The organism is Pseudomonas floridensis (assembly GCF_002087235.1).
Taxonomy (GTDB): Bacteria; Pseudomonadota; Gammaproteobacteria; order Pseudomonadales; family Pseudomonadaceae; genus Aquipseudomonas; species Aquipseudomonas floridensis.
Window position 1 is genome coordinate 1 of sequence record NZ_MUIO01000015.1, and the last position, 104,893, is coordinate 104,893.

Sequence of the window (104,893 nt, forward strand, 5' to 3'; positions counted from 1 at the left end):
GACATGTCCGGGCGCTTCGTCAGGCGGCTTCTTCAGGCGTTGTCAGGCCGAAAGGTAATCGTCTACGGATGTGACCTTGGCGTAGCCAAATTCGAACGCTGCCATCATCGCCGCGTGCACCTGTGCCGCAGGCACGTTCACGCCGTTGTAGCTCAGCTCAAGCGTTGCACAGGCGTCATGCAGCACGGTCACCGGATAACCCATGTCCGCCGCAGCTCGCACGACCGCGTCGATGCACATGTGGCTCATCGCACCGATCACCACGACTTCCTGAACACCGAACCTGTCCAGCTGTTGTTTGAGGTCGGTGTCCCGAAACGCATTGATGTGCCTTTTGACCACGACAGGCTCATCGCCTGCCGGTGCCACGGCGGGTTGAATTTCAGCGCCGCTGGAACCCCTCGCAAAGATGCCGGCCGCCTCATCATCGGACTCGTGGCGTATGTGGAATACCGCAATACCGGCGCTGCGAGCGTCAGCGATTACCCGGACGGCATTGGCGACCGCCGTCTCGATGCCGGTCAGTGGCAGTTTGCCTGTGGGCAGGTATTCGTTTTGCAGGTCGACGACGACAAGGCCTCGTTTCATGAGCATTCTCCAATCAGGTGATCGACGATGGGTTGATTCATCCGCTGAGTCAGTGTTGATGAATGCCGTACGGTCCAACAGTGGCCTGAATGACATAATTCGATAGAATCGGGCCAACGCAAGTTGAACCGGAGACTGAGCCATGGCTCGCATACGTGTTGCCGTCCTGGCCTTCGAGGGCGTAAGCCTGTTTCACCTGTCGGTGCCCGGCATCGTGCTTGGTGCGGTTGAAGCAGCACCGGGTGAGCCTCAGTACGAAATCGACTACTGCGCGGAGGCGCCGGGCATGGTGAGCAGCGACCAGGGTATCGGTATCGAGGTCAGGCATGGGCTGGAGTTGATGGCCGCGTGCGACGTCATCATCATTCCGGCCTGGGGCGACGATGTTGTTACCGCTTCTGCACTGCTCGTGCAGGCCCTGCAACGGGCCCATGCACAAGACAAACTGCTTGTCGGGTTGTGCCTGGGGGCGTTCGTGCTCGGTGATGCCGGTCTGCTGGACGACAAGGAAGCAACCACGCATTGGGTCGCCCGCGAGCTGTTCGCACAGCGTTTTCCCAAAGCGCGTTTTCGGCCCGATGTGCTGTACGTCAGCGCGGGCACCATCATGACGTCCGCCGGAACCATGGCGGCCATCGACTGCTGCCTGCACCTGGTGCGTGAACGTCATGGCGCGGACGCGGCCAATCGCACTGCCAGACTGCTGGTGACACCGCCGCACCGGCAAGGCGGGCAGGCGCAGTATGTCGAACAGCCGATCCCGCATCTGGTCAGCGAAACGCATTTGTCGGACGTGCTTATCTGGGCGCGAGGCAACCTGTCAGGCCAACTGTCAGTGGATGTTCTTGCGCAGAGGGCAAAGATGAGCAGGCGAACCTTTACCCGCCGTTTCAAGGAAGCGACCGGAAGCACCGTGTCCAGTTGGTTGAACGCCGAGCGGGTTTCCAGAGCGCAACAGCTGTTGGAAACCACCGATCTGTCCATCGAATGTATCGCCGGTGAAGCCGGGTTTGGAACGGCCTTGTCCTTGCGGCAACAGTTCAGCGCGCAACTGGCGACATCGCCTTCGGACTACCGGCGAATGTTCAGCAGGGCACAACGTGCACGCGCAACGGGCAGAAACGCTGGCAGCCCACAGGTGCCGCAAGGGTAAAAAAGCGAGTTGCGAAGTGACCCGCATTTCACGCAATCCCACTATCCGTTTTCGGCACAATCAAGTGCATGACCGTGTCGCCGGAATGGAAATTGCCTGAACCTCACCGTCTCACCTTGAAATGCATTAAAGGCAAGGCCGATGAATAACAATAATGTCGGAACACAAGCAGCCCCTCACCTGCAGCGTTTTCACACCTGCGACATCGATGAGCATGGTCGTAATCTGGGCGGCTGGCAGGTGCGTTACGACCAATTGACGCCCGGTGGCTTCGAAGGCGAGTTGACGGAATTTCGCTCGGACTGGCTGCAACTGGTTCGCGACCGCTCTAATCAGGCGCTGACCAAGAGTGGCGCAGCCTGGAAGGGGGCCATCGTTGTCGCGCTGCCGTTGAGTGCCAACGGTCCGGCTTTCTGCGCCGGACATACGCTAGAGGCGCCCAGCATTATTGTCGCGCACGGCGAGCATCTTCCTGAACTGAGTACGCCGATGCAGTTGGATGCGGTGGGAATCGCGATCGAGGAGGGTGCGTTGGCTCATGCGCTGGAGTGCCAGGGCAGTCGTTTCAAGATTACCGATCTTCCCAAGTGTTACCGTCTGGCTGACCTGACGGTCAAGACGCGCTTCGCGGCGCTGTTCGACACGTTGCTCAATGGTGAGCAGGCATGTGTGGAGAAGCTTGAACACGATTCGATCCGACGTGGTATCCGGGATGCGGTGATGTTGCAGGTGCTGGAGCTGGTGTCGCCGGATCAGGCACCGCCGCTTAATCCTACTGCCCGTAAAAGAGTGGTGGACCGGGCGCGTGAGTATGCCTTGGCGCATCTGGATGAGCCGTTGTCGATTCTGGACCTGTGCAACCAGATCGGCACCAGCCGCCGCAAACTTCAATACTGTTTTCAGGAAACGCTGGGCATCAATCCTGTGGCGTACCTGAGGACCCTGCGCCTCAATGCTGTCAGGCGCGAGCTGCGCGAAAGCGACCGGATTGAGCAGGTTCAGGCAGTTGCAGCGCGTTGGGGATTCTGGCACCTGAGCCGGTTTTCCAGTGACTACCGCACACTGTTCGGCGAGACGCCATCGCAGACCTTGCAACGCTCGCATGTTTGCTGAAATCGGATAACGGCCTACGGACGCGACTCACTAGCATGGGCCCACCACCTTCGTGGTCAGGGACATGCGATGAGCCACAACAATAATTTCAATATCAGACGCTTCACCTTCTTGACGCTGGGCCTGATGGGACTGGGCTTCTCGGTTCACGCGACGGAAAACGGAGCGCCAACCACGTCCTTCGGGGTCTACGACTTCGGTGCGGGCATACTGCCTCCTTCGACCCCGGTGGGCACAGTGGGCATGCGGACGGCGTTCTACTCGGCCAACGTGCAGAAAGACCGCCAGGGGCGGTCGCTGGGCAACAACTTTTCCCTGGATGTTCTGTCCATCGGCGTTGCGTACTTTCGCATGACCGATTACCGGATGCTGGGTGCGCGTTTCGGCTACAGCGTGGCGGTCCCTTTCTTTCAGATGGACGCATCGTTTCGGGTCCAGACCCCGGGCGGTCCTCTGGACCTCAAGGCGGATCCATTTCGCATGGCCGATATTTCGGTATCGCCGCTGATTTTGCAGTGGGATCTTTCTCCGAATCTGTTCGTCAATGCGCGCTTGCAGGTTCAGGCGCCGACCGGAGACTACGACAAGAATCGTTTGATTTCGCCGGGGGTGAACCATTGGACGTTCTCACCCACGGTTAACGCAACCTACATCACCGACACCGGTTTCGAGGTGTCCAGCAGTTTCCAGACGGACTTCAATACCCGCAATCGCGCCACCGATTACACAAGCGGCGTCGAATATCGTCACGAGTTTGCCCTCGGTCAGCATGCAGGTCCTTTTACCCTGGGACTGGGCGGGTATTACTACCGGCAATTATCCGATGATGACGCGCCTGGGCTGGAAGCTGGCAATCGCGCCCGGGTGATCGCCGTGGGGCCCGCAATCAGCTACTTCTCGCCCGGTACGCCTGCAGCGTGGTTTCACCTTTATAAAGAATTCGGCGCGCGCAACCGATCCGAGGGTTATACCGTGGCACTGCGGGTCGGCCACAGTTTTTAAAGCGATTGCCGTGACTGGCGATCTCCCTTTCCAGCTGAATCCAAATCATCAGGGACTTTCACATGAGAGATATTCAGACATTGTTGAACGACGAGGACGCGACCGGCCTGGCCGAGTGGGTCAGGCGTGGAGAGGTTCAGCCGATCGACCTGCTGGAGGCAGTGATCTTGCGCATTGAGCAGGTCGAACCGCAGCTCAATGCCGTCGCCGAGCGTCTGTATGACGCGGCCCGCAGTACGGCGCTGAATCTGAAAAAGGGTGAGGGTGTTTTCGCGGGTGTACCGACACTCGTCAAGGACCTGTTTTCACCCCTCAACGGTGCGGTGATGAGCAACGGCTCGCTGTCGATGGGCGAGTTTCGCGCCAACTTCGATGCCGAAGGTGTCAGCCGCCTCAGGCGTGCGGGATGCGTGTTGGTCGGGACCAGCACGGCGCCGGAATTCGGCACCTCGTACTCCACCGAATCCACTCGCTTCGGCGCAACCCGCAACCCCTGGAATCTCGACCATAGCGCAGGTGGTTCAAGCGGCGGGGCTGCGGCTATGGTGGCGGCGCGGGTGGTGCCTTTTGCCCATGGCAACGACGGCGGTGGTTCGTTGCGAGTGCCTGCGTCCTGCTGCGGCGTGTTCGGCTTCAAGCCCAGTCGCGGCCTGATGCCATCAGGACCGATGGTGGGCGAAGGCTGGGCCGGGCTGAGCACCTCGCATGCCCTCACGCTGTCGGTGCGTGACAGCGCGGGGTTGCTGGATGCCACGGCGGGCATGGACCTTGGCGCGCCTTATGCGTCACCCGTTCAGGCTATCCCTTACGGCAATGCGGTGCGTCATGATCCCAAGTCGCTGCGCGTCGCATTGATCGAACAATCGGGCACCTGGCCAACCTCAGTCGAGAGTCTTGCAGCGGTCCGCGATGCGGCGCAGTTGTGCGAGTCCTTGGGTCACCGGGTTGAACCGGTGAGCCTGCCCGTGATGCTGCCCGAGTTCCTGGACCATGTCTTCACCATCATCGGTGCCAATACGCGCAACCATGTCGATCTGCTGGGGCGCATGCGCGGTTTTGATGTGCAGGAGGCCGAACTGGAAGCGCGCACGCGCATCATTCTGCGTGAAAAAGGTGACGTCAGCGGCGCGCAATACGCCGCCGCCGTCGAGTGGATTCACGCGCTGGGAAGACGACTGGCGGTGTTCATGCAGGATTACGACGTGATTCTCTCGCCGGTGCTGACACGCGAACCGGCACGCATTGGTGAGCTTGTCGTACCGGATACCCGTTTGAGTTTCGAGGAAATGATCGAGCGTTCTCATCGCTACTCGCCCTTTGCGGCGCTGTTCAATGCCAGCGGTCAACCGGCGATGTCGGTGCCGCTGTTCTGGAGCGCAGCGGGCTTGCCCATGGGGGCGCATTTTGCCGGACGATTTGGCGAGGAAAGCACGCTGCTGGCGCTGGCCGGACAACTGGAGCGCGCCCGACCGTGGCGCGCGCGAGTGCCGTTGATCAATGCGTGCGGTCGATAGCGGGCTGACTTAGCAGGGGCAGCTTCGCCAGCATGTCTTTGAGCGCCAGAGTGTCCCACGGTAAATGTTCGGCGATGCCGAGTCCGACCACATCGACCTCGCGGGACACATCGGCCAGCAGGCGCACGACCTGTTCTATGGTCATCTTGCCCTGCGCGACACCGTCGAAAGTGTCGGCTGCGATGCCCGGTTTGGCGAATAACAGCGAGCGGAACAGTGTCGGGTCCAGTACGTCCAGATCGAAGTGAACTGCCAAGTGCCTTGCGCCGGTCTCCCTTAGCCAGTGCAACACCGGCTCGCTGCCATGCGCCAGTTCATCGGCACTAGCGCTGCGCAGCCCGAGCCGTTTGATGAACGCGGTCTCCACATCCTGAGTTTCCTGAAGGCCGGCGTACATCACGTTGGCCGGTTTGATCGGACGTTTCACCGCGCTGACGAAGTCGGCATCGCCTTCTCCCAGCAGATTACCCATCACCATCGCGTGGGCGTGCTGAAAGTCGTCGGGGGTCAGCACATCGGGATGGGCATCGATCCACAGCACCGCCAGGTCCCCGTCGTAATGCTCGTTCAGGTAGGCAAAGGGTGCCAGGTCAACCAGGCAGTCGCCGCCCAGTATCACCAAACGATCCGGCTGGTGACGGTCGATCAATTGTCTGGCCTGCTCAAGCTGTGTGAGCAAGGCGTTGCGGGCAATGATCCCGTTTTCAAGTGGCAGGGCGCGCGCGTCGGGCCCTGCCACAGGCACGTGTTCGACCGGCCCGTCCGTTTGCGGTGCCAGCCAGGCCAGCAATTGGGCACCGAAGTGATACGGCGCGTTATTGCCGCCTTGCCATTGAGGGAAAATCAGGCGAAGGGTTTTGGCTTGTGGGGCAGTCATGCTGTGTCCTTCTGCGGGTTGAGTGAGGCGCAGGCGCTTTCATCCCGTAGATACTGGGCTTTACTTCAGCATCAGGCTTTGCCTGGACGGTCAGTCGTTGTGCCGATCGCGTCAATGATCACTGTTTCAACAATTGCTGGGGCGTTACGCCGTAGGCGTTTTTGAACGCGCGGCTGAAGTGCGAGAGGTTGCTGAAGCCGACGCTCAGCGCGGCATCGCTGACGTGCCGGAACCGCCCCCGCAACAGGGCGTCATGACAGGCCGACAGACGTTGTTGCCATAGCCAGCGAATGGCTGTCGTACCTTCTCGGGCAAACAGTCGGTTCACGGTGCGCGGCGAAACATGGATGGCCTGAGCGATGCTGTCAAGGTCGAGCCCGGTGTCCGGCAGGTTAGCCTGTATGAATTGCTTGATACGCCGAAGCTGGCGCTCCTGATGAGAGAGCGGTGCCTTGCCTATACTGGAAAACGCTGACTCGAACGCCGTGCAAAGGACGTCCAGAAACGATGCATTGAGTTGAGCCGCCAGGTTGCCCGGCAATGCCTGACTGCTGCACATCTCCGTCAGCAGCGTTGCCGCCAGCCTGCCGAGCGGCGACTGGCTGGTCAGGGTGCGCGACAGCACGCGCTCAGCCTCGGGCATGTGCCGCAGTAATAAGGTCCGTGGCACGGTGAGCACGATCTGGTCATCCCCTTTCGGGTAACTGCAGGCATAGGGGCGGGCACTGTCATAGAGAACGACATCGCCCTGCGCCTGGCGTGATTCTCGACCGCTCTGAGTGACGATGGCCTGTGGACAGAACGACAGAGAGATCAGAAAATGATCGCTTTGGGTGTCCCGTGGCGAACGCTTGTACGCAAGCGGTGTTGACGCGATGTGGGTAAAGGCTACCTCACCGAGGATCCTGGCGTTCAACCGGCCGGTGAAAGGCGCGTCATTCAGCGGTCGACTGGCGACCAGGCCGTAGGTGGCGCTGACAACTTCCTGCCAATAGTCGAAACGTTCCTCGGGCCGCAAATGCTCGGCCGGGTAGTGCGTGACCATGGGTGCCTCGCCAGTGAAGGTCATGTCGATCGGGTGATCATGGCCTCAAGCGTACCAGACATCCGCTTAACGACTGTCGGAAGCGGTTTCAACACTCTGATTTGGAGTGAAACTCTTGCGAGGCATTCTGGCGCCAGTTGGCGGGGTCTCGCAGATAATGCGACAGCATCCAGTGAATGGCCACCGCCTGTTCGTCCTCAGAGTTTTCCGGAATATCGTACCCCAGCAGCCTCAGGCCTTGCGCAATGGACATGCAACTGAAGTTCGCTCTGCCCAAGATATAGCGCAAGTCGTCATCGAGCGGCAGATGAGTGGGGCTGATGATCAAGTCGCGAAGCTCCTGGACGGCCGCCGACTGATCCGGGCAGGGCAGCTTATCGATCTTTGCCAGTCGCTCCAGCAGAGCAAACGGCACGATTTCACATCTGTTGTTCATGGTAACTCCGGGTCGCACTGTTCGATCTTCTCCTTGATCGGCATCATTGTTCTTGTTTGCCAGCGGGCAGGAATCCTTGCTTACAGGCACAACGGTAATGCGGTGATCGTAGGCGGTTCATTAATATAAAAGTATTAGGTGGCCTTATGATATTGCGGGTGCACCTTTTTATATGGCTGCCGTAAAAACTACAAGTTCGTTTAATCGGAAGTTGAAGGGTACGAGCGGTGTTCTGACGAGATGCAGTATTACCGTCGGTGGTCGGGGACTGTCGAGAACGGGGATGGCCGGGGTATGGAGCCGTCAGCCTCCTGTCGTAACGGCACAACTTCTGTGGACGTGCCGGGTCAGCTTGAAGAGGCCCGGCACGGGCCTGGAATGTCTGTCTGACAGGAGGGATATTGAAAATGGTAGACGAAGACGAAATCCGTAAAAAAGCCTACGAACTGTGGGAGGCCGATGGGCGTGAGGGCGGCGGAAGTCTGTTGCCTGCCGAGTACTGGCATCAGGCCCGTGAGCAACTGGAAGCGCAGCATAAGTCGCCCAGCGTCGACATGCTCGACGCAACCGAGGGCATCGAGCCGGACGCTGCGATGCCTGAGCACTAGCGAACGCGTCTTTGCTTCTGGACGATGACGGCCTGAGCGGGACCGTTCAATAGTGTCGCGGGCTTCTTGAAGAGCCTCTCGGTGAGGATGGTCACGCTCTTTTTCACGCCGTTCTGGACGTAATGAAACTCGAAACGGGCAGGGATGTTCATGGCTGTTTCTCTTGTTGTGTCGATCTGGGCACTCATGGGATGCCCAGGCTTGTCGCTCAGTTCAATCGACATGGACGAGTGACCCGTCCTTTGGCGGAGCAGCGGTTTTCACGAGGCAGTATTTTCCACGGTGCTCCCGTGTTGATCCGTAAGCGGCGGGACTGATGAGCGTGCTTAACCACGCGTGTTCGCGGGGCAGTGGTTTTTGCCCAGGATGCATTTAACCGTCTGGGAAAACTCGGCGAGGCTGAAGGGTTTGGACAGCACTTTACCCAGCAACTGCCCTTCGGTGATGCCTTCTGCCTCGGCGTATCCGGTGATGAACAGCACTTTCAGATCCGGACGCGTCGACGTCAGTTGCTGTGCCAGGGCAATGCCGTTCATGGGGCCGGGCAGACCGATATCCGTGATCAGCAGATCGAAGGTGTCGAGCTTTTTGACCTGCTCAAGCGCCGACAGGCAATCCGCCGCTTCATGAACTTCATAGCCTTGCTCGATGAGCAGTTCAGCGGCAATTTCACGCACGCCGGTCTCGTCATCGACAATCAGGATCACTTCTCCCTGGCCGGCCTTTTCAGGTATGGCCGCCTCGTGCAAGTCAGCGCGTTTCTCGATGCGTCGCTGGTATTGCGAAAAGTACATATTGACCGTGGTGCCTTGGCCTATGGCGCTCTGAATACGCACCTGCCCGCCAGACTGTCGGGTGAAGCCATAAATCATCGACAGCCCCAGGCCTGTGCCCTGGCCAAGCTTTTTGGTGGTGAAAAACGGATCGAACGCCCGGCGCAGCACTTCCTCGTTCATTCGCTCCGGGGTTTGCGTAGCCTTGCCTGAACATCGAACGGTTGCAGTGTTGCGACCGACTGCTGCCAGTGCTGGATGATCATGGGCATGTCGTCAGGGTGTGCGGCCTGGCGCCAACCCTGGCCAGGTGTCTGTTCACGCAGCAGACCGGAAAAGTCCGACCAGCGATGGTCCAGTGAGGTGATGGTGCCGTCGACATCCGCAGTCCATGGAATCTGCGGATTCAATTGCACGGCAATGCGATATTGCCGTTCGCTTTCACGCAGTCGCGCTTCGGTGGCCTTGAGCGCGTCGGTGATTCTGAACCGCTCGAAGCAGCCGGCAATCAGGTTGGCATAGCTGCGCAGAAAATCGACATCGCTGTCACTGAAGGCCCGTGATACGCGGCTGTCGACCTGAAAGATACCGATCGGACGCTGGTCGTACGGCGCGTAGACAATGACATTGACGAACGCCTTGACCTGGTTGTCGGTCTGGAAAGGGTGCAGGCGGAATCGATTGTCTTGCAGTGCATCGGTCGAGATGACCGGCTGGTTGGTGCTCAGCGAATACCACTCGGGGCCGCCTTTTTCTAGCGGCACTTTCAGCTCTCCGACAATACCCGGCGTCCAGCCGACGCCGTTGCGAACCCAGAACTCGCGTTGCTCGGGTGTGATCTGGACGAACTTGGCCAGATGGGTACCCGGCGCTTCGCCGACCTTGGCACATGCAGAATCGATAATCACGTCCAGGTCCGGGCTGATCAATGCCAATTCACCGAACTCAGCCAGCACCCGGCGCTGACGTAGCAGCCCCCTGTTCCCGTTCGAACCTGTTCATGGTCGGGCGTGTCAGTGAGCGAGCATATTGTGGTGAATGCTGAACATGATCCACAGCGTCAGGCCGACCAGCAGCACGATGATGACTGCCGAGAAGATCAGGGCTCTCAGGTTCCAGCGCTGCTCGATGGCGGTATCCAGATGCAGAAAGAATTTCAGGTGCACGACGACCTGAATCATGCCTGTCAGGACCACCAGCCACACCGTCGTCATACGTGGCAGCGCAGGGTACATGGCCAGCGAAAATGGAATCAGCGTCAGCACCACCGAGAGAATGAAACCGACCAGGTAGGAGCGGTTGCTGCCAAGGCTGGTGCCGGCAGTGCTGCGAACGGGGCTTTGGGTGTACATGTCAGAGCACTCCAAGGATATAGACGACGGTGAACACGCAGATCCAGACCACGTCCAGGAAATGCCAGAACAGACTCAGGCAACTGAGGCGTGTGGCGTTAGTGGTCGTCAGCCCGCGAAAGTAGACCTGGCCGATCAGCACCGCCATCCACACCAGCCCTGTCAGCACGTGAGCGCCGTGGGTGCCGACCAGGGTGAAAAAGGCCGTGAGAAATGCGCTACGGTCAGGGCCGTGACCTTGGTGGATCAGGTGATGGAATTCGTTGATCTCCATCGCGATGAACCCCAGTCCCAACAGGAACGTCAGCCCCAGCCAGCGCAGAACACCGGAGGTGTCATCCCGGTTCATCGCGAGCATGGCGTAGCCGTATGTGATGCTGCTGAACAACAGCAGCATGGTCTCGGTGAGCACATACGGCAGTTCAAAAATATCGACCGTGGACGGCCCGCCTGCGACGCTGTCACGCAGGACTGCATAGCCTGCGAACAGCGTCGCGAACAGGATGCAGTCGGTCATCAGGTAGATCCAGAACCCGAAAACGGTCAGCGATCCCGAATCTTCGTGTCCCTGCTCGTGGCTGTGGGCAATGTCTTTTTCGATCACGATGTTCGACATGATCAGGCTTCCTCCAGCTCTTTCAGGCGTGCCTGTTCGATCTCGGCCACCTCGTGTGCGGGAATGAAGTAATCAATGTCATCGTCGTTACTGCGTACGATCAGCGTGACCACCGATGCCAATAGCCCGAACGCCGCCAGCCACCAGATATGCCAGATCAGCGCGAAGCTGCAGATCAGTGCGAAGACGCTGATGATCAGACCGGCGGAGGTGTTGCGCGGCATATGGATGGCCCGGTAATCGGTATGGCTAAGCGTGCTGACACCGCGCTCTTTCATGCCCCAGTAGGCATCCAGGTCATCGACCCTGGGCTGCTCGGCGAAGTTATAGACCGGAGGCGGGGAGGCGGTTGCCCATTCCAGGGTCCGGGCGTCCCATGGATCGCCGGTGGTGTCGCGGGTCTTGTGGCGATTGCGGATGCTGACGAACAACTGCAGCAACTGCCCGGCCACGCCGCACAGAATGATCGCCACGCCGATCAGTTCGAGCATCAGCCAGGGTGCCCATTCCGGATTGTTGAAATGGTTGAGGCGTCGTGTCATGCCCATGAAGCCCAAGACGTAGGACGGCATGAAGGCGAAATAGAAACCGACGATCCAGCACCAGAAAGAGATGCGTCCAAGCCGATCGTTGAGCTTGAACCCGAACGCTTTGGGGAACCAGTAGGTGAGCCCGGCCATGTAACCGAATACCGCGCCACCGATGATCACATTATGGAAGTGGGCGACCAGAAACAGGCTGTTGTGCAACAGAAAGTCGGCACCAGGCACCGACAGCAGCACGCCGGTCATGCCACCGATGCTGAAGGTCACGATGAAGCCGAGGGTCCAGAGCATTGGCGTTTCGAAGCGCACGCGGCCGTGATACATCGTAAACAGCCAGGTGAATATCTTCACCCCCGTCGGCACGGCAATGATCATGGTCATGATGCCAAAGAAGGCGTTGACGTTAGCGCCTGCGCCCATGGTGAAAAAATGATGCAGCCAGACGATGAACGACAGCACGGTGATCACGATGGTGGCCCAGACCAGCGACTTGTAACCGAACAGGCGTTTGCTGCTGAAGGTGGCGGCGATTTCCGAAAAGATGCCGAACGCGGGCAGGATCAGGATGTACACCTCCGGATGCCCCCACGCCCAGATCAGGTTCACATACATCATCGGGTTGCCGCCGGCTTCACTGGTGAAAAAGTGCATGCCCAGGTAGCGGTCCAGGGTGAGCATGAACAGCGTTGCGGTGAGGATCGGAAAGGCGGCGAGAATCAGGATCGAGGTGCACAGCGAGGTCCAGGTGAACACTGGCATCTTGAACAGTGTCATGCCCTGGGTGCGCATCTTGAGAATGGTCACGAAGAAATTCACCCCGGTCAGCAACGTCCCGATGCCGGACACTTGCAGTGACCAGATGTAATAGTCGACCCCGACGCCCGGGCTGTAGCCCAGTTCGGAGAGCGGCGGGTACGCCACCCAGCCAGTGCGCGCGAACTCGCCGACGCCCAGCGATATGTTCACCAGAGCCGCGCCCACTACGAACAGCCAGAAGCTCAGCGCGTTGAGAAACGGGTAGGCCACATCACGTGCGCCGATCTGTAACGGCACCACGATGTTCATCAGGCCGACCATGAACGGCATCGCCATAAAGAAAATCATGATCACGCCGTGGGCGGTGAATATCTGGTCGTAGTGCTCCGGCGGCAGATAGCCGGGACCGCCGTCGGCTGCCATGGCCTGCTGGGTGCGCATCATGATGGCGTCGGAGAAGCCGCGCAGCAGCATTACCAGTGCGACGATGATGTACATGCAGCCGATCTTCTTGTGATCCACCGATGTGAACCACTCGCGCCACAGATAACCCCATTGGCCTTTCCAGGTGATCGAGCCGACCATGCCGATGGCGATCAGAGCGACGACCCCCAGCGTGTACATGATGATGGGTTCATGCAGCGGGATGGCATCCCAGGACAGTTTTCCGAACATCTCAGCGCTCCTTCGTCAGCGTATTCCGGTCATCGGCGTCTTCGGCAGCCACGGGCTCCGGTGAGGTCCGTCCGGCCCTGTTCATGCCCTCGTACTTGTCGACGATGGTCTTGAACAACTGCCGGTCCACCGTGGAGTAGTAGGTGATGTCGTAGCCGTGGGTCGGTATGGCCAATGTCTTGTAGGACGATTGATCGAGGGTTCGGGAAATGCTCCTGACCTTGTCCACCCAGGCTTCGAAGTCGGCGGGTGTCGTGGCGAGGGTGCTGAAATGCATATCGGAAAAGCCCGGGCCGCTGTAGTTGGCGGAAAAGCCCCGGTACTGACCCGGTTCGTTGGCGATCAGATGCAGTTTGGTCTGCATGCCGGCCATGGCATAGATCTGCCCGCCCAGTGCGGGAATGAAGAACGAATTCATGGCCGCGTCCGAGGTGACCGTGAAGCTGACCGGCGTGTGCACTGGCATGGCCAGCTCATTCACCGTGGCGATGCCCAGATCCGGGTAGATGAACAGCCACTTCCAGTCCATGGCGACGACCTGGACATTGAGCGGCGGGTTATCGGATTCGATCGGGCGATAGGGGTCGAGCGTGTGCGTCGTAACCCAGGTCACCCAGCCAAGAATGATAATGATGATCAGCGGAACGCCCCAGACCACGGCCTCGATTTTGTGCGAGCTGGCCCATCGCGGCGAGTATCTGGCTTTCTTGTTGGTCGCCCGGTACCGATAGGCAAACAGAAAGGTCATGACAATCACGGGAATGACCACGATGAGCATCAAGGCCGTCGACAGAATAATGAGGTTGCGCTGCTCGAGGGCTATCTGGCCTCTGGGGTTGAACACTACCCAGTTGCAACCGGACAGCGTCAGGGCGACGAACAGCGCCAGCAGACAAGACTTGATCGTTCGCATTGACGCTCTACCTCACGCTAGGGTTGAACGGGGAGTGCAACACGTTTTGGTTGTCTGAATGTTGTAAAGCCTGACAGTGAGGCAGGCACGCTTTTTAAGTGTTACTCGCAGAGGCTGTTTCGTTATTGTAACGGTTAAAAGCAAAAGTCATGGGCTGTCAGGAATGCCCGTTTTCGGGTTCTATTGAATCGCCACCATATTCCCAATAGTCACCCCCGGGTGACTGTTTTTGTCCTTCAGGGCGTTTTTCTTTATACGTATCATTGCCCGCGTCGTCCGAAGTTCGCTCATATACATGGCCTGTCTTGTCGGCAGGGGTGTAGTGGGCGTGGGACTTTTTCCTGGTTGGGTCAACCGTCGACATTTTGCACCTCTTCTCGGCAGGTTAGATGCACCGTTTATCACTTTCTCGTTGGGCCGACGCCTGAACTGGCTTGAACGTTTGAAGTGCCGGATGTGAAGGAGTTTTATACAAGTTATGAAAACAGGATAAACGGTACAGCAAGCGAAGCGGTGCGTGACCTTTTATCGACTTTTGAATTAAAGGTGGGCGGCACACCCTATGCTTGATGGGCGTTTCAGTGTCTTCACGCGGTGGGTCATTGTGGTGTTTTTCTGGAGGGTTATATGTTTAACAAGAATAAGAACTCACCTGTAAATTCTGAAAATCTGGTGACCGAGAAGTCTTATGACCGACATCTTGAAAACGGTTGCAAGGCCAATGTCTGCGCCCGCCAGCTGCCGGACGGGGATATCGAACTGGTCGTCTGCGTCATGGGCGAGGATGGGCATACGGTGGCGAAGCGCACGACGAAACTGCCGGGCGCCGAGTGGACGGTGCCCGACGCCATGAAGCGTGGCATCGATCAGGCGGAACGCATCGCCGGGGGCGAATCCGGACGCCTGCGCGTGGCGGACCGCGCCGACCGCGAAGAGGACGACGATGACGACGCGCCTGATGGCAGGCCAGGCGTGGCCCGGTCATGGCCTGATCAGGAGTAGATCAGGAGTAGATGCTGTGGATGACGAACTCGCCTTGTAACCGGACGGGCTCGATGGTGTGAATGATGCCGGTGGCCAGCGCCTGGGCAGGGTCGAGGATACGTGGAGCGGCGGTCAGATACTTCTCGGTCTCCAGCGTTTCGCTGGCCTCTTGCGTACGTTCCGCCACGATGCGCGCGTAGAGTTGCAGGTCATAGTCCAGACTCATCGCGTATTCAGACATGCGTGAATGGTCCACCGAGCCGTGCAGATGCCAGTGGAACGGGTGAAACAGGAACTTGCTGTGCAGGCACGCCGTGCGGTGCCGACCCGCCAGGAAGACAATGTTGCCCATTGACTCCACTGTGCCCAGATTATGCGTGTGTACGGGGATGGGCAGGGCCAGAAGAAAGTTGTAGAGCGTGAAACCATAACTGCATTCACCGCCCATGGTGGCGATGTTGAGGGTCAGTTCCGAGGCCTCGCGCTGAACGGCCAGCGACGCTTTTTCAATGAGCTGTCCGCAGGTCGAGGCGTTGATCGGGCCGGTGAGATTGATGATGTGCAAAGTCATGTGCGCATCCCTGGACGCGATATAAGCGCAAACTCAGCACCTTATGCTGGCACCCAAGGCACCGTCGCTCGACGGGTTGGCGCTATTGCTACCGATTTCAAAGAACTAAAAGAGCGGGGGAGAGTACGTCTCCCCCGCAAGTCGTTTGATGACTCTGGGTCGTCCATGTCGGGTTCCATGCATTCATCCGGTATGCGTCATTCTATTCTGAGGATTGGCGGCCGCCACCATGGCTCTTTTGTCCCCCTTTGCGACCGGCTTCCGATGCTTTTTCCCGGTCATTGGCAAAGTTGCCACCTGAGGACTGACCTCCCTTCTTGCCCGCTTCCGACGCTTTGCCCCGATCGTTTGCAAAGTTGCCCGGGTTTTTGTTGCCTGTGGTCATGATGGCTCTCCAGTATCAAATAAGATTTTTGAGGTTGGGTGTCCATTTTTTGATTAAGGACACTTCTTAAGATTGGTGTAAGGCCTGAAATGTTTTTGCTATTTTTTACGGGCTGATCAATGGCGGTAGTTGTAAAAGTTTTGTACAGAAAGGCCGTTATTTTTTCTTGGATTGTACAGTCTTGGTCACATCTGGAGCAGGGCTGGAAGTGTATTGATTAGGGGGTTTGTCAGTTGCGTTTATCCGGGCCGAACGCGGTCGGACACGTCTGTTTTATCGGTGAGTGATCGAGCCCCTTGACCCATGTCATGGGTCTGCTGCGGGCACTGATGAAAAATAGTGTGGGGTCCTATGATCCGGTTGACTTCGTCACGCGTATGCAGAGCTTCGCTTTTTTCCACGTGCTGTTTTTTGTCAGGTCCGGGGGACTCATGGATCCGCGTCTCGCAGGCCTTTCCTTCCTGCTTACCCTTGCATGGACCGGGACGGTAGTTCTGGTCATGTGGTTTTTTTCCTGAGGCAATGCGCGACGCCTGCTTCAGATTACAGGTAGTGGCGAACTAATGGCTCTTGGCGCAATCTGTATCAGCGATCAGGCATCGTCAGGCAACGTCTCGTCCTCGGCAGAGCCCCGAAGCGCTATCGAATGGATTGAGAAATACGATTACCCGTTGAGCGCTTCAGGCGGCAATGTTTCACGCGGCGAAGTCCGTTTGCCTGTTCTGCCGATACCAATACGCAGCACCCTTTTGATAACTGTTTGACTCTCAGAGCATTTTTCCATGTCGACCACAACTGTAAGTACCCCTAAGGACATAACCGGGGTGCAGTTGGACCTCCACTCGCTGATGACGGCCATTGATCGGTCGCAAGCGATGATCGAATTCGATCTCGAAGGCAATATATTGCGGGCCAACACCAACTTTCTCGATTGCGTCGGGTATCGACTCGACGAAATCCAGGGTCGGCATCACCGCATTTTCTGTACGCCCGACTACGCGTCCAGTGTCGAATATGCGACGTTCTGGGAAAAGTTGGGTACGGGCACTTTCGATGAAGGTCAGTACAAACGGCTGGGCAAGGGCGGCAAGGAAATCTGGCTGCAGGCGACCTACAATCCGGTACTGGACGAGCACGGCAACCCGTTCAAGATCGTGAAGTTCGCGACTGACGTCACTCACCAGCGCAAGACCCACGCCGAATACGAGGGCAAGGTTGCCGCCATCGAGCGTTCGCAGGGTGTCATCGAGTTCGACCTGAACGGGCGGGTGCTCAACGCCAATGAAAACTTCCTGTCGATTCTGGGTTATCGCCTCGACGAAGTGCAGGGCCAGCACCATCGTATGTTCTGCGATGACGAACACCTCAACAGCCCGGCTTATCGCGCGTTCTGGGCCAAGCTGGAGCGGGGCGAATACGACGCCGGTGAATACAAGCGGGTGGGCAAGAATGGTCGCGAGCTTTGGATCAGCGCGACCTACAACCCGATCTTCGACCCCGAAGGCCGTCCTTACAAGATCGTCAAGTTCGCCAACGATGTGACGGAAAGCCGCGCGCGTCAGGCCGAACAGGCGGGCAAGGTGACCGCCATCGAGCGTTCCCAGGCAGTGATCGAATTCGACCTGACCGGTAAGGTGCTGACGGCCAACCGCAACTTCCTGAATGTATTTGGTTACGATCTGAACGAAGTGGTGGGCGAGCATCACCGCATGTTCTGCTCCGAAGAATTCACCAGCAGCCTGGCTTACCGTGAGTTGTGGGAGAAACTTGGCCGTGGCGAATATGACGCCAACGAATACAAACGTCGGCGCAAGGACGGCAAGGAAATCTGGATTCAGGCCACCTACAACCCGATTTTCGATGCCCAGGGCATAGCCTACAAGATCGTCAAGTTCGCCCTCGATGTGACCGATGCCAAAGAAAGCAGTGTCGAGGACAAGGGCAAGGTGACCGCCATCGATCGCGCCCAGGCGGTCATCGAATTCGACATGGCTGGCAATATTCTCACCGCCAACCCCAACTTTCTCAAAGCAATGGGTTACGGCATGCAGGAGATCAAGGGCCAGCACCACCGGATCTTCTGTGAAGAGGAATACGTGCGCAGCACGCCATACCGCGAGTTCTGGCATGGGCTGGGGCAGGGCGAGTTCTTCTCGGGCCGCTTCATGCGCCTGAGCAAATATGGTCAGCACGTCTGGATTCAGGCGACGTACAACCCGATCTTCGACCATGAAGGCAAGCCGTTCAAAGTGGTCAAGTTCGCCACCGACATTACCCGCCAGGTCGAAATCGAACAGGCCATCGAGGCCAAGACCGTGGCGATGGGTGAATCGGTCAAGGCGCTGATGAATGCGATTGCCTATGTGGCCCAGAGCACCGATACGGCCACCGGGCTGGCACGTCTGACCCGCGACCAGGCCAGCCTTGGGTCACAGACGCTGGGCAAGGCGTCCGAAGCGATGGACATGATCGCCAAATCGGCGGAAGGCATTCAGGACATCGTTCAGGTGATCAGCGAAATCGCCAGTCAGACCAACATGCTGGCATTCAACGCGGCCATCGAAGCGGCACGCGCCGGTGAACATGGCCTGGGCTTTTCCGTGGTGGCGGACGAGGTGCGCAAGCTGGCCGAAAAGTCTTCCCGCGCCACCAAGGAAATCAACAAACTGATTCTGGAAACGGTCAGCCGCATCGAGTCGGGCAACGAGATTTCCCGCAGCGCTGGCGAGGCGTTCGAGCACATCGTCGAAGGCGTTATGCAAACCACTCAGGCCATCGACGGTATCAACACTGCCACCGAGAAGCAGCGTGTGTCTGCCCAGGAAGTCGAATCGCTGATTCTCGAACTGCACAAGACCAATTCGAACGGCAGCACCGAAGGGCTGGACAAGGTGTCCGTCGGACAATCTGCATGAGCGGCATGAATGCCTACGGCGTGGTGCAGATCAACGGCACTTACCTGGCGGTCATCGCCGACGCCCTGATGGAGGCCGTGCACTGGCCGACCGACCTGCAGGCGCATCCGCTGACGCGCGGCGCGCTGTTGGGGGTCTTCACGTTGCGTGGCAAGCCGGTGCCGTTGGTGGACCTGCGCAGTCAGTTGGCCGAAGGTGCCGACAGCTCGGCACCGACACCGCTGGTGGCGATTCTGAAGTTCAGCGGCGGTTATCTGGGACTGGCAATCGATGCCGTGTGCGACATTCTCAAGGCCCGCGAATCGCAGTTCTGCGCCATCGGCCCGGGCGGAGCCAGCAGTGGACTGCTGCCCGAGCTGCTGTTGAGCACCGAAGAATCGCGCATGATCTACAAGCTGGACCTGGCGGTGCTGGCCGGTTTGCCGGGAGTGATGTTTGCCGCCGATCAGCGTGCGCAGTTGCTCAAGGAAGAAGCCCAGGCCGCCAAGCATCGCCTGCTTCATTACCTGGTGTTCGAATGCGACGGTCGCCATTTCTGTATCGACGCCAGTGTGGTCACCGAACTGGTGGACGAGCCGGACATCAGTGCGTCGGATTTCGGCAGTGACTGCTGCTTCGGCGTGACATCGGTGCGCGGTACCAAAGTTCCAGCGTTGAATCTTTCCGAGGTGCTGGGGCTGGATCATCCGCGTCAGACTTCAAAGCCGCAGTTTTTACTGCTGACGGCGCCGGACGGACGGGTCTGCGGGTTTGGCTATGACCGGATGGTGGCGATCCATCGTCAGGACCCGGACAGTCTATTGGCGGTGCCTGGCTACGGCCTGCTGCACCCGGAGCTGTTCGCAGGCGTGATGAATCTGCAGGAGGGCGAGCAGGCCTTGTTGCTTAATCACCCGCAGTTGCTGCAGCGCCCTGAGGTCACGAGCTACACCAGGGTCTACCAGAATGACGTGCAACCCGCGCAGGCCTCGCACGATGTCACCAAGGCCATGTTGCGTCACGCCTGCCTGCTGTTCGATGCGCCGACCCGTTTTGTAGCGCCGTTGAGCCAGATCGTCGAGATTCTGGCCATGCCGCGGCAGTTGATTGGGTTGTCCCAGCCTTCCACGCATCTGTTGGGCCAGTTCAATCTGCGTGGCGAACAAGTGCCGTTGATCTGCCTGAGCAGCCTGCTCGAGGAGGACTCGCCCGAGCGCACCGAGGCGTCGCGGGTACTGATCGTGCGTGGTGAGCGGCTGTGCTTCGGCTTTGCTGTCAGCCGGGTGGATTCGATCGACGCTTTCAATCAATTCGATCCAGCGATGCTCGAGCAGGGTTGGCAGACCAATCTGGGCAAGGAGATTTCGGTCAATGATCGGGCTCGCTCGCTGGTCAGCGTCGGCAGCCCCGAGCGTAGCTGGCGTTTGACCCTGCTGGATCTTCAGGGCCTCGCCAGACAACTTGAGCACAGCGTTGCATCACGTGCCGTGGCGTGATGCGGCTTGCCGGGAAGCAGGATGATCAATCAATCTGAACCGAACGGCGCGCTGGAGGCCTTACAAGAACAGCCACCCGCGGAGCCGTTGACCATGACTGACCAGAAAGACGAAAAGAAACCGGAGCCTCGCGACGATGTGCCAGCGCACTCGACGCCCGAGGAGAGGGAACGCCTCAAGGATTTCAACAAGGGCGGCATCCCGCCTGGTGCCTGCTGAAATCCTGTGTTGCCTGAAGCGCCCGGCCAGCAAAAGGTCGGGCGTTTTCATGAAGGAAGTGGGCAGCGTTCACTCGCCAGCAGCGAAATCGCGCAGCACACTGCCTTCCATCCGATAGCGCACCCACTCCTCCTGAGGTGCTGCGCCGATGGCCTGGTAGAACTTGATTGCCGGCTCATTCCAGTCCAGCACGCTCCACTCCAGACGACCGCAGTCGTTGGCCACCGCCTCGCGGGCGATCTCGCGCAACAGCTTGCGCCCAGCGCCGATACTGCGTTGTTCCGGCGTGATGTACAGGTCTTCCAGGTAAACGCCGTTGCGCCCCAGCCAGGTGGAATAGCTGTAGAAATACACGGCGTAACCGATGGGCTTGCCGTCGTACAGACATATCAGGGCTTTGGCGGGCGCGTTGTCGGCGAACAGAGAGCGCTGAATGTCCTGCGCGCTGGCCTTGACCTCATGTCCGGCGCGCTCGTAGATCGCCAGCTCGGTGATGAAGGCCAGGATCTGCGTGGCGTCGGCGGCAGTGGCAGGGCGAATGTCGAGGGACACGGAGACTCTCCTTGGATAAATGGACGCGGCATCATAGCGGCTGCGTCCGGTCATCCGGTAGTCAGGTGTCGCGCAGCAGGTCGTTGGCGTTGAGCAATTGCCAGGCAATATGCGGATGGGCTTCCAGTGCCCGCCGGATCGCCGCGGGGATCGACTGACGCGTCTTGCGGCACAGCCCGGTCTTGCCATGCACCACGATGCTGATCCCGCGCATGGTGCGCACTTCATTCAAACCCGGCGCCACGTCGACCCGTACACCCAGTTGTTCGACGATCTTGTTCAACACATGCTCCAGATCACCCAGGCTGGTCACGCGCTCCAGGCGCTCGAGCAGGCGTCGTTCTTCGTCGCGGGTCAGCAGCAGAATCCGCCTGTCGGCGTCCGGCGCGTCCAGTCGTTCCCGCTCGCAATCACAGGCGCCGGGCGGACATGGGTGTCGAGTGGGAGGCGATGCATTCATGGGCGCAGCATAGCCATTTCGCAAGACGTCTGACCATAGCTGTTTCAGGCCATTTATCGTCACGCGCCGGCCAGTCTGCGCGCCGGTCAGGTGCTCGGGATATGCTGTTTGCGCGGCGTGGCCAGTCGTTTCCGGAAAGGGCTCGAGCGGATGGGAAAGAAAAAATCTGGCAGGCTGCGGGTGACTGCGACCTGCCAGAGGTAACGTGCCTGGTGATCAGTCACATCAATGTGGCCACTTCATCTCGCCTTTGATGACCTTGGCACTCAGCTCCAGCGAACCGGGCTCGGCCAACTGAGGCCAGGCTTTCTGCATGGCGTCGATCAGGGCGGCCGAGTCCTTGCTCGTTTTGGCGTTTTCTTCGAAAGATTTCAGGTAATCGGCAGTGAAAGTCACTGCTTTTGTGCCTTCAGGCACATCGCCCAGAAAGTGGCCGGGAATCACGGTGGCGGGCTTCAACGCTTCGATGTCCTTGAGGGCGGCAAGCCAGTTCTGGCGGGACTGGGGCGTCTGGGTGTCGGCGACCCAGACATGAATGCCGCTGGATACCACCACGCCACCGACCACCGCCCGGAGTGATGGAATCCATACGTAACTGCGCTCCGGTGCCGGGCCTTGCAGCCCTTTGATCTGCAACGGCTGGCCTTCCAGCGTCAAGTGATCGCCCTTCAGAACCTGCGGCAAAACCAGTTTCGCCGGGGCATTGTCCTTGAGAATCGGGCCCCAGTAAGCGAGCTTGCCCTGCATCGATGCCTTGATGGCTTCCACGGTCGGTTCGCTGGCCACGATTTTCGCGTCCGGGAACGCCGCCTGAATCACGTCCAGACCGAAGTAATAGTCCGGATCGCTGTGGCTGATGTAGACGGTGGTGAGTTTCTTGCCGCTGGCCTTGATCTTCTGCACCAGCGCCTCGGCGTCATTGCGCTGGAACTGGGCATCGATCAGCACCGCATCGTGCTTGCCGGTGATGAGTTCCGAAGAAACCGGAAAGACAGCTTTGTCAGCCGGGTTGTACACATCAATGTTCAGCGGGTCAGTGGCTTGGGCGGCCAGGGGAAAGACAGCGAAGGAGAGGGCCAGCAAGGAACTGCGCAACATGGGATCGACCTTTTCGAGTGGCAGAACAAAAGTGGCTTTATCTTAAGTTGCTTGAAGTGAAACAAAAGCCCCAGTATTAGCAATTATCGGTTGCTTGAATCGGATGAATCATGGATCGCATTGTTGCTGCCCGCGTTTTCGTTGCCATCAACGAGCGCGGCAGTCTGATTGCTGCTGCCGAGGCGCTGGACATGTCCCGCGCAATGGTCACGCGTTATCTGGCGCAGATGGAACGCTGGGCCGGAGCACGGCTGCTGCACCGCACCACTCGCAAACTTGGTCTGACGGCTCCTGGCCAGGTGACGCTGGCGCGGTGTCAGCAGTTGCTTGAACTGGCGGACGCAGTGCCCCTGGCTGCCGATACGCAGGTCGACGAGCCGCGTGGAATGCTGCGCATCGCCTGCTCGCAGTCTCTGGCTCAAACCGTGCTGGCGCCAGCCGTGACTGCGTATCTGCAACGCTACCCGGGTACATCGGTGGACCTGCACATCGGCAATCAGGCGGTGGATCTGGTCAGCGAACGGATTGATCTGGCGATCCGCATCACCAACCAACTGGATCCCAACCTGATCGCACGGCCACTGGGGCGTTGTGAGTCGGTGGTGTGTGCCGCGCCGGGCTATCTGGACGCACGGGGCACGCCGTTTCGGCCGCAGGACCTGGCGGGTCACAACTGCCTGACCTATTCCTACTTCGGCAAAAGCCTCTGGGAATTCACCCGTTCCGGGCACCCGGTGAGCGTGCCGGTGGGCGGCAATCTGAGCGCCAATGATTCTGTGGTTCTGTTGGAGGCTGCGGTGGCAGGGGCGGGAATCACATTGCAGCCGGTGTATTCGGCTGCGCCGTTGCTGGCCAACGGAAAGCTGGTCGCCCTGATGCCCGATCACCAGCCCCAGGCGCTGGGTATGCACGGGATCTACACCTCGCGCCATCACCAGTCGGCGACCTTGCGCACCATGCTGGATTTTCTGGCCGGGTGGTTTGGCGAGGAAGTGCTGCTTATGCAGTGAGCCCCAGATCTTCAATCCACCCATCTATCACCGCATCATCCGTGAGAGTGCTCATGAATCCAATGCCAGATCCTGCGTTTGATACACCGTCTTCGCGGACGAGTCCGCTCCCACTGGCATGCGCTGGTCTCCACTTGTCACCGCGCCATCCGTGGGAGTGAGCCTGCCCACGAAAGCGGCGGCTCGGGCGCTGCCGTCATCAGGTCTTGAATTTGCGTACCAGCGCGTCCAGCTCGTTGGACAGCGAAGCCAGGCTGCTGGAGTCGGCGCGGGCCGAATCGGACAGGGTGGCGATCAACTGAGCATCGCCGTGAATCTGGCTAATGTGCCGATTGATGTCCTCGGCCACCTGATGCTGCTCCTCGGCGGCAGTCGCAATCTGCGTGTTCATGTCGCGGATCACGTCCACCGACTCACGAATCTGTCCGAAACTGCTGCGGGCCTGGCCGATCTTGGCGACTGACTGTTGCGACACGTCCAGGCTCGCATTCATCTGCTGCGCGACCGATTTGGTGCGTTTGGCCAGATTGCCCAGCAGTGTATCGATCTCGGCAGTCGAGTCGGCGGTGCGTTTGGCCAGGGCGCGCACCTCATCGGCTACCACGGCGAACCCACGACCCTGCTCACCAGCGCGTGCGGCTTCGATGGCTGCGTTGAGTGCCAGCAGGTTGGTCTGCTCGGCGATCGAGCGAATGGTGTCCAGAATCGACTGAATGTCGTTGCTGTCCTTTTCCAGTTGCGACACGTCTTTGGCCGAGCGGGCAATCTCCTCGCTCAGTTGATCCACACTGCGCACCGCATCGTCGATCTGCAGCTGGCCTTCGCGGGCTTGCTGCTGGCCGCTGTCTGCCGAGTCGGCAGCCTGGCTGCAGGAACGGGCAACTTCGTTGGAAGTGGCGACCATCTCATGAAACGCGGTGGACACCATGTCCACCGCTTCACGCTGGCGACCTGCCGCCTCGGCCATGTCGTTGGAGACGCGGGTGGAGCTGTGCGACGCCTCGAGAATTTTGTGCGCGGCCTGGCCGATGTGCTGGATCAGATTACGAATGGCGGTCAGAAACTTGTTGAACCAGCCAGCCAGTTGCGCGGTTTCATCGGTGCCGCGCACCGTCAGGTTATGGGTCAGATCGCCTTCACCCTCGGCAATGCCCTCCAGGCCGGTCGACACGCTGTGGATCGGGCGCACGATGACACTGGCGAAACTGGCCCCGACAATAGCGAAAACCACTGCCAGCACAGCGGCGATGATGCCGATCAGCCAGGTCAGGCGCGTGGCCGAGGCCATCACTTCTTCCTGTTTGATCAGGCCGATGAAGTTCCAGCCCAACTGATCGGACGGATAGACGTTGGCCATGTAGCGTTCGCCATTGAGCGTCAGTTCGACCAGTCCGCTGCCGGTTTTGGCCAGTTCGGCAAAGCCGTCGCCCAGCTCACCCAGTTTCTTGAAGTTGTGTTCCGGCTGCTTGGGATCGACCAGCACGGTGCCGTTCTTTTCCATCAGCATCAGGTAGCCGCTCTCGCCCAGCTTGATCTGCTTGACGATGCTGGTCAGTTGCTTGAGTGAGACATCGACGTTGACCACGCCGCCAGGGTTGCCCAGCTGTTGGGAATGGCGCGAATGGTGCTGACCAGTACCGCATCATCGGCCGCCCAGTAATAGGCGTCGCTGCGCACGGTCTTGCCGACATTGGCCATGGCCGTTTTGTACCAGGGGCGCACGCGCGGGTCGTAGTTGCTCATCCGCGGATCTTCCGGCGTCATGATGTAACTGCCGTTGATCAAGCCGTAGGACACGTACGAGTAGGCCGGGTGCGCCTTGGCGATGTTGGTGAACAGTTCGGTGGCCAGCCTGTCGTTTTCCGACTGGGCGGTGGCGGCGGCACCCATGTAATTTCTGAAGTCGTCACCGGCACCCGCAATCAGCGGATGGGCCGCGATGTAGTTGACGTTCTGGGTAATGCCGTCGAAGAACAGTTGCATGGCGTTGTCGACCTGACGAATCTCGCGTCCGCTGCCGTCGACAAAATCCTTGGTCGCCTCGTCACGCAGATTCACCACCACGATGGTCGCAACCACGATGATGGGCAGGCACGCAATGACTGCGAATGCCCAGGTCAATTTCTGTTTGATATTCATGTGAGCTCCGGAGTGTCCATTACTACCGCGCGTGTCGGGCGCTGCCTGCATGCAGTCTGTCGAGCCAGCTCATACCTGGAGCGTGTCTTATGGTCTACCAATAGCAGGTCGGCGCCCGGTTGCCATTCTTTAGGGCGCATGGCGCTAACAGGTATGTGCGTCGTTTCTGTCTCGGGCGCGGTAATACGGATCGCTGCCACCGAAGTGCAAAGCCTCTCAGCGGAACGCTGGCACCACGTGCTTGATGAACAGTTCGAGCGACTTTTTCTTCTCGGCGTGCGGCAGGCTGTTGTCGCACCAGAAACTGAATTCATCGACCCCCAGTTCCTGATAGCGGCGGATGCGCGGTATGATTTCTTCCGGCGTGCCGATCATGGTGTTTTTGCGAATGTTGCCCAGCTCGAACTCCGGGCGTTCCTTGAACTTCTCTTCCGGGCTGGGTGCGAGGAAGCCGTTGACCGGCGTCTGCTTGTTACCGAACCAGGCGTCGAAGGTGCGGTAGAACTTCGAGATGGCCGTGGCACCGACTTTCCAGCCGTCCGGATCGTCCGCCGCATGCACGTGAGTGTGGCGTAGCACCATCAACTGCGGACGTGGCGCGTCAGGGTTGTTGGCCAGCGCGGCCTCGAACTTGTTCTTCAGGTCGACGACTTCCTCATCACCTTTCATCAATGGCGTGACCATCACGTTGCAGCCGTTGGCCACCGCGAAGTTATGAGAGTCGGGGTCACGTGCGGCGATCCACATCGGCGGAGTGCTGACGGGCTTGGGAACGCAGGTCGAGGTGGGGAATTTCCAGATCTCGCCATTGTGGGCGTAGTCGCCTTGCCACAGCGCCTGCACCACCGGCACCATTTCACGCAGTGCCTTGCCCCCTTCGGACGCGGGCATGCCACCTGCCATGCGATCGAACTCGACCTGATACGCGCCTCGCGCCAGACCGACTTCCATGCGACCGTTGCTGATCACGTCCAGCAAGGCGCATTCACCAGCGACCCGCAGCGGATGCCAGAACGGCGCGATGATCGTTCCCGCGCCCAGGTGAATGGTCTCGGTTCTGGCGGCCAGATAGGCGAGCAACGGCATCGGGCTTGGGGAAATGGTGTATTCCATCGCGTGGTGCTCGCCGATCCAGACTGTGCTGAAACCGCCTTGCTCGGCCATCAGCGTCAGCTCGGTCAAGTCTTCGAAGAGCTGACGGTGGCTCACGGTTTCGTCCCAGCGTTCCATGTGCACGAACAGCGAAAATTTCATGACACTTTCCTCGATCAGATCGGGGTGCCTGCCTGAGCGGCACCGGTGTTATCAATGAATGACAAATCGCAGGTATCAGGCCAGGACTGGCAGGGCGCTCATTCCGCCGCGGGAATACACCGTCGGGTCGACGGGCTGCTGTGGCTGAATCAGGTTCTTGATCGGGCCAACCATGGAACTGTAGTTGGGGCAGAACAGCACCAGCGGCGGGTCCACCGATAATGAGCTGAAGGCGCTGGCGGTCAGACCGACCACCTCACCGTCCTCATTGAGCGTGGTGATCACGATGACACCCGATGGAAAGGAGCCCATAACGTTCTCGTATTCGGTTGCGTCGATCATTGGCTACCTCTGCGCGGTATACCGACAGGAACTATTTTTGTCTGTCTGATGGTATACCGTAATACTTTGACTGCAAGTCTTTTTTGATTGCCGCGCGCACAGGCGGTCGTGCAGGCCTGTCCGACAGGTCTGTGTGCAAAGAACGCAAAGGATGCAGTGAAGGAGGGAAGGAGGGAAGGAGGGAAGGAGGGAAGGAGGGAAGGGCGGCGAAGCGGTTTTACATCAGGCGTTCAGTGAGCGGAACGCCTGAGAGGAATGACCGTCAGCTGCAGGCTTCGGTCTGTATGTACTCGGCGGTAGAGTCCCGAATCACCGGTCCCATGCCGCTGACGGCGTGAGCGCTTTCCATGATTTGCAGCGTCGAGCCGGTGCCCACCAGATTGACCGTGTGGTTGTCGCAGTTGTAGACGCGCTTGGAATAGATGACGCCCAACAGACTTTCACGTCTGGTCACCACGACGCGGTTGTTGAGCGAACCGGTTTTCTCAACCAGCGCGTGCTGCGCTGCGGGATCATGCGGAACGGCAATAGCCTTTTCTTCGGCGCTGACCGAGAAGGCGGGAATCATGAGTACCAACAACCAGGCATGAAATTTCATCGGTGCTCCTGCGGATGAATAGGGCGTCATTGGATCCAAGGCTACGCTGCCCTCCGTGTACTGGGTAGCCACTGGCCATGCCTTCTGTCGGAACTGGATCCCATTCCTGACAAGCGGTATTTCCGGCCTGCCGTCTGTCGTCGGGACATCATTTAGGGTGATTGAAATCCGTGTGCGGCCGATGCTTAGGTGAGGCTTTGCCGCCAAGCAAGGCGGTGTCAGTTGGGCAGGACGAATACCTGGGTGACCACCGCGGCCACCACCAGATAACGCGCGCCCTTGGCCAGCGTGACGATCAGCACGAAACGCCAGAGTGGCTCGCGCAACACACCCGCCACCACGGTCAGCGGATCACCGATGATCGGCACCCAACTGAGCAGCAATGACCAGTAACCGTACTGCCGGTAAAAACGGCGGGCTTTCTCCAGTTGCGTTTCGCTGACCGGAAACCAGCGTTTGTGCCGCAGATGCTCGATGGAGCGGCCCAGCAACCAGTTCAAAACCGAGCCCAGCACGTTACCCGCCGTCGCCACCGATAGCAGCACTACAGCCGGATAAGCCTTACTGATCAACATCGCAGCCAGCACGGTTTCCGATTGCATGGGAAGCAGCGTTGCCGCGCCCAGCGCCGCCATGAACAGGCCGAAATAGCTTGAAAGTTCGAACATCGAAGGATGCCTTGTGCGTGCAGAACCTTTGAAGGAAGCAGGGCGGATCAGCGACTGTAAGCCGACAGACTGTTGCCTGCGCAACACCGGGTCAACACCTTGCCACGCAGCCGACAGCTAAAGCGGCCTGTCAGACGGTGTAACTCATTGATCGAATTGACAATATAGCACTGGCACGGTTGCTGCTTTGTTGCTTTTCACCAAGCCCGCTCGATTCTTGTGCCCGGGACCCTGAAGCCAGAGGAGTAACGATATGAGTCAAACCCCTGTCAAATTTGCGTATTGGGTGCCGAACGTCAGCGGCGGTCTGGTGGTGAGCAAGATCGAGCAGCGCACCAGCTGGACCATCGACTACAACAGAAAACTGGCGCAGATCGCGGAAAAATCCGGCTTTGAGTACGCTCTGACGCAGATTCGTTTTACCGCGGGTTATGGCGCCGAATACCAGCACGAGTCGGTTGCGTTCAGTCACGCGCTGCTGGCTGCCACCGAAAAGCTCAAGGTCATCGCGGCGATCCTGCCCGGGCCGTGGACGCCGTCCGTGGCGGCCAAGCAGTTGGCAACCATCGACCAGCTCACGGCCGGGCGGGTGGCGGTCAACATTGTCAGTGGCTGGTTCAAGGGGGAGTTCACCGCCATCGGCGAACCCTGGCTGGAGCACGATGAGCGTTACCGACGTTCGGAGGAGTTCATCCGTGCACTCAAGGGCATCTGGACCACTGACAACTTCACGTTCAAGGGCGACTTCTACCGCTTTCACGATTACACTTTAAAGCCCAAACCCATTCAGCGTCCGCACCCGGAAATTTTCCAGGGTGGCAGTTCCAGAGCTGCCCGGGACATGGCGGCTCGAGTGTCTGACTGGTATTTCACCAATGGCAACACCGTCGAGGGCATCAAGGCTCAGATCGATGACATCCGGGCCAAGGCTGCGGCCAACGGGCATTCGGTGAAGATTGGCGTCAACGCGTTCATCATCGCCCGGGACACCGAGGAAGAAGCGCGGGCCGTACTGGCCGAGATCGTCGACAAGGCGGACCCGGAAGCGGTCAATGCCTTCGGTGATGCCGCCAGGCAGGCCGGCAAGGCCAGTCCGGAAGGCGAGGGCAACTGGGCCAAGTCCACCTTTCAGGACCTGGTTCAGTACAACGACGGCTTCAAGACCAACCTGATCGGCACGCCCCGCCAGATTGCTGAGCGCATTGTGCAACTGAAAGCGGTTGGCGTGGACTTGATCCTGTCGGCTTTCTTGCATTTCCAGGAAGAAGTCGCCTACTTCGGCGAACATGTCCTGCCTTTGGTACGCGAACTGGAAGCTGCTTCGGTGCGTACACCGGCCCAGACCGCTGCCATCGCCTGATTCGCAACGTCCCCTGCCTTACTGCCGTGAGCCCTCGCGCTCACGGCCCCTCAAAAAAAATCCTGCAGTTGTGATCCAATCCGCGTGCTTGCGCGTATGTTGACCCCTGTTTGCTCCGCGATCCCGCCTCATCCACCCCATCGCCAACGGCGACACTGGGCGCTGAAGCTCACGACCATTGATACCGGTGAAGGAATATCGATGTATCTGAACACTCACGCTCAGGTTTCGTGCGAGTCAGTTGCGCGACCGCTCACCGGCTACGGAGGCAGGTTTTGAAACGCGATCTCAGACTTGCCTCATGGCTGATCTGCACGGTCTGTACGTGTGTCGTGCTGTTGATGACCTGGCAGACCTGGACCGCACGCCAGAAAACCCTGGAAAACATCCAGACCAGCAGCGCGAACCTGGCCCGTGCATTGAGCACTTACACCGACGGCATCTTCAAGCAGAGCGAGTTGATGCTCATCGGCCTGACCGAGCGTGTGGAGAAAGAAGGCAGCGGTCCGGAGCAGATCGAGCGTCTGCGTTCGGTGATTGCGCGTGAAATGGGGGCGTTGCCGCAAATCAGCAGTGTGTCGCTGTACAACGCCGAAGGCGTCTGCACGTTCTCGACCAATGACAATGCCGTGGGCATCAACAGCACGCAGCGGGAATTCTTCAAGCATCACGCCGAACACGCCGGGCGGGCACCCTTCATCGGACCGACCATTCGCAGCCGTGCCAATGGCCAATGGGTGATCTCGGTCAGTCGCCGCATCAATCACCCCGACTCCAGTTTTGCAGGCCTGATGGTGGTCACCATTGGCATCGACCATCTGTTGAAGTTCTACTCCGGCATTCAAATCGGGAATTCCGGCGTGATCAGCCTGACTTCAGCGGCTGGACGGTTGCATGTGAGGTTTCCGTATCGGCAGGAAGACATTGGCCACGACCTGTCCTCGACGCCGATATTCAGTGCCTATCGCAGCAAGGAAGCGGGGATCACCGAGTTCGTCTCGCGACTCGATGGCGTGGCGCGCTTCTATGCATTCAAGCGCAGTGATGTCTATCCGCTGGTGACGGTGGTCGCGCTGGGTCAGCAGGAAGTCATGAGCGCCTGGCTGGGACAGGCCAAGCAGTCGCTGCTGCTGGTGCTGGTGCTGTTGGCGCTGGTGGTCGGGCTCGGGGTTCGTCTGATCGGGCACATTCACAGCCGCATTCGGGTCGAGGAACAACTGCGCGTGTCCCAGGCGGCCCTGATCGAAGTCAACCAGCACCTGGAACTGATCGCTTCCGAAGACAAACTGACCGGGCTGGCCAATCGCAGGCGCTTCGATCAGTTCATCGAGATCGAGTTCAAGCGCGCCCGGCGCGAGCGCAGCACCCTGTCGCTGATCCTGATCGATGCCGACCATTTCAAGCGCTACAACGATCATTTCGGCCATCTGGCCGGGGACGAATGCCTGGTTGCGATCAGTCGCATCGTCGAGCAGTGCATCCGTCGCCCCGGTGATGTCGCTGCCCGCTATGGCGGCGAGGAAATCGCTGTGGTGCTGCCTAATACCGATGAAGACAGCGCTCGTCGAGTGGCCGGATTGATTCTGCAAACGCTGCAGGCGAAACGCATCGAGCATCCAGCCAGCCCGTTTGAAATCGTTACTGTCAGCCTCGGCGTGGCGACGTTTATCGGCACCGATCGGCAACTGGACCCGCGTGGGCTGATCAAGCTGGCCGACCGGGCTTTGTATGCCGCCAAGTCACAAGGCCGCAACCGGGTGAGCGTCGCGTCCGAAGCCGTCACCGACACAGTGCCGGCCTGGACGCAGAATCATCAGCCGTCGGCCGATGCCGCCCGGCAGGCTCAGGCACCCGATACACGGTCCTGAGTCTGTGCCTCTTCATCGACCTGCTGGTGGGGCTTGCGGCGCAGCACTGACAATACCCAGACGAAGAAGATCGGCACCAGGACCACGCCCAATAGTGTCGCGCTGAGCATGCCGCCGATCACGCCGGTGCCGATGGCGCGCTGACTGGCGGCGCCCGCGCCGGTGGCCAGGGTCAGTGGCACGACGCCGAGGATGAACGCCAGCGAGGTCATCACGATCGGCCGGAAACGCAGGCGTGCGGCTTGCATTGCCGCGTCACGCAACGAGTGGCCCTGTTCCCACAATTCCTTGGCGAACTCGACGATCAGAATGGCGTTCTTGGCCGCCAGACCGATGATGGTGATCAGACCGACTTTGAAGTACACATCGTTCGGCAGGCCGACGGCGGTGACCGCCAACACCGCGCCCAGCGCACCCACCGGCACGATCAGCATCACCACCAGCGGAATCGCCCAACTTTCGTAAAGCGCGACCAGCAACAGGAACACCACCAGCAGCGCGAGGCCAAACAGTCCGGTGGCCTGGCCACTGGCGACCTTCTCCTGATAGGACAGGCCGGTCCACTCGTAGCCGATACCCGGCGGCAGTTGCGAGACGATGCGTTCGATTTCGGCCATCGCCTCGCCGGTGCTCACGCCCGGCGGTGCGTCCCCTGAAATCTTGAACGCCGGATAACCGTTGTAGCGGGCGATCTGCACCGGGCCTTCTTCCCAGTGTGTCGACACGAAAGCGCCGAGCGGCACCAGCGTACCGCTGCTGTTGGGCACATACAGTTTGAGCACGCTTTCCGGCGTCATCCGCGCACTCTGCTCGGCCTGCACCACCACGCGCTGTTGACGGCCGGCGTTGGCGAAGTCGCTGATCACCGAGGAACCGAACGCGGTTGACAGGGCGTTATTGATCGATTCGAAACTGACGCCCATTGTCCTGGCTTTTTCGCGATCGATGTTCAGACGCAGCTGTGGTGCTTCGGCCAGGCCTTCCATCATGGCGTAGAGAATTTTCGGGTTGCCATTGGCGTTGCCCAGCAGTTCGTTACGTGCGGCGAGCAGCGCTTCACGGCCCAGTCCCGCACGATCCTGCAAACGCAGTGCGAAGCCGCCCGAGGTGCCCAGCCCCTCGATGGGCGGTGGTGTCACCGCCATCACCGTACCGTCACTGATGTTCGCGAAATGCTGGTTGAATGCTGCCGCTTCGTCCGCTGCCGATTGCCCGTCGCCCCGTTCCGACCAATCTTTCAAAGTAGGGAAGGCCAGACCGGCGTTCTCGCCCATGCCCGAGAAACTGAAACCCAGCAGCATGGTCACTGCGTCGGTGGTTTCCCGTGACAGCATGTAGTTTTCCAGTAGCTGCGCGGTGGCATCGGTGCGCGCGCGGGTTGCACCGGGCGGCAGTTGCACGTCGATGATCAGATAGCCCTGATCCTCCACCGGCACGAAAGACTCGGGCAGGCGCAGGTAGAAAAAGCCCAACAGGCCGACGATGCCAAGGTACAACAGCATGTAGCGGCCGGCGCGCTTGATCAGGCTCGAATTGACCCGCTCGTAACGATCGGTTAGCTTGCCGAACACACGATTGAAACCGCCAAAGAAGCCGCGCTTCTCGGTGTGTCCCTTGGGGATGGGTTTTAGCAGCGTCGCGCACAGTGCCGGGGTAAAGGTCAGGGCCAGAAAACCCGAGAACAGGATCGATACCGCCAGCGACAGCGAGAACTGCTGGTAGATCACCCCGACCGAGCCGCCCATGAAAGCCAGTGGCAGAAACACCGCCGCCAGCACCAGCGTGATGCCCAGGATCGCGCCCGACACCTGTCCCATCGCCTTGACGGTTGCGGCGGCGGGCGAGAGGCCTTCTTCGGCCATGATCCGCTCGACGTTCTCCACGACTACGATGGCGTCGTCCACCAGAATGCCGATCGCCAGTACCATGCCGAACATGGTCATCATGTTTACCGAAAAGCCCAGCAGGTACATGATTGCCAGCGTACCGGCCAGACACACCGGCACCACGATGGTCGGGATCAAGGTGTAGCGGATGTTCTGCAGAAACAGGAACATCACCAGGAACACCAGCACCATCGCTTCGATCAGGGTGTAGATCACCTTGTCGATGGCCACATCGACGAAGCGCGAAGTGTCGTACGGGACGGAGTACTCGACGCCTTCCGGGAAATTGACCGACAGTTCGTCAAGGCGCTGTTTGACGGCCTTCACCGTTTCGATGGCGTTGGCGCCCGGCGAAAGCTGGATGGCACCGGCCACGGCGCGTTTGCCGTCCAGCCGGGATTCGAAATTGTAATCCTGGCTGCCCACGGCCAGCCGTGCGACATCTTCCAGATGCACCGTCGAGCCGTCCTGGTTGGCTCGCAGCACAATGCGCCCGAACTCCTCCGGGTTGTCCAGCGTGCCCTTGACCGCCAGGGTCGCCGTCAATTCCTGCAGCGAAGAGCCCGGACTGCTGCCGAAACTGCCGGCAGGCACCTGCACATTCTGGGCGCGGATCGCGGCGTTGACGTCGTCGATGGACAGCCCGAAACCCACCAGCTTTTGCGGATCGATCCACACACGCATGGCGGCTTCAGCGGCAAAGAACTGCAGCCTGCCGACGCCATTGACCCGGCTGATCTCGTTGTTCACGTTGCGCGCCGCGTAATCGGCCAGCGCGACGGTGTCCTTGTTGGCGGCGTCACCTGTGTAACTTAGCGCGAAGATCATCAGAAATCCGGAGCTGGCCTGCTCGACCTGCAGACCTTGACTGAGTACCGGCTGTGGCAGGCGGGCTTCGGCTTTCTTGATGCGGTTCTGCACCTCGACCTGCGCCATGTCCGGGTTGGTGCCCGGATTGAAGGTCACGTTGATCTCGGCCGAACCGGTGGAGTTGCTGGTCGACTCGTAATACAGCATGCCCTTGGCGCCGTTGAGCTCGTCCTCGATCACACTGGTGACCGAGTCCACCAATACCTGCGCCGACGCGCCGGGGTAGGTGGCCGTGATGGTGATCTGCGGCGGCGCCACCACCGGGTATTGAGCGACGGGCAGGGCGGGCAGGGCCATCAGGCCGGCCAGTAGAATGAACAGAGCGAGCACCCAGGCAAAATTGGGGCGCCGGATAAAGAACAGGGACATAAAAGTAATCCTCGATCGCGCTGAAGGCGTCTTTACTGAGCCTTGGCCTGCTGTTGGGCGGATTGCGATTTAGGGACAACCTTGTCGCCTGGGTTGATGCCGGTCATGTTGCCGACAATGATCTGCTCATCGGCCTTCAACCCCTGCGTGATCTGCCAGCGCGAGTCCTGCATGGTGCCGGTCTTCACTGAACGTGCCTCGACCGCGCCGTCCGAGCCGATCACCAGCACGCGAGCCGTGCCATCGGCGGAACGCTGCACCGCACGTTGCGGAACCAGAATTGCTTTATCGTCGATGCTTTGCGGCGTGCGCACACGCACGTACATGCCCGGCAGCAATACGCCTCGGGGGTTGGCGAAACGGGCTCGCAACAACACCTGGCCGGTGGTGCGGTCCACGGCGATATCGGTGAACAGCAGGGTGCCGGTGCTCGTGTAGTCGGTCCCGTCGATGCTCAGCGACAGGGCGCCTTCGCCACCTTTGGGCAGGCGACCTTCCTGGATCGCCGCGCGCATGCGCAAGGCATCGGCGACCGGCTGGGTGAAGTCGGCATAGACCGGGTCCAGTTGCTGGATGGTCGCCATCAGCGTGGTCTCCGCCTGACCGACCAACGCGCCTTCGGTGACCATGGCCCGGCCGATCCGGCCGGAAATGGGGGCCCTGACCGTTGCGTAACCCAGATTCAACTGTGCCGTTTCAACGTCGGCCTGAGCCGAGCGTTTGGCGGCAATGGCGTTTTGCAAGGCGGAGCGGGCGGTGTCGAAGGTCTGGCGGCTCACGGCTTCGATGTCCACCAGCGATTCGTAGCGCTTGACCGTCGCCTGCGTCTCGAACAAGGTGGCTTCGGTTCTGGCCAGATCCCCCTGGGCTTTGGACAGCGCGGCCTTGAACGGTGCAGGGTCGATCTGAAACAGGACCGCACCGGCCTTCACATCCGCGCCTTCCTCGAAATTGCGTGTCAGCACGATACCGGCGACGCGTGCACGAACTTCGGCGACTCGCACCGGTTCAATACGACCGGGCAGTTCATTGATGACCGTAAGCGATTCGGTTTTTACCGTCACCGATTCGACTTCTTTGGGTGCAACAGGCGCACCTGCGTTCTGCTCTGGTTTCTGCTCGCAGCCGACCAGCATCGCGCCAGCCAGCAATGTAACCATCGACAGGACACGCCAGTCGCGCAAAGTACTCATAGTTCACCCGGGCACTGCCCACAAGACGCCAAAGCCGCGAATGATCTACGCTAAGAGTCATATGAGTCAATATTGACTCATATGACTCTTTGGTGACTAGATGTTAACGGCTTTGAGAAAACCGGCCGGGTTCTGCACAATGCGCCCCATTCCCACGACGAGGTAAAAAAGCACTCAATGGACTTCACTGCTGCTGATGAGAAATTTTTGAAAGCCTTGGCCGTTGCGGTGGTTGACCACTCCTCGGGCACACTCAAGGACATCGCCCAGGCTGCCGGTGTGAGCAAAGCCACGCTCAACCGGTTCTGCGGCACCCGCGCCAATCTGATCGAAATGTTGCTCAACCACGCCTCTGACTTGATGAACCAGATGATCGCCGAGTCCGATCTGCACCACGCACCGCCGGTCGAAGCGCTGCAGCGGCTGGTCGACAATCACCTGGTACATCGTGAAATGCTGGTGTTTCTGGTCTTTCAATGGCGGCCGGACACCATGGACGAGAGCTGCGGCGGGCGCCGCTGGTTGCCGTACTCCGACGCGCTGGATGCATTCTTCCTGCGCGGCCAGCGCGAAGGGCTGTTCAGGATCGACATGAGCGCTGCAGTGCTGACGGAAACCTTTGCATCCTTACTCTTCGGGCTGGTCGACGCCGAGCGGCGCGGCCGGGTGGCTCGTGCCGGTATGAGCGCAATGCTGACTCAACTGTTCATGCAGGGCGCGCAGACAGCGGAGTGACCTGCGCATGCTGATTTGATCGGTGCCGATGAACAGTGCCTGGGCAGGCATTAAAAATCATAGGCCAGCTTGCTGTACCAGAAACCTCCGCCCGGATAGAAGGGCGGATCGCCGTACAGGCTCAGGCCGTTGGCGGAGGCGATCGCGTTCTTGTCGGGTCGCACATCGAAGATGTTGGTGCCGCCTACGCTGAGCGTGATGTTATCGAGCAGGGTGTAGGACACATCCAGATCCGTGATCCATTTGGCGCCGAAACCGCGGTCGCCACTCTCCTGTTGCTGTAACGTCTTGACCTTGCCATAGCGTGTGGTTTGCAGATTCACGTTTAGATCGTTCAATGTCCACTTACCCCCCAACACCCATTTGGTTTTCGGCTGCGCATCGGTCAGATCGCCCTGTCGTGCGCGTCCAACCCAGGTCAGGCTGCCTCCCGGGTTGTTTCCAAGGCCTTGCAGAGCTGCTGGAGCATCTTTGACGTCAGTGATGACGGTCTTGTTGTAGTTGAAGCCCGCGCTCCAGCGTACGTTCCCGAATCTGCCGTAACGGCTGGAGTGGTCGAGCACGATATCCAGGCCTCGGGTGCGGGTATCGAATGCGTTGGCGTAATACGACGTCCAGGTCGAGGTGTCCACGCCCTGCGCGGACAGCAGCGGAGCCAGTGCCGGGCCGTACAGGCTTTCGGTACGGGCAATGCGATCATCGATTTCGATCCAGTAAGCGTCGGTGGTCAGACTGGTGTGCGGCGCCGGTTGCCACGTGACGCCGAACCCCAGATTGCGCGATTTTTCAGGGTCCAGCGTGGTGGCGCCAAGTGCCTGAGCCAGCGCCGAATTGACCGGCGCAATGCGGGTCACTGCGGGCACGACCGTGCCGTCGGGCGCTGTACCAACCCGGTTGTCCGAGATGCTATAGCCAATCTGCGTCAGTGACGGCGCACGGAAGCCGCTGCCGACCGTGCCACGCAGGGCAAGCGTGTCAGTGAACTCATAGCGTGAGTTGAATTTGGCACTGACGGTGTTACCTGAGTCGTCATCGAAATGCTCGGCACGCACTGCCAGGTCGATGAACAGTGGCTCGATGGGCGTGACGCCGAAGTCGACATAGGCGGCGTAGTTATTGCGCTGCAGCCGGGTGGCGTCCTGAGGGGCAATGACCGCAGCGGCCTGTGCGGCAATCGAGGCGAGCTGTCCGGCCCGGGGATCGGGCTGGCCGTTCGGCAGTGTGCTGGCAAAGCGGTATCCGCCAACCCGATACGCCTGCGCATCGCCGGAAAATGTCTGGAAGCGCTCCCAGCGATGCTCAAGCCCTGCCGACACCTGCAGTGGCATGCCGAACAGCCCGTCGAACGCGCGCGTGATGTCCAGATTGTTGACCCATTGCTCGAAGCGGTAAGTGGCCAGGTCATCGAAAGACGTCGGCGATTGCGGACCCAGCGATGGGTTGATGGTCAGGTCACTGTATTGATGGTTATTGTTGCGGCCATAGGTGGTGCTCAAATCCCAATTCCAGCCCAGCGCTTCACCCTTGCCGCCGACCAGATACTGGTAGTCGGTGTCGTCCAGGTTGTTACGCGGGTAGTAACCGTCAGGAAACAGCTCCGGGATGTTGGCATTGCCGTTGGGGTAGCGAAAATAGTTATTGATGACCGCGTCACGTTGCCCATAGGTGCCGTAGGAATACAGGGTTGTCTGCTCATCCAGGGGCAGCTCGGCGTTGTAGGCAAGATTGAATGCCTTGATCTGTGGATCGCCATTTTTGACGCCGACCCGGTCCCAGGTCGCTTCTCTGGCATCGCCTGGAAAGTAAGCCTGGTTGGTGGCCTTTTCATTCCAGCTCGCATCGCCACGTTTGCGGGCGTCTGCCGAGAGATGCACAAATCCACCGTTCCCCAGTTCGAAGCCTGTGTCGCCTTCGAACTTTGAAACCTCGCCTTCGCCGCTGTACAGCGTGCCGTAGGTGATGCCCAAGTGGCCGCCTTCGGCAGCAGACTTGAGAATCACGTTGATCACGCCGGCTATCGCGTCAGAACCGTATTGTGCGGCGGCGCTGTCCTTGAGCACTTCGATGCGCTCCACGGCACTGATCGGGATCATGTCAATGTCCACCGAGTTCGCGCCGCTGCTGTCAGTCGAACCGTTGGCGGGCAGGGCGCTGTTGTGGCGGCGTTTGCCGTTGACCAGCACCAGCGTGTAGGCCGGAGCCAGACTGCGGTTGGATAAAGGTCGGATCGTCGAGTTGTACCCTGCGACATTGGTGCCGTAATTGAAGGAAGGCAGCAGTTTGGCAATGGCTTCCGTCAGATCGGCACGACCGGTTTTCAGCAATTGATCGCTGGTCACGATATCCACGGGGGCCGGGCTGTCAGTAACCGTGCGTTGCGTGCCGCGGACACCGGTTGAAATGACCGTGACCTTTTCCAGTCGTGTCTCTTTGTCCGAGGACTGCTCGGCAGCTTGTGTCGGGCTTATGAGCCCCAGGCTGGCGAAGGCTATTCCGTGAATCAGAGACGTAGTGTGTAGCGGTCGATACTGCGCGTGAACAGAGGCGATCATCGAGGTGCAATCCTTATGAAATGCTGAAACGTATTGAATGCCTCCGTGGGTAAGGGTCGGACTGCTGCCGAATTTAAAGTTATTGAATTGTTATGTGAAAGGTCATTTTGTTATATGTTAATTATTAATTAAATGCATTTTATGCTTGATTAAGATCACATAAATTAATTTTTTGTGGGGTGCGTTGTGCATCGTCGATGCCTGCCAATTTCAATCGTGCTGCCTGCGCCGTTTTGTCGCACCTGTCTTGCAGCCCGCAAGGGCGCGGTTTGCCCGGCTGCACGTTTTTTGTAACAGCATTCGCGGTGTTCGCGGCCAACCCGGAGTGGTAAATTCGCCGCCATGAAATTCGTCCGAACCCACCGCTCGCTCATCGCCTGGCTGCTGTACGGCTTCGTCCTGTTCAATGGCGTGGCGTGCGGTTTTGGTCACGGGCAAATGCTGTCGCCCCTTTCTTCCGTGACTGCGGGTGATATTTGCGGTGAGTCGGGCACTTCCTCGCCTGTTGCAGATAAAGACCTTCATGCCTCGGTCATGCAGCTTGCGCAGTTCGATTGTGCCTTTGCCGGCAAACTGACCCTGGCGCTATTGTTCTTCATCGGCCTTGGCTGGCTGGCGCGCACGCTGAACATCAGGCCGCGCATCCCTCATGTGCTGTACCGCCAGATCCCGCGCCACGCCTCGCCAGGTTGCATACCTCAGGCACCCTGAGCCCTGGCACCTATGCTCCACGTTTGTGGCAAGGCATCGACATCACAGTGTTGATCTTGCCGGTTTACGGGAGTGGTCATCGGGTCGACACCCGGGGCCGCACCTTATCCTTCAAGGGACGTAATACATGACGCAGAATTTCAGTCGCCGCGAGGTGGTCACGGGCCTCTCGCTGCTCAGCCTTGGCCTGCTGGCCGGTTGCGGCAATTCCAATGCCCTGCCGTTCAAGCACGGTAAGGACATGAGCAACGAAATCGTCGGGCGTAATTTCAGGCTCAAAGACCCGCAGGGCAACGTCAAGACGCTGTCGAGCTTCCGTGGCCTGATGCCGATGGTTTTCTTCGGCTTCACCCAATGCCCGGCCATCTGCCCCACGGCACTGGCACGCGCGGCGCAGATCCGCAAGCTGATGGGCGAGGACGGCAAGACCTTTCAGGTGGTGTTCATCACGCTGGACCCGGAACGCGACACACCACAGGTCATCGATGCCTACGTGAAAGCCTTCGATCCAACCTTCGTCGCGCTGTCCGGCACGCTTGAAGAAACCGCTGCCACGGCAAAGGAATTCGGCGTGTTCTTCGAAAAGGTGCCGCTCGGCGACACCTATACGATCTCCCACACCGCCACCAGTTATGTCTACGACACCCGAGGCGTGCTGCGTCTGGGCCTGTCACACAAACTGTCTGCCCAGCAATGCGCCGAAGATCTGCTCACTTTGATGGAAGTATGTTGATGACTCATTCTGTTCGTAACGTCGTAAAACCGATGCTGTTGGCTGTTTCATTGCTGGGCCTGAGTGCTCAGGTGTTCGCCCAGACGGAGATCGACGATCCTTGGGTGCGCGCTACGGTGCCGGGCCAGTCCGCTACCGGTGCATTCATGCGCATCACCGCCAGCGAGGACAGCAAACTGGTCGATGTGGCGTCGCCAGTGGCCAAGACCGTTCAGATTCACCAGATGAGCATGAAAAACGATGTGATGAACATGCATCAGGTGACATCGGTCGACCTGCCAGCCGGCAAGCCGGTGGTGCTCGATGCCAACGGTTACCACGTGATGTTCATGGGGCTGGCCAGTCAGGTCAAAGAGGGCGATGAAGTGCCGCTGACCCTGACGGTGGAGAATGCCAAGGGCGTCAAAGAATCGGTCAGGGTCACCGCAGTGGCCAGATCGCTGACCACCGATGAGCACAGTGGACATGGCGAACACAGCGGCCATTAAGCTGCATCGGCCGAGTGGCCAGCACAGGCTGACCACTCAGGAGTAAGGTAGGCGGGGCACCACGACTATTTCTCTTGCAACTGGAGGTGAATATGAGTGCCCCGATGCTTTCCAAAACCCAGATCAACGGCTACCAGTTGATCTGCGTCAACCGCGGACCCTGGACGGTCTGCACCCCTAAAGACCGACTTGCATCGTTCAACACCCGTCAGGAGGCCATGGCCTACGCCGCGTCTCTTCCGGTTCGCGACTGGAGCAGGTCGCGTCCGGCTTGAGCCTTCGATACAGGGTTCCCTGGACAAACACTGCCTCGTGGACGCGAGCCTGATCGAGCAAGTCTTTTAGCCGGCGCAGCCCTTCAACGTGATGGGTTCGCCTCTCTGGTCGGTCTGCGGCCGACGACAGGCTTGCGCCCACGGTTTTTGCTGGTTGCCGCCCCGTCCGTTTGTATATTCCCTAAAAGAATAAAAGGCTAACCAAATATTCTTTTAAGGAACAAGTATCTTTGAGCCATGATGGCCTCGCCACACCCACTTTGGAAAGGTGACTGATACCAACAGAACCTGGATTTTTATCAAGAAAATGCAGGAGTGTATCAATGGGCAATGTCCAGACCGCAGCCAGCGCACATGATGTGCCATGGCGCCAGACGCCGCAGGGCGACCTGGTCGATCTGGGGCGTCCTTTCCGTGGACCCTTGTCGTCATCCCGATTGCACAGCACCCCGAAACCGATTCTCGGACGTCGGGAGGCTGTACTGCTCGGTGTTTTTGCTCTGGTGCTGCACGGTGCGGTGATCTATTGGCTGAGTCAGAAACCGACGCCGGTGCTGCCGGTCGTACCGCCGGAAGTCCCGCCGATGACCATCGAATTCTCAAGGCCTGCGCCACCGGTGCAAGCGCCGCCACCACCGCCCGAGCCGATCGTGCAACCGGTGGTCGAGCCGCCACCGCCGGTCGAGGAAGAGCTGGCAGTGAAGCCGCCACCGCCAAAGCCTGTTCCAAAACCTAAACCGCAGCCGCCCAAACCGGAGGTGAAACCGGTCGCCAAGCCGGTTGCCAAACCCGTTGAACAGCCGCCTGCGCCAGCCGTTTCCACGCCACCTGTGGCTGCACCGGCACCCGCCGCGCCGGCTGCGCCCAAGCCGGTGACGCCAGCCTCGGCCAGCGCTGGTTATTTACGCAATCCGCCGCCGGAATACCCGTCGCTGGCCATGCGTCGCGGCTGGGAAGGCACGGTCATGTTACGCGTGCACGTACTGGCCAGTGGCAAGCCCGGCGAGATTCAGATTCAAAAAAGCAGCGGTCGCGAATCGCTTGACGAGGCTGCACTGGCCGCTGTGAAACGCTGGAGCTTCGTGCCCGCCAAACAGGGCGACGTGGCTCAGGATGGCTGGGTCAGCGTGCCCATCGATTTCAAGATCAACTGACCCCCAACACGTGATTGACCTTGCGGGCTACCTGAACCAAAGGCGCATCGCGACACACCCCATGCCTTGTTCAGAGAGAGCTGCGCCATGAACCTACTTGCTTCGCCATTTGAATCCATCGAACACGCCGTCATCTGGCTGCTGGTGATTTTTTCTGTCGCCACCTGGGGCCTGGCCTTGCTCAAAGGCGTGCAGTTCTCGCGTCTCAAGGCGCAGGATCGCAAATTCCACAAGCAATTCTGGGCCGCTTCGAGCCTGGATTCCGCTGCGCAACTGGCCCATGAACACCCTGGCGCTGCGGCGCGTGTCGCGCTGGCCGGTTACGCGGCCATCCAGGTCAGTGAAGGTGCTCAGCCCCACGACCTCAGCCAGTCCATCAACCATCAGGACCGTCTCGAACGTGCCTTGCGTCAGCAGATCGTGCGTGAACGTCGCTCGCTGGAAAGCGGCCTGGCCATCCTCGCCAGTATCGGCAGCACCTCGCCCTTCATCGGACTGTTCGGAACGGTCTGGGGCATCATGTCGGCACTCAAAGGCATCAGCGCAGCGGGCTCCGCGAGCCTTGAAACCGTGGCTGGCCCGATCGGTGCAGCGCTGGTGGCGACAGGCGTGGGCATCGCGGTCGCCGTGCCTGCGGTGCTGGTTTACAACTATTTCCTGCGCCGTCTGAAGCTGACGGTCGCCGATCTGGACGACTTCGCCCACGACTTCTACAGCCTGGCGCAGAAGAGCGCGTTCCGGGTGCTGCTGCACCCGGTGCTCAAGTCCGGCGCGACAGGTGCTGCCGCCAAAGTTAAGGAGGCGTCCTGATATGGCCTTTTCCACGCAAGACAGCGATGAAGTGCTGAGCGAGATCAACGTTACGCCGCTCGTGGATGTGATGCTGGTGCTGCTGGTGGTATTCATCGTCACTGCGCCACTGTTGACCAATTCGATCCCCATCAACCTGCCCAAGACCGAGTCGGTCGCGCCGGTGGAACAGAAGGATCCGCTGGTCGTGAGCATCGACGGCCAAGGCAAACTGTTCATCAACAAGGATGAAATCCAGCCGGATCTGCTGGAAACCAACCTCAAAGCCGCCAAGGACAAAGCCCCGGATGTGCGGGTGCAGTTGCAGGCCGACGATGGCGTGAATTACGGCGAAGTGGCTCGCGCCATGGCGTCGATCGAGCGTGCGGGGATTACCAGGCTGTCGGTGATCACTGCGAAATAACGTCTCGTTTTCTAGATCATGCAGTTTTTCAGGGTCGCATTCTCAGGCAGATGCGGCCTTTTTTTTGGCTGTTATTTCAGGATTCTGACGCTCGATCAAAACGCAGCAGCTTATGCTTTATTGGTATTTAAAAGCTGATTGTTAACAGCGTTAAGCTATAACGCATCGGTCTACCGGAACTTAAAAACAATCGTAATGATCGCCACCGTCCACCGCACGGATCGCTCGTTGTCACCAGAACACGATGTTCTGGATCAGGGAATTCAAGGGGTAGCGGTATGGGGAGTTTCAAGACAAACGTACTGGCCACGGCGATTTTCTCGGCCAATATGCTGGGCGCCGCAGGGATCAGTACGTACGCAATGGCCGAAGAGACGGTTGAGAACAGCGGTCCGTCGGCAACGTCCACGCTGGGCACTGTGATCGTGACCGGCACCCGCGCTCAGGAGCGCACTGCCAGCGGATCGCTGTCGCCCATTGACGTGATTTCCGGCGACAGCCTGCGCAGTTCCGGTTCAAGTGAACTGGGCACCGTGCTGGCACGGTTGATTCCGTCCATCAACTTTCCACGGCCCAGCCTGGTGGACGGCGCCGAACTGGCCCGTCCGGCGCAGTTGCGCGGCCTGTCGCCCGATCAGGTGCTGGTGCTGGTCAACGGCAAGCGCCGCCATACCTCGGCTTTCGTCAATCTGGGCGGCGCGGTAGGGCGAGGCTCGGCACCTGCCGATCTGAACGCGATTCCGCTGTCGGCCATCGATCACATCGAAGTGCTGCGCGATGGGGCGTCGGCCCGTTACGGCTCCGATGCCATCGCAGGCGTCATCAACATCATCCTCAAGAACGCCGACCATGGCGGCTCGGTGTCGACCCGTTACGGCCAGTACAAAAAGGGCGACGGGATTCAACGCCAAGTGGCGGGCAATACCGGTTTTGCGTTGGGCAGCAACGGCTTTTTCAACCTGTCCGGCGAGGGTGCCAACAATGATTACACCAACCGTGCCGGCGACGATTTGCGCGCGTCCAGCATCGGCTCCACGACCTATGGTCAGCGCGTATTTCGTCAGGGTGAGCCGGAAACCGAGGAGGGCAAGGTCCAGTTCAACACCGAGTACAGTTTCAATGATGCCCTCGAGTTTTACAGCTTCGGCGGTTACAGCAAGCGGCGTGGTGAAACAGCGGCGTTCTATCGGCCCGGCAATGCGTCGAACAATAACCCGGCGATCTTCCCCAATGGGTACCTGCCGCTGATTCATGGCACGCTCGAAGACACCTCGCTGGTGGCAGGCTTGCGTGGCGAACTGGCGGATGACTGGCACTACGACCTGTCGGCGAACTACGGCAAGAACAGCTATGAGATCCGTACCCGAACCATCAATACGTCGCTGGGCCTGGCTACACCGCGCTCGTTCGACAACGGCACCCTGACCAATGATCAGAAGCAACTGAGCCTGGACCTGTCGCGGGAATTCAATGCCGCGTGGCTGCCTTATCCGGTGTCAGTGGCGTTTGGCGCGGAGTATTTGCGTCAGGGTTATCAGATCGAAGCAGGGCAGGCCGAGTCGTATTTTCAGAGCGGCAGTTCAGGGCTTGGCGGGTTCCGGGCAGCCGACGCCGGCAGCTCTTCACGGCATAACTTCGCCCAGTATCTGGACGTGGAGACCAACCTGACCGAGAAGCTCGGCGTGTCGGCGGCGGTGCGTCATGAAGATTACAGCGATTTCGGTTCCAACATCAGCGGCTCGCTGTCGGCGCGCTACGATTTCACGCCGCAAGTGGCCTTGCGCGGCAGCGTGTCGACCGGCTTCCGTGCACCTTCGCTGGCGCAACAGAACTTCACGTTCACCTCGTCTCAACTGATCGGCAATACCATTCAGGAAGCCGGTACGTTTCCGGCGGGCAGCAACGTGGCGCAACTGCTCGGTGCTGAGGACCTGAAAGCCGAGAAGTCCCGCAACTACAGCCTGGGTCTGGTGCTGGAGCCGCTGGACAACCTGACCGTCACCGCCGATGTGTACCGCATCGACATCCGCGACCGAATCTCGCTGTCGTCCAACCTGGTGCTCAACAACACCGCGATCAACTACCTGCGCAGCAACGGCGTCGGAGACATCAACTACACCAGCGCGCGCTATTTCACCAATGCCACCGACACCAGCACCGACGGTGTGGACCTGGTGGCCAACTATCGCTATCAGTTCGATAACGGCGTGCGCTGGAACAGTACGGTCGGCTACAACTACAACCACACCAAGGTGACGGACGTAAAAGCCAACCCGGCGATTCTCGATCAACTGGGCGTGAACCTGGTGCGTGTCGATCGTCGCGAGCGCATCGGTCTGCTGGGCGACACCACCCCGCAACACAAGCTTAGCCTGGGTAACGACTTTAGCTTCGGTCCGTGGGCGCTGCATTCCAACCTGGTTCGCTATGGCGAGTTCACCAGCTATCAGGCCGACAAGGTCAACGATCAGACTTTCAGTGCGGCCTGGTTGCTGGACCTGGCCGTGGACTATACGCACAAGAACTGGGTGTTCACCCTGGGCGGCGACAACGTGACAGACAAGTATCCGGAAAAACTCAACGACTTCGCGTCCAGCGGAGGCAATCTGGCGTATAGCACTTACTCGCCCTATGGCTACAGCGGAGCGTTCTATTACGGGAAGGTGACGTACAACTGGTAACCGCTGTCGAGGATGGGCAGGCAGCCCAAGTTGCCGCGTCTGCCCATCCTTGCCGATCAATCAACCGAGCAACTCGGTCCCCAACTGGAAGGCGACCCACAGTGCCAGCCCGGTGGCGAAGGTCAGTGCGATGTTCTCGAACAGGTTGTTGCGGTATTCCTTGGCCAGCAGCGACTTCTGATTGGACATGATCAGCAGGCCCAGCGAGATGATCGGCAGGCCGACGATGTTCAGCGCGTTGACGCCCAGCGTCAGGGTCACGAAGTCCGGCATGCCTGGCAACGACCAGATCAGCGGCGTGACCAGAATGAACAGCATGAACCACTTGTGCATCGGATCGCGATGAAATTCCTTACCGTAGCGCGCACGTCGTTGTGGACGGATGTGCTGGAACGCATCGGTGATGAGCATCGGGAACGCGGTGGTCTTGCCTGAAATGCTGGCGAACAGCGTGGCGAATACGCCGATGAAAAAGATGTACCAGCCCAATGGACCGAAGAACAGCTCCAGCGCCTTGCCCAGATCGCCCAGCGTGTTCACCTGAATGCCGTTGGGGCGCAGGATTTCCACACCCACCACCCAGATCGCCAGATTGATGACGATACCGACAATGACCGCGAACAACAGATCGTTACGCTGAATACGTTTGTGTTCAGGTCCGGTCCAGCCTTTCTCGCGCATCACATAAGGGTGAACGAAGTTGGCGATGGAGCCGGCCACCGCACCGATCACCGAGACCGCGACCAGCAGAGCGCCGTGCACCCCTTCGTTGGGCGGAATGCTGAAGCCGATGGTGCCTTTGATGATGCCGGTGACATCCGGACCGGACATGATCGCCAGCGTCAGGAAAGCCAGCGTCATGATCGCCAGCAGCACTTTCATCACGCCTTCGATCATCGCGTAGATATTGCGCCCGACCAGCAGCCACACGGCAAGCACGACCGCAACCGAGCAGAGCAGCGGCTGATTGATGTGCAACAGCATCGCCAGCGCCTCACCCGCACCTTTGATCATGTAGGCGTTGATCAGGTGTCCCATCAACAGCGCATAGCCGAGCATGAACCAGGCGAAGAAAGGGTGCAGTTGCGCGTAGCCCTGCAGGATCGTCATGCCCTGGTTATTGCATAACTGGAAGCGGGCGATGATGTTGACGATCAGGAAGCGCAGGAGCAGGGAAACCGCCAGTACCCACATCATCGCGTAACCGTAACTTGCACCGGCCACCGAAGAAGTGATCAGATCGCCCGCGCCCAGCCAGGACAAAACGGCAATGATGCCGGGTCCCAATAGCTTGGCGAGCTTTTTCAGCCGGGGTTCTGCGACGGGCGTTACCTTTTCTTCGATTGAAGGGGTGCCGGGCATGTGTCGAATCTCCATTGTTATTGTAGTGAGATGAAAGACAGTCACAGATAAGATAAGACGTCGTACAACATCGGTGTCGATTGAAATGTAACTTGGTGTGAATAATCTCGACCCGCACGAGTGTCCGATTTCGAAAGCGTGCGACACGCCCGCCGCCTGGAGTGCACGGTTTGAAAGTGACTGGCTGTTTGCTCGCTGTGGTTGCCCGGCAAGCGTGGCCACTTTCGGTAACGCAACATTTGAATCCCATGGCTTGCGAACGATGAAGAGAGAAACCCGATGACGTTCCCCGTACTCGCCGTTGCCCAGTTTCAATCCCTGCGGGGCGAACTCGAGCATAATCTGGCCGGACACATGGCCTTCATGCGTCAGGCCGCCGAACAGGGTGCCGAGTACCTGCTGTTTCCCGAGCTGTCGCTGATCGGCTACGAGCCGGACATCGCCCGTGAATGTGCGATGACCGCAAGTGATGCACGTCTGGCGCCGATCCGTTCACTGGCCATGCAACTGAAGCTGGTGACGACGGTTGGCGTTGCGCTCAAAGGCGTGGGCGACAAGGTGCACGTCGGTGCGCTGACGTTCAGCGCAGAAGGCGAGGTGATTGCCTATGCCAAGCAATACCTGCATCCCGGCGAAGACGCAGTATTCAGTGCTGGATCGACAGACTGCTTTGTGCCTCTGGGCGAACGAACGATCGGCCTGTGTGTCTGCGCCGACTTCGGTCATCCCGAGCATGTAAAACGTTTGGCTGCAGGACACGCTTGGGTCTACGCCGCGAGCGTGCTGATTTCACCCGATGGTTATGAGCACGACGCGACACTGCTGCAAGCCCACGCGCGGCGACACGGGTTGCCGGTGTTGATGGCCAACCACGGCGGGCCCACCGGTGGCTGGGCGTCGGCAGGTCGCAGCGGTCTGTGGAACGAGGCAGGAGAGTGGGTCGGCGGTCTTGAGGGTGCTGGCAATGGGCTGGTGATCGCAACCTGCCAACCGCAAGGCTGGCAGGTGCAGGTGATCAGGCTGTAGCCGCGCGGGTGAGCGGGTCGGAGCCGGATCCGTTCGGACCTTTGCCGTCTGTGTCGTGTTCGGCCTGGGCGAGGGTTTCCGGCACCGCGAACCACAACAGGCAAAGCGCCGCCGCGGCCACTGCGGCCAGGGTGAGGAATGCAGCGCTGTAACCTGCGGCGTGCACGACAAAGCCCGCCAGGCTATTGCTCAGCGCGGCCCCGAGTCCGAACAGTGTCGACAGGGCGCCCAGGCTGACATTGAAGCGGCCAGTGCCCTGAGTCAGGTCCTTGACCATCAGCGGGAACAGCGCGCCAAACAGACCCGCGCCGATGCCATCGAGCATCTGCACGGCGACCAGCCAGTAAGGGTCATCAGACAATGTATAGAGCACGCCACGAATCGGCAGGATCAGAAAGCCTGCCAGCAACAGCGGCTTGCGCCCCCAGACATCGGCTTTCATGCCCACCAGCAAGGCCGCAGGAACCATGACCAGTTGCGCGGCGACGATGCACGCCGAAGTCAGCGGGGTTGCCATCTGCATGTTGATCTGTGACAGCTTCTGACTCACGAGCGGCAACATGGCGGCGTTGGCGAGGTGGAAAAGGGCGCAGCAGATTCCGAACAGCAGCAGCGGTCTATTGCTCAACAGCGCCGACAGACCTGACGGCGCGCCATCGTGAACCTTATGGCTGGCGTCGAAGCCTCTGGCCACGTCATGGTCAATGGCATCGGCCGAGACAAAGCTGACGGCGATGATGCTTGCCAGCGCCATTGCGGCCATCAGATAGAACACGGCCACCGGACCGAACAGGTACGCGAAACCGCCTGCAAGCAGGGCGGCACAAGCGTTGCCCGCGTGATTGAACGTTTCGTTGCGTCCGGTACGTCGGGTGAAGGCGCGTGGTCCGGTGATACCCAATGAAATGGCCGCGATGGCCGGGGCGAATACCGAGGCCGCAACGCTGCTCAAGGCTTGAGTCAGCGCCACCAGCGTGAACGACGAGGTGAAGGGCAGAACCAGGCAGCTCAAGGTCACCAGAAGGGCGGCTGCGGCGATGATTGCGCGTTTGTAGCGAGTGCGGTCAATCAGTGCACCGGCCGGTGTCTGGGTGATCAGCCCCGCAATGCCAGCGATGGTCATGACTACGCCGATGCTCGCCGGGTCCCATTTATGCACGGCGAGCAGATAGATCGCCAGGTAGGGACCGAGTCCGTCGCGAACATCGGCAAGAAAGAAATTCAGACTGTCCAGAGAAAGGGTGTTACGGCGATCCGCATGACTGGTCAAGGCGAGTGCTCTCGTAATTCGTCAGACTCCAACCCACCGAGCCACGGGAAATACGACCTGAGCGGTGTTAAAGAGTTTCAGCATGTTTCATGAATAAAGGGTGTCAGACGCTCTTTTTCTGCAGGCTCTTCATACGTTGGGTCGCTCGCTGCACAGCGGCCATTTTTTCCGGCCTTTTCATGCGTTTCCATTTGCGAATGTCGTCTTTGGTCCGGCCGCAACTGACGCATAGATCACCGCTCAGCTGGCAGACGGAAATGCACGGGTTTTCAATGTCCTTGGCCATGATTCACCCTCGTTTTCGGTACTTGCGTGACAGTCGCTGCGACCAGTCTGCGCCGTTTTCACGCAGGCACTGTTCTTCGCTGTCGAAGTGCACGTGGGCGGCCAGCGGTGTCAGCCTGATTTCAAGCTCATCCAGCGCGTCGGCGGTCAGCTCGATCATGCGTTTATCCAGTCCTTCAGCCAGCGCCTTCTCACGGTTGGCTGTGGTGTCGAACACCCAGATCACTTGAAGGCTGGCCGGGAACGCCGTGTAATCGACTTCGTGTGTCAGCCAGCTGAAACCGGTTATGTCGGCTTTCGCTGTTTCGCACGCCTGGGTCAGCACGGCGGCCAAGTGCCGCTCGGTCTGTGCCTGCTCGCGTTTGCTCAGGGGCATGCCTGGATCCTTGAACTGAATAAGGGGAATGGCGCAGCAAGATACCTGATTGTGAGTGCCAGCCCCAGCGTCGGGCGGTGCGATCAATCGTTTCATTGGTGCGCATATAAACGGCTTCGCTGCTGTCGTATTGCCCGGGCACCGCTGGCATAGAGCGGTGAGACACCCTCCAATAACAAATAAGGGACACATCATGGATCGTTCTCAAGCAGGTATCGCTGTCGGCCAAAGCCGTCGGGGTTTTCTGAAAAAGTCGCTGGCGGTGTCGGCGACAGTCGCGGCTGTCAGCGCATTGCCACGACTCTCGCTCGCCGAGCCATTGACCCAGCGCTACCCGGACCCTTTGGTCAGTGTGCTGGACGACAGTTTCATGGACTTGCGCATCTTCAACGCCAGCGTGGAAAAACTGGCGACCGGCATGCGCTGGGCGGAAGGTCCGGTGTGGATCGGCGACGGTCGTTATGTACTGGTCAGCGACATCCCCAACAACCGCATCATGCGTTGGGACGAAGTGACCGGCAGCCTGTCGGTGTACCGCGAGCACTCGAACTTCTCCAATGGCATGTGCCGTGATCGTCAGGGACGGCTGCTGGTCTGCGAGGGCTCATCGACCACCCAGGAAGGGCGGCGCGTCACCCGGACCGAATACAACGGGCGCATCACCGTGCTCGCCGACAGTTACGAGGGCAAGCCTTTCAATTCACCGAATGACCTCGTCTGCAAGCGCGACGGGTCGATCTGGTTCACCGACCCGATGTTTCAGGCCAACAGTGATTACGAAGGCCACAAGGTTGCTCAATCGCAGCCGTTCGGGGTCTACCGCATCGATCCGGCCAGCGGCAAGGTCAGCCGCGTGATCGACGATCTGGCCGGGCCGAACGGTCTGTGCTTTTCGCCGGACGAGAAAGCCCTGTACGTGGTGGAAGGCCGTGCCAGGCCCAATGGCATCATCTGGGCGTTCGTGGTCAACGATGACGGCACGCTTGGCGCTCGCCGCAAACACATCGAAGGCGCGGACTATGCCGCCATCGATGGCCTCAAATGTGACGAAGCCGGCAATCTGTGGTGTGGCTGGGGCGGCAACGGTAATCCTCAGGCCGATCTGGAGAAGCTCGACGGCGTGCGCGTTTTCAACCCGCAGGGCAAGGCAATCGGTCATATCAGCCTGCCGGAACGCTGCGCCAACCTGTGTTTCGGCGGACGGGAAGGTAACCGGCTGTTCATGGCCAGCAGCCATTCATTGTATTCGGTGTTCGTGAACGCCCGAGGCGCCACGTTCGCCTGATGCCGTTCCAGAGGGGCAGAGCGCATCATTTCGCTCTGTCCCTCAATCGGTTCGAACCCCTGGAGCGGACACGGGTCAGTTCGTGTATCACTCTTTTCAGGGAAGGTCCTTATGTCTGCGCAACGCAGCCTTGTCATGCTTGCACGAGGCGGTTACGCCGCCCGTGGTGTTGTCTATCTGATCATCGGTCTGTTCGCGGTACTGGCAGCGCAGGGTTCTTCGAAGCCTGCCGACAGCCACAGCAGCCTTGAAGCCTTGTTGAGTCAGCCGTTCGGCAGTGTGCTGGTCGGTATCGTCGTGGTCGGCCTGCTCGCGTTCGCCGCGTGGCGCGTGCTGCAGGCGACCCGGGATGTCGATCATCATGGTCGCGAATTCAAAGGGCTGGTCATCCGTGGCGGCCTGCTGGTGGGCGGTTTCACCTATGGCGCGCTGGCGTTTTTCGCGCTCGGTCTGCTGGTCAGCGGGCTGAAAAGCTCGGGCGGCTCTGGTGGCGGTCAGGCACAGGACCTGTTGCAGTCGATTCTGTCCTGGGACCATTCGAACCTGCTGGTCTACGTCGTTGCGCTGGTGCCGTTGGGGCTGGGTATCGTGCACATCATCAAAGGCTACAAGGCGTCGTTCGAGAAGTATTTCGAGGCCGATGAGGATGTCATGCGTTATGTGCGTCCGGTGTCGCGTTTCGGCCTGATCGCCCGTGGCGTGGCATTCATCGAGATTGCGGTGCTGCTGGCCGTCAGCGGTTCCAGCTACCAGGCGATGCACCCGCCCGGAATGAAGGATGCGCTCAATGGCTTGCAGGACCTCCCCGCCGGCGGGTTGGTGCTGCTGATCGTGGCGCTGGGCTTGATCGCCTTTTCGGTGTACAGCTTCGCTCAGGCTGCCTGGCGCCGCATCAACATGGATGTTCCGAACGCGCCCGATGCGGTGACCCGGCATTTTCGCTGAGTCCATGCGCCGAAAAACAGGGCGCACCTGAGACCTGTCAGGTGCGCTCCGATCCCGGCAATTTAATGTGGATCACTCCTCAAGTCGCCTGTTTACTGGCCGACATCCTCGTTTGAGCTCCGATCAATTTGTGCACTGACGTTTCGTACGTCGTTGCGCACGGCATCCGGCGCGCCATAAAAACAATAGAGGACAGCCATGACCATTCTTCAGCGAGTGATTGGTGGGTTTGCCGTGCTGGTCGTGCTGCTGCTCGCCATGGTGAGTATCAGCTATCAGAGCACCCATTCGATAAGCGAGCGCTTGAGCATCATCACCGGTCAGTCGGCACCACTGAGCCGCGCGGCGAGCGAACTGTATGTGCATGTCCTGCGGGCCAATCAGGCGCTGCTCGGAGTGCTGGTCAGCAATGACCCGAAACAGATCGACGACGGCAAGCAGCCCTTCAACGACAGCATGGCGCGTTTCAACCAATTGCTGGACAGCACGCCTGCCTACATCGGTGATCGTGCCGAACTGCGCGATAACCTGGCTCAGGAGCGACAGCTCAGCGCAGCCTATGCTGAACAGGCGCAGGCGCTCATCGCCAGCCACCGTCAGCACGTCATGCAGACGCTTCAAGCCCGCGTACTGCAAGGCTACAGCAGCAGCCAGGGCGTACAGTTGACCGGTTATCTGCGCGACTACATTGCCCGCGAACGTAATGCGGGCTCTGCCGATAATGTCGCGGCCGCAGAAAAGCTGCTGCTGGAAGTGGGCAAATCCTACGAAGGGCTGGCAGCGCATGCTGCGACGCCCGATATGCAAGCATTGCAACGCCTGCTCAATTTACAGGATGAGGTGATCAGCACCCGCGCCCGTGAGTTGACCACAGTCGATCCGCGCGCCGGACGCATTGCCGGAGTCATGGTCAACCGTCTGCTCAACGACCTGACCGGCGCTGACGGCGTTTATCAGGCGTATCGCCAGGAAGCGGCCCTGGCCGAACAGGTCGGCAAGCAACGCCAGGCCACCGAGGCCCGTCTTCAGGCCACGCTGGACAAGATCGGCGAGTTCGGCAATCAGGCCCTTGCGGTCGCCAACGAAGCCAAAGGTGACGCCGATTCCACCATTGCCACCAGCCTCAGCCTGCTGCTGGTCGCCTGTATCCTCGCGGTGCTGGCAGCAGTGGTGATTGGCACTTGGGTGGCGTTCAGTCTGCGTCGTCCACTGGCCGCATTCCGGGAAGTGCTCAAGACCCTGACTGGCGGTGACATGCGGGTGCGTTTCGATGTCAGCCGCAAGGATGAGTTCGGGGAGCTGGGTGGTTACCTCAATGAGTTCACTCAGTCCTTGCAGCAGACTTTCCGCGAACTGATCGGCTCTGCCGACACCCTGGCGCTGACCGCCAGCAACAACGCGCAGATCAGCGAACAGACCACGCGCGTGGTCGATGAGCAGAAAGACCGGTTGCACTCGGCAGCGTCGGCCATGAACCAGATGGAAAGCACGGTCGAGGAAGTCGCCCGGCGCGCCCAGGACACGCGCAGCGCGGTGGACAACACCAGCGAACTGACCGACAAGGTGCAGAAGCGCGTCGCGCAAACCATCGTCAACATTCGCCAGCAGGCCGACCAGGTCAACAAGGCGTCGGCGGTAACGGACGAGTTGCAGAAGTACGGCCAGAACATCGACGGCATCGTCGATGCGATCCGCACCATCGCTGAACAGACCAACCTGTTGGCGCTCAACGCGGCCATCGAGGCGGCGCGCGCCGGTGAACAGGGCCGCGGCTTTGCGGTAGTGGCGGACGAGGTGCGCTCGCTGGCCAGTCGCACCCAGACCTCGACCAGCGAGATTCAGGAAATGATCGGCCAGATGCAGAACAAAATCCATTCTGCGGTGCAGGTCATGAACGAGAGTCAGATCCAGTCCAATCACTGTGTGACGCTGGCGTCCGGCGCGGATGAGCTGCTGATCGAGATGAGCGACGCGGTAGGCACCATCCGCGACATGAACATCCAGATCGCCGCCGCCACCGAGCAGCAAAGTGCCACGGTGCAGGAGACCAGCCGCATGGTTACCCAGATCAACGATGCGGCGCAGCAGGCCGCAGAGGGTGCCGAGCAGTCGGCCAGCAGCAGCCAGGATTTGTCGAAAATGGCCCGGGATCAGCGCGAGCTGCTCCATCATTTCAGCGTTTGATGCCCAAGGAGTCAGAACATGAAGCAATGGTTATCGATTTCCCTGGGTGCCGCGCTGTTGGCCGCCAGCCTGGCCCAGGCCAGCACGCCGTTGATTGGCGTCGGCATGGCCAAGTATAACGACAACTTCCAGACCATCCTGCGTCACGGCGTGGAGAAGCAGATTGCGCTGCTGGACGCCGATATCTTCATGGAAAACGGGCAGGACAACGTGGACTTGCAGATGCGCCAGTTCCGCAATCTGGTGAGCTCCAGAGTGGACGCCATAGTCGTTGCAATGGTCAACGGCAAGAGCGCTCCCGAGATGATTCGCCTGGCCAACGAGGCGAAGATTCCGCTGGTGTTCGTCAACCGCAACCCGGAACCTGCCAAGTGGCCGCCGCAGACCGCTTTTGTCGGTTCGGACGAGCTGGAGTCCGGCACCTTGCAGGCCGAGGAGTTGGCGCGCCGTGCCCATTACAAAGGTAACGTGGTAATTCTGGTGGGCGACCCCAGCAACAAGTCGTCGGTCATGCGCACCGAGGACGTTGAAAAGGTGGTCGCCAAGTATCCGGATATGAAGGTCGTGCAGAAGAAGATCGGCAACTGGGAGCGCAGCCAGGCGGCGACGATTGTGATCGACTGGATCAAGCAGGGCGTGGATTTCTCGATCATCGCCGCCAACAACGACGAGATGGCCATTGGCGCGATCATGGGGCTGGAAAAAGCCGGCAAGAACGCGCGGGACTATCTGGTGGGCGGCATCGACGGCACGCCTGACGGCCTGAAACTGATGGCCGAGGGCAAAATGGCCGTGAGTGTGTTTCAGGACGCAGTCGGGCAGGCCAATGGTGCGGTTGATGCTGCGTTGAGCATGGCGCGTGGAGAAACGCTGGCGTCGCCGGTGATCTGGGTGCCGTTCAAGCTGATCACTCCGGAAAACCGCCAGCAGTTCGAATGACGCACGGGCAGGGTGCCCGGTCTGGGTTACAGCCGGATATCCTGCGGTCCGCGGATCTGCGCTTCGATGCGTGTACCGGTCAGGCGCTCTTCATTGGAGAAACCGTCGTAGTCGGCCAGCTTGCCAAAGTCGATACCGGTGAGCTGTTCGATCTGCAGCACGCTGCGCTGCCAGGTCTTGAGCTGGCCGAACACGATGCTCAGGTTCCCCAGCTCGCGACTCTGGTCGATCATGTAGGCGCTGGCCGAAGGTTTGCCATCGTCCCCGAGAAACGCGACGACTTTCCAGAAGGCCGACGGAATTCTGATGTTGCGATACACCCGGTCGTCATCGCGCAGCACCGGTCCGCTGAACACGGTCACTCTGGATTTCCAGCGGCGCGTGTTGTCGAGAATGTAGTCTTCCAGCTCCAGCCAGGTTTTCTGATTGAACGCACTCATCTGCGGTGAGCAGTTGGTGAAGTGGAAAGTGTCGCCGTTGGCGGTTTGCGCGTCCTTGCCCCAGTTGGGGTCCTGACGCCTGACCAGATGGCCGCGATCCAGCAGGTTGCTGGCATACAGGCTTTCGCCAATCTGCGCTTCGGCGGGCAGCCGCCCATCGAATGACCACGAATCGTTGCTGCGTTTGACCTCCACGCTGCTCTCGCCATCGATATTCACGCCAACGTAAAGCGCCAGACGGCGACTACGCGACATGGTGATGGAAAAGTGCATGTAGTCCAGTCGATCTCCGGCATTTTTCAGCGGGTAGACGTCCGCAGCCAGTTCGGTGTCCGGCGACGGCCAGGGCACGACAAAGTCACCGAGAAAATCTTCGGCGTAGCCTTTGCGCTTCTTGAGCTCGCTGGCAGGTGTCGTGCGTGGGGCTGCCAGCGGTTCAGTTTGCGGCGCGAGAAGTTCGGTTGTTGGGATCAGAGGCTTGAGGTCGGCCAGGCGAGGGTGGTAGCCGAGGTCTGCTTTGAAAGTCTTGTCAGGCACTGCGCTTGCTCCTGCGGTGGGCTGGGTTCCGTCCAGTTGACCATAGACGCATGACAGCCCTGCGTCAGGTTTCGCCTGCCGACCGAGCTGAACATTCTGTCTGCGTAAGCGGTGCTGTTCGATAATCGCCCGGTTTTTCCAGCGTACCTGCGAATATATGAGATTTATGAAAAATATTTAATGGCCGTAAATAAACGAATTTTGCCGCATTTGCAGAGGTTTTCCTGTGCTTTTTCAGCGTATTCGTGGACGGTAATCAATCTCGCGGCACTTCCGATATATTGACGTTATTAACTGCCCGGTACATTTTTATTGCACAACCGCCTGTGCCGTTCCAGGCAGGAACACAATAAAAACAATCGAGGCACACCCATGCTCCAGACTCCAATCGCTTGCGGCTCACCCCCGATCCTTGCGCTGCGCTGTCCACCGACAGGCAAGCTTGCGGATCACTCGCAGTAACGTCCTGATTCGTCCATCCGGTTCACCGCCGTTGCGTCATGTCGTGTCCTCGCAGAGCGTGCGAGCGCCTTCTCGATGCCTTGCGCGTGCGCCGGTGCCTGTGCCAGTGCCAGTGCTATTGCGAGGTTTCCAATGACGAGAATCGTCGAGCTGTACTTCAAGCTGCTCAAGTTGCTGATCGTGCTGTGCATGGTTGCCATGGTCGTGCTGGTGTTCGGCAACGTGGTGCTGCGCTACGCCTTCAATTCGGGGATCAGCGTCTCCGAAGAACTGTCACGCTGGTTTTTCGTATGGATGATCTTCCTCGGCGCACTGGTGGCGATGAAAGAGCGGGGACATCTCGGGCTGGATAGCCTGATCAGGCGCCTGCCGCCGCTGGGCAAACGCATCTGTCTGATCGTCGGCCAGTTATTGATGTTGTACATCTGCTGGCTGATCTCGAGCGGCAGTTGGCAACAGGCGGTGATCAATCTGCGAGTGGTAGCACCCGCGTCCGGCTTTTCGATGGCTGTGTTTTATGCCGCCGGGCTGGTGTTCGGCGTCAGCGCCGCAGCGATTCTGCTGTATCAGTTGATGCAGGCGGTGCGCGGCAAGCTGGATGACGATCAGCTGGTGATGGTCAGTGAGAGCGAGGCGGATGCATTGCTCAAGCCTGATGCGCCCGGTCCTTCCAGCCCACGGAGTGATCGGTCATGACTCTGCTGATATTTCTCGGATCCTTGCTGGGCAGCATGGCGCTGGGTATTCCCATTGCGTTTGCCCTGCTGCTGGTCAGCGTTGCGCTGATGCTGCACCTGGACTTGTTCGATGCACAGATCATCGCGCAGAACCTGCTCAATGGAGCCGACAGCTTTCCATTGATGGCGGTGCCGTTCTTCATGCTGGCCGGTGAAATCATGAACGCAGGCGGTCTGTCCAGGCGCATCGTCAATATCGCGATGGCGCTGGTAGGACACAAGCGTGGCGGTCTGGGGTATGTGGCGATCATTGCCTCCTGCCTGCTGGCGTCGCTGTCCGGTTCGGCAGTGGCTGATGCCGCCGCACTGGCCGCGCTGTTGGTGCCGATGATGGTGCATGCCGGACACAATCGTTCTCACTCGGCGGGCTTGATCGCGGCGGGCGGCATCATTGCGCCGATTATCCCGCCGAGCATCGGTTTCATCGTGTTCGGCGTCGCGTCGGGCGTATCGATTTCCAAACTGTTTCTGGCCGGCATCGTCCCGGGCCTGATGCTGGGCGCGGCGCTGGCGGTTGCCTGGTGGTTCATCTCCAGACGCGAAACGGTCGCTACGCCACCCAAGCGCAGCGGTGCGGAAGTTCTGCGTGCGCTGATCGAAGGTTCCTGGGCGCTGGGGCTGCCGCTGATCATTGTCTTCGGCCTCAAGTTCGGCATTTTCACCCCGACCGAAGCCGCGGTGGTGGCGGCCGTCTACGCCCTGTTCGTGTCGCTGGTGATCTATCGCGAGTTGAAAGTCAGCCAGTTGTACGAGCTGATTCTGTCATCGGCCAAAACCACCTCGGTGGTGATGCTGCTGGTGGCCGCCGCCATGGTGTCGTCCTGGCTGGTGAACATTGCCGAACTTCCCGACCAGTTGGCTGCGCTACTCGAACCCTTCATGGACAACCCCACCGTGCTGCTGATGGTGATCATGCTGTTGGTGATTCTGGTCGGCACGGTCATGGACATGACCCCGACCATTCTGATCCTGACGCCGGTGCTGATGCCGGCGGTGACCATGGCAGGTATCGACCCGGTGTATTTCGGCGTGCTGTTTCTGATCAATACCGCGATCGGCCTGATCACGCCGCCGGTAGGCACGGTGCTCAATGTGGTGTGCGGCGTTTCGAAAATCAGCATGGACGAGATCATTCGGGGCGTCTGGCCGTTCATGCTCGCGCAGTTCGCCGTGCTGTTTCTGCTGGTGCTGTTCCCGCAACTGGTGCTGGCCCCGCTGAGTTTTCTCACCCGCTGAAAGGCGGGCTTACCCGCAGCACGTTCAATTGCTCCATTACCCATAACAAGATCGGAGAATGCCATGCACAAACTGATGAAAACCCTGCTCGCCGGGGCCTGCGCCACCAGCCTGCTGTTGGCTGGGGTGGCCGCCCAGGCTGCGGAAATCCGTGAGCGTACGTTGCGTTTCGCGTTCCAGAATGTCAAAGAGCATCCGCAAGGTCAGGGCGCCCAGAAGTTCGCCGACCTGCTGGGCGAAAGCAGCGGCGGCAAGATCAAGGTGCGCCTGTTTCCCGGAGGTACGCTGGGCGGTGATGTGCAGACTGTGTCCGCCTTGCAGGGCGGCACGCTGGACATCACGGTGCTCAACTCCGGCATTCTGGCCGCCCAGGCTCCGGACTTCGCCATGCTCGACTTCCCGTTCCTGTTCAATGACGTGAAGGAAGCACACGCGGTCATCGATGGCCCCATCGGCCAGAAGCTGGCCGCGCAGCTCGACAGTAAAGGGCTGGTCGCGCTGGGTTATTGGGACCTGGGGTTTCGCAACGTCACCAACAGCAAACACCCGATCACGCGTCTGGAAGACATGCAAGGCCTGAAAATCCGTGTGATCCAGTCACCAATCTACCTGAAGACGTTCTCCGCGCTGGGTGCCAACCCTGTGCCGATGGCATTTCCCGAAGTCTATACCGGGCTTGAGCAGCACACGATCGATGGCCAGGAAAATCCATTCACGGTAATCGAAGGCAGCAAGTTCTTCGAAGTGCAGAAGTACCTGTCGGTGACCGGTCATATCTTCAACCCGCAGTCGCTGATCATGAGTCAGAAAACCTGGAACCGCCTGAACGACGATGAAAAGACTCTGATTCGTGACGCGGCCGCCAAGGCGCAGGTTTATCAGCGCGAGGTGACTGCCGCCAGCATGGACCAGGCGCGGGCCAATCTGGAAAAACAGATTGCCGTCAATGACATCACCCCGGCTGAAAAGGATCGTTTTCGTGAACGGGTCAAGCCGGTGATCGACGAATTCGCCGCGCAACTGGATGCCGGTCTGGTGAAAATGATGTACGACGAAATCGCCAGGGTTCGCACCCCTCAGTGAGGTCTGTGCGGCGCTGGGCGTGGCCTGTCAGGTCCTGCTGCCGCACGTTTCAGCCTTTTGATCGCCGATGAAAAAACAGTTTCCTCAAAATAGTCTTAAATATCCGGGAACAGGCGTCGATACGCTCGGTATAAGAGCAATCCGCAGCTCGCGTTACTTCATTGACCGCAGGGGAGCTTCAGGATGTCGATCAAACTCCGTTTGTTCTTGTTGATAGCCACCGGTGTGCTGGCTGTTGTGATCATCAGTCTGGTCAATTATCTGGGCAACAGCCGGATGGAAGGCGCGATGATCGACAACGAGGTCAGCATGACTGCGCTGAGCAATCACCTTGAAGCCGACATGATGCACGACGCACTGCGTGCGGATGTGCTTTCGGCCATGCTGGTGGGGGTGGGCAAGAGCGACACCCCGCGTGCTGAAATCGAGTCCTCCTTGAAAGAACACGCGGCGCATTTTCGCGAAGTGCTCGGCAACAACCTTCAATTGCCCCTCAATGACAGTCTCAAAGCCGAACTGGACAAGATCAGGCCGAGTCTGGACGCCTACGTCACAGCGGGCGAGCGCATCGTCGCTCTGGCGCTGGACAGTCCAGATCGTGCCCAGCAGGAACTGGGTACGTTCTCGGCGGCCTTCACTCAGTTGGAAGATCAGATGTCGACCCTGAGCACCCTGATCGAGGACAACGCCAAGGCCAGCGGCGCGGCCACGCGAGAAGCTATCCGCAGCACCAATGTCACCCTGGGTGTCGTGCTGGTGGTCAGCCTGTTGCTGCTGGGCGCGCAAGGGCTCTGGGTAACGCGCAGCATCATGCTGCCGTTGCAGACTGCCAGCCGCATCGCCGACAGCATCGCGCACGGCAATCTCAGCGAACCGATTGTCGAGCCGCGCAGCCGCGATGAGGCCAGCATGCTGATTCGCAGCCTGGCGGTGATGCAACGTGACTTGCGCGGCATGATCGAGGTCGTAAGGCGCAACGCCCATGGTGTCAGCGGCATGAGCGGGCAGTTGAGCAGTGGTTGTCACGAGGTGGCGGGTAGCAGCCAGCAGCAAAGCTCGGCGGCCGCGACCATGTCGGCGGCCGCCAGTGAAATGACCGCCAGCATCGAAGAAATTACCCGCCATGCCGAACAGGCACGGGAAATGGCCAATCAGGCCGAGGCGCTGGCCAAGAACGGCGGACGCGTGATTCATCAGGTGGTCAGCGACATGGACGGCATCGCCCGTTCGGCGCAACAGTCGGCGCAGGTGATTCGCACGCTGGACAAGGAATCGGAGGCCATTTTCAACATCATTCAAGTGATCAAGAGCATCGCGGATCAGACCAACCTGCTGGCACTCAACGCAGCCATTGAGGCGGCGCGTGCCGGAGAGCAGGGTCGTGGCTTCGCCGTGGTGGCCGATGAAGTGCGCAGTCTGGCCGGACGCACCAGTGCGTCAACCCAGGAGATCGCCAGCATGGTGGCGCGGATCCAGCAAAGTACCCGAGAAGCGGTGACCAGCATGGAGGCCGGCGTGGCGCAGGTCGATAAGGGCATGGCGGTGACGGCTGAAGTGGAGCGCGCCATTCGCGACATCCTTGACGCGACGTTGAGCACTACGCAGTTGGTCAACGACATCACCCGCACGATTGGCGAGCAGAGCCTGGCGAGCAACGAAATCGCCCATCAGGTGGAGATGATCGCCAGCATGTCGGAAGGCAACAGCCGGGTCATCGGTGAAACGGCAACCACCACCGACGAGTTGTCGGCTCTGGCTGGCCAGCTTTCGCAGTCAGTGGACCGGTTCCGGCTTTGATATCTATAAGCCATTATCTCGCGTAACCTCGCGATCCCGCCGCGCGTCGCCTGTTCGCAGGCCCGAGCGGTTTGATGCTGCCTGTCCATTCAGGATTGTTAAAGCTTTTGCACTAACAGACGTTAACCACACCGTCTGCAATGAAATCGAATACCTTTCACACCCAGGAGCAGCGGAATGCAAACGTTAAGGGTTTTGTACGAGTCGGTCGAAAAGCAGTTTTTCAACACGCTGACCAAAAAGCTCTCAAGCCTTTTCCTGCTGGTCGCTGTCAGTGCACTGCTGTACTGGGTAGCGCTCTGCGTACGCGCAGACATCCTGACGCTGTTGCGTGGCGCTTCACTGGAAACCGGAGTGCTGGCCCGTATCGAAGGCAAGCTGGACGTTCTAAGCAATGCCATTCTGGTCAGTGCGCTGTTCACACTGGGCATGGTCGGCTTCATGGTCTGGTACCTGCGTCACCTCATTGTGCGTCCGGTCATGTTCATGACCGGGGCACTGGAAGAGATCGCCAATGGTGAGGGAGACCTGTCCAAGGATCTTCCGTTGCTGACCCACGATGAAATTCGCGTTCTGGCCAGCACTTGCAACCGTTTCCTGGCCAAGCAGCGCGAAGTCATCAGTAGCATTCAGGCATTGACGGTGCAGATCGCGGTCGAGTCGGCGCGCTCGCTGAAGAACATCAGCGACTCCAGCGACAGCGCCACCGATCAGGCTCGCTTTGCCAAAGAGGTCATGGATCAGAGCAACATGGCGGTGGGCAGCATTGAAGACGTGTCGCAACAGACCCAAGGTATTTCCAGCACCACCGCGCAGAACCTGAGCATGGCTCGCGGCTCGTACTCCGAGCTGCTGGAGGTGACCGGCAACATCAGCCAGATCTCCAGCAGCCTCAATGAGTTTGGTGTATTGGTGTCGGCCTTGAATGAACGCTCATCGAGCATCAAATCGATCGTCGGCCTGATCCAGCAGATTTCCTCGCAGACCAACCTGCTGGCCCTCAACGCGGCCATCGAAGCGGCTCGGGCCGGCGAAAGCGGTCGCGGCTTCGCTGTGGTTGCCGACGAAGTGCGCACGTTGGCGCAGAACGTCAGCCGTGCGACAGACGACATCTCTCAGAATATCGACGCGATGCTGCTGGAGGTCAGTTCCACCTATGAACAGACCCTTCAGATCAGTCAGAGCGCGCGCGAAACCCAGCAGGTCGTGGAACGTGCTTCCGGACATTTCGAGAGCATGATCGGCGACTTCGAGTCGACCAATGGCAAGCTCGCCGACATTGCCGGACATATCCAGCAATTTGCCAGCACCAACACCGGTATCAACGACCGTGTCACACGTATCTACGCCGACAGCCAGGCCATCGATCAGCGCATGCAGCACTCCGCGACGGCCACCCGTGATCTTTCTGGTGTTGCCGAGCGGGTGCAGGCGCTGTTGGGGCGTTTCGTCTTGGGCCACGGCGAGCTGGATGCCGCCATTACGCGCGCCAGTCAGTGCCGGGATGTGCTGCAGGCGCGTCTGGCCGAGCTGCACAAGCAGGGCGTCAACCTGTTCGATCAAAGCTACAAACTGATTCCGGGCACCGATCCCAAACAGTACATGACCAGCTACACCGAGCGCTTCGCCCTGATCTGTCAGGAGGAATGCGACAAGCTGACCAAAGGCACGCGTGGCGGAAAGGTGTCGTTCATCGTCGACAGCAAGGGTTATTGCCCGGTCAACAACAGCTGGGTGTCGCAGAAACCGACTGGCGATCGCGCCATCGACTTGCCGGTGTGCCGTAACAAACGGATGTTCTCAGACCCGGTCGGCCTGCGTGCGGCGGGCAACAAGCAGCGTTTCCTGCTGCAGACCTACTTGCGCGATACCGGGGAAATCATGACCGAGATCGACGTGCCGTTCTTCTTTGACGGGCGCCACTGGGGAAATTTGCGAATGGGTTTCGATGCCGCGCAACTGCTTGGCAAGTGATGGTGCCCGCCACTCTGGCCGGCACGCACGTCAGGCTGGCCAGAGGCGTGCGGACCACGATGTAATGGTATGCCGACGCCTGTCGGCATCATCGTGGTTTTCCGAGGCGTTCGCGATGGAACGTTAGCGCTCCGTCAGGCTCAATTTCTGTGACGCTCTGATTTCCGGAACGCCCACGGAGGTGTGATTTTGAACATTCAAGACCTGTCCAGCGACATCAAGGCTGGCAAGATTCGCGAACTCAATCTGGTGTCGATGGAGGGCGGCTCGTACGTGCTGCACGCGCTCGTTGCGGACAAGTCGGTACCGGTCGAGGATTCCCATGGTAAACCCTTGCACATTGCGTCGGTAGAGGAGGCGCGCAAGGTGCTTTCGTCAGTGCCGGATGTGCGTCTTTTTCTGAGCCAGGGCGTCGTCCATGATGAAATGGTGGGCCTGGACGACACGCAGGCCGAGTCATCGCGCCACGAGATCCCGTTGCGTTCCAGCCTCTGATTCATTGCCAGCCATGGTTTGAAAGTGAATGGATTACCGCTCTCTGGCATAGGGCGGTAGAGCAGTGTGGCGCTTGATGACAAGCGCTGTTATGACAGGAGCAGTCATGCCTTTTCAGAAGCTATCCCGAATCCTGATCACCAACGACGATGGCATCGATGCGCCGGGGGTGCTGGCGCTGGAGGAAGTCGCACGCGAACTGGCCGATGAGGTCTGGGTCGTCGCGCCGGACCACGACCAGAGCGGTATCTCCCATGCGCTAAGCATTCACCACCCGTTGCGCGTGACCGAGCGTGGCAAGCATCGGTTTTCAGTCTCCGGCACGCCCGCCGACTGCGTGGCTATGGCCCTGCAACAACTGATGGGCCAGCCGCCGCAGTTGATTCTGTCCGGCATCAACAAAGGCGCGAACCTGGGCGTGGAGACCATGTTTTCCGGCACGGTCGGCGCGGCGATGGCCGGCCTGTTGTTGGGTGTGCCCTCAATCGCCCTGAGTCAGGCCCTGACACGTCGCGATTCGGTCCGCTGGGACACGGCGCGGCAACTGGCTCCCGAGGTGATTCGCAAGGTCTGGGGGCTGGGTTGGGAGCAGGGCAGTTGTCTGAACATCAACTTTCCGGATGTTCCGGCATCAGAGGCGGGCCCTGTACAGTTCACTGCACAAGGGGCTGGTCGTATCGACACGCTGGAAGTGGCTTCACGCACGGACATGCGCGAGCGCGACTACTTCTGGTTGAGTATCCATCGTCACGACCGCGTGGATGCCCCTGGCAGCGAAACCCAAGTGGTCATGAATGGCGGTGTTTCCGTCACGCCGCTGCGTTTCGAACGCACTGACATGGCAATGCTGGAGCAACTGAAAGCCCGTTCTTCAGTAGCGTCCGTCTGATCAAGGCTGGCGTATCACGGCAATGCACTTGATTTCCAGCAACAGACCGGGATGCGCCAGTTCGGCGACGCCGATGCAGGTCCAGGCGCATTGTCCGCGTGGGAACAGGCGGTTTTTCACGTCGCGAAACACTGGCATGTGCTCGCTCATCGACACGTGATAAGTGGTCATGTCGACGATGTCATCAAAGGTGCAGCCAGCCTCGGCCAGTACCGTACGCAGGTTCTCCCAGCAGGCGATGAACTGCGCTTCGGGGTTCAGAATCACCTCCATGTCCCGCGTACGGCCGACCTGCCCGGAGCAATAGAGCGTATTACCTACCCTGACCGCTGGCGCGTAGCCGGCACGGTCCATGATGAGTTCCATGGTGGGAGGGACGATGATTTCGCGGTCTGACATGTGGGTACACCTGGTTGTGCAATTACTGATTTGATTCTCTTGCGCTGATCGCCGCCTGTACACGACGGCTCAGGCTTTGACCGCCCTGGCACGCCGCGGTTTTTTCGCTGCCGTGCCGCTGGCCTTGTCGCTGCTGCCGGTTGCCTTGCGGGGGCTGGCCTTGCGTTTTTTCTTCCACGGCGGCTTCACACCGGCAGGGCTTGCCGGACCGCTGATCGACATGCGCATGCCGACGCAGCGGCTGACATGCTTGCTCATCCAGGCGGCCTGACGGGTGACGAATTCCTCAAGGCTCATCTCGCCACTCTGGACCATGTCCAGAGCCTGTTCCCAGATGGCAGTGGTGCCGGGGTCGGCGATGGCGCGCGGCACCGCGTCGATCAGGCTGAAGGCCGCGGGCGTGGCGCACAGCGCCTTGCCCTGTTTGGTCAGGTAACCGCGATCCAGCAGGCCCTGAATGATGCCTGCACGCGTCGCCTCGGTGCCAATGCCGGTGGTGTCCTTGAGCTTCTGCTTGAGCAGCGGATCCTCCACCAGTTTGGCGACGTTTTTCATCGCCTTGATCAGATCGCCCTCGGTAAAGGGCTTGGGCGGCTGGGTCCATAAATCCTTGAGCATGACGTTGGAAACAGCGCAGTCGCAGCCTTGACACAGCGCGGGTAACGGCTGCGGGGCTGGGGCTTCGCGGCCTTTTGCTGGCGCCAGAGCCTCGGGCATTGCGCGCTTCCAGCCCGGCTCGACGATCTGCTTGCCCACCGCGCGCAAGGCGTGACCCGCGCAATCGAAATCAGCCTGGGTGCGGTCGTATTCGTGATTGGGTAGAAACTGCGCCAGATAACGGGCCCTGATCAGCGTGTAGACGGCTCTTGGTTTGCCGGTCAGGCGTTCGATACCCCGCGCCGCGGCGGTGGGGATGATGCCGTGGTGCGCGCTGACCTTGGCGTCGTTCCAGGCCCGTGAGCGGCGCTTCGCATCAAGGTGTGGCAGCAACTCTCCCAACGCAGGATCGGCTTTGCCCAGCGCCGCAATGATGCTTGCAGCCTCGCCGTGCTGGCTGTTGGGCAGGTAGCCGCAATCGCTGCGCGGATAGGTGATGACTTTGTAGGTTTCGTACAGGGACTGGGCGATATCGAGGGTTTCCTGCGCGCCGAGGCCCAGTTTTTTCGAACAGATTTCCTGCAAGGTGCCCAGGTCGAAGGGCAGGGGCGCAGTTTCGCGAATCCGCTCGGTGCGCAGCTTGACCAGTCGGGCGCTGGCCGCCTCACGGATGGCCTCTGCCGCCTGTTGCGCCAGCGGCTGATTCAGGCAGCGATCCTGATCGTCGCAGACGTCCGACGGCGCACGCCACTGGGCCACGAACGCCTGGTTGTCGTGCAGCAGGGTGACATCGATGGCCCAGAACGGCACAGGGATGAAATGGGCAATGCTGCGGTCGCGGTCCACCACCAGCCGCAGGGTCGGGGTCTGCACGCGCCCGACCGGCAGCACGCCCTGATAACCTGATTGTCGACCCAGCAGCGTAAACAGGCGGCTCATGTTCATGCCGATCAGCCAGTCGGCGCGGGAACGGCCCAATGCCGAGTGATAGAGGCTGAAGGTATCTGCGCCGGGCTTGAGGGTAGCCAGCGCCTTGCGAATCGACGCATCGTCCAGCGCCGACAGCCACAGGCGCTGGATCGGCCCGCGATAACGGCAATGATCGACCAGCTCACGGGCAATCATCTCGCCCTCGCGGTCCGCGTCTGTGGCAATCACCAGCTCCTTCGCCTCGCCCAGTAGGCGCTTGACTGCTTTGAACTGGCTGGCGGTGCGTGGCTTGACCAGCATCTTCCACTGTTGCGGAACGATGGGCAGATCCTCCAGCACCCAACGTTTGTACCGGGCATCGTAGGCATCCGGCGGGGCTGTTTCGAGCAAATGGCCGATGCACCAGGTGACAGTGGCATTGGCACCCACCCAGCAACCGTCACCACGCCGCGTTGCGCCGAGCACAGCCGCGATGTCTTTGGCCTGGGAGGGTTTTTCGCAAAGGAACAGCCGCATGACTACCGTCTTCGATTACCGGTGGTGAAGGCTGCAAGGATGAACTTTGAAGGCGTAATGGGCAAGTTTTATCTGTATGGATATACAGATAAATTGTTCTTGTTGCCGCGCTCGAATCGCTGTTTCGTGAGCGGGGCCGGACTTCAGGACCGATTGACGGACGATTTTATGAGGCCCCTGACGCTGCCTTCGTGGAGAAGTCCACTCCCACGAGCGCGATCTGCAGGGATGGTGAGGTCCACTCCCAAGAGCGGAGCAAGATCTGTAGGAGTGGACTTGTCCACGAACATTTGTCTAGACGGCGATCTCGACCTGATCGCCATTCAATCGCACCGGCCAGACCTCCAGACGCTGCTCGGGGTATTCCAGGCAACTGCCGTCGTGCAGGCGGAAGTGCTGTTTGTACAGCGGCGAGGCGATGACCAGATCTCCGGCAATCTGGCCGATCAGCCCTCGACCGATCACGTTGGCCCCGGACTTGGGGTCGCGGTTGTCGATGGCGTAGAGCTTTTCGCCTTCCGCCGTCTGCGGCACGTAGAACAGCGCGATTTGCGTGCCTTCGTGCCAGGCCACTACACCTGAGTTGGCAACCAGGTCCTGGCGCTCGCACAGGGCATGCCAGTGCAGGTGAAGTGCGGACTGGGTGTTTTCTGCACAGGCCGTGTCGAACGGGTTCATCAGACCACCTCCTTGAACAATGGGATGAGCGCGAGCTCTTCAGGCTTTGCCGGGCGACGCTGAGCGCGCTCCTTGACGAACTGCACGTCGGGATCTCCCCGGCCGTCGTTGACGAAGGTGCGGAAGCGCTTGAGCTTTTCCGGATCCTTGAGCGCGTTGGCCCATTCGCACTCGTAACGGTCGACCACCAGTTGCATTTGCGCTTCCAGTTCCGCTGCCAGCCCCAGGCTGTCGTCAAGGATCACGGCCTTGAGGTAATCCAGGCCGCCTTCCAGCGACTCGCGCCACACCGAAGTGCGCTGCAGCTTGTCGGCGGTGCGGATGTACAGCATCAGGAACCGGTCGATGTAGCGGATCAGGGTTTCATCATCCAGATCGGTGGCGAACAGTTCGGCATGGCGCGGACGCATACCGCCGTTGCCGCACAGGTACAGGTTCCAGCCGTTCTCGGTGGCAATCACGCCCACGTCCTTGCTCTGTGCTTCCGCGCATTCACGGGTGCAGCCGGACACGGCGAACTTGAGTTTGTGCGGTGAGCGCAGGCCCTTGTAGCGGTCCTCGATACGCAGCGCCATCGCCACACTGTCCTGCACCCCGTAGCGGCACCAGGTACTGCCGACGCAGGACTTCACCGTCCGTGTCGATTTACCGTAGGCGTGACCGGTTTCGAAACCGGCAGCTATCAACTCGCTCCAGATGTCCGGCAGCTCATGCAGTTGCGCGCCGAACAGGTCGATGCGCTGGCCGCCGGTAATTTTGGTGTACAGGTCATACTTCTTGGCCACCGCGCCGATGGCAATCAGTCCGTCCGGGGTGATTTCGCCGCCCGGAATACGCGGCACGACCGAGTAGGTGCCGTTCTTCTGCATGTTGGCCATGAACGTGTCATTGGTGTCCTGCAGTGGCACCAGTGAAGGCTCGGTGATCGGCCGGTTCCAGCAGGAAGCGAGAATCGAGCCGACCGCTGGCTTGCAGATGTCGCAGCCGTGAGCGCCTTTGCCATGACGGCTCAGCAGTTCTTCGAAGGATTCGATGCCTTCGACGCGCACCATCGAATACAGCTCCTGACGGGTGTAGGCGAAGTGTTCGCACAGGCTTTTATCGACAGCGACGCCACGGGCAATCAGTTCGTGTTCGAACACCTGCTTGAGCAGCGCCGTACAGCCACCGCAGCCGGTCGCCGCCTTGGTGCAGGCCTTGATGCCGGCAAGGTCGGTGCAGCCATTGTCGATGGCCGAGCAGATCGAACCCTTGCTGACGTTGTGGCATGAGCAAATGGTGGCGGTGGCGGGCAGGGCATCGGCACCCAGTGTGGGCGCGCCTTCACTGTGCGGCAGAATCAGGCTGGATGGATCGGCTGGCAGGGTGATGCCGTTCTGCGCGTATTGCAGCAGGGTGTCGTAATAACTGTTGTCGCCGACCAGCACCGCACCCAACACGTGCTTGCCATCAGCCGACACTACCAAACGGCGATAACTGGCGGTGGCTTCGTCGATGTAGCGATAGCTGACCGCGCCCGCCAGCGCGCCGTGGGCGTCTCCAATTGAGCCGACGTCCACGCCCAGCAATTTGAGCTTGGTGGACATGTCGGCGCCGAAGAACGGTTCGGTGTCCTTGTCGCATAACTGTGCCGCGACGCCACGTGCCATTTGATAGCCGGGTGCGACCAGGCCGAACACGCTGCCGTTCCAGGCCGCGCATTCGCCGATGGCGTAGATGTCTGCATCGCTGGTGCGGCAGTGCTCGTCAATCGCGATGCCGCCGCGCGGGCCCAGCTCCAGTGCGCATTGGCGGGCAAGAGCGTCCTGCGGGCGGATACCGGCCGAGAACACGATCAGGTCGGTTTCGAGGAACTCATCATTGGCGAAGTTCATGCGGTAGCGATATTGCTTGCCATCGCTGATCGACTGAGTGGCGCGAGACAGGTGTACGCCGACGCCAAGGGCTTCGATTCGTGCCTTCAAGGCAGCGCCGCCCAGATCATCCAGCTGGACCGGCATCAGGCGTGGCGCGAACTCCACTACATGGGCTTCGAGGCCCAGGGATTTGAGCGCATTGGCCGCTTCCAGCCCCAGCAGCCCGCCGCCGACCACCACGCCGCGGCGCGCTTTGGAGGCCGCGTAACGGATGGCGTCCAGGTCCTCCAGCGTGCGATAGACCAGGCGCGAATTGCCCTGCGCGCCTTCGATAGGCGGCACGAACGGATAGGATCCGGTGGCCAGCACCAGCTTGTCGTAGCTGAAGCAGCCTTGGGAGGTAATGATCTCGTGGCGGTCGCGGTCGATCTCCAGCACCGGTACGCCAAGGTGCAAGGTCAGACCTGGCTGCTCGTAAAGCGCCATCTCGCTCATGGCCAGCGAATCGGCATCGCGTCCGGTGAAATATTCCGACAGGTGCACGCGGTCGTAGGCGCGCTGGGCCTCCTCGCCGAACACGTGAATGCGATAGTGTTGCAGTGCGCCGCCTGCGATCAACTGCTCGACGCAATGATGACCGACCATGCCATTGCCGACGACGATCAGGGTTTTTACATCGTTGTGGGGGAAGACTGTGGTGTTCATAGCGAGTCCCGGCCGAGGCCAATCAGGTTTTTTGAAGCAAAAAAAAGCGCCCGGAACCTATCGGTTCCAGGCGCCTTTGCCTGTTCTCTTATGGGTGTTCAAGGGTGCGGATCGAGCCTCGTTGCCGGATGCACCTGATAGCCCTGTGGTCTCTGTGAGACTGGCGATCTTCATCGATCAACCGGGGCGGCCCGACCTTGGTCAAGGTGGGGATTGATGAAGGTAATGCAGGGGTTGTGCCAGCTTGGCACTGATCGTTGACAAGGGGCTTCAGAGCAAGTGTTTCCGGGCGCTTGACGTGGCGCGCGGGCTTCAGAGCGAGGTTTATGAAGGTTGCGTGCTCTGCATTGCAATGGTGCGTAGCAGGCGCCTCGCGCTGTAAAGGTGTGCATGAACGAGGCTGTTGAACGCTGCAAACGCGTACGTTCGGCGTCCTGAGAGTCATGTTCTCGCGCAGCATGGGTGATATCAGCGGCTGCGCGTTATTCCCGTTCGCCCAAAATGGCGCAGCATTTGTATTACCCTGCGTCCACATTCAGCTGATCTGAACCATTGCCATGACCCTGACTATCAATGAAGTCGCCCACGCCGACATTCCCGAGGTCATCGACTTCGTCATGCGTGCGCGGGCCGAGATATTCCCCATGATGGACACCTCGGTAGTCCCGGCCGATCTGGCCGCGTTCGATCAGGTCTATCTCAAAGGCGAGCGGGGCAAATTCCTGATTGCCCGAAAGGAGGGCGAAATCGTCGCGGCTGTAGGTTACCTGCCGTTCGACCATCGCTTCGCGCAACTGGATTACACCGGTCGCGACACCGTCGAAATCGTGCGTCTCTATGTCATGCCGGACTTCAGGGGCGACGGTCTGGCCAGTCGCTTGTGTGAAGCGCTTTGGGTTCATGCCGACGCCAGTGGGATAGAGGTGTTGTACCTGCACACGCATCCGTTTCTGCCCGGCGCGATTCGCTTCTGGGAAAAGCAGGGGTTTACGGTCACCGATGTGGAAACCGACCCGGTGTGGAAAACCACGCATATGGAGTGCGTACGTCGGAAATAGCTATTCAGTTGCATATTAGGGGCAAGGAAAGTGCATAGTCGTTCAAGCGGGTGATGGCGAAATGGAGTCTCATGCGAGATTTGAAACATTTGCCGGACGCAGGCGATACGGTTACGCACATGCGTAACGGCCATGACCGAGGCTTGAAGGATTATGCTCAGAAACGCTCCGCTACGACTCAAACTACTCATGATCCTGCTGTTCCCATTGCTGGGTTTTCTATGGCTCGCGTCGCTTTACGTCTATGACAGTTACCAGACACTGACCCAGATGAATCGCGCAGTCACCGCCAGTACTGATGCGCAGACGCTCAGCCGACTCATTACCAACCTGCAGCGCGAGCGAGGGGCCAGCGGCGTGTTCATCGGCAGCCAGGGCAAGTCGATGCGCGACCGGCTGGCGGTGATGCGTGAGGACAGCAACCGGTCGGTGGAGGCCGTTCGCGCCATCCCGAATGTGGGCAATCCGCAGATCGAGAAAGTGCTCAGCGCGCTTGAGCGTCTGAAGGCGAGTCGCGAGCAGATCGACCAGCTGACCATCAACAGCACCGAGTCGGGCGCGCGTTACACCGACATGATTCAGGCGTTGGTTGGCTACACCCAGTCCCTTGAAGCCAGCGTCAACGACGCGTCACTGGTGCATGCGCTGGCGGCACTCAACCAGTTCATCGAGATGAAAGAGCGGGCCGGTCGCGAGCGCTTCATTCTGGGTATCGCGTTCACGCAGGACCGCTTCGATTCGGCGTTGCTGTCCCGTTTCAGCCGCAATCTGGGCGAGTTCTCAGCCTACTCTGACGGGTTTCGTCGCAAGGCTGCGGAGCGTTTCATTCAATTGTTGGACGGGACATTGCAGGATGCCTCGGCCCAGGAAGTGGTTCGCTTGCAACGCCTGGCCGTCGAACGTCCACTGGGCGAGTCGTTGGGCGTCAAGCCCGAGGCCTGGTTCGAAGTCGCCACCCGGCGCATCGACCTGATGGGCGAGGTCGAAGGCCAGCTCAGCGACAATGTGGGTGTCCTCGCGGCGCAGGCGCGGGACACTGCCAGCAACAATCTTTGGCTGATTCTGGGTTCGGCCGTCGCGGCGTTGCTTGCGGTCTTCGCGCTGGTATGGCTGATCATCCGTAACATCAATTTTGCCGTTGGCGAGGTCAACCGGACCTTGCTGTCTCTGTCGCGCCGCGACCTGACGGCACGGGCTGACTACGAGGGCCGTGACGAATTCGGACAGATCGTTCTGAACCTCAATGCCATGAGCCATGAAATACGCGACATTGTGCAGGAAATCGGCAATGCCACCGCGCAAGTCGCCACCGCCGCCGAGCAGTGTTCGGCGGTGACTCTGCAAACCAGCAAAAGCGTCGAGCAGCAACGTCAGGGCACCGAGCAGGTAGCGACCGCCATCAATGAGATGAGCGCAACAGTCAAGGACGTCGCCCGCAGCACCACCGATGCCTCGCTGGCTTCGCAGCAGGTCAACCAGAGCACCAGCGAAGGGCGCACGGAAATCGACAACACCATCGGGCTGATTCAGCAGCTTTCCGTGCAGGCGGAGCAGACCTCCGGGATCATCGCCGAGCTCAAGCACGAAAGCGACGCGATTTCCTCGGTCCTGGAAGTGATTCGCGGCATCGCCGAGCAGACCAATCTGCTGGCCCTGAACGCGGCCATCGAAGCGGCCCGGGCTGGTGATCATGGCCGCGGGTTTGCGGTGGTGGCGTCCGAGGTGCGAACGTTGGCACAGAAGACTCAGGAGTCGACGGGTAACATTCAGCAGATGATCAGTAATCTGCAATCCGGATCGGATCGCGCCAGCGTTTCCATGCAGCAGACCCTCGATAAGGCTCAGGCCGGAGCCCGCAACATCGTGCGCGCCGGTACTTTGCTGGCCGAGATCGCTGAAGGGGTGGCCAACATCAATGATCGCAACATCCAGATCGCGACTGCCGCGGAAGAGCAGACCTCGGTGGCCGAGGACATCAATCGCAATGTGACTAACATCAATGATCTGGTGATTCAGGTCAGTGCCGGTGCCGAGCAGACAGCGATGACCAGTCTGGAACTGGCAAGACTGGCCGAACATCAGCAGCAACTGGTCAGCCGTTTCAAAGTGGCCTGAGTCGGCCGGAAGGGTCAGGAAGCCGCACGCTGCGGGCTCCTGACCCGATCAGCGTCAGCGTGGGGAACGCTGGCGCGCGGTCTTCATCAGGTCTTCAGGGGTGATGTGCCCGACAACTGCCTTGGCGGCGGCGCTGCCTGGCAGCGGCAGGTCCAGAATGTGGCCTTTCATCTTGCCCACCACATGCATCTCACACGGCTTGCAATCGAATTTCAGAGTCAGCACTTCGTCGCCCTGAATCAGTTGCATGGGCGCTACCTTGGTGCGCACGCCGGTCACGCCCTTGGCCTGTTTCGGGCATAGGTTGAAGGAGAAGCGCAGGCAGTGTTTGGTGATCATCACCGGCACTTCGCCGGTTTCTTCGTGCGCTTCATACGCCGCATCGATCAGTTGCACGCCGTGACGGTGGTAAAAGTCGCGGGCCTTCTGGTTGTACACGTTAGCGAGAAACGAGAGGTGCGACTCCGGGTAGACCGGCGGCGGTGTGGTTTCAGCCTTGCGACCGCCTTGCGGATGAGCCTTGAGGCGCGCTTCGGTCAGCGCCTCGATGGTGTCGCGGCGCAGGGTTTTGAGCTGGGAATTGGGTACGAAGAAGGCCTGTGGCGCATCCAGCCTGATGTCCTGCGCGTGATAAATCGTAGTGCCCAACTGGGACAGCAGGTCACGCAACTGGTCCAGCGCCTGTTCCGGCTTGTTGGCCGCGCCGAACGGGCCGTCCAGGTGCGTGGTGACGCTGACGCCTTCCTCGCTGGTGGCGGTCAGGTTCAAGCGTTCTTCACGCAGTTCGACCTGCCATTGAATACCGATCCGGCGTTCGGCGGACGTTTTGAGCAGGGCCTGCTGCCAGTTGTGGTCCAGGTTGCGGCTCAGCGGATGGTTGGGGCGTACGCGGGATAGGGCGGCCGGCATCTCATTGGGCTCCACGCGATAGCGCCAGCGCTTCTCGCCGTCTTCCTCGAACTCGCCCTTGAGCTCGGCGACGTTGGCGCGCAAGCCCACGACCTCACGTTTGATCAGCACATTCAGGCCATCGCCGTTGGACAGCGGCTCGTGGGTCACGGCGATCAGGTCGCGCTTGCCGACTTTTTCCACGCTGCCCACTGACAGCCCGGTAAAGGTCGGCGTGTCGAACGCGCCGATGTCGATCTTGCGGTCACTGACGAAATAATCGGTGCTGCCGCGGTTGAAGGTCTTTTCCGGGTCCGGCACGAAGAAGTGCGCGGTACGCCCGCTGGAGGCGCGTGCCAGGTCCGGACGGTCTTCGAGAATGTCATCCAGGCGCTGGCGGTAATAGGCCGTGATGTTCTTGACGTAGCCCGCGTCCTTGTAGCGCCCTTCGATCTTGAACGAGCGCACGCCGGCTTCGACCAGCGCCCGCAGATTGGCGCTCTGGTTGTTGTCCTTCATCGACAGCAAGTGTTTTTCGAAGGCAACCACGCGGCCCTGATCATCCTTGAGCGTATAAGGCAGGCGGCAGGCCTGCGAGCAGTCGCCCCGGTTGGCGCTGCGGCCATTCTGCGCGTGGGAAATGTTGCACTGCCCGGAGAATGCCACGCACAGCGCGCCATGAATGAAAAACTCGATGGCCGCGTCGGTTTCGCTGGCGATCTCGCGGATTTCCTGCAGGTTCAGTTCCCGCGCCAGAACCAGTTGCGAGAAGCCCGCCTGATCGAGAAACTTTGCCCGGCCCGGCCCAGCGTGCGGATGTCGGTTTGCGTGCTGGCGTGCAGCTCGATGGGCGGGATATCCAGTTCCATGACGCCCAGGTCCTGCACGATCAGTGCGTCCACGCCTGCGTCGTAGAGTTCGTGGATCAGCTTGCGGGCCGGCTCCAGCTCATCGTCATGCAGGATGGTGTTGATCGTGGTGAAGATCCGCGCATGGTAGCGATGGGCGAATTTCACCAGGTCGGCGATATCGCTGACCTCGTTGCAGGCGTTGTGTCGAGCGCCGAAGCTTGGCCCGCCAATGTAGACCGCGTCGGCACCATGCAGAATGGCTTCACGGGCGATGCTCACGTCCCGTGCAGGGCTGAGCAATTCCAGATGGTGTTTGGGTAGCGACATGGCAACGGCATCCGACGGCGGGCAAACGCGCATTGTAGTGCCATGGGACGCGCCATGCACCTGTGGTGTTTGTCGCGTGGCCATTTACTGACTGTCGGTGCGTCCGGGCAGCGCTGTCAGCGTGAACGCAGGCGCAGGATCCGCGTGCCGTCGAAGGGGTCGGTCAGCCAGCGGGCGATCACGCCGAAGGTATCGAGCAGCCGTTCGGGCGTCAGCACATCGGCGGGCGCACCGAGGGCCACCATCCGGCCTTTTTCCATCACCGCGACCCGGTCGCAGTCCAGCGCCTGGTTCAGGTCATGCAGGGCAATGACAGTGGTCACCGGCAGGGCTTTCACCAGGCCCAGAATGGTCAGTTGATGCTGAATGTCCAGATGGTTGGTCGGTTCGTCCAGCAGCAGAATGCCGGGTCGCTGCGCCAGCGCACGGGCAATGTGCACGCGTTGCCGTTCGCCGCCGGACAGCGTGTGCCAGGCACGTTTGGCGAACGCGAGCATGTCCACGTCCTGCAGGGCCTGACGCACGATCCGGTCGTCCTGGTCGCTCCAGGGTTCCAGCGCCGACAGCCAGGGCGTGCGGCCCAGTTCGACGGCGTCCAGTACAGTGATCGCGTCGCTGGTCTCGGCCTGCTGCTCGACCACCGCCAGTGCACGGGCGACGTCGCGTCGATTCATCGTGGCCAGCGGCCGGTCACCGAGCATCACCTGACCGCTGCCGGGCTTGTAAATGCCGGACAGCAGTTTGAGCAGCGTGGATTTGCCGGAACCGTTCGGGCCGACGATGCCCAGCGTCTCTCCGGGTGCAATGCTCAGGTTTATGTCCTGCAACAGCGTTGCGCCCCGGACCGAGTACCCCAGTCCGCTGCAACTGAGCACTGAAGTTTCGACACTGGCGTGAAAGGCGTTCATCGGGTTCTGTTCCCCTGAATGAGGATCAACGCAAAGACCGGCGCGCCGATCAGGGCGGTGATCACCCCGATGGGCAGCGCCTGACCCTTGATCAGCGTGCGCGAAAGAACGTCGGCAGCGATCAGGAACAGTGCGCCGCTCAGCGCGCTCAGTGGCACCAGCCGTGCGTGGCGTACCCCGCACAGCATGCGCACGGCGTGAGGAATCACCAGACCGACAAAACCGATGGAGCCGACAATCGAGACCATTACTGCAGTGACCAGCGCCGCAGTGGCGATCAGCACCATCTGCACGCGTCGCACAGGAATGCCCAGTGAGGCTGCCGAGTCGCTGCCGAAGGTGAAGGCGTCCAGCGCTCGTCGGTACCAGAGGCAGACCAGCAGCCCGATCAGCGCCGCCGGTACGGCCAGCCATACCGAGTGCCAGCGTACGCCGCTCAGGTTGCCGAGCAACCAGAACATAATGCCGCGTGCCTGTTCGGAGCTGGCCGACTTGGTGATCAGAAACGAGGTGAGGGCGTTGAACAACTGCGAGCCGGCGATTCCGGCCAGAATGATTTGCCCGGCGGCCGTCGTGCCACGTGACGAATGGGCGAGCAGGGCGACCAGTGAAAAGGCTACGACTGCGCCGACGAATGCGCCCGCCGACATGGAAATCGCTCCGGCACCGAAGCCGAGAATCGCCACCATCACCGCGCCGGTCGAGGCACCAGCGGAAATACCCAGCAAATACGGATCGGCCAACGCATTACGCAGCAACGATTGCAGCACCACGCCGCAGATGGCCAGCCCCGAGCCGCAGGCGGCGGCAACGATGGCGCGCGTCAGCCGGTAATTCCAGACGATGCCCTCGTCGATGGGGTCGAGTACGTAACCCGCTGCCCACAGTTTGTTGGCGAGCACCTGGAACACTACCTGCACGCTGATCGAGGTTTCGCCAATGGCCGCGCCGACGATGATCGCCAGAACCAGCACGGCCGAAACCCAGAGTACATGGCCCAGCGCGACAGGCAGTTTCATGGTGCGGCGTTGAATCGGTTGGCAGCCTCGGAAAGCTCCTCGATGCCGGTGAACAGACGCAGGCTGGCCTGCATGCCTTCGGCATCGATGATCACGATCCGGTCGTGTTTCACTGCGTCCATGTTGCGGGTCACCGGATCAGCCTTGAGAAACTCGATCTTCTTGCGGTAATCGTCGGCCGGAAAGCGTCGACGGTCCATGCGCGCGATGACCACGATGCTTGGGTTGGCCTTGGCGATGGTCTCCCAGCCGACGGTGGGCCACTCTTCATCGGACTGCACGATGTTGCGCATTCCCAGACTGTTGAGCATGAAATCCGGAATGCCTTTGCGCCCCGCGACGTAGGGATCGGCGGCGAGGTCTGAACTGGAGAACCAGAACACTGCCGAAACGTCCTTGTCGTGGTTCTGTTTGACGTTGGCTACTGCTGCGTTCAGGCGCGCCTTGAGGTCGGCGACCAGCTTGTCGCCACGATCCTGCACATCGAAGATCTGCGCCAGTTGTTCGATGCTCTTGTAGATGGTTTCGATGCGGAACGGCTCGAGGCGCGTCCCGTCGGCGCCGACCAGATTGTCTTTGCCTTCGCAGTCTGACGGCATCAGATAGGTCGGGATTTTCAATTCATGAAACTGTTCACGGGTGCCTACCGCGCCTTGCTTGCCGACCATCCATTCCAGTTGCACGGCCACCAGCTCCGGACGCTTGCCGATCACCGCTTCGAAGCTGGGTTCGTTATCGGCGAGGCGCTCGACCCTGGCGTTCTGCTCTTTGAAGCGTGGCAACACGTCATTGAACCACAGCGACGTACCGACCAGTTTGTCGCCAAGACCCAACTCGTAGAGCATTTCCGTACCCGACTGGCCGATGGTCACCGCCTTGTGTGGCGCGTGGTCGAACGTCAGCGAGTAGCCACAGTTTTCCACGGTCAGCGGGTAGTGAGTGGGTGCGGCAAGGGTCAGCGCGGGCAGACCGAGGCAGGCAGCGAATGCGATAAGGCGGGGCAGTGACATGAAATGCGGTCTCCGTTCGAACGTGTGCCGGGGCGCAATGCACAGCGGGAAAACACATTCCGGCCTGCCGGAAACGGCAGAGCGGCGCAATGGAATCATGCGCACGAATGTTCTTCCCGGACACCCCGCCGGTTAGTGATTGTTCTGGTCGGCAGGTCTCCTGACTGGCACGTCATCGCCAGGCTCCGGCCTTCCCGGGCATCACCCAGTGGCAGTCATGGAGCAGGCTCGATGCCTACAGTTGCGGGGGCAGTTTCGTTTTTGCGTCGTGAGACCGACGCGTGCGAATTCCCTGTTAGTTCCTCTCGGAAACCGACGGGCGGCATGGTAAACGATAAGGGATGGGCTCGCTATGGCTTTGCGCGCAGGCGCTGCAGGCTGTTTATCAGGTGCAGGCGCATCGCGGCCCGCGCAGCGTCGCGATCCTGATGGGCAATGGCATCAAAGATCTGCTCCTGTTCACGTCGCTGGATATCCGGGTCGTCTTCACTCTGCAGCGAGGCAATGTTGCCGAAACCGCTGCGGGTGCGTGGCAGGATGCTGCTGCCCAACTGATTCATGACATCGGTAAAGAAACTGTTGGCCGTACACAGCGAAATCCGGCGATGAAACTCATAATCCGCCTGCAATGTGTCGTGGCCGGTCCGCACGCAGCGCTGCAGTTCGTCGAGCGCCTGGCGAATGGCAGTCAGTTGCTCAGGTGTGCGGCGTTGCGCGGCAAGGGCTGCGGCTTCCGGTTCCAGGCTCAGACGCAATTCGATGATCGCCACGGCGTCGCCGGGCGTGCCGATCGGCATGTCGTTCAAGGCTGCCGCCCTGGGCTGTGAAGCGTCGACCACAAAGGTGCCGATGCCGTGCCGGGTCTCGACCAGACCCTCGGCCTGCAGACGCGACATCGCCTCGCGGACCACGGTACGGCTGACCCCTGTTTCGCGGATGATCACCTGCTCGGTAGGCAGTTTTTCGCCGCTCTGGATCTCGCCCTCGCGAATCTTGCGCGAGAACTCGGCAACCAGTTGCTGGGTCAGGCTGGAACGGCGGCCTTTCGGGGATGCGGTGGGTTCCATGGCGGGTTGATCAGGTCCGTGTCGGGGCGCTGAGTATAACCGTACTCAGGGCGTGTTTTGTGCGGGGATCGCAGCCTATACTCGCGTATTCGATAAAAATGAGGCTGCAATGTCGGACAACGCGCTTTCCTCGCAAAAGAACCATCGACGCCTGGCTGAAACCCTGGTTGACCGTTTCGCGCAACGGATGCGCGACGGTGTGCTGCAGCGTGGCGAAAAACTGCCTTCGGAGATCCATATCATGGAAGCCGAAGGCGTCAGTCGCACGGTGGTGCGCGATGCCTTGTCGCGTATGCAGGCGGCAGGGTTGGTGGAAACGCGTCATGGCGTGGGCACGTTCGTGCTCGACATGCCGCCGCCGGAAGGCTTTTCCGTAGGGCCGGCGACCATTGTCACGGTGGCCGATGTGCTTAACCTGCTGGAGTTTCGTCTGAGTCTGGAGGTCGAAGCGGCAGGGCTGGCCGCCGAGCGACGCAGTCCCGAGGCCCTGCTCGAACTCAAGCGTGCGTTCGATGCGCTCTTGGAAGGCCCGCAGAAATCCGGCACGACCATTAATGCCGACTTTCAATTCCACCTGAAGATTGCCAAAGCGTCGGGCAATGCTTACCTGATCGATATCATGAAACATCTGGGTACCAAATTGATTCCGCGTACGCGCATGAATTCGGCCTACACCGGGCAGAGTGACCGCAGTGCCTACCTGGCAGGTATCAATGCCGAGCATCGGCAAATCTATACGGCCATCGCGCAAGGCAATGTCGATGCCGCCCGCTCGGCGATGTACCTGCACCTGAACGGCAGTCGCATGCGCTTGCGCAGGACGCAGGCGCTGTACAGCGATTGAAACTTACGGCTCTGCGTGATTAAGCCCATCCGGGACGCAGAGCGTGCCGCGCGGCATGCCGACGTGGAGCATCGGCACGATCAGTGTCTGACAGGTTGGCGCTTGTCCGGAAATCGCCGTATCTGCCCTCTGCGTCAAAGAAAGTTGTACTGCACCCCGACACGCAGTCTCAGCTGGCGTTTGTCGTCTTCCGAGTTGACCTTGATGTCGCCGACTTCAAAGAACGGCACCCAGTTCTTGTCCCATTTGTACTTGAAGGCCGCGTTCTGTTCGTAGTCGGTCTTGTCGTTGTCGTAGCGGATGTAGTCGGCATCAAAGTAGGTGAACTGGTATTCGTACGACCAAGGGCCTTTGGTGGCGTAGTTTACCCAGACGTCGTAACGGTTGATCGACTGGTCGTTCATCTGGTTGTCAGGCATGTCCTTGTTGACCTTGTCGCGGTCGAGTTTGATCGAGTCGTAGCGATAGCGGCCTGAAACCGTCAACTGGTCGGTAACTTTGTAGCCGAGCTTGAGGCCCATCTTGTAGGCCGTGGACCGTTCGATGCTTTCCAGGGCGAAGGAGGGCGTCAGCAGCCATTTGTCATTGAGCTTGTGCTGGTAACTGACCGTCAACTCATGGCCATTGCCGACGGTATTGTCGAACGCCACGTCCTGGCGGTCACCGGCGGTCTTGTATTTCAGCTCGCCTTCAAAGCCCCAGCCGCTGTCCAGGCGCGTGCCGAACTTGACCCGGTCGGCGTGCATGCGGGTGCTTTCCGCGTATTGGTGGCGATAGTTGATGTACGCGCTGTCGGCATGGGTCCATGCGCTTGGGAACAGAGCGGCCAGGGAGAGCAATACGATTGTTTTTTTCATTTTTTTATTCTTGTTCGAGTGAGAAAAAAGGTGTTTTGGGCAAATCGCAGGCAGCCGGATCCGATGGCCGTTTTGGCCAGGGATCACGCTGTCAGTCAGGTTCGGGGCGGGCGAGGCCGCCGGGCGTCAGCCGCTCGGGCGCACGTCCATGTCGCGGCTGGCCTGGATCAGCAGTCGCGAATAGTCGTGCTGCGCCTGATCGTTACTCAGTTGGCTGCTGTCGAGGGTCTCCACCACCTGGCCCTGTTGCATGACCGCCACCCGGTCGCACAGGTGCGCGACCACGCCCAGATCGTGGGTCACCATCAGGTAGGTCAGGCCCTGCTGCTGGCGCAGGTCCGCCAGCAGGTTGAGGATTTCGGCCTGCACCGAGACGTCGAGCGCGGAGGTCGGCTCATCCAGTAGCAGCACGCGGGGTTCCAGAATCAGGGCTCTGGCAATCGCGACGCGCTGGCGCTGGCCGCCGGACAGTTGATGCGGGTAACGAAAGCGGAAGCTCTCGTTGAGGCCGACGCGGTTCAGTACATCGCAGACGCGTCGGTCACGCTGATCGATCTTGTGGATGCTCAGCGGTTCTTTGAGGGCCGCGTCAATGGTGTGACGCGGGTGCAGCGAAGCGTAGGGATCCTGGAACACCATCTGCACGGTGCGGTAATGGCTGGCGTCGAGCTTGCGGCCGACCTTCTGGCCCGCCACGCTCAAGGCGCCGGTCCAGTGGTGATATTGCCCGGCCAGACAACGCAGGACCGTGGTCTTGCCCGATCCCGATTCGCCGACCAGCCCGAACGACTGGCCCTGTTCGACCTGCAGGTTGACGTCGCGCAGCACCTGATTCAACGCAGTGCCCGTGCCGAAGCTCAGGTTCAGTGAATTGACTTCAATCATTGCCATGGGAGCGTTCTCAGTGAGTGAGCCAGAGGGGATCGCGCTGCAGAACCGGCAGGCTGGCGCGCGGGCGATCAAGGCTGGGCAGTGCCGCCAGCAGACCTTGGGTGTAGGGGTGACAGGCCTGATCCAGTTCGTCGGCCTTGAGCGACTCGACGACGCGCCCGGCGTACATCACCAGCACGCGGTCGCAGAAATGCCGCACCATGTTCAGGTCGTGGCTGATGAAGATCAGCCCCAGGTCCCGCTCACTGACCAGTTCCTCGAGCACATTGAGCACCTGGCGGCGCACCGAGACGTCCAGTGCGGAGGTGGGCTCGTCGGCGATGATCACTTGCGGATCGGTGATCACCATCATTGCGATCATGATTCGCTGACCCATGCCACCCGACACCTCGTGCGGGTACAACTCGTAAACCCGCGCCGGTTCGCGGATGTGCACTTTGGCGAGCATATCCAGCGTGCGTTCGCGGGCTTCCTTGCGCGACACCTTGTGGTGCGCCAGGTACGCCTCGGCAATCTGTTCGCCCACCTTGATCACCGGATTGAGCGAGTATTTGGGGTCCTGCATGATCATCGACATGCGCCGCCCACGGATGCTCTGGATCTGTTTTTCGCTGCATTCGAGCAGGTTGACGTCACCGAAGCGCAGGGTTTTGGCGGTGATGCGTGCGCTTGCCGGGTGCAGGCGCAGCAGGCTGCGGCCGACCGTGGACTTCCCCGAGCCGGACTCGCCAACGATCGCCAGTTTCTCTCGGCCCAGGGTAAACGATACGTCGCGCACCGCTGCCGTGGTCTTGCCAGCGTTATGAAACTCGACCCGCAAATCTTCTACCGCAAGCTTGATCTGTGACATGGCTGTTGTCCTTATTGTTGTCATTCGCTGCGTGGATCAAGTACGTCGCGCAGGCCATCGCCGAGCAGGTTGAAGGCCAGGCTGACCAGCATGATGGTCGCGCCGGGCGCTGCCACCAGCCACCAGCTTTCCAGCATGTAGCGGCGGCCGCTGGAGATCATCGCGCCCCATTCCGGCAGCGGTGCCTGTGCGCCCAGCCCCAGGAAGCCCAGTGCGGCAGCAGTGAGAATGATGCTGGCCATGTTCATGGTCAGGCGGATGATCACCGAAGACAGACACATCGGGATGATGTGGCGGCCGATGACCCGCACCGACGACGCACCTTGCAGTTTCACCGCGACCACGAAGTCGGCGTTGCGCAGTGACAGGGTTTCGGCCCTTGCCAGGCGTGCAATCGGTGGCCAGGCGGTGAGGGCGATGGCGATCACGGCATGCTCGAGGCCCGGGCCGAGGGCTGCGATGAATGCCAGTGCCAGCACTAGGCTGGGGAACGAGATGAAGATGTCGGTGATGCGCATGAACAGGCTGTCGACCCAGCCACCGAAGTAGCCCGACACCGTGCCGATCAGCAGGCCGATGGGGCCGACGATGACGGTCACCAGCATCACGATGTACAACGTGATGCGCGAGCCGTACACCAGACGGCTGAACACGTCGCGGCCATACTCGTCGGTGCCGAACCAGTTCTGTGCGCCGGGGTTGCGCAGTGCGGCGGACAGGTCCTGGGCCAGCGGATCGTGGGTCGCGATCCAGGGGGCGAACAGGGCGACGATCATCAGCGTGCCGATCACGATCAGACCGGCCAGGGTCATCGGGTTGCGCAACAGAAAGCGCATCAGCCGGGCACTGCTGGTGGTGAACGCGGCAAGGCTTGAAGTGGGCGCCTGAAACGTCGATTTGGCGCTGCTAGTCATGGAAGTCGTCATCAGCGGGTTCTCGGGTCGAAGACTTTGTAGAGGGCGTCACTGATCTGGTTCAGGACCACGAAGATCAGGCCGATCAACAAGACGCAGGCCATTACCGCGTTCATGTCACCGAGCAGCAGGCTGCTGGTCAGGTATTGGCCAAAGCCGGGCCAGGCGAATACGGTTTCGATCAGCACCGCGCCTTCCAGCAGGCCGCCGTAGGCGAGGGCGACGATGGTCAGCAACTGCACGCGAATGTTGCGGAACGCATGGCCCCAGATGATGCGTCGTTGCGACAGGCCTTTCACCCGGGCGGTGATGATGTATTCCTGCGACAGCTGTTCGAGCATGAAGCTGCGGGTCATGCGGCTGATATAAGCCACCGAGTTGAAGCTCAGGATCACCGCTGGCAGCAGGATGTGGCGCAGTGCACTGCGAAACGCCTCCCAGTCACCGGACAGCGCGGTGTCGATCAACAGCAGTCCGGTGCGGGTTTCGATCAGGCCGTCGTAGGCCAGGCCGATGCGCCCGACGCCGCCTGCCCAGCCCAGCCAGGCGTAGAACACCAGGAAGGCCATCATGCCCAGCCAGAAGATCGGGGTTGAGTAACCGAACAGGGTGATGACCCTTGCCACATGGTCGCCGGCGCGGCCCTGATGAGTGGCGGCGTACACGCCCAGCGGCAGACCGAGCAGCACGCCGAACAGGATGGCCAGGGTCGCCAGTTCCAGCGTGGCCGGAAACACCCGTGCGATGTCTTCGATCACCGGATGCCCGGTGAGCAGCGCCTTGCCCAGATCGCCATGCAGCAGGTCCTTGAGGTACATGACGAACTGGGTGGTCAGTGGTTTGTCCAGCCCCAGTTCCTGATAGGCCTGGGCGTAGGCGGCGGCGTCTGCGTCCGGTCCGACGATGGCCAGCACCGGGTCCAGCGGCATGACCCGGCCAATGAAGAAAGTGAGCAACAGCAGGCCGAACAGGGTCGCCGCCACTGATCCGCTGCGACGGGTGCCATGGGCGACCCGACTGCTCCAAAATGAAATCGATGCACTCGACATGGTTATTCCTGCCTTGGCTTGAGCGATTGAACGCGTGTGTTCAGCGTTGCTTGTAGACGTCACGCAGGCGCGTGGTGGCGGCGCTGTGCCCCAGGTACTCACGCACGTCGGCGTGAATCACCACCTCATCCGTCATCTGCGACACCGGCATGATCGGTCCGGCCTTCTTGTCGTAGAGGGTCTGGATGCGTTGGTAGTCCGCCAGTTGCTGCCCGGCATCTCGTTCGCGTTCAGCCTGCTCGATCAGTTGGTTGATCTCGGCGTCGTAGAACGACGTGCGCCAGCCCTGGAAGTTGCTCAGCCTGGCTTCCTCGCGGTTGTCCGGGTTATAGATCAGGGCGCGCAGGCTCGAGTGGGGGTGACGTTCGGCTCCGCCACCGCCACGACCGACCAGAATGTCGAAGCGTCGGTCACGCATCGCGCCGTAGATCTGGTTGCCGGTGCCGGTGATGATGTTGGCCTGAATACCCGCTTGAGCAAGGGTGGATTGCAGGCTGGTGGCGATGTTGATGAAGGGCGAATCGGTGAGCGAGCGGATAGTGATCCTGAAGCCATCCGGATACCCGGCCTCGGCCAGCAGACGCTTGGCTTGCGTCACATTCAGCGCATAACCGGGATCGTCCAGGCGGGCGGCCAGACCCAGTTGCAACGGGCGCTGATTGATCAGGCCATAGTGCGGCATGACCACGTTGTTGATGCCTTGGTAGTCGATCAGCGAGCGAATCGCCTGACGTACCCGGATGTCCTTGAACAGCGGCTGTTCCATGCTCAGGGCGACGTAGTAGATCGTACCGCGCGGAATGGTCTGTACCGTCACCTCGTCCGAGCGGGTAAGGGCCTTGATATCGGTGGCGGCCATGCCGCGTGCCACGTCCAGATCGCCGCGTTCGACCATCAGCCGCAGTGCCTGGGATTCGGTCATGTTGCGCATGATCACCCGACGCATCTTGGCCGGACCCCGCCAGTACTGATCGAAACGGCTCATCAGGATCACGTCGTTGGCGCGCCAGATGTCGAGCTTGAACGCGCCGGAGCCCGCGGTATTGGTTGTCAGCCAGCCAGCGCCGAGGTCATCGCCTTTGGCGTGCTGCAGGGCGGTAAGGCGGTCGATGATGAAAGCGCTTGGCGAAGTCGCCAGGGTGTTGAGCACCAGCATCGGGTCGGTGGCTTTGGGCAGTTCGAGCACGAAGGTCGACGGGCCTTCGGCGCGCATGAGTTCGCTGACGTTCTTGCTGGTGTAGCCGTAGGCTTTCCAGGTCGAGGCCAGCGCCTTGTTCAGCGTCACCACGCGCTGCAGCGACCAGGCAACATCCTGAGCGGTCACCGCGTTGCCTGAGTGAAAAATCACGCCGGGGCGCAGGTGAAAGGTCAGTCGCATGCGGTCGGGGCTGATCTCCCAGCGCTCGGCCAGCGCCGGAATCAAGCGGTCGGGCTGCGCTGCATCCTGTTCCAGCAGCATGTCGTAGACGTTGGAGTTGACCTCGGCGACTTCCAGTCCGGTGGCGCCGGCCGGGTCCAGAGACAGCAGATTGATCATGCTCATGCCGACCACCAGTTGATCCACCGGTGTTTCGCCTCGCGCCGAGGCGGGCAGGGTGTGCATGAGTGTCGCCGTCATGGCGACGCAAAGCAGCCAGGTCAGGCGCTTGGGCCAGAGCTTCATGGGTGCGGTCCTTTTTTATAGTTATTAAGACGCTTGTTTGTCGAACTACTTTAGCGAAGGGCGCTGCGAGCACCCTTCGTTGCGCTGCCGGTCAGTAGCGCTCCAGCGTATGGGTCTCGATGTAGCTGAAGTTGATGTCTTCGCCCAGGCCGGGTTTCTCGCTAAGGTGCACGAAGCCGTCTTTGTCCATTGGGTCGACCAGTGTATTGAGGTAGGCCGGTACGTCATCGTAGTCGAGAAAGGGGTGCAGCAGTCCGCGTTCGTACCAGCGACAGTTGCTGATGGCACCGACCACGGCGAGGTTGGCGGCGCCGTTGCCGTGGACTTCGCAATCCATGCCGAACGATTCGGCCAGGTGTGCAACTTTGAGGCACGGTCCGATCCCGCCGACACCAGCCACGCCGGCACGCAGGATGTCGCAGGATTTATGGGTAACCCAGCTGGCACGGCTGTGGTATTTGCCCGCAATGCTCTCCGGGCCGAGCACTGGAATGTCCAGATTCGCTGCCAGCCAGGCGTAGGATTCGGCGGAGTCTTCCATCATTGGTTCTTCGAACCAGGCGAAGTCGAGCTTTTGCAGTTCGCGTCCGATGTACAGCGCATCGGTGCGGCTGTACCAGTGATAACCGTCGAGCATCAAGGCGATGTCCGGCCCGACGGCTTCACGCACGGCGGCGCAGGCCTGCACGTCCATGCGCGGATCCGGCGCGAAGGAAATCGGTGGCATCCAGGTGTGCAGCTTGATGCCTTTGTAACCGCGCTGCACCAGTTTTTCGGCGAACTGGCCGTACTCGTCCGGGGTTGAAAGGCCGCCGGGCAGGTCATCGCCGCACATGGTCGAGCCGTAGGCCAGTACCTTGTCGCGGAAGCCACCCAGCAGTTTGTGAACCGGTTGTTTCAGAACGCGTCCCGCCAGATCCCACAGCGCCTGTTCCACCAGAGCCAGCGCACGATCGGTGAGCTGGCTGGCGCTGCCGCGTTGCCAGTGGGCCAGTTCCTGCCAGATCTTTTCGCGGTTCATGGGGTTCTGGCCGATCAAGACCTTTTTGACGAACGACTCGATGATGTGGGGGCGGATCAACTCAGGCGGACCAAAGGAAAAGCCTTCGCTGCCATCGTTGCAGGCAATCCGCAGCATGGCCATTTTGACCGGTTTTTCTTCGCCGGGATGGGCGTGGCCGGCGCTGTCTACTGCGCGTCGGGAGGGGAAGGTAAAGACGTCGACACTGACCGATGTGATGTTCATGAGGGCCTTCAGCATTATTGTAGTTATTCGATGACTTCTAGTATGTCGTCATACAACACTGAGGCGAGTATTTGCGCTTTTGTAGGACGATGTCAAGGGTCGTATGACGTCTTTATACGATATAAACAGCCCTTATACGGCGATATTCTCTGCGCATAACGAATGTTTGGGGATTGGGAAGGAGGTACGACGCTTTGTAAGTCGTCATACCTTGTGGCAGGGCATATGCCGCGCCGCCCGGCTTCAGGAAAGCGCGATGGCGCAGGTCTGGGATCGAAGGTCCAGCGTGTGCGAGAACAGCCGGGCGACGGCGGGTTGATGACTGATACCGATGACCAGCGTATTCGGCAGCGCCTGGCGGACAGTGTCGAGCACCTGACAGGCACTCGGCTCGTCCAGTTGATTGGTCGCTTCATCCAGATACAGCGTCTGCGGTGCGCACAGTAAGGCGCGGGCCAGGCCGATGCGTTGCTGCTCGCCACCGGATAATTCACGGCTCCATTCACGCTCGTGCTCAAGACTGTCGATCAGTTGCGGCAGGCCTACCTGATGCAGTACCGACACCAGCACTTCGTCCGCCGGGCAATCGGTGGCCGGATACGCCAGCAATTGCCGCAGCGGCAGGCCGGGCAGATAGGGCTGTTGCGGGATCAGCAGGCTGGTGCCGCCAGGCAGTTGCCAGGTGCCACGGTAGTAGGGCCACAACCCTTGGAGCGTGCGCAGCAGGCTTGACTTGCCGATGCCACTGCGTCCGGCAATCCGCAGCCACTGGCCGGGCCCGGCGATGAAATTCAGCGGGCCCAGCAACAGGCTGCCATCGGCGCGGTGGATGTCCAGGTTTTCAACCCGCAGCACCGCGCCGAATTCAGGCGCGCAGACTTGAGCGCGAGTGGTTTCGATGGCCTGTTGAAACTGGCCCAGCCGCTCGACCGTGGCAGCCCAGGCGGCCAGTCGGGGATACACATCGATAAACCAGCTCAGTGAGCCTTGCACCAACTGGAAAGCATTGCGGATCTGCATCAGGCCGCCCAGCGTGATGGTCTTGGCGAGAAAGGCGGGGAGTGCGGCAAACACCGGAATGGTCCGGCTGACCCGGTCGTAACTGACGGTGAAGAACTGCAGCTTGCGCATACGGTTCATCAGCTGCCACCAGTTACCGGCGATGTGTTCGAAGCGCTCGCCCAACTGCCGTTGCTCGACCGCCTCACCGCGATACAGCGCAATCTGTTCGGCATGGTCGCGCTTGCGCAGCAGGCTGGCGCGAAAGTCCGCTTCGTAGCGCTGCTGCTGGTAATTGAGCGGTTGCAACGGGCGACCGATGAAGTGCGTGAAGGCGGTACCGAGCAGGGTGTAGGCGACGGCAATCCACAGCAGGTAGCCGTGAATCGTAACGTCCTGACCGAGGACCTGAAAATTCAGGACGCCGGACAGGTTCCACAGCACCACGGCAAACGCACCGACCTGCGCAGTGTTGATGATCAGCGAAGCCAGCAGTTCGACGCTGCGATCAACCATGACCGCAATGTCTTCGGCGATCCGCTGGTCCGGGTTGTCCGGTTCACCGGTCAGGCCCAGTCGGTAATACGCCTGACCCTGCATCCAGTTTTCCAGCGTGCTGGCGGTCATCGCTCGACGCCAGCGCAGCACCAGCGCTTTGCGCAGCCATTCCAGGTACACCATGATCACCACGTAGGCGGCGATGTAGATCACGTATTCGCCCATCAGCGCGTACAGCGCCTGGGTATTGAACCCGCCCAGTGCGTCGAAGAAGGTCTTGCTCCAGGTGTTGATCAGCACGTTGACCTGCACCACCAGAAGTCCCAGGCCGATGACGCTGGCCAACAGCACCCAGGACAGCCATTGCCTGCGGTCCAGCCAGTAGGGCGCGGCCAGTCGATAGAAGGTTTTGAGGGTGTTCATTGTCCAGCCAACGCCTCGGTCGCGGTTTTCGGAGCAGGCAGCAGGCGTAGCTGCACCTGGTTCGTGGCGTTGAACAATTCGCCCGCCAGGCGCTTGAGGGCAGTGACGGTCAGCGCGTCGGGCAGCCGGGCCTGTTCGGTCAGGTAGCGTGGATCGCCCCAGTGCCGCTCGCTGAGAATCAATCGACGCAGTTGAGTCTGTGGATCGTCCCGGCGCAGGCGCTCCTGTTGTTCAAGGTGACGGCGGGCCGCGGCCGCATCCTTTTCGCTGACATGGGCCGGCAGTGTTGCCAGTGTCTTTCGCGCCAGTTGCCACAATTCTTCGACGCGTGCCGGATCGCTGCTGAAACTCAGGCGGCTTTCGATACGCTGGTGTTGCTGACTCAGCGTGCTGTCGAAGGACAGCCGGTAGACCCCGGAGGCCTCGCCGCGCAGTTGCTGTTTGAGCGCTGCGTTGGCGATGTCCTGAAGCGCCGAAATACGCGCTGCGTCCTCGGGCGTCCACGGGTGCGGTTTGAAGGTCAGCACGTTCAACAAGGCTCGCGGCTCGATGCCGATCGCCAGCGATTGTTGATGACGGCCGTCGCGCTGCACCCTGACAGTTGGCTGCAGCGGCGCACCACGCTTGATCGCCGCGAGTTCGCGTTCGACCAGCGGTTGCAGCACTTGCGGTTCGACATCGGCCATCAGGTAGTAGGTCGCCGGTGCCCGACTCAGGCGTTGCCAGTCGCTGTTCAACTGCTCGGGCTGCACCTGCGCCACCTCGTCGGCGCCCGGCGTGAACCAGTCTTCCTGCCCGTATTGCAATACCCGCAAGGCCTGGTCCTGCTGCTCGCGAACGTTATGTGTCTTGCGTGACAGGCTGTCCGCCAGTTCATCCCGCGCCTGTTCAACCGCTGTGTCGTCGATACGGACCACTGACTGGCTGAGCCGATAGGTTTGCAGCAATGCCTGCAAACGCTGCGCTGCGGGAAGATCCTTTTTGGCGTCCGCCGTCGAGACATCGATCTGCAGCCGATCCGCCTGCTGGTTTAGCGACAGGCTGGTGCCCGACTCACTGCGCCAGCGACGAATCTGTTCTTCGCTCCAGCCCTCGGGCGCGCTTTGTCCAGCCAGTTGCGCGGCCATCTGACTGCGCCAGTAAGGCAATCGGGGCGTCATGAAGCCTGCGCTCGAGTCGGCCTGCATCACCAGTCGGCCGTTGTCGCCATTGCGCTTGAGCCAGATCAGCGTGTCGCCATTACTCAATTGCCAGTGTTCGACGTTCTGCCCGGTAAACCGTTTGCGATCAATGACGGTGCCAGGGCTGCCGGCGTCCGGCGCGTCGGGCAGATCCTGCGTGTGGATCTGATCGCTGGATGCCGCAGTTTGCGGGGCGGCCAGTTCGCTGGCGCGCACTTGAGTCATCAACCGTTGCACCGCATCGACCGTCGGCACATCGAGCGCCGTCAGGCCCGGAGCTGACAATTGCAGTACTCGATCCTGGTTGTCGGTCCAGCGCTTGAACCGGGCGTTCAGGTCATCGAGCGTGACGGTGTCCAGCACTGCGAGGTATTGCGTGGCGATCTCGCGTTTGCTGGAGAGCACCTTGTCGGGTGCGGTCGCGTCGTTCAGGTCGGTAACCCATTGTTCGAAGTCACGGGGTTTGTCTTCGACGAGCATTCGTCTGGCGACGGCGCGAATGGCTCCGCGCTCCTTGTCCATGTCCGTCGCTTGCAGGCCGAAACGGCGCAGGCGTTCGATCTCGTTCAACAGCTGTCGTAAGGCAACGTCATGTGACTGGCCGTCCACACCTGCCGCAATGCCCAGCACGCTGGAGCGTTCGCCGATCAGGCTCTTCTGCACCGTCAGGCTGCGCACGCCGGGCTCGCGGGGCTGACGTCGCAACCGGGCCTGCAAGGCGTTCAGGGTCAGGCGATCGATCAGGCGCTCCCGGGTTCCGTCCAGCGTCGGCGCACGGCTGGCCGGTTCATGCAGACGAAACAGCAGGCTCACCTGATTGCTGCCGCTCTGGCTGTCCTGCAGACGCACCACTTTCAGCGTCGGGTGCAATGGCAGTTCTCGATAGTCCTTGTCCGGCAGATGTCCCGGTTTTGCCTGACCGAACCAGTGCTCGATGCGTGCGGGTAGCGTCGTCGGGTCAATGTCGCCCACCACGGTCAGTAGCATGTTGTTGGGGACGTACCAGCGTTTCTGAAAATCCTTGAGGCTGGTGAGCGGCGCCGAGCGAATCGCGGCTTCGTTGCCGATGGTGCGATGCGCCGGGTAGCGCGAGCCGATGCGCTGTGACGCGGTACGCTGATCGTTCATGCGCTGCGCAACGCCAAGGCCGCCGCGCCACTCTTCGATGACGATCAGGCGTTCACGCTCCAGGTTGTCCGCGCTGTAGTCCTGCGCCAGGGTCAGGATCGACAGGGCCTGCAACGCCTGCTCGACCTGTGCCGCGCCACCCGGCGGACTGAGCAGGTATTGGGTGCGGTCGTAGTTGGTCACGGCGTTGTAGTGACGGCCCTGAGTCCAGCCCCACTGGTTCATGAGGCTGCGAATGGTCTGCGGCTGCGGACCACGGCTGTAGAAATTAAGATGCTCGACCATGTGTGCGACGCCCACCTGATCGTCCGCTTCATCCACTGAGCCAGCCTTGACAGTCAGGCGCATGTCGATGCGACCCGGCTGGCTGGCTTCGCGCACCAGGCGGTATTGCAGGCCATTGCTCAATTGCCCGCGAGTGATCTGGCTGTCCCAGTCCCGAGGCTGTCGGCTGTCGGAAAACTGCGCGCAGCCGACCAGCATCCACAAGCCGGTCAGGCTCACGATTATCTTGTTCATCAGGTATCCCGGTTCAAAGCGTTTTACAGGTGTGGGCGAAAAGCCCGCGGTCAGAAGCGGTAACCGACTTCCAGCCAGTACTGGCGGCCGACTTCGTAGCTGCTGCCGCCGTTTCGGCTGACAATGGAGTTGACCCGGTCGGCCACGTTGGTCACGTCAACCGCGACGAACACGGCCTCGTCCTTGTTGGTCGGTAGTTCCCAGTCCACGCGCATATCCCAGGTCGGCGCGGCATTGACCCGCTCGGTCTCGAAGACCGAAACGCTTTTGCCGTCGATGATCACATCATCGTTGGTGCTGACGATCTGGTCGTACGGGCCGCGATAACGCAGGAAGTTGCTCCAGGTCAGGTGCAGTTGCGGGATCTCGGTGATGGTTGTCATGCGCGCCGTCCATGGCCGATTGAAGTTGCTGGCAGGCAAGTCGCTGTACTTGATCAGGCTGCCGTCGAAGAGCACGTCATCGTTGAGCAACAGTTCGGAGTTGATGGCGTCGTCGTAGTTGCCGTAGGCGTCGCGGGTTCGCGACCAATCGAATGCCATCTGCACGCTGGTGCGGGTGCCCTGAAACTTCAGTTCCTGCAGCGGCGTGACGCTCAACGTCACGTTGTCGCTCTCGCTGGAGCCTTCGTTGGTGTAGGTGTAGTACTCGGTCACGTAACCCGGCTCGCTGGGCAGACCCTGCACACGCGCCAGCGAACGGTTGATCTTGTCTTTACCTTTGCGGTTGACGTATTTCAGGCGAAAGTCGGTGTCCAGCCAGCGTTGATCCAGACCCAGGGTCAATTCGTCGTCATAGGGAATGTCCAGTGTCGAGAATTTGCTGAGGCTGCCCTGACGCGTGCCGCTCCATGCGCTGGTCTGGGTGGTGCGTGTGTAGCTGGTCAGCAATGAATTGCGGCCGTCGGCCAGGCGGTATTTGAACAGGTTGCGGCCGTAATAGCGGTTGGCACCGAACACCACAACCGTGCTGCGATCGCCGAATACGTCGTAGTCACCGGAGAAGCGCGGCGCGACGGTTTTCTTTTCCATGTAGTCATCGCCTTCAAAGCGCAAGCCGGGACGCAGGGTCAACTGGCCCAGTTCAATTTTGTCCTGAATGAAGAACGCATATTTGTTTTCGGTTTCTTCGAGCTTGCCTGCGCCGTATTCCGTCCGGCGATTGGCGTACTGGCGACGGTTGCCGTTGAGCAGCGGGCTGACCGAGCACAACGTGTCGCTGCCGCAGGCGGTGCCGTTATCGCGAGTAAAGCCGGTGGCTGCGGTCACCGTGTCCGGGCGTTCCCAGGTCGCGGTCTGATGCGACAGTTCCATGCCGGTGGTAAACGTGTGTCCTGTACCCGCGAGTTGCACCGGCAGCCAGTCAGCCTTGGTGGTGTAGGTCACGCCTCGCTGGGTCTGCTCCAGCGAGCCGAACGCGCCGTCGGCACTGCGCGCGGTGTTGCTGCTCGGGTTGCCCCAGTTTTTGGCCTGCGAGTAATACCAGTTGGTGTAAGCGTCCGACTCGGCATCCCGGGAACTGGTGAGATGGGTCAGCGCCAGCGTGTGGGTCCAAGTGGCGTTGTCGGCCAGCCAGGTGGCTTTCAGCGAACCCTGATAACCGCCGCCTTCGGTGGTGAAGCCGGAGTTGGTGCGGTTGGCCTGAAAGTAATAACTTTCTTGCGGCGCATAGGTCAGCGAGGTATCGAGGGTCAACCGGTCGTTGACGTTCCAATAGGTCTTGGCCAGGTAGTTGTCGATGCGTCGCGTCTGATCCTTTTTGTTATCGGCGTTGGGGCTGGTGTAGCCGTTTTCATAGGCGTTGAGGCCAATGGTCGAGCGTTTCTGGGAGAAATTGAGGATCGCGCCGAAGTCTTCGGTGAGATGGCCTTCCAGGGTGCCACGCACAGTGGTCTTGTCGAAGTCCGGTTGATATTGCTCATCGGACGCATTATCGAAATTTTCCTGATCGTCCTTGCTGATGTGGTATCTGGTCCACGCCGAACGGGTCATCGATGCCGAAATCTTGCCGTGCAGTTCCTGGGTCGGTTTACGGGTCACGGCGTCCACCACGCCGCCGTTGAAACCGCCGTATTGCGCCGGAACGTTGCTGTCGTAAACGCGTACTTCCTGCAACAGGTCGGCGTCCAGCGCAATGCCGTGGGAGCGGCTGGGGGCGGAGTCGAATTGCCGGACCGAGTTGTAGTCATGCTCGCCGGGGTCCAGATCGTTGTTGATCGAGATACCGTCGATCATGAAGTTATTCTGGTAATACTTGGCGCCGTTGATGCTGATGTCGGCGGGGTCGATTTCGCCCGGCGAATTGGAGCTTTGCTGGTTGCTGTCGAACTGCACGCTGGGGTGCATGCGCAGCAGGGTGGTGATGTCGCCATTGGCGCCGGGGAACGCCTGAATCGCTTTGCGGCCAATGACGGTTTCACCCTGAAAACTGTTGTCTTCGGGCTGACCCAGCACCACCGTGCTCTGCAATTCCATCGGCTTGTCGAAGGCCTGACTGCTGACAGGGCGGAACAGCAGGCTGCCTTGCTCGTAGCGCCACTCGATACCGCTGCCGGACAACAGCTTTTTCAACGCCTGCTCGCTGCTCATCTGGCCTTGAACCGCCTGAGAGTAGCGGTTGGCCAACAGACCGGGATCGACCGAAACTTGCAGGCCGCTCTGCTGGCCGAAGCTGATCAGCGCCGCGTCGAGTTTCTGTACCGAAATATCGAAGCTGTGCAGGGTCTGCAGGATCGCATCACGTTCGTTCAGCGCTTCGCTGGCCATGACCGTCTGGCCGCCAAGCGCCCAGCACAGGCTCAGGGCGCTCAGATGCGCAGCGTGATTCGAGCGTTTGCGGATCGCCTTGGCCGGGTTTTGCGAAAGCTGAATGTTCGGTGTCATCCCACGTCCCTATGCGAGTCTCGGCCCGCAATCTTTGAATGAGAATTGATCTCAATGTGTGTGCGAGTCAAAGGACGGGGCAGCAACCGGGATTTTCAGAAAAAACCTAAAATATTTTTCATCTGGCGCAAGCGTCCGGCCCAGGCAGAACGGTCAGTCAGGCGCGAGCGTGATGGCACGGGGCTTTCACCCGATCTAACGGCCTGTCTGCAGGTTCATAAGGCATTGAAGGGGGCCGTGCGCCGCAACGTCTTTTTCACATCTTCTTCACCGCGCCCGCACGAGGCTGAACCTATCGTTGCCGCAACTGAAATCACCCTGACACCCAGTACAGGAGCGGCCCTGTGGCGCGCAGTTCAACCAGCAGATACGCGTTCATCACCAAACCCTGGCTGTTCAGGCCCAGTACCGAAAAACGGCTGTTGACCAATCGCCATATCGCCTTGATGCTGGCCGTCGTGGCGCTCGCGGCCATTGGCGTCTGGTTCGCCACGGCGTTCAAGGCGACACACGTGGTGGATCTGGGCGCCAGCGGCATGATGAAAAAATCGGGACTTTATGCCCGCTGGAAGCAAGGCGACGTGGTGATCATGATCCGCCATGCCGAGCGCTGTGATCGCTCCAGCAATCCCTGCATGGCTGACGCGCAAGGCATCACGCTCAAGGGCAGTGAAGCGGCGCTGGCGGTCGGCAGCGGCCTGAAAAGACTGGGTTTGACCAACGCCCGGATGATTACCAGCCCCAGAATGCGCACCCAGCAGACCGCCGACCTGATTTCGGGCCGCGCGGTCGCCAACGAAGCCTGGCCCAACGACTGCAACGGCGGTTTCAACAAGGCCGTGCAAGCGCACAAGATCAAAGGCGAAAACCTGATTCTCGTCACTCACAGCGGCTGTATCGATCAGTTCGAACGCAAGCTGGGCGTGCCTTTCAATGAGCGTTCCAGCGCTTACGCCGAAGCCGTGTTCGTGCAGGTGGACGGCACGCACACACCGAAAATCCTCGGTTCACTGAACGCCCGTCAATGGGCAGACCTTGACAGCGAGCAATTCAATTGAAGACCAACGCCAGTCCCCGTTACACCTTCTATCGCAACCATCTCGGGCTTCCGGCGCTGCTGGCGGTGCTGGTGTTCGTCACATTCGACCTGACACACTTGGACATCGCACTGAGCAACCTGCTGTTCGATCCGGCGGCGGGGGTCTTTCCCATCGGGCAAAGCCATCTGTTCGAAAAGATCACCCACAACTGGGCGCGGATCATTCCGAACTGGACCGGTGAGCTGGCGATCATTGGCGCATTACTGTCGTTGATCTGGCCCGCGCTGAACTACCGTCCGAACGCTCGCCTGACGCGTTGGGTAAAACGCAGTCGGGGTGCAGGTGCACTGCAATTCTTCAGTCGGCACCGGCGGGATTTCCTGTTCGTGATCGTCGCCTTCGCCTTGAGTGCCGGCATGATCCATTTCCTGAAAAGTCACACCAGTGTCTATTGCCCGGTCGAAACCACGCTATACGGTGGCGCACAGGCTCAGGTCGAGTGGTTCAGTAACTTCAACCTCTTCCACGAAGCAGGTGCCGGGCGTTGCTGGCCTGGCGGCCATGCGTCGAGCGGGTTCAGTCTGTTTGCCCTGTACTTCGTGGCACGTCGTTATCGGTGGCAGCATTCGAAAAGCCTGCTGGCCGGCGTGCTGGTGCTGGGCATGATCTACGGCACCACTCGGGTTCTTCAGGGCTGGCACTTCATGTCGCATACCTTCTGGGCCGGGATCGTGGTGTGGCTGAGCATGCTGCTGGTAGCGCTGTGTTTTTACGGCCGGTCCAGGTTGCAGCAACCGCTGTCTCGCGCACCTGAGCGCTTGCCTGCAATGGCAGGTTCCGGACTGGCCGGATAGGAAACGGGAACGCGCCCCCATGAACATTCTGGTCATCGAAGATCACCGCGACATTCACGATAACCTGCTGGAGTTTTTCGAGCTGAGAGGGCACGCGGTCGAGGGCGCACTCGATGGCTTGAGCGGTCTGCATCTGGCCGCGTCGAAACGCTTTGACGCGATCATTCTCGACATCATGCTGCCCGGCATCGACGGCAATCAGATTTGCCGGAGTCTGAGGCAGTATTCGCAATCGGAAGTCGCGATCGTCATGCTCAGCGCCCGCGACGAACTGGAAGACCGCCTGATCGGGTTCAAGGTGGGGGCGGACGATTACATCACCAAGCCATTCGCCATGTCCGAGGTGCTGGCCAGGGTCGAAGCCGTGGTCGGTCGTCGTCAGCGCAAGGATCACCGCCAGATGGTGGTCGCCGACCTGGTGTTCGATCTGGATACGCTGGAGGTCTCGCGAGCCGGCGTGTCCTTGAAGCTCAATCCGACCAATATGAAATTGCTGGAACTGCTGATGCGCAAGAGTCCGCACATCGTCAAAAGGGCGGAGCTTGAGCACGTCCTGTGGGGGCGGGACGCGCCGAAGAGTGACAGCCTGCGCAGCAACATTCATACGCTCAGACGCGTGCTGGACAAAGACTTCGACGTACCCTTGCTGCACACCGCGCACGGCCTGGGCTACAAATTGTGCGAGCAGCGAACTGTCGGTGATGTGCCGGACAGATTGCCTTTCAGTCGAAACTGAACAGCCGCTGGATCAGCGTCGGTGTACTGCCGGTCCAGCGTTTGAACGAGCGGCGAAAGTTCGCCGGATCGGTGAAATTCAAGTGCTCGGCTACCGCCTCGTTGCTCATCCCCTTGAACTGATACAGGTACAGCGCGACATGCTTGCGTGCCAGGTCGTGCCGGGCCTGAAAGCAGGTGCCGTGTTTATGCAGTTTGCGTTTCAGGGTCGCCGGGCTCATGGCAAAGGCTTGCGCCACCTGTTCCAGATTGGGCGCGTCGCGCACGTTGTCCGTCAGGTGTTGATGCAGCCGGTCGAGCAGGCTGACGCGCATGCCCAGCGCGGCCAGTTGCGCCGTCGCTTCCTGCAGGGCAACCTGCGCCGCGATCGGTGCCGCACCCGGCCACGGGCGGGTCAGACAGTGTCTGGGCACACGCATCATGTCCAGCGGGCGATCGAACAGCGTGTGTTCGCCCAAGTGCACCCAATACTGTTCGACGTAGCGCGGCTCGTGATGGCTGAAGCTGCATTCCCACGGCAGTCGTTCACCGCTCAGGTGTTGACTCATGGCGACCATCGAGGTCATTGCAGCTTCGAGTAGAAACACCTGTTGCTCGCCCGCCCCGCAGCTGTCCCGCCAGTAGAGGTAGGCGAAATGCTCGTCCAGTTCCAGACGAGGCGTCAGCAGCGGACTGAGCAGGGCGCGTTGATGGATCAGGATTTCCAGTGCCTGATGCAGGTTCTGGGCATGGCGCAATGCGTGACTGGCCGCGCCGTAATGTCCGGGAAACAGACGCTGACCGAATAGAAAACTGGTGTCGTCGGCTTCCATCTGCCGCTGTGCGTTGCCGATCAGAACGAAAAATTGCTGCGGGCTCAGGCGCGTTTTGCCTGCGGCGATGTCGTCGTAGAACAGCCCCGTGCCTTTGAGCAGACGATGGCTGTCGATCCCTCGGGACAACGCCAGGTCGATCAGCGTGGCGGGCTGGTAATGGCCGGGAATGAAGCGGCTGTCGGCTTCGTACCAATCGCTCTTGAGGGTCACGGCCGGCCTCATGCAGTTTGCGGCAGCGGGCGTCTGGCCCGCGCCAGCGACAGGTTGAGGCGTCTGAGCAGGTTGTCCGGCGTTTCATTGAGGGCCATGACCACGGCGACACTCGCCGACAAGTGGATCCGCTCGCCCTGTTGCCGACTCTTGTGGGCCAGGCTGGTAACGGCCTGTTGCAGTTCCAGTGCCAGCACTTGGGCCTGGCTTTCGCCGGTATTGGGCAGCAACACCACGAACCGGTCGCCGGCCAGACGGCAGAGCAGATCCTGACGCCGCAGGTTCAGGACCAGCAGGTGGCTGAGCGCCGACAGCACTTCATCGCCTTCGGCATGACCATAGGCGTGGTTGATGGCGCTGAAACCGTCGACGTCCACCGCCAGCAGCGACAGGGGCTGCTGTTCGGTCAGGCTCTGCTCCAGGCTCAACACCAACTGGCGCTTGAGGTAGTCCGCGCTGCCCAGCGGAGTGAGCTTGTCGTACAGCCGGTGCTCGCGAAAGCCGCGCTCGCGTTTTTCCATCTGAGCGCTAATCGCCAGTTGTTCGCGGTGCCAGTGATAGATGCCGATGGTCAGCAGGATCAGACCCACCGGCATCGGCCCGGACTCCAGCCAGTGATCCCACTCGATCTCGCTGGGCAGGCGGATGAACTCATCCAGCGCGTCGATCCACCAGGAAAAGAACACGCAGCTCAGGCCGATGGACAGGTAGTTGGTCACCCGTCCCGCCGGTCGACTCTTGAACACCAGAAACAGCCAGATCAGCGACAACAGCGCCGAACCGCCTTCACCGACAATGTCCAGCCACTTCCACTCGCTGACGTATTTGATATCGCCAAAGGCCAGAAACGCCAGCAGGCCGAGGTTGGACGCAATCAGCAGAATGGCGAGTTTCCAGCGGTGGGGTTGGATGATCCTGAACATGGCCGATGGTGCTCCTGAAATGCTGATTGTCGGCCAGCAAACCAGATGCGCATGACACTTGCGTGACGGGCAAAGGCCGACGGGACAGGTCGAATCAGCTCAGCTCTTTTGCCAGATATTTCACCCGAAACCAGCGTGCAATCGCTCCCGGCGCGCCGGTATTCGGCGCCTGCAGCGATCTTTGCAGCCTGTGATTAGCGTCTGCCATGCGTTCGCGAGGGGGCATCCCGAGGTCAAATCAGCTCATTTGCGCTCGCAAGACGCCTGGAAAGCCCGCTTTTGCGGTGTTCGCGCCGAACCTGTCACAGAACCGTCATTGCACGACTCTAGCTTGCGCCTCCAGTTGCCGGGCCAATTTGCCTGGCCCGTCGGGATTTCTGGGGAGGACTCACATGTACATGCGCCGCAGCAGGGCTCAACTGGTTGGCTTCACGTTCAGCGGGCTGGCACTGGCGATTGCCGGTGAACGGCTGCAGGCTGCCGAAGCGGACGCCACCGAGCATGTTCAGGTGGTCGGGCAGGCGGCAAGCATCGACAACGCGCTCAAGGAACAGCGCAGTTCCGACAGCATCAAGAGCGTGGTGCATGCCGATGGTGTGGCGCAGTTGCCTGACCAGAACGTGGCTGAAGCGGTGCAGCGGTTGCCGGGGATCAGCGTCGAGCGCGATCAGGGCGAAGGGCGCTTCGTGACCGTGCGCGGCCTGGCACCCGATCTCAACAGCGTGACCATCAATGGCACGCTGGTGCCTGCGCCGGAAAGTGGTCGTCGCGCCGTGGCGCTGGATGTACTGCCCGCCGAGCTGGTGCAGTCGCTGTCGGTGATCAAGACCCTGACGCCTGACATGGACGCCAACTCGCTGGGCGGCACGGTGGATGTCGAGAGTCTTTCGGCGTTCGATCACAAGGGGCTGTTCTACACCGGCAGCAGCGAAGCCAGTTACGACAAGAACACCCGCCAGACCAGCCCGAAGTTTTCCGGTGCGGCCAGCAACCGGTTCAGCCTCGGTGACGGCATCGACAATTTTGGCGTGGCAGCGGCGCTGAGCTGGCAGAAGCGCGACTTTGGCTCCGACAATGTGGAAACCGGTGGTGCGTGGGACGGTGCGCGCTTGCAGGAGTTCGAGCAGCGCGACTACGACATCAGCCGCGAGCGGGCAGGTGGCGGACTGAACTTCGACTACAAGCCCGACGATGTGAGCAACTATTACCTGCGCACGCTTTACAGCCGCTTCAAGGATGACGAGGTGCGCACCACCAATGGCTTCGAATTCTCCGATGCACAGGCCGCAGGCCAGACCGGCGATGCCGAAGGCACGCGCAAGCTGAAGGCACGTACCGAAACCCAGGAGATTCAATCCTATGTGTTCGGCGGCGAACGCATGCTCGGGCTGTGGACCCTCAGCGGTCAGGCCGGTTACAGCAAGTCTGGCGAAGACAGTCCAGCGCATATCGCCGGGGCGACATTCGTCGGTAATGACGACTTCGCCAACAGCGGCTTTTACGACCGTGACAAGCCACGGCCAATTGTCGGGGCCGGGTTCTACGACACATCGAACTTCACGCTGGACAAGGTCGACCGGGAAAAGCAGAACACCCAGGACACCGAAAAGAACCTGCGTCTGGACCTGGCACGCGACTACGATTTCAGCGGCTATGCCTCGCAATTCAAATTCGGTGGCAAAGTCAGTCGACGCGACAAGACCAATGACTTGGAAGTCTGGAAATATCAGGACTTCGACGATCAGGGCATCAGCGACAATCAACTGAACCTGACGCAATTTCAGAAGGGCACCATCGACTACCGGCTGGGCAACTTCGGCAGCGGTATCAGCCCAGGCGCCATCAAGGGCCTGATTGGCGGTCTGGATGCGGCAAACGCTTACGATCCGGCCGAATCCCGCGCCAATGACTTCAAGATCAACGAAGACATCAACGCCGTTTATTTCATGAACACCCTGGACGTCGACAAATGGCGCTTCATTGCCGGGTTGCGCTACGAAGGCACGGAAATGGCCGCCAAGGGCACCGGCGTACGTGACGGTCAGTTCGAGACCAGTGACACTAATCGTCGCTATCATCACTGGCTGCCCGGCCTGCATGCCCGTTATCAGATCGACAGGAACACACAGGTACGTGCCGCCTGGACCAAGACCGTGGTGCGCCCGACTTTCGGGCAACTCGCACCGGGTTTTGTGATCGATGACGACGAAGCCTCTTTCGGCAACCCGCAGCTCAAGCCGTTGGAGTCCAGCAACCTGGACCTGGGCATTGAGCACTTCATGGGCCGTGCCGGTACGGTGTCGGCGTTCGTGTTCTACAAGGACATCCAGAACTTCGTTTACAACACCGACCTGGCCGGGACGGGCCAGTGGGCGAACTTCTCTCAAGCCAATACCTTCGCCAATGGCGACAAGGCCAAGCTCTACGGGCTGGAGTTGGCGTACTCGCAGAAACTGGACTGGCTCCCTGCGCCGTGGAATGGCCTGCTGCTGGGTGCCAACGCCACGTTGAGCCGGTCTGACGCGAGTATCGAAGGCTTCGATCAGAACACCAGCAGCAACCGCAAGCGCGACATCGACCTGCCGAGTCAGTCGAAGACGGTCGGCAACGTTATGCTGGGCTGGGAAAACGACAAACTCAGCCTGCGGCTGTCGGCCAATTACAAGTCGTCCTATCTGTACGAGCTGGCCGCGATCGGCGACAAGGATCACGACCAGTACGTCGATGCGCAGACCTTCGTGGATTTCAGCGCCCGCTACTCGCTGACCAAGAACCTCAAGGTCAGCTTCGAGGCGCAGAACCTGACCGATCAGCCGTACTTCGTATACAGCGGCCATCGCGCCTACAACGGCCAGTACGAAGAGTACGGCCCGACTTACAAAGTTGGCCTGACCTTTACCCATTTCTGATCAATTCTGCGACGCAGCGGGCTGCGTGGCGGTGCGTGCTCATTCAAGGATTCGACGGTTCATGATGAATTCGGTATTACCCAAAACCCTTTGCCTGACGTTGCTCTCGGGCCTGATGGCCGCCGTTGCGCAGGCTTCGCCACCGCTGGATCTGAATCTGGCGCGCTGGGCCGAAAACGAGCCGTTCAAGGCGCAGTCGCTGGCCTTTCTGCCGGGCAGTGACGGCACGCAGCGTCTGGCGGCAAGTGTAAAGAGCGGCCTGTTGGTGCTGGATGCGCAGGGAAGGCAAATCGCGCAATTGCCGGGTTCCTTTCAAGGACTGGACAGCCGCGTCTCGGGCTCGCAGGTGCTGGTGGCGACGCTGGACAACGCCCGGCAGCAGGCCATGCTGACCCGGCTCGATGCTGACAGGCATCGTTGGTCGACGCCTGTGTATGTGCCGACACGCGACTATGCAGTGACCGGTCTGTGCCTGTACCGCGATGACGCCGAC

87 protein-coding genes, 6 pseudogenes and 1 riboswitch are annotated in these 104,893 nt (G+C 60.2%); of the genes and pseudogenes, 43 read left to right on the forward strand and 50 right to left on the reverse strand.

What is annotated here, in order from left to right; all coding sequences use genetic code 11:
* Window positions 1-42: 42 nt before the first annotated feature.
* The gene (locus tag BZK31_RS04990) at window positions 43-588 is read right to left on the reverse strand and encodes a cysteine hydrolase family protein (protein ID WP_083181691.1); all 546 of its coding nucleotides are present in this window, start codon (window positions 586-588) and stop codon (window positions 43-45) included.
* 142 nt (window positions 589-730) lie between these two features.
* Between BZK31_RS04990 and BZK31_RS04995 the strand changes: the two genes are divergently transcribed.
* The 4 genes from BZK31_RS04995 to BZK31_RS05010 all read left to right on the forward strand — a co-directional run bounded on the left by BZK31_RS04995 (window position 731) and on the right by BZK31_RS05010 (window position 5,370).
* Window positions 731-1,741: a GlxA family transcriptional regulator gene (locus BZK31_RS04995; protein ID WP_083181692.1), complete on the forward strand. Its 1,011-nt coding sequence runs from the start codon at window positions 731-733 to the stop codon at window positions 1,739-1,741.
* Window positions 1,742-1,882: 141 nt separating this feature from the next.
* Window positions 1,883-2,854 (forward strand): helix-turn-helix domain-containing protein, encoded by a 972-nt coding sequence (locus BZK31_RS05000; protein ID WP_083181693.1) that lies wholly within the window; start codon window positions 1,883-1,885, stop codon window positions 2,852-2,854.
* 69 nt (window positions 2,855-2,923) lie between these two features.
* Window positions 2,924-3,856 (forward strand): SphA family protein, encoded by a 933-nt coding sequence (locus BZK31_RS05005; protein ID WP_083181694.1) that lies wholly within the window; start codon window positions 2,924-2,926, stop codon window positions 3,854-3,856.
* A gap of 62 nt (window positions 3,857-3,918) precedes the next feature.
* Window positions 3,919-5,370 carry an amidase gene (locus BZK31_RS05010; RefSeq protein ID WP_083181695.1) on the forward strand — a complete coding sequence of 484 codons (1,452 nt, stop codon included), beginning with the start codon at window positions 3,919-3,921 and terminating at the stop codon, window positions 5,368-5,370.
* Here BZK31_RS05010 and BZK31_RS05015 read toward each other — a convergent pair.
* From BZK31_RS05015 to BZK31_RS05025, 3 genes are all read right to left on the reverse strand, one after another.
* Window positions 5,351-6,247, reverse strand: a complete 897-nt coding sequence (locus BZK31_RS05015; RefSeq protein ID WP_083181696.1) for an arginase family protein — start codon at window positions 6,245-6,247, stop codon at window positions 5,351-5,353. The two genes, BZK31_RS05010 and BZK31_RS05015, sit on opposite strands and share 20 nt — an antisense overlap.
* A gap of 118 nt (window positions 6,248-6,365) precedes the next feature.
* Complete coding sequence (locus tag BZK31_RS05020) at window positions 6,366-7,292, reverse strand: helix-turn-helix domain-containing protein (RefSeq protein WP_083181774.1); 927 nt, start codon at window positions 7,290-7,292, stop codon at window positions 6,366-6,368.
* 88 nt (window positions 7,293-7,380) lie between these two features.
* Complete coding sequence (locus BZK31_RS05025) at window positions 7,381-7,728, reverse strand: hypothetical protein (RefSeq protein ID WP_083181697.1); 348 nt, start codon at window positions 7,726-7,728, stop codon at window positions 7,381-7,383.
* Between the two features lie 407 nt (window positions 7,729-8,135).
* Between BZK31_RS05025 and BZK31_RS05030 the strand changes: the two genes are divergently transcribed.
* Window positions 8,136-8,336, forward strand: a complete 201-nt coding sequence (locus BZK31_RS05030) for a DUF2934 domain-containing protein (RefSeq protein WP_083181698.1) — start codon at window positions 8,136-8,138, stop codon at window positions 8,334-8,336.
* On the opposite strand, the gene BZK31_RS05035 is transcribed toward BZK31_RS05030, so the two are convergent.
* The 7 genes from BZK31_RS05035 to cyoA all read right to left on the reverse strand — a co-directional run bounded on the left by BZK31_RS05035 (window position 8,333) and on the right by cyoA (window position 13,966).
* Window positions 8,333-8,560, reverse strand: a complete 228-nt coding sequence (locus BZK31_RS05035) for a hypothetical protein (protein WP_083181699.1) — start codon at window positions 8,558-8,560, stop codon at window positions 8,333-8,335. The two genes, BZK31_RS05030 and BZK31_RS05035, sit on opposite strands and share 4 nt — an antisense overlap.
* 102 nt (window positions 8,561-8,662) lie before the next feature.
* On the reverse strand, window positions 8,663-9,292 hold the full coding sequence (locus tag BZK31_RS29985; RefSeq protein ID WP_244182633.1) for a response regulator: 630 nt from the start codon (window positions 9,290-9,292) through the stop codon (window positions 8,663-8,665).
* Window positions 9,289-10,017, reverse strand: a complete 729-nt coding sequence (locus BZK31_RS29990; protein WP_244182634.1) for a GAF domain-containing protein — start codon at window positions 10,015-10,017, stop codon at window positions 9,289-9,291. Before BZK31_RS29990 ends, BZK31_RS29985 begins: the two co-directional genes overlap by 4 nt.
* Window positions 10,018-10,122: 105 nt before the next feature.
* Window positions 10,123-10,461: a cytochrome o ubiquinol oxidase subunit IV gene (gene cyoD / locus BZK31_RS05045; RefSeq protein ID WP_083181700.1), complete on the reverse strand. Its 339-nt coding sequence runs from the start codon at window positions 10,459-10,461 to the stop codon at window positions 10,123-10,125.
* A 1-nt stretch (window position 10,462) separates the two neighbouring features.
* Window positions 10,463-11,077, reverse strand: coding sequence for a cytochrome o ubiquinol oxidase subunit III (cyoC, locus tag BZK31_RS05050; RefSeq protein ID WP_083181701.1), 615 nt, complete (start codon window positions 11,075-11,077; stop codon window positions 10,463-10,465).
* Between the two features lie 2 nt (window positions 11,078-11,079).
* Complete coding sequence (gene cyoB, locus BZK31_RS05055) at window positions 11,080-13,053, reverse strand: cytochrome o ubiquinol oxidase subunit I (RefSeq protein ID WP_083181702.1); 1,974 nt, start codon at window positions 13,051-13,053, stop codon at window positions 11,080-11,082.
* Window position 13,054: 1 nt separating this feature from the next.
* Window positions 13,055-13,966 carry a ubiquinol oxidase subunit II gene (gene cyoA, locus BZK31_RS05060; RefSeq protein WP_083181703.1) on the reverse strand — a complete coding sequence of 304 codons (912 nt, stop codon included), beginning with the start codon at window positions 13,964-13,966 and terminating at the stop codon, window positions 13,055-13,057.
* Between the two features lie 627 nt (window positions 13,967-14,593).
* Here cyoA and BZK31_RS05065 point away from each other — a divergent pair.
* Window positions 14,594-14,968, forward strand: coding sequence for a hypothetical protein (locus tag BZK31_RS05065; RefSeq protein ID WP_083181704.1), 375 nt, complete (start codon window positions 14,594-14,596; stop codon window positions 14,966-14,968).
* A 1-nt stretch (window position 14,969) separates the two neighbouring features.
* On the opposite strand, the gene BZK31_RS05070 is transcribed toward BZK31_RS05065, so the two are convergent.
* Together BZK31_RS05070 and BZK31_RS05075 are read right to left on the reverse strand one after the other, a co-directional pair.
* Window positions 14,970-15,521 carry an ATP-dependent Clp protease proteolytic subunit gene (locus tag BZK31_RS05070; RefSeq protein ID WP_083181705.1) on the reverse strand — a complete coding sequence of 184 codons (552 nt, stop codon included), beginning with the start codon at window positions 15,519-15,521 and terminating at the stop codon, window positions 14,970-14,972.
* A gap of 202 nt (window positions 15,522-15,723) precedes the next feature.
* Window positions 15,724-15,906, reverse strand: coding sequence for a con-10 family general stress protein (locus BZK31_RS05075; protein ID WP_083181706.1), 183 nt, complete (start codon window positions 15,904-15,906; stop codon window positions 15,724-15,726).
* A gap of 848 nt (window positions 15,907-16,754) precedes the next feature.
* On the opposite strand from BZK31_RS05075, the pseudogene BZK31_RS05085 reads away from it, so the two are divergent.
* The 4 genes and pseudogenes from BZK31_RS05085 to BZK31_RS29680 all read left to right on the forward strand — a co-directional run.
* Window positions 16,755-18,194: pseudogene (locus BZK31_RS05085) on the forward strand (PAS domain S-box protein); the annotation flags it as partial.
* Between the two features lie 165 nt (window positions 18,195-18,359).
* Window positions 18,360-18,821: pseudogene (locus BZK31_RS30525) on the forward strand (methyl-accepting chemotaxis protein); the annotation flags it as partial.
* Entirely contained in the window at window positions 18,818-20,296 is a 1,479-nt protein-coding gene (locus tag BZK31_RS05090) for a chemotaxis protein CheW (protein ID WP_083181709.1), read from the forward strand. The pseudogene BZK31_RS30525 and the gene BZK31_RS05090, both read left to right, overlap by 4 nt.
* 21 nt (window positions 20,297-20,317) lie before the next feature.
* Complete coding sequence (locus tag BZK31_RS29680; RefSeq protein ID WP_167377846.1) at window positions 20,318-20,515, forward strand: hypothetical protein; 198 nt, start codon at window positions 20,318-20,320, stop codon at window positions 20,513-20,515.
* 69 nt (window positions 20,516-20,584) lie between these two features.
* On the opposite strand, the gene BZK31_RS05100 is transcribed toward BZK31_RS29680, so the two are convergent.
* The 3 genes from BZK31_RS05100 to BZK31_RS05110 form a co-directional block, all read right to left on the reverse strand.
* Window positions 20,585-21,067 carry a GNAT family N-acetyltransferase gene (locus tag BZK31_RS05100; protein ID WP_083181710.1) on the reverse strand — a complete coding sequence of 161 codons (483 nt, stop codon included), beginning with the start codon at window positions 21,065-21,067 and terminating at the stop codon, window positions 20,585-20,587.
* Between the two features lie 61 nt (window positions 21,068-21,128).
* Complete coding sequence (locus BZK31_RS05105; RefSeq protein WP_083181711.1) at window positions 21,129-21,527, reverse strand: hypothetical protein; 399 nt, start codon at window positions 21,525-21,527, stop codon at window positions 21,129-21,131.
* Between the two features lie 225 nt (window positions 21,528-21,752).
* Window positions 21,753-22,625 (reverse strand): MBL fold metallo-hydrolase, encoded by an 873-nt coding sequence (locus BZK31_RS05110; protein ID WP_083181712.1) that lies wholly within the window; start codon window positions 22,623-22,625, stop codon window positions 21,753-21,755.
* Between the two features lie 110 nt (window positions 22,626-22,735).
* On the opposite strand from BZK31_RS05110, the gene BZK31_RS05115 reads away from it, so the two are divergent.
* Entirely contained in the window at window positions 22,736-23,635 is a 900-nt protein-coding gene (locus BZK31_RS05115) for a LysR family transcriptional regulator (RefSeq protein ID WP_083181713.1), read from the forward strand.
* Between the two features lie 199 nt (window positions 23,636-23,834).
* Here the strand turns inward: BZK31_RS05115 and BZK31_RS05120 are convergent.
* The 5 genes and pseudogenes from BZK31_RS05120 to BZK31_RS05140 form a co-directional block, all read right to left on the reverse strand.
* A pseudogene (locus tag BZK31_RS05120) lies at window positions 23,835-25,774 on the reverse strand (methyl-accepting chemotaxis protein).
* Between the two features lie 216 nt (window positions 25,775-25,990).
* Window positions 25,991-27,028, reverse strand: coding sequence for an LLM class flavin-dependent oxidoreductase (locus BZK31_RS05125; protein WP_083181714.1), 1,038 nt, complete (start codon window positions 27,026-27,028; stop codon window positions 25,991-25,993).
* Window positions 27,029-27,103: 75 nt separating this feature from the next.
* Window positions 27,104-27,370, reverse strand: coding sequence for a flavin reductase family protein (locus BZK31_RS05130; protein ID WP_083181715.1), 267 nt, complete (start codon window positions 27,368-27,370; stop codon window positions 27,104-27,106).
* Window positions 27,371-27,632: 262 nt separating this feature from the next.
* On the reverse strand, window positions 27,633-27,968 hold the full coding sequence (locus BZK31_RS05135; protein ID WP_083181716.1) for a hypothetical protein: 336 nt from the start codon (window positions 27,966-27,968) through the stop codon (window positions 27,633-27,635).
* A gap of 218 nt (window positions 27,969-28,186) precedes the next feature.
* Window positions 28,187-28,636 carry a YqaA family protein gene (locus BZK31_RS05140; RefSeq protein WP_083181717.1) on the reverse strand — a complete coding sequence of 150 codons (450 nt, stop codon included), beginning with the start codon at window positions 28,634-28,636 and terminating at the stop codon, window positions 28,187-28,189.
* A 253-nt stretch (window positions 28,637-28,889) separates the two neighbouring features.
* Here BZK31_RS05140 and sfnG point away from each other — a divergent pair, with 253 nt between their 5' ends.
* Window positions 28,890-29,996 (forward strand): dimethylsulfone monooxygenase SfnG, encoded by a 1,107-nt coding sequence (gene sfnG, locus BZK31_RS05145; protein WP_083181718.1) that lies wholly within the window; start codon window positions 28,890-28,892, stop codon window positions 29,994-29,996.
* A 275-nt stretch (window positions 29,997-30,271) separates the two neighbouring features.
* Window positions 30,272-31,864, forward strand: coding sequence for a sensor domain-containing diguanylate cyclase (locus BZK31_RS05150; RefSeq protein WP_083181719.1), 1,593 nt, complete (start codon window positions 30,272-30,274; stop codon window positions 31,862-31,864).
* Here BZK31_RS05150 and BZK31_RS05155 read toward each other — a convergent pair.
* Both BZK31_RS05155 and BZK31_RS05160 read right to left on the reverse strand, forming a co-directional pair.
* Window positions 31,840-34,989: an efflux RND transporter permease subunit gene (locus BZK31_RS05155; protein ID WP_083181720.1), complete on the reverse strand. Its 3,150-nt coding sequence runs from the start codon at window positions 34,987-34,989 to the stop codon at window positions 31,840-31,842. The genes BZK31_RS05150 and BZK31_RS05155 overlap by 25 nt on opposite strands.
* Before the next feature lie 32 nt (window positions 34,990-35,021).
* Window positions 35,022-36,182: an efflux RND transporter periplasmic adaptor subunit gene (locus tag BZK31_RS05160; protein WP_083181721.1), complete on the reverse strand. Its 1,161-nt coding sequence runs from the start codon at window positions 36,180-36,182 to the stop codon at window positions 35,022-35,024.
* A 177-nt stretch (window positions 36,183-36,359) separates the two neighbouring features.
* Here BZK31_RS05160 and BZK31_RS05165 point away from each other — a divergent pair, with 177 nt between their 5' ends.
* Window positions 36,360-36,917 (forward strand): TetR/AcrR family transcriptional regulator, encoded by a 558-nt coding sequence (locus tag BZK31_RS05165; protein ID WP_083181722.1) that lies wholly within the window; start codon window positions 36,360-36,362, stop codon window positions 36,915-36,917.
* Window positions 36,918-36,967: 50 nt separating this feature from the next.
* On the opposite strand, the gene BZK31_RS05170 is transcribed toward BZK31_RS05165, so the two are convergent.
* Entirely contained in the window at window positions 36,968-39,469 is a 2,502-nt protein-coding gene (locus tag BZK31_RS05170; RefSeq protein ID WP_083181723.1) for a TonB-dependent receptor plug domain-containing protein, read from the reverse strand.
* A gap of 342 nt (window positions 39,470-39,811) precedes the next feature.
* Between BZK31_RS05170 and BZK31_RS05175 the strand changes: the two genes are divergently transcribed.
* From BZK31_RS05175 to BZK31_RS05210, 8 genes are all read left to right on the forward strand, one after another.
* Window positions 39,812-40,180: a hypothetical protein gene (locus tag BZK31_RS05175; RefSeq protein ID WP_083181724.1), complete on the forward strand. Its 369-nt coding sequence runs from the start codon at window positions 39,812-39,814 to the stop codon at window positions 40,178-40,180.
* 127 nt (window positions 40,181-40,307) lie between these two features.
* Complete coding sequence (locus tag BZK31_RS05180; protein WP_083181725.1) at window positions 40,308-40,913, forward strand: SCO family protein; 606 nt, start codon at window positions 40,308-40,310, stop codon at window positions 40,911-40,913.
* A complete protein-coding gene (locus BZK31_RS05185) occupies window positions 40,907-41,401 on the forward strand; it encodes a copper chaperone PCu(A)C (protein WP_083181726.1) in 495 nt (164 codons plus the stop codon). Before BZK31_RS05180 ends, BZK31_RS05185 begins: the two co-directional genes overlap by 7 nt.
* A 92-nt stretch (window positions 41,402-41,493) precedes the next feature.
* Window positions 41,494-41,676 carry a DUF2188 domain-containing protein gene (locus BZK31_RS05190; RefSeq protein WP_083181727.1) on the forward strand — a complete coding sequence of 61 codons (183 nt, stop codon included), beginning with the start codon at window positions 41,494-41,496 and terminating at the stop codon, window positions 41,674-41,676.
* Window positions 41,677-41,999: 323 nt separating this feature from the next.
* A complete protein-coding gene (locus BZK31_RS05195; protein ID WP_083181728.1) occupies window positions 42,000-42,830 on the forward strand; it encodes an energy transducer TonB in 831 nt (276 codons plus the stop codon).
* Window positions 42,831-42,917: 87 nt separating this feature from the next.
* Complete coding sequence (locus BZK31_RS05200; protein WP_083181729.1) at window positions 42,918-43,640, forward strand: MotA/TolQ/ExbB proton channel family protein; 723 nt, start codon at window positions 42,918-42,920, stop codon at window positions 43,638-43,640.
* A gap of 1 nt (window position 43,641) precedes the next feature.
* Entirely contained in the window at window positions 43,642-44,043 is a 402-nt protein-coding gene (locus tag BZK31_RS05205) for an ExbD/TolR family protein (protein WP_083181730.1), read from the forward strand.
* Between the two features lie 278 nt (window positions 44,044-44,321).
* Entirely contained in the window at window positions 44,322-46,724 is a 2,403-nt protein-coding gene (locus tag BZK31_RS05210; protein ID WP_083181731.1) for a TonB-dependent receptor plug domain-containing protein, read from the forward strand.
* Between the two features lie 60 nt (window positions 46,725-46,784).
* Here BZK31_RS05210 and BZK31_RS05215 read toward each other — a convergent pair whose 3' ends face one another.
* The gene (locus BZK31_RS05215; protein WP_083181732.1) at window positions 46,785-48,086 is read right to left on the reverse strand and encodes an Nramp family divalent metal transporter; all 1,302 of its coding nucleotides are present in this window, start codon (window positions 48,084-48,086) and stop codon (window positions 46,785-46,787) included.
* Window positions 48,087-48,365: 279 nt separating this feature from the next.
* Between BZK31_RS05215 and BZK31_RS05220 the strand changes: the two genes are divergently transcribed.
* Complete coding sequence (locus BZK31_RS05220; protein WP_083181733.1) at window positions 48,366-49,112, forward strand: carbon-nitrogen hydrolase family protein; 747 nt, start codon at window positions 48,366-48,368, stop codon at window positions 49,110-49,112.
* Here the strand turns inward: BZK31_RS05220 and BZK31_RS05225 are convergent.
* From BZK31_RS05225 to BZK31_RS05235, 3 genes are all read right to left on the reverse strand, one after another.
* Window positions 49,102-50,382: an MFS transporter gene (locus tag BZK31_RS05225; protein WP_083181734.1), complete on the reverse strand. Its 1,281-nt coding sequence runs from the start codon at window positions 50,380-50,382 to the stop codon at window positions 49,102-49,104. The two genes, BZK31_RS05220 and BZK31_RS05225, sit on opposite strands and share 11 nt — an antisense overlap.
* A 103-nt stretch (window positions 50,383-50,485) precedes the next feature.
* Window positions 50,486-50,668, reverse strand: a complete 183-nt coding sequence (locus tag BZK31_RS05230; protein WP_083181735.1) for a DUF1289 domain-containing protein — start codon at window positions 50,666-50,668, stop codon at window positions 50,486-50,488.
* Window positions 50,669-50,671: 3 nt separating this feature from the next.
* Window positions 50,672-51,043 (reverse strand): hypothetical protein, encoded by a 372-nt coding sequence (locus BZK31_RS05235; protein WP_083181736.1) that lies wholly within the window; start codon window positions 51,041-51,043, stop codon window positions 50,672-50,674.
* Between the two features lie 193 nt (window positions 51,044-51,236).
* On the opposite strand from BZK31_RS05235, the gene BZK31_RS05240 reads away from it, so the two are divergent.
* The 4 genes from BZK31_RS05240 to BZK31_RS05255 all read left to right on the forward strand — a co-directional run bounded on the left by BZK31_RS05240 (window position 51,237) and on the right by BZK31_RS05255 (window position 56,396).
* Entirely contained in the window at window positions 51,237-52,328 is a 1,092-nt protein-coding gene (locus BZK31_RS05240; RefSeq protein WP_083181737.1) for an SMP-30/gluconolactonase/LRE family protein, read from the forward strand.
* A gap of 111 nt (window positions 52,329-52,439) precedes the next feature.
* Window positions 52,440-53,273, forward strand: a complete 834-nt coding sequence (locus BZK31_RS05245) for a DUF1206 domain-containing protein (RefSeq protein ID WP_083181738.1) — start codon at window positions 52,440-52,442, stop codon at window positions 53,271-53,273.
* Between the two features lie 198 nt (window positions 53,274-53,471).
* Complete coding sequence (locus BZK31_RS05250; RefSeq protein ID WP_083181739.1) at window positions 53,472-55,457, forward strand: methyl-accepting chemotaxis protein; 1,986 nt, start codon at window positions 53,472-53,474, stop codon at window positions 55,455-55,457.
* A gap of 18 nt (window positions 55,458-55,475) precedes the next feature.
* Window positions 55,476-56,396, forward strand: a complete 921-nt coding sequence (locus BZK31_RS05255) for a substrate-binding domain-containing protein (RefSeq protein WP_083181740.1) — start codon at window positions 55,476-55,478, stop codon at window positions 56,394-56,396.
* A 26-nt stretch (window positions 56,397-56,422) separates the two neighbouring features.
* On the opposite strand, the gene BZK31_RS05260 is transcribed toward BZK31_RS05255, so the two are convergent.
* A complete protein-coding gene (locus BZK31_RS05260) occupies window positions 56,423-57,373 on the reverse strand; it encodes a DNA/RNA non-specific endonuclease (protein ID WP_083181741.1) in 951 nt (316 codons plus the stop codon).
* 594 nt (window positions 57,374-57,967) lie between these two features.
* Between BZK31_RS05260 and BZK31_RS05265 the strand changes: the two genes are divergently transcribed.
* From BZK31_RS05265 to surE, 8 genes and pseudogenes are all read left to right on the forward strand, one after another.
* Window positions 57,968-58,531 (forward strand): TRAP transporter small permease, encoded by a 564-nt coding sequence (locus tag BZK31_RS05265; RefSeq protein WP_083181742.1) that lies wholly within the window; start codon window positions 57,968-57,970, stop codon window positions 58,529-58,531.
* Window positions 58,528-59,808: a TRAP transporter large permease subunit gene (locus BZK31_RS05270; protein ID WP_083181743.1), complete on the forward strand. Its 1,281-nt coding sequence runs from the start codon at window positions 58,528-58,530 to the stop codon at window positions 59,806-59,808. The genes BZK31_RS05265 and BZK31_RS05270 overlap by 4 nt, the downstream gene beginning before the upstream one ends.
* Window positions 59,809-59,871: 63 nt before the next feature.
* Complete coding sequence (locus tag BZK31_RS05275; RefSeq protein ID WP_083181744.1) at window positions 59,872-60,891, forward strand: TRAP transporter substrate-binding protein; 1,020 nt, start codon at window positions 59,872-59,874, stop codon at window positions 60,889-60,891.
* A 183-nt stretch (window positions 60,892-61,074) separates the two neighbouring features.
* A pseudogene (locus BZK31_RS30530) lies at window positions 61,075-61,830 on the forward strand (MCP four helix bundle domain-containing protein); the annotation flags it as partial.
* Window positions 61,831-61,962: 132 nt separating this feature from the next.
* A complete protein-coding gene (locus BZK31_RS30535; RefSeq protein WP_415639620.1) occupies window positions 61,963-62,688 on the forward strand; it encodes a methyl-accepting chemotaxis protein in 726 nt (241 codons plus the stop codon).
* Window positions 62,689-62,865: 177 nt separating this feature from the next.
* Window positions 62,866-64,662 carry a methyl-accepting chemotaxis protein gene (locus BZK31_RS05285; RefSeq protein ID WP_083181746.1) on the forward strand — a complete coding sequence of 599 codons (1,797 nt, stop codon included), beginning with the start codon at window positions 62,866-62,868 and terminating at the stop codon, window positions 64,660-64,662.
* Window positions 64,663-64,845: 183 nt separating this feature from the next.
* Complete coding sequence (locus tag BZK31_RS05290; protein WP_167377847.1) at window positions 64,846-65,157, forward strand: DUF6482 family protein; 312 nt, start codon at window positions 64,846-64,848, stop codon at window positions 65,155-65,157.
* A gap of 106 nt (window positions 65,158-65,263) precedes the next feature.
* Window positions 65,264-66,046: a 5'/3'-nucleotidase SurE gene (gene surE, locus BZK31_RS05295; protein ID WP_083181748.1), complete on the forward strand. Its 783-nt coding sequence runs from the start codon at window positions 65,264-65,266 to the stop codon at window positions 66,044-66,046.
* Here surE and BZK31_RS05300 read toward each other — a convergent pair whose 3' ends face one another.
* From BZK31_RS05300 to nirB, 4 genes are all read right to left on the reverse strand, one after another.
* A complete protein-coding gene (locus tag BZK31_RS05300; protein ID WP_083181749.1) occupies window positions 66,047-66,445 on the reverse strand; it encodes a RidA family protein in 399 nt (132 codons plus the stop codon). It abuts the gene before it with no gap.
* 69 nt (window positions 66,446-66,514) lie between these two features.
* Window positions 66,515-68,488, reverse strand: coding sequence for a DNA topoisomerase III (locus BZK31_RS05305; protein WP_083181750.1), 1,974 nt, complete (start codon window positions 68,486-68,488; stop codon window positions 66,515-66,517).
* 294 nt (window positions 68,489-68,782) lie between these two features.
* A complete protein-coding gene (gene nirD / locus BZK31_RS05310; RefSeq protein ID WP_083181751.1) occupies window positions 68,783-69,166 on the reverse strand; it encodes a nitrite reductase small subunit NirD in 384 nt (127 codons plus the stop codon).
* Window positions 69,166-71,727, reverse strand: a complete 2,562-nt coding sequence (gene nirB / locus BZK31_RS05315) for a nitrite reductase large subunit NirB (protein WP_083181752.1) — start codon at window positions 71,725-71,727, stop codon at window positions 69,166-69,168. Before nirB ends, nirD begins: the two co-directional genes overlap by 1 nt.
* Window positions 71,728-72,284: 557 nt before the next feature.
* Here nirB and BZK31_RS05325 point away from each other — a divergent pair.
* Both BZK31_RS05325 and BZK31_RS05330 read left to right on the forward strand, forming a co-directional pair.
* Entirely contained in the window at window positions 72,285-72,785 is a 501-nt protein-coding gene (locus tag BZK31_RS05325) for a GNAT family N-acetyltransferase (RefSeq protein WP_083181753.1), read from the forward strand.
* 189 nt (window positions 72,786-72,974) lie between these two features.
* The gene (locus BZK31_RS05330) at window positions 72,975-74,900 is read left to right on the forward strand and encodes a methyl-accepting chemotaxis protein (protein ID WP_415639615.1); all 1,926 of its coding nucleotides are present in this window, start codon (window positions 72,975-72,977) and stop codon (window positions 74,898-74,900) included.
* 54 nt (window positions 74,901-74,954) lie between these two features.
* Here the strand turns inward: BZK31_RS05330 and BZK31_RS05335 are convergent.
* From BZK31_RS05335 to BZK31_RS05355, 5 genes and pseudogenes are all read right to left on the reverse strand, one after another.
* A pseudogene (locus BZK31_RS05335) lies at window positions 74,955-76,966 on the reverse strand (peptidase U32 family protein).
* A 116-nt stretch (window positions 76,967-77,082) separates the two neighbouring features.
* On the reverse strand, window positions 77,083-77,874 hold the full coding sequence (locus tag BZK31_RS05340) for an ABC transporter ATP-binding protein (RefSeq protein WP_083181755.1): 792 nt from the start codon (window positions 77,872-77,874) through the stop codon (window positions 77,083-77,085).
* Entirely contained in the window at window positions 77,871-78,893 is a 1,023-nt protein-coding gene (locus tag BZK31_RS05345; protein WP_083181756.1) for a FecCD family ABC transporter permease, read from the reverse strand. The genes BZK31_RS05340 and BZK31_RS05345 overlap by 4 nt, the downstream gene beginning before the upstream one ends.
* Window positions 78,890-79,903, reverse strand: coding sequence for an ABC transporter substrate-binding protein (locus BZK31_RS05350; RefSeq protein ID WP_083181757.1), 1,014 nt, complete (start codon window positions 79,901-79,903; stop codon window positions 78,890-78,892). The genes BZK31_RS05345 and BZK31_RS05350 overlap by 4 nt, the downstream gene beginning before the upstream one ends.
* 133 nt (window positions 79,904-80,036) lie before the next feature.
* A riboswitch (cobalamin riboswitch) is annotated at window positions 80,037-80,235 on the reverse strand.
* A gap of 18 nt (window positions 80,236-80,253) precedes the next feature.
* Window positions 80,254-80,970: a FadR/GntR family transcriptional regulator gene (locus BZK31_RS05355; RefSeq protein WP_083181758.1), complete on the reverse strand. Its 717-nt coding sequence runs from the start codon at window positions 80,968-80,970 to the stop codon at window positions 80,254-80,256.
* Window positions 80,971-81,079: 109 nt separating this feature from the next.
* Here BZK31_RS05355 and BZK31_RS05360 point away from each other — a divergent pair, with 109 nt between their 5' ends.
* On the forward strand, window positions 81,080-81,814 hold the full coding sequence (locus BZK31_RS05360) for a FadR/GntR family transcriptional regulator (protein WP_083181759.1): 735 nt from the start codon (window positions 81,080-81,082) through the stop codon (window positions 81,812-81,814).
* A gap of 134 nt (window positions 81,815-81,948) precedes the next feature.
* Here BZK31_RS05360 and BZK31_RS05365 read toward each other — a convergent pair whose 3' ends face one another.
* From BZK31_RS05365 to BZK31_RS05410, 10 genes are all read right to left on the reverse strand, one after another.
* On the reverse strand, window positions 81,949-82,671 hold the full coding sequence (locus BZK31_RS05365; RefSeq protein ID WP_083181760.1) for an oligogalacturonate-specific porin KdgM family protein: 723 nt from the start codon (window positions 82,669-82,671) through the stop codon (window positions 81,949-81,951).
* 126 nt (window positions 82,672-82,797) lie between these two features.
* A complete protein-coding gene (locus tag BZK31_RS05370; RefSeq protein WP_083181761.1) occupies window positions 82,798-83,562 on the reverse strand; it encodes an ABC transporter ATP-binding protein in 765 nt (254 codons plus the stop codon).
* 10 nt (window positions 83,563-83,572) lie between these two features.
* Window positions 83,573-84,412: an ABC transporter ATP-binding protein gene (locus BZK31_RS05375; protein WP_083181762.1), complete on the reverse strand. Its 840-nt coding sequence runs from the start codon at window positions 84,410-84,412 to the stop codon at window positions 83,573-83,575.
* A 20-nt stretch (window positions 84,413-84,432) separates the two neighbouring features.
* Window positions 84,433-85,338 carry an ABC transporter permease gene (locus BZK31_RS05380; RefSeq protein WP_083181763.1) on the reverse strand — a complete coding sequence of 302 codons (906 nt, stop codon included), beginning with the start codon at window positions 85,336-85,338 and terminating at the stop codon, window positions 84,433-84,435.
* Window positions 85,338-86,375, reverse strand: coding sequence for an ABC transporter permease (locus BZK31_RS05385; RefSeq protein ID WP_083181764.1), 1,038 nt, complete (start codon window positions 86,373-86,375; stop codon window positions 85,338-85,340). Before BZK31_RS05385 ends, BZK31_RS05380 begins: the two co-directional genes overlap by 1 nt.
* Window positions 86,376-86,415: 40 nt before the next feature.
* Window positions 86,416-88,038, reverse strand: coding sequence for an ABC transporter substrate-binding protein (locus BZK31_RS05390; protein ID WP_083181765.1), 1,623 nt, complete (start codon window positions 88,036-88,038; stop codon window positions 86,416-86,418).
* 91 nt (window positions 88,039-88,129) lie between these two features.
* On the reverse strand, window positions 88,130-89,284 hold the full coding sequence (locus tag BZK31_RS05395) for a mandelate racemase family protein (RefSeq protein ID WP_167377849.1): 1,155 nt from the start codon (window positions 89,282-89,284) through the stop codon (window positions 88,130-88,132).
* Window positions 89,285-89,527: 243 nt separating this feature from the next.
* Window positions 89,528-91,204, reverse strand: coding sequence for an ABC transporter ATP-binding protein/permease (locus BZK31_RS05400; RefSeq protein WP_083181766.1), 1,677 nt, complete (start codon window positions 91,202-91,204; stop codon window positions 89,528-89,530).
* A complete protein-coding gene (locus tag BZK31_RS05405) occupies window positions 91,201-94,032 on the reverse strand; it encodes a M16 family metallopeptidase (protein ID WP_083181767.1) in 2,832 nt (943 codons plus the stop codon). Before BZK31_RS05405 ends, BZK31_RS05400 begins: the two co-directional genes overlap by 4 nt.
* Window positions 94,033-94,082: 50 nt before the next feature.
* The gene (locus tag BZK31_RS05410; RefSeq protein WP_083181768.1) at window positions 94,083-96,914 is read right to left on the reverse strand and encodes a TonB-dependent receptor; all 2,832 of its coding nucleotides are present in this window, start codon (window positions 96,912-96,914) and stop codon (window positions 94,083-94,085) included.
* A gap of 446 nt (window positions 96,915-97,360) precedes the next feature.
* Here BZK31_RS05410 and pmrG point away from each other — a divergent pair, with 446 nt between their 5' ends.
* Genes pmrG through BZK31_RS05425 form a run of 3 tightly spaced genes read left to right on the forward strand, consistent with a single transcriptional unit; the run spans window position 97,361 to window position 99,544 of the window.
* Window positions 97,361-97,972, forward strand: coding sequence for a lipopolysaccharide core heptose(II)-phosphate phosphatase PmrG (gene pmrG, locus BZK31_RS05415; protein ID WP_157900703.1), 612 nt, complete (start codon window positions 97,361-97,363; stop codon window positions 97,970-97,972).
* Entirely contained in the window at window positions 97,969-98,808 is an 840-nt protein-coding gene (locus BZK31_RS05420; protein ID WP_083181769.1) for a phosphatase PAP2 family protein, read from the forward strand. The genes pmrG and BZK31_RS05420 overlap by 4 nt, the downstream gene beginning before the upstream one ends.
* A gap of 19 nt (window positions 98,809-98,827) precedes the next feature.
* Window positions 98,828-99,544: a response regulator transcription factor gene (locus tag BZK31_RS05425; RefSeq protein WP_083181770.1), complete on the forward strand. Its 717-nt coding sequence runs from the start codon at window positions 98,828-98,830 to the stop codon at window positions 99,542-99,544.
* Here the strand turns inward: BZK31_RS05425 and BZK31_RS05430 are convergent.
* Window positions 99,531-100,568, reverse strand: a complete 1,038-nt coding sequence (locus BZK31_RS05430) for an AraC family transcriptional regulator (protein WP_083181771.1) — start codon at window positions 100,566-100,568, stop codon at window positions 99,531-99,533. The two genes, BZK31_RS05425 and BZK31_RS05430, sit on opposite strands and share 14 nt — an antisense overlap.
* Window positions 100,569-100,576: 8 nt before the next feature.
* Entirely contained in the window at window positions 100,577-101,491 is a 915-nt protein-coding gene (locus BZK31_RS05435; protein ID WP_083181772.1) for a GGDEF domain-containing protein, read from the reverse strand.
* A 392-nt stretch (window positions 101,492-101,883) separates the two neighbouring features.
* On the opposite strand from BZK31_RS05435, the gene BZK31_RS05440 reads away from it, so the two are divergent.
* Window positions 101,884-104,400, forward strand: coding sequence for a TonB-dependent receptor (locus BZK31_RS05440; RefSeq protein WP_083181773.1), 2,517 nt, complete (start codon window positions 101,884-101,886; stop codon window positions 104,398-104,400).
* 61 nt (window positions 104,401-104,461) lie between these two features.
* Window positions 104,462-104,893, forward strand: a pseudogene (locus tag BZK31_RS05445) (phytase); the annotation flags it as partial.

Excerpts from the sequence above, each read along its gene's own strand:
- BZK31_RS05350 (WP_083181757.1), bottom strand. The coding sequence starts at position 79,903 with ATGTCACTGCCCCGCCTTATCGCATTCGCTGCCTGCCTCGGTCTGCCC.
- BZK31_RS05155 (WP_083181720.1), bottom strand. The coding sequence starts at position 34,989 with ATGTCCCTGTTCTTTATCCGGCGCCCCAATTTTGCCTGGGTGCTCGCT.
- BZK31_RS05245 (WP_083181738.1), top strand. The coding sequence starts at position 52,440 with ATGTCTGCGCAACGCAGCCTTGTCATGCTTGCACGAGGCGGTTACGCC.
- BZK31_RS05305 (WP_083181750.1), bottom strand. The coding sequence starts at position 68,488 with ATGCGGCTGTTCCTTTGCGAAAAACCCTCCCAGGCCAAAGACATCGCG.
- BZK31_RS05190 (WP_083181727.1), top strand. The coding sequence starts at position 41,494 with ATGAGTGCCCCGATGCTTTCCAAAACCCAGATCAACGGCTACCAGTTG.
- BZK31_RS05020 (WP_083181774.1), bottom strand. The coding sequence starts at position 7,292 with ATGGTCACGCACTACCCGGCCGAGCATTTGCGGCCCGAGGAACGTTTC.
- BZK31_RS05345 (WP_083181756.1), bottom strand. The coding sequence starts at position 78,893 with ATGAAACTGCCTGTCGCGCTGGGCCATGTACTCTGGGTTTCGGCCGTG.
- BZK31_RS05380 (WP_083181763.1), bottom strand. The coding sequence starts at position 85,338 with ATGACGACTTCCATGACTAGCAGCGCCAAATCGACGTTTCAGGCGCCC.
- BZK31_RS04990 (WP_083181691.1), bottom strand. The coding sequence starts at position 588 with ATGAAACGAGGCCTTGTCGTCGTCGACCTGCAAAACGAATACCTGCCC.
- BZK31_RS05355 (WP_083181758.1), bottom strand. The coding sequence starts at position 80,970 with ATGGAACCCACCGCATCCCCGAAAGGCCGCCGTTCCAGCCTGACCCAG.
- BZK31_RS05230 (WP_083181735.1), bottom strand. The coding sequence starts at position 50,668 with ATGGCCAAGGACATTGAAAACCCGTGCATTTCCGTCTGCCAGCTGAGC.
- BZK31_RS05425 (WP_083181770.1), top strand. The coding sequence starts at position 98,828 with ATGAACATTCTGGTCATCGAAGATCACCGCGACATTCACGATAACCTG.
- BZK31_RS05140 (WP_083181717.1), bottom strand. The coding sequence starts at position 28,636 with ATGTTCGAACTTTCAAGCTATTTCGGCCTGTTCATGGCGGCGCTGGGC.
- BZK31_RS05175 (WP_083181724.1), top strand. The coding sequence starts at position 39,812 with ATGAAATTCGTCCGAACCCACCGCTCGCTCATCGCCTGGCTGCTGTAC.
- BZK31_RS05180 (WP_083181725.1), top strand. The coding sequence starts at position 40,308 with ATGACGCAGAATTTCAGTCGCCGCGAGGTGGTCACGGGCCTCTCGCTG.
- BZK31_RS05070 (WP_083181705.1), bottom strand. The coding sequence starts at position 15,521 with ATGACTTTGCACATCATCAATCTCACCGGCCCGATCAACGCCTCGACC.
- pmrG (WP_157900703.1), top strand. The coding sequence starts at position 97,361 with ATGCTGGCCGTCGTGGCGCTCGCGGCCATTGGCGTCTGGTTCGCCACG.
- BZK31_RS05105 (WP_083181711.1), bottom strand. The coding sequence starts at position 21,527 with ATGAATGCATCGCCTCCCACTCGACACCCATGTCCGCCCGGCGCCTGT.
- cyoB (WP_083181702.1), bottom strand. The coding sequence starts at position 13,053 with ATGTTCGGAAAACTGTCCTGGGATGCCATCCCGCTGCATGAACCCATC.
- BZK31_RS05185 (WP_083181726.1), top strand. The coding sequence starts at position 40,907 with ATGTTGATGACTCATTCTGTTCGTAACGTCGTAAAACCGATGCTGTTG.
- BZK31_RS05000 (WP_083181693.1), top strand. The coding sequence starts at position 1,883 with ATGAATAACAATAATGTCGGAACACAAGCAGCCCCTCACCTGCAGCGT.
- BZK31_RS30535 (WP_415639620.1), top strand. The coding sequence starts at position 61,963 with ATGTCGGCGGCCGCCAGTGAAATGACCGCCAGCATCGAAGAAATTACC.
- BZK31_RS05405 (WP_083181767.1), bottom strand. The coding sequence starts at position 94,032 with ATGAACAAGATAATCGTGAGCCTGACCGGCTTGTGGATGCTGGTCGGC.
- BZK31_RS05220 (WP_083181733.1), top strand. The coding sequence starts at position 48,366 with ATGACGTTCCCCGTACTCGCCGTTGCCCAGTTTCAATCCCTGCGGGGC.
- BZK31_RS05390 (WP_083181765.1), bottom strand. The coding sequence starts at position 88,038 with ATGAAGCTCTGGCCCAAGCGCCTGACCTGGCTGCTTTGCGTCGCCATG.
- BZK31_RS05395 (WP_167377849.1), bottom strand. The coding sequence starts at position 89,284 with ATGAACATCACATCGGTCAGTGTCGACGTCTTTACCTTCCCCTCCCGA.
- BZK31_RS05255 (WP_083181740.1), top strand. The coding sequence starts at position 55,476 with ATGAAGCAATGGTTATCGATTTCCCTGGGTGCCGCGCTGTTGGCCGCC.
- BZK31_RS05025 (WP_083181697.1), bottom strand. The coding sequence starts at position 7,728 with ATGAACAACAGATGTGAAATCGTGCCGTTTGCTCTGCTGGAGCGACTG.
- BZK31_RS05130 (WP_083181715.1), bottom strand. The coding sequence starts at position 27,370 with ATGATCGACGCAACCGAATACGAGAACGTTATGGGCTCCTTTCCATCG.
- BZK31_RS05035 (WP_083181699.1), bottom strand. The coding sequence starts at position 8,560 with ATGTCGATTGAACTGAGCGACAAGCCTGGGCATCCCATGAGTGCCCAG.
- BZK31_RS05005 (WP_083181694.1), top strand. The coding sequence starts at position 2,924 with ATGAGCCACAACAATAATTTCAATATCAGACGCTTCACCTTCTTGACG.
- BZK31_RS05110 (WP_083181712.1), bottom strand. The coding sequence starts at position 22,625 with ATGTTGCGCAGTTCCTTGCTGGCCCTCTCCTTCGCTGTCTTTCCCCTG.
- cyoC (WP_083181701.1), bottom strand. The coding sequence starts at position 11,077 with ATGTCGAACATCGTGATCGAAAAAGACATTGCCCACAGCCACGAGCAG.
- BZK31_RS29985 (WP_244182633.1), bottom strand. The coding sequence starts at position 9,292 with ATGAACGAGGAAGTGCTGCGCCGGGCGTTCGATCCGTTTTTCACCACC.
- BZK31_RS05165 (WP_083181722.1), top strand. The coding sequence starts at position 36,360 with ATGGACTTCACTGCTGCTGATGAGAAATTTTTGAAAGCCTTGGCCGTT.
- BZK31_RS05125 (WP_083181714.1), bottom strand. The coding sequence starts at position 27,028 with ATGAAATTTTCGCTGTTCGTGCACATGGAACGCTGGGACGAAACCGTG.
- cyoD (WP_083181700.1), bottom strand. The coding sequence starts at position 10,461 with ATGTACACCCAAAGCCCCGTTCGCAGCACTGCCGGCACCAGCCTTGGC.
- BZK31_RS05195 (WP_083181728.1), top strand. The coding sequence starts at position 42,000 with ATGGGCAATGTCCAGACCGCAGCCAGCGCACATGATGTGCCATGGCGC.
- BZK31_RS05325 (WP_083181753.1), top strand. The coding sequence starts at position 72,285 with ATGACCCTGACTATCAATGAAGTCGCCCACGCCGACATTCCCGAGGTC.
- BZK31_RS05065 (WP_083181704.1), top strand. The coding sequence starts at position 14,594 with ATGTTTAACAAGAATAAGAACTCACCTGTAAATTCTGAAAATCTGGTG.
- BZK31_RS05385 (WP_083181764.1), bottom strand. The coding sequence starts at position 86,375 with ATGTCGAGTGCATCGATTTCATTTTGGAGCAGTCGGGTCGCCCATGGC.
- BZK31_RS05265 (WP_083181742.1), top strand. The coding sequence starts at position 57,968 with ATGACGAGAATCGTCGAGCTGTACTTCAAGCTGCTCAAGTTGCTGATC.
- BZK31_RS05010 (WP_083181695.1), top strand. The coding sequence starts at position 3,919 with ATGAGAGATATTCAGACATTGTTGAACGACGAGGACGCGACCGGCCTG.
- cyoA (WP_083181703.1), bottom strand. The coding sequence starts at position 13,966 with ATGCGAACGATCAAGTCTTGTCTGCTGGCGCTGTTCGTCGCCCTGACG.
- BZK31_RS05275 (WP_083181744.1), top strand. The coding sequence starts at position 59,872 with ATGCACAAACTGATGAAAACCCTGCTCGCCGGGGCCTGCGCCACCAGC.
- BZK31_RS05135 (WP_083181716.1), bottom strand. The coding sequence starts at position 27,968 with ATGAAATTTCATGCCTGGTTGTTGGTACTCATGATTCCCGCCTTCTCG.
- nirD (WP_083181751.1), bottom strand. The coding sequence starts at position 69,166 with ATGAACCCGTTCGACACGGCCTGTGCAGAAAACACCCAGTCCGCACTT.
- BZK31_RS05030 (WP_083181698.1), top strand. The coding sequence starts at position 8,136 with ATGGTAGACGAAGACGAAATCCGTAAAAAAGCCTACGAACTGTGGGAG.
- BZK31_RS05200 (WP_083181729.1), top strand. The coding sequence starts at position 42,918 with ATGAACCTACTTGCTTCGCCATTTGAATCCATCGAACACGCCGTCATC.
- sfnG (WP_083181718.1), top strand. The coding sequence starts at position 28,890 with ATGAGTCAAACCCCTGTCAAATTTGCGTATTGGGTGCCGAACGTCAGC.
- BZK31_RS29680 (WP_167377846.1), top strand. The coding sequence starts at position 20,318 with ATGATCAATCAATCTGAACCGAACGGCGCGCTGGAGGCCTTACAAGAA.
- BZK31_RS05435 (WP_083181772.1), bottom strand. The coding sequence starts at position 101,491 with ATGTTCAGGATCATCCAACCCCACCGCTGGAAACTCGCCATTCTGCTG.
- BZK31_RS05240 (WP_083181737.1), top strand. The coding sequence starts at position 51,237 with ATGGATCGTTCTCAAGCAGGTATCGCTGTCGGCCAAAGCCGTCGGGGT.
- BZK31_RS05285 (WP_083181746.1), top strand. The coding sequence starts at position 62,866 with ATGCAAACGTTAAGGGTTTTGTACGAGTCGGTCGAAAAGCAGTTTTTC.
- BZK31_RS05360 (WP_083181759.1), top strand. The coding sequence starts at position 81,080 with ATGTCGGACAACGCGCTTTCCTCGCAAAAGAACCATCGACGCCTGGCT.
- BZK31_RS05365 (WP_083181760.1), bottom strand. The coding sequence starts at position 82,671 with ATGAAAAAAACAATCGTATTGCTCTCCCTGGCCGCTCTGTTCCCAAGC.
- BZK31_RS05235 (WP_083181736.1), bottom strand. The coding sequence starts at position 51,043 with ATGCCCCTGAGCAAACGCGAGCAGGCACAGACCGAGCGGCACTTGGCC.
- surE (WP_083181748.1), top strand. The coding sequence starts at position 65,264 with ATGCCTTTTCAGAAGCTATCCCGAATCCTGATCACCAACGACGATGGC.
- BZK31_RS05440 (WP_083181773.1), top strand. The coding sequence starts at position 101,884 with ATGTACATGCGCCGCAGCAGGGCTCAACTGGTTGGCTTCACGTTCAGC.
- BZK31_RS05090 (WP_083181709.1), top strand. The coding sequence starts at position 18,818 with ATGAGCGGCATGAATGCCTACGGCGTGGTGCAGATCAACGGCACTTAC.
- nirB (WP_083181752.1), bottom strand. The coding sequence starts at position 71,727 with ATGAACACCACAGTCTTCCCCCACAACGATGTAAAAACCCTGATCGTC.
- BZK31_RS05370 (WP_083181761.1), bottom strand. The coding sequence starts at position 83,562 with ATGGCAATGATTGAAGTCAATTCACTGAACCTGAGCTTCGGCACGGGC.
- BZK31_RS05400 (WP_083181766.1), bottom strand. The coding sequence starts at position 91,204 with ATGAACACCCTCAAAACCTTCTATCGACTGGCCGCGCCCTACTGGCTG.
- BZK31_RS05215 (WP_083181732.1), bottom strand. The coding sequence starts at position 48,086 with ATGCCCGGCACCCCTTCAATCGAAGAAAAGGTAACGCCCGTCGCAGAA.
- BZK31_RS05250 (WP_083181739.1), top strand. The coding sequence starts at position 53,472 with ATGACCATTCTTCAGCGAGTGATTGGTGGGTTTGCCGTGCTGGTCGTG.
- BZK31_RS05340 (WP_083181755.1), bottom strand. The coding sequence starts at position 77,874 with ATGAACGCCTTTCACGCCAGTGTCGAAACTTCAGTGCTCAGTTGCAGC.
- BZK31_RS05300 (WP_083181749.1), bottom strand. The coding sequence starts at position 66,445 with ATGTCAGACCGCGAAATCATCGTCCCTCCCACCATGGAACTCATCATG.
- BZK31_RS05210 (WP_083181731.1), top strand. The coding sequence starts at position 44,322 with ATGGGGAGTTTCAAGACAAACGTACTGGCCACGGCGATTTTCTCGGCC.
- BZK31_RS05115 (WP_083181713.1), top strand. The coding sequence starts at position 22,736 with ATGGATCGCATTGTTGCTGCCCGCGTTTTCGTTGCCATCAACGAGCGC.
- BZK31_RS05375 (WP_083181762.1), bottom strand. The coding sequence starts at position 84,412 with ATGTCACAGATCAAGCTTGCGGTAGAAGATTTGCGGGTCGAGTTTCAT.
- BZK31_RS04995 (WP_083181692.1), top strand. The coding sequence starts at position 731 with ATGGCTCGCATACGTGTTGCCGTCCTGGCCTTCGAGGGCGTAAGCCTG.
- BZK31_RS05330 (WP_415639615.1), top strand. The coding sequence starts at position 72,975 with ATGATCCTGCTGTTCCCATTGCTGGGTTTTCTATGGCTCGCGTCGCTT.
- BZK31_RS05015 (WP_083181696.1), bottom strand. The coding sequence starts at position 6,247 with ATGACTGCCCCACAAGCCAAAACCCTTCGCCTGATTTTCCCTCAATGG.
- BZK31_RS05205 (WP_083181730.1), top strand. The coding sequence starts at position 43,642 with ATGGCCTTTTCCACGCAAGACAGCGATGAAGTGCTGAGCGAGATCAAC.
- BZK31_RS05160 (WP_083181721.1), bottom strand. The coding sequence starts at position 36,182 with ATGAGTACTTTGCGCGACTGGCGTGTCCTGTCGATGGTTACATTGCTG.
- BZK31_RS05170 (WP_083181723.1), bottom strand. The coding sequence starts at position 39,469 with ATGATCGCCTCTGTTCACGCGCAGTATCGACCGCTACACACTACGTCT.
- BZK31_RS05270 (WP_083181743.1), top strand. The coding sequence starts at position 58,528 with ATGACTCTGCTGATATTTCTCGGATCCTTGCTGGGCAGCATGGCGCTG.
- BZK31_RS05075 (WP_083181706.1), bottom strand. The coding sequence starts at position 15,906 with ATGACCACAGGCAACAAAAACCCGGGCAACTTTGCAAACGATCGGGGC.
- BZK31_RS05410 (WP_083181768.1), bottom strand. The coding sequence starts at position 96,914 with ATGACACCGAACATTCAGCTTTCGCAAAACCCGGCCAAGGCGATCCGC.